A 102242-nucleotide genomic window follows, 5' to 3' on the forward strand; every position below is an offset into this window, starting at 1 on the left:
GCAAGGGCAATCGTTGTACCAGTCTTAGTTTTTGGTAAAACATCGCCAGCGAATTTTGGTAAATATTGCTCGCCTAAAGCTTCTGAAACTTCAGTGTTTTCGCCTTCAATGCGTGCGTAGTAAGTACCCGCAATACCTTGAAGTTCTGGGAACTCACCTACAAGCTCAGAGGTTAAGTCGCATTTAGCAAGTAATGCAGCTTTTTCAGCATCTGCTGGGTTTGCACCAGTGATTGAAGATAATGCAACAGCAAGTTTTGCAATACGTGTTGATTTGTCCCAAAGCGTTCCCAATTGTGCTTGGAATACCATGTTTGCCAATTTTTCTTTACGAGATGCAAGCGGTTGCTTTTGATCTTGTAAGAAGAAGAATTCAGCATCAGATAAACGAGGACGAACAACTTTTTCATTACCTTCAATAATTTGAATCGGATCTTTAGACTCAATATTTGAAACAGTAATGAAGTAAGGCTGTAATTTACCTTCGCTATTGATCAAACAGAAATATTTCTGGTTGTCTTGCATTGTTGTAATAAGTGCTTCTTGAGGAACAGCAAGGAAGCGCTCTTCAAAATTTGCACGAAGAGCAATAGGCCATTCAACGAGGCTTGTTACTTCATCAAGTAAGTCACTTGGAACAATCGCAGTTGCGTTAACTTCATCAGCTAACTTTTTCACTTGTTCTTGAATGGTTGCTTGACGTTTTTCAAAGTTCGCAACGACATATGCTTTTTCTAAAGCAGCTAGGTAGTCATTTGCATGCGCTAAAGTCACAGCTTCAGGTGCATGGAAACGGTGACCATAAGTCACATTACCAGCTTTATGATCTTGAATAGTTGCGTCAACAATTTGGTCATCTTTAAGTAAGAGAACCCATTTCACTGGACGTACAAACTCGGTACGGCTTGCAGCAGAACGCATACGCTTAGCAATTGGTAAGTTGTCTAGTGCAGTTTGTAAAATTTGTGGAAGTAAAGCATCAAGGCTTTGACCTTTCACATCTTTTAAATAGCAAACTTTTTCAACTTTACCAGCTTGGAAAGTTGAAAGCTGATCAACAGTAATCCCTTGACCACGCATAAAGCCTTCGAGTGCTTTAGTTGGTTTACCTTCAGCATCGTAAGCCGCTTGAACAGCAGGGCCATCAAAACGTTTTTGTGTATCAGCTTGAGCAGCATCGATATCAACAATTTTAAGCGCTAAACGACGTGGAGCTGCATAAGCCTCAATTGATGCGAAGTTTAAGCCTGCATCTTTTAAGCCTTTTACCGTTTCTGCCTGTAATGCATCACGTAAAGTTTTCAAGCTTTTCGGTGGAAGCTCTTCACAGCCAAGTTCGAATAAAACAGTATGTTTGCTCATTAGTTTTTCTCCGCCTTTGCTGCTTCACTTTCAGCTTGTGCTTTTAGCTGTGCCAATACTTCATCACGCAAGTGTGGTTCTGCCATTGGGAATCCAAGCTCTGCACGTGCTTGTACATAACTTTGTGCAATCGCACGAGCTAAAGTACGTACACGTAAAATGTAGCGTTGACGCTCAGTTACAGAAATTGCGCCACGTGCATCAAGTAAGTTAAAGGTATGAGACGCTTTAACCACTTGCTCATAAGCAGGAAGAGAAAGTTTTGCTTCAATTAAACGGTTTGCTTCTGACTCATAAAAGTCAAAGAGTTCAAATAATTTTTCAACTGGAGCGTATTCAAAGTTATAAGTCGATTGCTCAACTTCATTTTGATGGAATACGTCGCCGTAAGTTACCGTACCGAATTGGCCTTTGGTCCACACAAGGTCATAAACCGAGTCAACACCTTGAAGGTACATTGCAAGACGTTCTAAACCGTAAGTGATTTCACCTGTTACTGGGTAACATTCAACACCACCCACTTGTTGGAAGTAAGTGAACTGAGTCACTTCCATACCGTTAAGCCAAACTTCCCAACCTAAGCCCCAAGCACCGAGAGTTGGAGATTCCCAGTTATCTTCTACAAAGCGAATGTCATGAGTAAGCGTATCAATCCCGATTGCTTTTAAAGAATCAAGATAGAGCTGTTGGATGTTGTCTGGGTTTGGCTTAAGCACCACTTGGAACTGGTAGTAGTGTTGCAAACGGTTTGGGTTTTCACCATAGCGGCCATCTTTTGGACGACGTGAAGGTTGAACGTATGCAGCATTCCAAGTCTCAGGCCCTAAAGCACGTAAGAATGTTGCGGTGTGGAATGTTCCAGCGCCCATTTCCATGTCGTAAGGTTGTAGTACGACGCAGCCTTGTTCGGCCCAATAGTTTTGTAGGGCAAGAATTAAGCCCTGAAATGTATCAATGTGCGAGATGGCGCGACTCATGTAGCATCCACGAATTTATGAGAAAAATTGCCCCTAAGTATAAGGATTTTGTGGGGGAGTGGCAAAGGCTAGTTTGGGAATTTCAGATTTGATTGTTTAGCTGCTTTTTTTATAGTTCTGAGTAGTAAAACCCAATATGTAATAGCGAAAATTAAAGAAAAACAACTGAAGAAAAATAAGCCTTCTAATGGCATTAGTTCCCATGGGTCTCGAAAAAAAATTATTAAGATATTTGGAATTAAAAAGCTAAGAAAAATTGCGCTCACAAGAATAGAGAAGAAATTAAGGAAATTGAATTTCAATAAGAATAGTTGTAAAAAATAAACGGGTATAAAAACTAATATGTAATAAATGGCTGCAATAAAGAGTAGTCCGACAGGGGTGTTTAGTAGAATCTCAAAAGAAAAATCTTTATGGATGATTAAAGAACTTAAAAATATGAATAAAGCAACTATGTATAAATAGATTGGTGTCATGATTAGACAATGCCAAATTTGATCTTTATCTGGATCTAAATTTTGAATGAAGATTTTTAAAAAATTAAAAGACATTTTGCACCCTGTAATAAAGGTTTTTGAGAAGATATAAGAGAAATTTTAATCTTGAGATTTTTCTGATTTTTTTATACTTCTGAGCAGTAATATCCAATATGTAATAGCGAAAATCACAGAAAAGTAACTGAAGAAAATGATCATTTCTATTGGGGCGAATTCTAAACACATTAAACTAAGGATTAGCGTAGTCAGTATGATTGCACTAACAATAATTGAGAAAAAATTTATGAAATTATACTTTTGCAAGAAGAGTTGAAATAGATAAGCGGGAACAAATGCGAGTATGTAATAAGTCATTGCAACCATAAAAAGCATCAATGGCATATTCACAGCAGTTTTTAGAATTTCTAAAGTGAACCCTTCATATAGCATCATGGTGAAGATCCATAGAAGCCAAGCAGGTATAAATAAGTAGAGTGGGACTTTTAAAAGACTATATAAAATTTGGCCTTGATTGGGATCTAAATTTTGAATGAAAATTTTAAAATTAGATTTTTTTATATAAATCAATATGAGTTTGATTCTTATAACTATGTATAGCATGAATAAAAGTTAATATATTTGAAAATGCGATCAAATCAAAATGTTTAATTAATATAGTTCTGCTTATAAGGGTTTTATATTCAATGGGCAGTGAGTTCATTCAATGTTTATGTTCTGCTCTTTGAACTTGGATTATAGGCAACCTTTATAGAATTTTTGTTATATTGAAGCATATTAAAAATTATAGAATTGAGAGTAAGTTATGCTGAAATTTTGCTACAAACTCATTGTTTTATCCAGTCTTTTTTGTAGTCCATGGCTATACGCACAAACCGACACTGATGAGCAAGATGAATATAACCAATGTGTTGATCAGACGATTAAAGAAATGAAGCTTGAAAGCATTAACAACATGGTCGTGCATAGCTGTTCTGAACAAGCTAAAAAGACTTATGAAGAAAAAATTGTTGCTTTGATTGATCAAATTCGTACACAAAGCGAAGAATATCAACAGCCAGAGCGTTACCAAGATATTTTAAAATCTCAGCGACTTTGGAAAGCTTATGTAGATCAGGAATGTAGTAATGCAGGCTCATACATCGGCTCACCGATGTATTCATATTGCCCAATGCAAGAGTATGCAGCGCGTGTAAAACAACTAGAAGAATACGTTAATTAAGACAGATTATTTTAGACGTCACCTCATGACGCTTAGCGTACTTCACTAGATTAAATTTAAGAATGCAAAATGATATTTTTTAAACGATGCCATAAATGAGTCGTTTGATATGTCTGATCGCATTCGGGAAAAACTCCAAATTCTTGCTGATGCTGCTAAATATGATGTGTCTTGTTCATCAAGTGGCAGCGACCGTAAAAATAAAGATAAAGGTTTGGGAGATGCAAGTCATTCAGGTATTTGCCATAGCTATACCGAAGATGGCCGCTGTGTATCTCTCTTAAAAATTCTATTTAGCAACGTATGTATTTTTGACTGCGCTTATTGCGTTTCACGTCGTTCTAATGACGTTCAACGTGCAGCATTTACGGTGCAAGAGGTGGTGGACTTAACCATTAATTTTTATCGACGTAATTATATTGAAGGCTTATTTTTAAGTTCAGGTATTTTTAAATCGGCCGACCATATAATGGAGCGTATGCTTCAAGTCGTGAAGAAGTTGCGCCTTGAAGAAAACTTTAATGGCTATATTCACCTAAAAACCATTCCGGGAGCATCGCCTGAACTGATTCATGAAGCAGGTTTATATGCTGACCGTATGAGTATTAATTTAGAGATGCCGACTGAAATTGGGCTAAAGACTTTTGCACCAGAAAAATCTCATCAGGAAGTGCAAAAAGATTTAGGGTTAGTACGTGACAGACTTATTCAGCTTAAGGATGAGCGACAAATTATTAAGCATGTACCGAAATATGTGCCAGCAGGGCAGACCACGCAAATGGTAGTGGGTGCTCATCAAGAGTCAGACCAAGATGTCTTGTTTATGGCAGATAAGCACTATAAAGAATTTAAGCTCAAACGGGTCTATTTTTCGGGTTACATTCCCATTAATACCGAAAATAATTACTTGCCAGCAGTCGGTTCCGCACCGCCGTTACTTCGGGAAAACCGACTCTATCAGAGTGATTGGCTGATGCGTTTTTATGGTTTTCAGGTCAATGAAATCGTCAATGAGAAATTCCCAAACTTAGATTTGGATGTAGACCCGAAATTAAGTTGGGCTTTAAGGCATCCTGAGCAGTTTCCAGTAGATCTAAACCGTGCAGATTATCAAATGATTTTGCGTGTACCTGGCATTGGGGTGAAATCGGCTAAGAAAATTGTTCAGGCTCGTCGCTTTGGCAAAATCCACATCGATTTACTTAAAAAGTTAGGTGTCGCCTATCAGCGAGCAAAATTCTTTATCCACTGTGAAGACAGTCCAAAATTCCAAAAAGAATTATCTTCAAGCTTTATCCGACAGCAGATTTTAACGCAGGGTTCATCGAAATATGTGCAGCAGCTTTCGCCCCAATTAAGCCTTGGGTTTTAGCGATGTTTAATGATGAAGTCGCTTACTATTTTGATGGCTCAATGATTGGGCTACTGAGCTGCGTTTTTCGCGCATTTCAATTTAAAGAATTACAGGTCAGACTCTGTTTGAATAAGGCTGCTCAACATGGTTTATTTGCCGATAAAATTGAGATTTCAAATAACGAGCAACATGCCGAACGTGTGTGGTCCGCGCTGCAAAAAAAGCTTTCTTCGTCTTCTTTAAGGCAATTTTATTTTGCTTATTTATCTGAGTCTTTAGATGCCTATCAGCATTTATTTAATTACTGTATTTACGTTTTTACTAGTCACTCATCGATAGAAAAAGATTATTCGCACCCAAGTGTTTTAGCAATTTCGCAGTGGACGAAAAAGGTCGGGCGAGAGAAGCATCGGATGGAAGCTTTTATTCGTTTTAAGAAAACCAAAGATGAGCTTTTTTTAAGTTTGGTTCGGCCTGATTTTAATGTTTTACCGCTCATTCAGCCGCATTTTAAACGGCGTTATCAAGATCAGCGTTGGCTCATTTATGATGAAAAACGTAAGCTTGGACTTTATTATGATTTAAAAGAAATACATGAAGTTTCGCTCAAAGCTTCTGAGGTTGACCGTAATTTAAATAACGGAAGGAGCCAAAGCTTTCAGCTGGATTTAGATGAGCAAGAAATCTTATATGACCAGCTTTGGAAAGATTATTTTAAGAGCGTGAACATTACGGAACGTCAGAATATAAAACTTCATGTGCAATATTTGCCGAAACGCTACTGGCGTTATTTAAATGAAAAATTGATTGAATATTAAAGTTTTAAAATAACAAAAGATGGTTCAACAGAGTTTCTTATCTTTGAAAGATATAATTTAAATGCACTTTATGTGGCTTTGGGCGTATACTTTTGCCCGTTATAAATGACGGCATATCCCCCAAAGGTGTACTGTGAGTGTTATACAGCGAGAATGGTTACAGATTTTAAAACCAAATTTTAAGGTTTTGCCTTTAAAAGAACGGTTGCTTTGCGGTATTGGAGCACTGTGTGGTTTAGCAATTTCTTCCTTAATTAGCTGGTATGTTTTAGGTGGAATTAATGCCTGGTACATTGCACCCATGGGAGCTTCATCTGTTCTCTTATTTGCTGTGCCAACCAGTCCATTGGCTCAACCATGGAATGTGATTGTTGGTAACACGCTAGCCGGAATTATTGGGGTTGCCTGTGCACAGTGGATTCCTGATTTAACCACTGCTTTTAGTGTAGCAGTAGGCTTTGCCATATTCTTAATGATGACCACTGACTCTTTGCATCCACCAAGTGGTGCAGTCGCGATTACGGCTGTGTTAGGTGGTGCTGCAATTCATAAATTAGGCTTTTATTTTATTTTTTATCCGGTTCTGCTCAACTCGTTACTTTTACTCGGTTTCGCCGTCTTTTTTAACCGTTTCATTGGAAGACATTATCCAGTTACCGCACGTCTCAATGAGCGTAGTAAAGATCCAACACCGACTCAAAAAGTATCGATTCAACCGAAAGATATTGAGTACGCTTTAGAGCACCACACTGAATTGCTAGATATTAGCCAATACGATTTAGAAAAAATTATTTTAGATGCACAAGAACATGCCAACGAACGCATAGTCAATCAATATACCTGTCAGGATATTATGAGCCGTGATGTGATTAAGCTGCATGAAGATGATGATATTCATCAGGCGCTGGATAAGTTCAAGCATATTAACCTTATGAGCTTACCGGTGGTAAATGCTGACAATCATCTAGTAGGAACTTTAGCTTTATATGAAGTTGTGGAATGGTTTAAAGGAGCAGCAGACCCAAGAAACTCTTGGCAGCATTATGTGAAACAAATTATGAGTCATAGAGTGGTGACAGTATTGCCAACACAGCCTATTCAAGATCTTGTGCCTTATTTTGTCGAAAAATCTTTTAATTATATTCCAGTAGTCGAAGAGCGGAAGTTAATCGGAATGATCAGCCGCGCAGATATGATTGCTGCTTTACAACAACAGTTAAACCGTAAAATATAATCTAAAAAAACAGAGCAAAAAAAAGCTACGGTTGATTAGGGGATGCAACCGTAGCGACCAAAATTAATTAACGTGTTTGCTCTTCATGTACAGTTCGGACGGATTGTCGATAGCCTTCAATATGTTCTGGCTGTTTTTTCGGAATAACTAACCACAAAACCAGATAAACTAAGATTCCGGGAAAGGCCGCACTCATAATTGAAATCACAACAAAAATAATGCGTAGTAAAGTTACGTTCCAACCAAAACGTTCAGCAATACCACCCATTACACCGGCGATCATGCTATGTCGGTTCGAGCGATATAAACCAGAACTGGCCATCTAATTCTCCTTAAAAATAAAAAGTTACAAGGAATTGCTTATTCTCTTGCTTAATAAAAATATGGAGACGAAATAACGGTTTTAAAGTCTTCTAAAAAGTAAAATGGTTAAAATATGTAAAGGATTGGAATGAAGGAAACTAACATCAACTAAAATGCACCCTTTCAGGGCTTAAAGGTTTATGGCAGCAATGGGCTCGTGCCTGAAATGAATATAAACATGGTTGTTGCTGTTATCTGTGAATAATGTATATGTTTTTGAAGCGGTCTAGGTTTTTAGTTAAGCATTTGGTTGTAGGGACTATGATGTGCCTGACACTTAGTGCTTGCGACATAAACCATACCAACTCCAAAGATCACTCTAGTCTAAGTTCTAGTTCTACCGATGAAGAAAATTTAATAAAAAATAGTACATCTACAAAAACATTAGATTATGTGGCGGGACGTACTTTTCTACCTGAAGAAAATTTAGATCAAACCAAAAAATTAAGTGGAATTTCACTGCAATATGTAGGGCGATATCACACCCGAATTTCATGTAAGGATGCTTTTGCCGATTGTGAATCTGGAGAAGCAGAGTACATTTTAAATTTATTGCCCAATGGATCGGCTTATTGGAATGTTATTCATTTTGGTCGCGTGGGAAGTAAGGATGGAGCCAAGAGTACTGCTGTAAATCAGTTATGTCCTGATTTAAATTGGAAAGTAGATGAAAGAGAGGATGAGTTAACCATTCACTGTCCTTTATCTAAAGTTAATTTTTATTTTAAGACTGATTCAAGAAAAAGATTGATTATGAATCTGGAAAAATTGTTTTATAGCGACTACGGTAAAAACCGTGAGTTTTTGGAACAAAACTATTTTGTTCCAAAGCAAGCTTATGTTCTGACTAAAGAATAAATATTAAATTTTTACTTGAATAAAAAAGAGCGCAATATGAATTGCGCTCTTTTCATTTCACGATTTAAAAATCATTAGTAGTCGAAGCTAAAGTGTTCAACTGGTAATGATGTTAATGTGCGAGAGGTTGTCACCATTGACTCGGCGTGACCTTGAGTGCGAGGTAACATACGGTCAAAGTAGAAGTCCGCAACTTTGATTTTTGCTTTATAGAATTCAGGCGTTTCTGCACCATCACCTGCTTCAAGTTTCTCAGAAGCAATGACTGCTTGTTGCGCCCAGAAGTAAGCCATCATCACGTAACCTGAGAACATCAAGAAATCTACAGAAGCAGAAGATACGATGTCACGGTCTTTACGTGCAGCAAGCATGATACGAACAGTTAAAGTGTTCCACTGAGCACAAAGCTTAGTTAAATCCCAAGCAAAACGACGTAAGTATTTATTACGTGCGTGTGCAGCACAGAATTTTAAGATTTCAGCAGTGTAGTCACGAACCACTTTACCTTTTGAGCTAAGCAATACTTTACGACCAATCAAGTCAAGTGCTTGAATGCCTGTTGTACCTTCGTATAGCGTTGAGATACGAGCATCACGAGCGATTTGTTCCATGCCCCATTCTTTGATGTAGCCATGACCGCCGTAAACTTGCATACCGTTGTTTGCAGCTTCTAAACCAAGTTCAGTCAAGAAACCTTTCAAAATTGGTGTGTAGAAACCAAGTTTATCATCGTAGTCTTCGTAAGCAGCTTGGTCGCCACGTGTTAATGCATCTGTCATTTTGTCTGCAAGCTTTGCAGCATGATAGATCATTGAACGGCCACCTTCAGCAATTGCTTTTTGAGTCAACAACAGGCGACGTACGTCAGCATGATGAATGATGGCATCTGCAACTCTTTCAGGTTCTTTTTTACCAGAAAGTGCACGCATAGACATACGATCTTTCGCATAAGGTAATGCACCTTGGAACGATAACTCAGCATGCGCAATACCTTGAACAGCAGTACCAATACGTGCTGTATTCATGAAGGTAAACATTGCATGTAAACCTTTGTTGACTTCACCGATTAAATAACCAGTGGCATTATCAAAGTTTAGTACAGCAGTTGCAGAAGCACGGATCCCCATTTTGTGTTCGATTGAACCACAGGTCACTGCATTACGTTCACCGATACCACTATCAGCAGTTGGGATAAACTTAGGTACGATAAATAATGAAATACCACGAGTACCAGCAGGCGCATCTGGAAGACGTGCAAGTACGATGTGAATAATATTTTCAGTTAAATCATGTTCACCGGCAGAAATGAAGATTTTTGTACCAGAGATTTTATAAGTGCCATCTGCTTGAGGTTCAGCTTTAGTTTTAACTTGTCCCAAGTCGGTACCACATTGAGGTTCGGTTAAGCACATTGTGCCGCTCCAAGTTCCTTCAACAAGTTTAGGCATATATGTTTGTTTTTGCTCATCGGTACCGAATTGCAAAATGGTGTTCATACAACCCGAACTTAAGCCAGGGTACATCGTAAATGACCAGTTTGCAGTACCCATCATTTCTGATTTGATGAGGTTTAAAGACATTGGTAGGCCTTGACCACCAAATTCTTCTGGATAAGAAAGACCTTGCCAACCACCCATAACGAACTGGTCGTAAGCTTCTTTAAAGCCTTTAGGTGTAGTTACTTCGCCGTTGTCAAAATGGCAACCTTCTTCATCGCCAGACTGGTTAAGTGGCGATAATACGTTTTCACAATAATCTGCCGCACCTTCAAGAATCATATCAACGGTATCTGGATCTGCATTTTCACCATTTGATAAAGTTTTGTAGTGAGCAGGGTAATCTAATACTTCATTCATTAAGAAGCGAATATCGTGTAGCGGGGCTTTATATGCTGGCATGGCTTTAATCCTAATTTTGAATCATTGTGGGATTATCTGAATCGATGATTTGATTATTCACTCGCATGATAAAAATACAATGATAATCACATCCGAAAGAAATGTCAGAAAAGCGAATTTTGTCGAAAATAAATACACCTGAAAATACATTTTCTGCTACATTCAGGACTTATACTTTTATGTGAAAAAACAACTATTTTTTTATTTTTAGCAAGTTTTGCTAAAAAGATAAAGCGATAAGGTTTTAAAAAAGGTTATGCATTTAAAATATCTCAGTTTATGTTTATTTAGTTTGGGTTTGACCGCATGTGCGCAGCATAGCCTACGTCCATCAGTGGCATCTGCTCATTTAGATCAAAAAGTCATTCAGGGTATGAATGCAATGTATGAATACCCAAGCTATGACTACCGCGGGCATTTTAAAGTTAATGTTGATTCAAATCAGCCCAACAAAATAAGCACTGTAGAGAAGAGTGCTCAACTTGATGCTGAAGTGCAAAAAAAAGTAGATCAATATTTACGTGAACAAAAAATTAATTTGAATAAAAAACAGAAGCAGGCGCTTTATGCCGCAATTGCAAATGAGCAATCTGTTTCAGGTGTATCTGGCGAATCACGTTCAGAAAAAGTAAATGCCGTATTAATCAATTTATTAAATGATCTCCAATTTAGTTACGATGGTTCAGTTCATTATCGTCAAAAAATGGGGTCTTTCAACCTCACTGCAAGATATGAAAAACCGACTTTGCTCGTGCAGGCAAAATTGCCAATGGTGCTTGATCTAAAGGATTATAAATTTTACGTTAATTATTTCGGATTAATGCCTTATTTAGTGAATAAAGATAATCAAAACAACTTAGCCTATGTCGATTTTTCGAAATATAAAGATCTGTTTACGAACGTCGATATGAAGAAGTTCGTTGAATATGCGAAGGCTTCTGGCGCCGTGTCTTATCGTTTGGCTGATCCGCAAAATTTACAACGTTTACCAATTACAGACGCTGACCGTAAAGCGGGAATTGTAGAAAAAATTCGTTTAAAAGATACGGTTGAAGAGTTGCTACTGCAAGTCGATCTATATGGTCAAGTCAATGAAAAATACCTGCAAAAAAGTGTTTTGGGATTTGATGACCAAAAGATTGCTGAATCTATAGCAATCGAGCTTGCCGCTTCTGAAGCTAAGAAAAAGTCGGGTGGTGCTGAGGGGCAGAAGGTTTCTTCTGATGATGCAGCAGCGGTTAGCCAACAACTTTACTCACTCATTAACGCTCATTTTGGCGGTACATTGGCTTCTGAGGAAGGCGATGAAGAACAATCAAGTGCAGCTCAAGAAGCAACGGCAGCAGCAGATGAGGCTTCTGCTTCAGGCCAAGATGAGGATGCTGCTGATGTTGCGGTAGGGGATGCCGAACAAACTACCCAAGATGAAGACGGCCCAACCCTTACAGAAGAACAATGTGTTGAATTACAGACCCTTAAGAAACCAGTAGTTTTAGGGGATATTAATTACTGTCAAATATATGGTGTTGATGTTCTTGATCAAAGCGTAGAGAGTACCCAAAAAACTCAGATTAAGTCTCGTCAAGCTGCTTTAAAACAAACTTTTGCTGCTTATGATCAGAACCAGTTTGTGAATGATGAAGCATTCAAAGCTTTATGGATAAAGCATAAAGCAGAGATCGAACAAGCTTTACCAAAACAAAGAAATCCAATTACGATTGATGTTGGACTCGATGAAAAAGGCCGTGCAGTCAACGTAGATTACGATATTGCATATACACCAGCTGAATTTAACCATCGCTTTAATATTAAAGCAGACATGCAAATTCTAAATTATGGTAAAGCAACCTCAATTAATCAGCAGCAACTTAAACAAGCTAAATCAGTTGCAGAGGCAAGCAAAGGTTCTTTATTTGAAAACTTCGTAAAAGGTTTTAGTGAAAAACTTGGGCAGAGTGATGTTTCTGAACATCCAGTTGGCTCACATAGCGATGTACAAGATTTAGATTCGAATCTGGCGCTGTTGGCTAACCAAACTTATGATGCAACACGTGCCTATGACAAAACGTATAAGGCTGTGTTTATTGCAAAATTGACTGCCGAAAAACCGTCATATATTAATTATTATTCAGTTCAACAGTTGCAAGAAATTGCCGAAGTTTATGCTTATTGGTTCTCTGAAGAAGAAACCTATAATCCTCAAGGTAAGGCTTTAGAGCGTATCGAGGCATTGCAGAAAAAGCATCATCTTGAACAAGAAGACCAGTTTGATAATGATTTAGGCCGTGCTGTAGACCATATTGTGATTACAACAATGCAAGGTAAGGCAGGGCGTGAAGCATGGCAAAAATTACAGAAACAATATAAGCAGCCTGAGCAGCTTTTCTCGAAACAATATCAATTAGAATTTGAACAACAAAATGGTGCTTCTGCTGAAGAAAAACCATTGTTATCACAAACTGCTGATATTCTAGGTAAGGCTTATGTCGCTGCACGTAAACAGCAACTTACGGAAAAAACAATTCAGAATTTAAAACCTGAACATAATGAATTTATTGATTATGAGATTTTCCGAGACGTTTATCAGCAAATGGTTACGACCAAAAAATAATAAATGAATTAAAAAAGAACCTACATCATGTAGGTTCTTTTTTTATATTTATAGAAAATCTTTTAATTCAGGTCTTACGCCATTCCAGATAGAAAAGGATTCAATAGCCTGACCCACTAACATCCCAAAACCTTCAGAAGAGGGCACATTACGTTGTTTAGCTTGTTCAAGGAAGCTAGATGGTTTGCCATATGCCATTTCATAGGCATGTTCGAATTGTAAATTTTCAGGAAGCTGTAGAGCATCGCCTGAAAGGCTTGCAGAAGTCGCATTAATTACAATATCAAACTTGCCTTCTAGCTCATTTATAGAAATTGCTTCTAATTGAGCTTGCGGGACTGCTACTTTTAGGTCATCTACAAGTTGTTCGGCACGAGCTAGAGTACGGTTTGCAATCACAATCTTTTTTGCGCCAGCCTGAACTAGAGGGTAAATAACACCACGAGTTGCACCACCAGCCCCTAAAATTAAAATAGTCGTATTTTCTAGGTTCCAATCTAAAGCTTGAATCGCGGCAACCAAGCCTTGGCCATCAGTATTATCGCCGTGCAATTTGCCATTTTCCATCCATAACGTATTAACTGCTTTTGCAATCTGAGCACGCTCGGTTAGCACATCGCACAAAGCGAAAGCCTGTTCTTTAAACGGCACAGTAACGTTCATGCCACTTCCGCCATTTGCAAAGAAACTACGCATACTCGGCTCAAAACCATCAAGAGGGGCAAGACGTTTTTGATAGTCGAGGTCAACACCTGTTTTTTGAGCGAAAGCATGATGCAATTCAGGAGAGCGTGATTGTTCGATTGGGTTGCCAATTACTGCAAACTGTTTGGTCATTCTTATTTCCAAAATTTTAAAATGGCGTGAAGCAGTTAAAAACATGTGCTGAATATTCAGCAGGCCTCACTATAAGCCAAATTGGAATAAGAAAAAATATTTGAATGAGGTTCAGAAAAGTGAAAATAAAAAAGGAGATTCTCTAGGGTGGAAGCCAAAGAATCTCCAAAAAGCAAAAAATTAAGCGACTTTTTCTTTTAGATTTAACCAGTCACGTGGTTTTAGGTAATAGTCAGTTAAACGTTTCTCTTGAGAGTCTTCATCCCATTCTGGACGATACGACCAACTTGCAAGGTTAGGGAGGCTGACTAAAATAGATTCGATACGTCCGCCTGTTTGTAAACCAAACAATGTTCCGCGGTCATAGACTAAGTTGTATTCGACATATCTGCCGCGACGGTAAAGCTGAAACTCTCGTTGTGCTTCGGTATAAGGTTGTTCACGGTGTTTTTCAAAAATTGGCAGAATGGCATTTAAATAGCCATTACCTACTGCTTGAATATATTTAAAGCAAGTTTCGAAATCCCAGCCATTTAGATCATCAAAAAATAAGCCACCGACACCACGTTGCTCATCGCGATGTTTTAAATAGAAGTAATCGTCACACCATTTTTTATGTTCAGCATAGACATTGTCACCAAAAGGCTGACACAGGTCGTAAGCGGCTTGATGCCAATCGATAACATCTTGCTCATCTGGATAGAACGGTGTTAAGTCAAAACCACCGCCAAACCACCAAATTGGATCTTGTCCTTCAGGCTCTGCAACGAATAAACGTACATTGGCATGAGAAGTTGGAATATTGGGGTTTCTAGGATGAATTACTAATGACACACCAAGGGCTTGTGCTTTAGCACCAGCAATTTGAGGGTGTCTTTCTGTAGCTGAAGCAGGGAGTTTACTAATGTTGATGTGAGAAAACATCACACCACCTTTTTCAATCACTGTACCATTTTGCAAAACTCGTGAACGACCACCGCCACCTTCAGGACGCTCCCAATCATCAATAATAAATTCACTCGTACCGCCGCCAGCTTTTTCTTGTTGTTCTAAACCAGCACATATACGGGCTTGTAAATCGAGGAGAAATTCGCGGACACGTTGAATATCTGTTGAAGTCGGATGTTGCATAGTGACCCTCAAAGATGATTGAGATAGGAGATAGATACATCAAAGCACAAAACCATAAAAAAAGTAAGGGATTTTTAAGAAATGTCTCAAAAATCCCTTGCGATTGCTTTTTAAATATTTATTTTTTTAAAAAATCATCTTTTTGATAAAGGTGATCCATACGTTCACGTTTGGTTTTTAAATATTGTTCATTAAAAGGGTTGCGTCCAACCGTTAATGGAACGCGGTCAACCACATTAATTCCTTGATCTTTGAGTGCCTGAATTTTCAAAGGATTGTTGGTAATTAATTTAACTTCTTTCACTGCTAAGTGATCGAGCATAATGCTACACATGTCATAACGACGTGCATCGGCAGGTAAATTTAAAAGTAAATTAGCATCTACTGTGTCATGACCCTGATCTTGTAAGGCATAGGCGCGAATTTTATTTGTAAGCCCAATACCACGGCCTTCTTGACGTAAATATAAAATAACGCCTTGACCTGCTTCGTTGATGAGCTTTTGAGTTGCCTGCAATTGAGGACCACAGTCGCATTTTAATGATGCAAAAGCATCACCTGTTAAACATTCTGAATGTACACGAACCAAAACAGGGCCTGTAGGTGGATTTTCTAACCCTTTAGAAAGTGCCACATGTTCTTCACCTGATACTGGATCTTGAAACACAGAAATATTGAATTCACCAAAAGCGGTCGGGAGTTTTGATGTTGCAATGAACTCTATAGGCACAGATTAACTCATCTTTTAACCGAAAACGGTTTAAAGTATAGCGTAATGCTGGGAGATTGGTCGAATTGTCATAATCATTTTGCACACTAAGGTTTTCTTTTTTGTATAAAGATGACGATAATAGTTGATAAATAGTCAGATTATTCAGGATAATCTGCCAACCATACCCATGATGTATGAGAGATTGCTTTGCATGACCTCGTTCGCAAATGTGGCTGATTGAAGGTGACTTCATTCGATTGTATGATCGACCCATTTTGACCCAGCTTAGGATTTGCCAGGCTTATAAAGGCTTTGCCACATATGTTGTATACCGAAATTCCAACTCAACGCCCTGTTACGCCATTGTTAGATGCAATTGATCATCCTCAACAATTACGTCAGCTCGAGCATAGCCAATTGGTTCAAGTGGCTGATGAGTTGCGTCAATATATTTTATATGCAGCAGGCCAGAGTGGTGGCCATTTCGGTGCTAATCTCGGCGTGGTTGAGCTGACGGTTGCGCTGCATTATTGCTTTAATACTCCAAATGACCGATTAGTTTGGGATGTAGGACATCAGGCCTATCCGCACAAAGTCCTGACAGGTCGTCGTGAACAAATGACGACGATTCGTTCTAAAAATGGTTTAGCGGCATTCCCAGCTAGAGAAGAATCAGTTTTCGATACATTCGGCGTAGGGCATTCATCAACAGCAATTTCGGCTGGTTTAGGAATGTCATTAGCACGTCGTTATCAAAACGACCCATGTGAAGTGGTTTGTATTGTAGGTGATGGTGCAATGACAGCGGGTATGGCATTTGAAGCCATGAACGATGCTGTTGCACATAATGCCGATTTAATTGTTGTGCTCAATGACAATGACATGTCAATTTCTTGTAGTACAGGTGGTTTTGCTAAACATTTGGCTGCAATTTGGGAAAAAGGCCATTTAGTTAACGTTAATGAAGATGGCGAAGCGTATATACAGCCACATCCAAAATGGACTTATAACTCTCGTTTGCATCAATCAGCAACAGATGCGGCCGATAATTTATTTAAAGCAATTGGTTTTGATTACTTTGGTCCATTTGATGGCCATGACGTAAATCAACTGGCCCAAGTATTTAATGCTCTGAAGAAGCGTAAAGGTCCACGTTTAGTACACGTCTATACTAAAAAAGGTAAAGGTTTCACTCCAGCAGAAGCGGATCCGATTACCTATCATGCAATTAGCAAAATTAATGCAACTTCAGCAGGTAAAACACCACCTAAATATTCTGATGTATTTGGTCAGTGGTTATGTGATGAAGCGGCGCAAGATGAGCGTCTACTCGCGATTACACCTGCGATGTGTGAAGGCTCAGGCATGGTTCAGTTTGCTAAAGAATTTCCACAGAGATTCTTTGATGTTGCGATTGCTGAACAGCATGCTGTAACACTTGCAGCAGGAATGGCTTGTGAAGGCTTAAAACCTGTTGTTGCAATTTATTCGACGTTCTTGCAGCGGGGTTACGATCAGTTTATTCATGATGTTGCATTACAAAATCTTGATGTGACTTTCGGGATTGATCGTGCTGGTTTGGTTGGTGAAGATGGTCCAACTCATGCAGGTGCATATGATTATGCATACATGCGTACAGTTCCAAACATAGTCATCATGGCACCAAAAGACGAAAATGAATGTCGTCAGATGCTTCATACAGCCTATGTCTATAATGGACCAGCTGCGGTACGTTACCCACGTGGTGCTGGTGTAGGTGTGGAAATTCAGCAAGAGTTGACCACTATTGAATTAGGAAAAGCTGAAATCGTTGCTGAAATAAAAACTAGCTGTGAAGAGCAGATTACAATTTTGGCATTTGGCAGCAGAGTGATGGTTGCTATAGAAGCTGCTGAACAATTTGCACAAAAACATGATGTGGGCGTGCGTGTTGTAAATATGAGGTTTGTGAAACCGCTTGATGAAAAAATGATTCGTGATTTGGCTGAAAATACTCATTTATTTGTCACAGTTGAAGAGCATGCCGTTATGGGTGGTGCAGGTAGCGCTGTCAATGAGTTTATGGCGCAAGAACAAATTGTGAAACCTATCATTAATTTAGGCTTGCCAGATTTGTTCCTACAACAGGCTTCACACGGACAAATGCTACAAGACTGCGGGTTGGATGCTAAAGGTATTTTGAGCTCAATTGAGAGAGTTTGGCTTAAGCTCAATCAGGTGGTTTAGGCCTCCAATAAAATTTTTGAAACATTTTCCCCCTAAAAGCGCATATATTTGCTAAAATATCTGCGCTTTTATGCATTATTCTTTGTCAAAATCTTCAAATTTGTCTAGTGGGTGTTCAATGGAACCTATGGTGGTTATGGCTGCGCGTGCGGCTCAAACAGTTGGTCAAGAGCTTTTAAAAGCGCATCAAAATCGTCATAAACTCGATTTACAAGTTGAAGAGAAAGGCATTGATGGCCCGGTAACACGTGTAGATCGTTATTTAGAACAATTAGCGATTGATACGTTACGTAAAAGTTATAAGAACCATAGCTTCTTAGGTGAAGAGTTTGGTTTGCAAGAAGGCAAAGGCCATGATGCAGAGTGGTGCTGGGTAATTGACCCGCTTGATGGCACACAAAACTTTATTAATGGTTTCCCTCATTTCTGTATTTCTATTGCAGTTCAACATAAAGGTGTTACTCAACACGGCGTAATCTACGATCCAGTACGTGATGAGTTATTCTCTGCTAGCCGTGGTCGCGGTGCAGTTATGAATCAACGCCGTATTCGTGTAAATGTAAAAGATAGTTTAGAAAATACATTCTTGGCAGTAGGCCATCCTTACCGTGCTAAACGTGCTGGCGAAATCGTATCTTACGCAGAGCAGCATTTCGCATCATTATTAGCGGTTACTGAAGCAGGTGCACAAATCCGTCGTGGCGGTTCAGCTGCTCTAGATTTAGCGTATGTAGCTGCCGGTCGTTTTGATGGTTTCTTTGAGCTTGGTTTAAAGCCATGGGATATTGCTGCTGGTGAGCTTATTCTTAAAGAAGCAGGCGGTGTGGTTGTTGACGCGCGTGGCGGTAATAACTCATTTGAAAATGGTCAAGTACTCGCATGTTCGCTTAAGTTGTTAAAACCTTTAATGCAAACTGTTGTTCCAGCTTGGGATAAAGCTGCAAAATAATTTAGCGTATTATAAATAAAACCCTCTTTAATCAGAGGGTTTTGTGTTTTAAGTAAAGAGTAAATTAAATTAATTCAAGAAATATAGATAAAGTTGATTAAAACACATGACTTTTAATTTATTTCTGCTATAATCCGCCAACGCACTTAAATTTCCGTTCATTACCTGAACATTCTGTTCTATTCATTGTAAGCGCACGCTGTCCATAGAGAGGACCATTTCTTGCGCCCCGATCGCTCAGCGATTCTTCAGGTTCGGCCGTAATCAAGCGTGCGTTTAGTCCACATCGTCGTTACTCGGATTGCTGCTGAATAAAAGTTTTCAGCTAATTTTGCTTTGCCGCTTTTTGCCGATGTCTATTTTGTATTTATTAAAAATGGAGCACCCACAAGGGTGAAACTCTCTATGAGCAAATCTTTTGCCGAATTTTCTTTGCATGAAACCTTACAACAAGCGCTTGAAGGTTTAGGTTTTACTACCCCGACTGCTGTGCAAGAACAAGCAATTCCTGCTGCTTTAGAAGGTAAAGACCTTCTCGTATCAAGCCAAACTGGTTCTGGTAAAACTGCAGCATTCTTACTCCCAACATTAAATGCTTTAGCTGGTCAAGAGTCTGTTGTACCGTTCAAAGACCGTATGAAAGCAGTGACTCAACCGAATATTTTGGTAATTTCACCAACTCGTGAATTGGCACAGCAAGTAAGTCAAGATGCAATTGCACTTGTACGTCACATGAAAGGTGTTCGTATTGCTGCCATTATGGGCGGTATGCCATTTGCAAAACAAATTCAACAATTAAAAGGCGCGCAAGTTGTTGTTGCAACACCTGGTCGTTTACTTGACTTGGTGAATCGTCGTCAAATTAAATTAGATCAAGTAGATGCTTTAATCGTTGATGAAGCGGACCGTATGCTTGACCTAGGTTTCTCTGAAGACTTAGAAGCAATTAGCGAATTAGCAGCTAACCGTAAACAAACATTAATGTTCTCTGCAACATTTGCCGATCGTATCATTCGTCTTGCATCATGCATGATGAAAGATCCTATGCGTATCGCAATTGAAACAGGTCATTCAACCAATACAGATATTACGCAAACATTGCATTGGACTGATGGCTTCGAACATAAGAAAAAATTACTTACACATTGGTTAAGTGATGAAAACTTAGATCAAGCTGTTGTTTTTGCTAGCACGCAAGAAGATACAGATATGTTGGCAGAAGAACTTGCTGAAGCGGGTCATTCTGTTGTTGCACTTCATGGTGCAATGCCGCAAACAGTTCGTAACCGTCGTTTACGTAGTATTCGTGAAGGTCGTGCAAAAATCCTAGTTGCAACTGACGTTGCTGCTCGTGGTCTTGACGTTCCGACTATTTCTCACGTAATTAACTTCGGTCTTCCGATGAAGCATGAAGATTATGTACACCGTATTGGTCGTACTGGTCGTGCTGGTCGTACTGGTCAAGCAATTACTTTAGCGACTTATCGTGAACGCGGTAAGATTCGTGCACTTGAAGAATATTTAGAAGCACGTTTGAGTGTTTCTGAAATTGAAGGCTTAGAGCCATCTCCACCTCCTGCTCGTTCAGGTCGTGATGGCGGTGGTCGTGGCCGTAGTGGTAATGGCGGCGGTGGTCGTGATGGTCGTCGTAGTGGCGGCGGTGGTTTTGGTGGTGGTCGTCGTTTTGAAGGCGAAAGCAACTTTAAACGCCGTGAAGGTGGTCGTGATGACCGTCCACGTCGTAGCTTCGATGATAAACCACGTGGTGAACGTCCAGCGTTCGGCGGTGAAGATCGTCCGCGTCGCGAATTCAATTCAGACCGTCCACGTCGTGAAGGTGGTTTTGAAGATCGTCCACGTCGTGAGTTCACTTCAGATCGTCCACGTCGCGAAGGTGGTTTCAATGATAAACCGCGTTTTGAATCGAATGATGACAACCGTGGTAATCGCGTAGATTATAAACCACGTCGTGAAGGTGGTTTTGGTGACCGTCCAAAACGTAGCTTTGGTGGTGAAGATCGCCCACGTCGTAGTTTTGATGATAAACCACGCGGTGAGCGTCCAGCGTTTGGTGGTGAAGATCGTCCACGTCGTAGTTTTGATGACAAACCACGTGGTGAGCGTCCAGCGTTCGGCGGTGGTGATGATCGTCCAAAACGTAGCTTTGGTGGTGAAGATCGTCCGCGTCGTAGCTTCGATGATAAACCACGTGGTGAGCGTCCAGCGTTTGGCGGTGAAGATCGTCCGCGTCGTAGTTTTGATGACAAACCACGTGGTGAACGTCCAGCGTTTGGCGGTGGTGATGATCGTCCAAAACGTAGCTTTGGTGGTGAAGATCGTCCGCGTCGTAGCTTCGATGATAAACCACCGCGTCGTAAATTCGACCGCTAATCAATATTTAGTTTGAAAAAAAAGGCCAGTAAAAATACTGGCCTTTTTTATTTTTCAGTTTTGTTATAAACTAACAAAATGTGAATTGGTTCAATTTTTTATTCAATAATGCGTAAAAGTAAGCGAAAAGAAACAATAATGGCACAATTGAAGAACCTTTTGGTTCAGCATGGTTTGCCTTATCTCTTTATTGCACTCGTTTTGTGTAATGGTGTTTACTTCGCCTACGCTTTTACAAATGGAAGTTCTGTTGAGCAATTCCAAGCTTCTGAATTGACCTCTTTTTACGAACATACCTCTTCTATTTCTATAAAATAAGTTAGATTTGCTTTTGTTAAAATTACAACAAGTTTGCTAATTTTCAGTGTTATAGTATGCGTGCATAAAAGTGCAGGAATGATTGCCATTATGAATAATAAAACTCCTCTCTCAACTCAACCACTTATTGAAGTGAAAAACTTGAGTTTTAATCGAGGGGAACGCGTCATTTATGACAATATTAGTTTAAATATACGTCGAGGCCAGATTACGGCCATTATGGGACCTTCTGGTACAGGTAAAACAACTTTATTACGTCTGATTGGTGGACAGCTCGTTCCAGATCAGGGGGAAGTTTTACTCGACACAAAAGATATTGCCAAAATGTCTCGTCAGGAACTTTTTTCCGCCCGTGCACGTATGGGAATGTTATTTCAGAGTGGAGCTTTATTTACGGATATGTCCGTTTATGAAAATGTGGCGTTTCCAATTCGAGCGCACACAAAGCTTCCTGAAAATCTCATTGCTGAACTGGTTGCATTAAAACTTGAATCGGTGGGTCTACGTGGTTCTGAACAATTAATGCCGACAGAACTTTCAGGTGGTATGAATCGTCGTGTAGCGTTGGCTCGCGCGATTGCACTTGATCCAGATTTAATCATGTACGATGAACCTTTTGCTGGTCAAGATCCGATTGTAAAAGGTGTTTTAACACGTTTAATCCGTTCGTTAAGAGAAGCTTTGGATTTAACAACAATTATTGTTTCGCATGATGTCGCAGAAACATTATCGATTGCTGACTACATTTATGTGGTAGCAGAAGGAAAAATTCAGGGTGAGGGTACACCTGAAGATTTGCAAAAATATGCTTCTCCATTTGTACACCAATTCTTAACAGGTTCGGCAGAAGGACCGGTTGAATATCAATTTAGTCCTCAAGCCTATTTAAATAACGAGGTTCGTCCATGAATACGATTGCCTGGTTAGGTAGACTCGTTATTGAGCGGATTCGAGGCATTGGTGCTGCGGCACTAATGCTCTTGCAGATTATTTTTTCATTTCCTACCAAGGGTGGTTTTGGTCGTTTTGGTTACCAAATGCACCGCGTAGGTGTGATGTCCTTACTTATTATTACCGTTTCTGGTTTGTTTATTGGTGCGGTTCTTGGCTTGCAGATGTATAGCATTTTGGTTACTTTCGGTGCTGAGTCGATGTTGGGTACAGCGATTTCGTTAACCCTACTCCGTGAGCTTGCTTCTGTGGTTGCTGCATTGCTATTTGCAGGACGGGCCGGTTCTGCATTGACTGCCGAAATTGGTTCAATGAAGCAAAGCGAACAGCTTGCCAGTATGGAAATGATCGGGGTTGACCCTTTAAAGCAAATCGTATCACCACGTCTTTGGGCAGGTATAGTCAGTTTGCCAATGTTAACTGTGATATTTGCTGCGATTGGTATTATTGGTGGCAAGATGGTCGGTGTTGACTTTTTGGGTGCTGATGAAGGCTCCTTCTGGAGTGGTATGCAAAATACAGTGCGTTTCTGGCATGACATTTTCAATGGCACGATTATTAAAAGTATTGTTTTTGCTTTGATTTGTACATGGGTCGCTGTTTATCAAGGCTATGCCTGTGATCCGACACCAGAAGGCATTGCAACGGCAATGACTCGGACGGTTGTGTATTCTTCATTATGTGTTTTAGGTTTTGATTTCGTGTTGACTGCGGTCATGTTCGGAGGGATTTAATGAAATCACGTAGTAGTGAACTGGCCGTTGGTATCTTTGTTATTATCTTCGGTATTGCGTTGTTTTTTTTAGCGATGAAAGTCAGTGGTCTTGTCGGTACGAACTTAAGTGATAGTTATACCATGAAGGCTCAGTTTGATAACGTCAATGGTCTAAAGCCTCGTGCTAAAGTAACAATGAGTGGTGTTACAATTGGTCGTGTTGATTCGATTACGCTTGATCCGGTTACGCGTTTGGCTACCGTAACATTTGGTTTAGATGGAAAGTTGACAAGTTTCAATCCTGAACAATTAAAAGAAGTTCAGAAAAATGCACTGGAAGAGTTACGTTATAGCTCAGATTATACTCAGGCTTCTCCAGAGCAACAAAAAGCAATGGAACAGCAACTGACCAGTAACATGACCTCCATCACAAGTATTGATGAAGATGCTTATATAATGGTAGCAACGAATGGTTTGTTGGGTGAAAAATATTTGAAAGTTGTACCTGGTGGTGGTGTGAACTACCTGAAACGAGGTGACACGATTTCAAACACTCAAGGAACTATGGATTTAGAAGATTTAATTAGTAAATTTATTACTGGTGGCGGGGCTGGTAAAGTTGCTGCCGGTTCAGGCTCAACAGAAGCAGATGCTCCTGCAAGCACTAATAAAGATAGTGCACAAGCATCATTTGTTGAGTAAAAGATTATTTGAAGGAGTGGTTCCTGGTGAATACGTTGTTTAAACAAACCCTGACAGCAAGTCTTTTGTCTACCATGATTGCAGGTACAGCTTTTGCTGCGCCTTCAGAAGCACCACCTGATTTTATCAAGCGTGTTGCTGATGGTTTGATTGCTCGTTTAAAAGCTGATCATGCTAAATTGCAAGCAAACCCTGCTTTAGTGAAGGCTATCGTACGTCAGAATTTAGACCCGTATGTTGATTCACAAGCATTTACACGTATTGTAATGGGTACTTATGCGACTAATCAGTATAGTACAGCTGCACAACGTGCTCAGTTTGAAACAAACTTCCGTAATACGTTAATTGAAAATTACGGTAGTGCATTTGCTAAGTATACGAACCAAAGCTATACAATGCGTCCTTATAAAGCAACTGCGGGCAAAAACCCAGTAGTGACATTGGACTTTAATCACAATGGTGAAAAAATTCCTGTGTCTTTCCAGTTAGCTGATAAGGGTACTCAGTGGAAAATCCGTAATATCAATGTTTCTGGTATTGATTTAGGATTACAGTTCCGTAATCAGTTTGCTGCAACTGTGAAGCGTAATGGTGGCGATTTAAATAAAGCAATTGCAACCTTCCAACCTGATGCAGATGCTGCTGTTAATCAGAATAAACAGAAATAAGTAGGTGAATAGTGGTTCAGTATCTCAACCAACAATTGGTTGTTTCGGGAAAAATTGATTTTCAAAATGCCGAACAACAGTATAAAGCTGGGTTAGATATCATTAAGAAGCAACAAAGCTTTCCTTTAGTGGTAGATTTAACACAGCTTGAGCATGGTAGTACCTTGGCATTGGCTGTTTTAGTTCAATGGCTACGTGTTACTCCGCAGAATACTGGTTTACATTTTAAAAATGTACCCGAAAAAATGCTGAAGATTATTCAAGCCTGCCATTTGCAGGAAGATCTACATCTGATTTGATCTGTAAAATATAAAAAAGCACCTAAATATAGGTGCTTTTTTATGCTTGGAATTAGCATTTTATTACAAAGCTTAGATCCATTTTTTCCAGCGGAAGTAAATAATAGGACCAATAAAGAAGCCCATAATAATGAGTAAAACAATAAAGAAACTAGTCGTACCATGTGCAAAAGGTAGCACATCTGTGTTCATACCATAGATACTGGCAATGAGCATCGGAGGAGCCAACATACTTGGTAAAATCGAGAATCGACGGATCGTGTCATTCTGCTCGGTATTAATGAATCCAGACGTTGTATCAAGCAAGAATCGTACTTTTTGGAATAAGAAGGCATCATGTTCTACGAGTGAGCGAACATCTTCACTAAGTTCTCGAATATCTGCATCGTAAATATGACTGCCTAATGCACGTGGACGTGATAAAAAAGTAAGTACACGTCGCAAATCAATTAAACAGAGCTGCGCTTTTCCTAGCATATCTTCTTGTTGAGCTAGTCGCGTAATCATATCGTCAAGATCTAGAATTTGTTCACGCTGGTGGTTATTTAGAACTTCAGTGGAGTATTTTTCTAAATCTTTGTGGATATCTTCTAAGATATCCGCAAGTTCATCAAGCTTTGCCTCAAGAAGGCCTAATAAAATCCATGTTGGATCTTTATAGTCCATGTCATAGTCATTTCGACGAGCGCGTGCACGGAAGGCACGAAAGGCAACTAATTTTTCTCCCCGCATCGTAAAGAGACGGTCTTTATGTAAGATAAATGCGACCGTTTGCACCATCGCTAAAATGTGTGATGAATCTTCTGCATCACCATCAACTTGATAATTTTTATTTTTCGTTAAAAAATAGGTGCTGATATGCAAAATACCGTCATCATCACGGTAAAATCGTGCTGAGGATGAAATATCTTCAAGCGACTTTAGTGTGGGTAAGTTTTGATCATAGGCATCTAAGACCCATTGTTGCTCTTCTTGCGAGGGGGCAATAAGATCAAGCCAGACTAATTCGGGATGTAGATCAAATCCACCATTGATGGTGGCATCTTCCAGACTTCCGCGTTCTGTGGCATAAAAGGCTTCAAGCATGTGTCTTTTTTCCTCACGCAGTCTGATGGAAATGGATGGGTGTATTTTAGACAAGGATTTGCCGAAAAACACTTGCTAATACGCTATTTTGCAAAAAAAAACTTTATCAATAGTTTAGTTTGTCAGCATGACAGTTCAATAAAACGGTTTTTTACACTATGAATTCAATTTGTATTTTCTGTGGTTCATCTCTTGGTTCAAACCCAATTTTCCAACAAGTTGCCCAAACTACAGGCGAGGCTATTGCAAAACAAGGTAAGACCTTGGTTTATGGTGGTGGTCGCTCAGGCTTAATGGGCGTTGTCGCTGATAGTGCCTTACGGGCAGGTGGACAAGTCATTGGAGTAATACCTCGTGCTTTGGTCGATCGTGAGTTAGCTCATCCGGGCTTAACCAAATTATATGTTGTCGAAAATATGCATGAGCGTAAGACCAAAATGGCAGATCTTTCAGATGGCTTTATTGCTTTACCTGGTGGTGCGGGTACATTGGAAGAAATCTTTGAACAATGGACGTGGGCGCAATTAGGTATTCATCAAAAGCCATGTGCTTTCTTAAATGTAGCTGGCTTTTATGAAGATTTACTTAAAATGATTCAAGGAACGGTAGATAATGGATTTAGCCAAGCACGATTCGTTGATAAATTGATCGCATCAGACAACGTTGAAAATATTCTTCAACAATTTGAACAATATCAGGCTCCTGCTCCAAAATGGGCAAATGCTGATGTACAGCCATAAAGAGGTTAAATAGGTGAAAACAATTACGGTCGCTGCTGCAGTGATCTTGAACGAGCAAAATCAGTTATTGCTCGTAAGAAAGCGTAATACCCATGCTTTTATGCAAGTGGGTGGTAAGCTGGAACCCAATGAGGCGCCAGAGATCACCATGCAGCGAGAAATTTTAGAAGAAGTTGGAAGTTCTTGTGTAATTGAGCAATTTCTTGGTCGTTTTGAAACAGCAGCGGCGAATGAACCAGATCATATTCTGGTCAGTCATTTATATCTGGTTCAACTCGATCAGGCTCCTAAAATTGCTGCTGAAATTGCAGAAATGAAATGGGTTGATTTGAATGATTCAGAAACTCACCTCGCACCATTAACCCGTGAAATTGTTATTCCTTGGTGTGAGCAGCATTTATCTACGGTTTAATCATCTTAGCTCGTTAAAGTTGCCGCTAAACAGGCGGCATGAATGGTTGTACATCCTAATTGCTTTAATACCTGACTAAGGGCATAAATTGAACTTCCGGTGGTAACGACATCATCAATAATCAGAACACGGCGATAACGCCGTTTTTCTTGAGTAAATGCAATGAATTGTTGTTCGATGTTCTCAAAGCGTTCCAGTCGAGAAAGCCCTTTTTGTGAATGCTCAGCAAGGCGTTGCACTGGCTGCCAAATAGGTATTTTTAATTGCTTGTTTAAGATATTTGCGAGTAACAGTGACTGATTGAAACCACGTTCAATTAAGCGTTGATTCGAAATCGGCATAGGTACAATAGCTTGTACCTTAGGAAATTTTAATTGTTTTAAAATTTCACCTAACAAGATTTGATAATGTAATTTTTGTTCATATTTAAACTGCTGAATGATCCGATTGATTGGATATGCATAATCACAGGCCACAAGAACTGATTGATCATTACGTTGAATTATTTGTTTAAGCCAGGGTAACTGTTCCCAACAGTCTTTACAGAGCGAATGTTTTTCTCGTACACCTGACTCACACAACAAGCACGGTGAGAGCGAGTGGATAAGATGCTGCGGATTTAAGAAACTAAACATACGCGTAGCGAGGCGCTTCTGGAAGCCAACGTTTTAACAGTGCATCTGCTTGTTCTGGATAATCTTTTAACACTTGCTGAGCTACATAATGAGCTTGACTCAGTAAGTGGTCATCTCGCTCTAAACGAGCAACTCTAAAACCCATATCTCCAGTTTGTTTAGTACCTAGTAATTCACCCGGCCCGCGTAACTCAAGATCTTTTTCTGCAATCACAAAGCCATCATTACTTTCTCTTAAAATAGAAAGTCTCTCTTGGCCATTTTGTGAAAGAGGTGTTTTGTATAAAAGTACGCAAAAGCTGGCTTGAGCTCCTCGACCTACACGACCACGTAATTGGTGTAACTGAGAAAGTCCTAAACGCTCGGCATTTTCAATCACCATAATAGAGGAGTTGGGAACATCTACTCCAACTTCAATGACTGTCGTTGCAATAAGAAGCTGTAATTCATTATTCTTAAACGCTTGCATGACCGCTTGCTTTTCATCGGCTTTCATTTTGCCATGCACTAAGCCAATATTGAGCTCAGGAAAGCGCTCTTTCATTTCTTGATAAGTTGCTTCTGCTGCTTGAGCATCTAAAGTCTCAGACTGTTCGACCAGTGTACATACCCAATATGCCTGTTTTCCATCTCTACAATTCGAAGCAATTCGTTGAAGTACTTCTTCACGACGATCAAGAGGAATCGTAACGGTTTGAATTGGAGTACGGCCTGGAGGCAACTCATCAATAATTGATGTGTCTAAGTCGCCATACGCACTCATTGCTAGTGTTCGTGGAATAGGGGTGGCTGTCATGACGAGTTGGTGTGGGGTGAACTGCTCAGCACCTTTATTACGCAGAGCTAAGCGCTGATCTACGCCAAAACGATGCTGTTCATCAATAATCACTAGACCTAATTTTGCAAATCCAACGGTATCTTGAAATAACGCATGTGTACCAATAATAAGTTCAGCATGACCTTCTTTAATTTGCTGCTCTGCTTGTGCGCGAGCTTTACCTTTTTGTTTTCCAGACAACCATGCAACAGTAATGCCTAAGGGTTCAAACCAACGCTTAAAATTTAAGTAGTGCTGTTCTGCAAGAATTTCAGTAGGAGCCATTAATGCAACTTGCCAATCAGCTTCTAAAGCATGGCAAGCGGCTACAGCGGCAACCAAGGTCTTTCCAGCGCCTACATCGCCTTGCACTAATCGAAGCATTGGTTGGTTCTGCTTCAAATCATTCAAAATTTCTTTAGATACACGTTTTTGTGCATTGGTCATTTGAAAAGGTAAAGCTTCTAATAGTTTTTTGGCTAATATTTTGCTGCTTGAAAAAGCAGGAGACGCAATTTGGCGAATATAAGCACGTCGATTAAGTAAACTAATTTGGTGTGCAACCAACTCTTCAAAAATAAGCCGTTGCTGTGCGGGGTGTGAACCTTGAGCCAATTGGACCATATTGGCATCAACTGGAGGCTCATGAATGTAATACAAAGCCTCTTTAAGCGCATAGCCATTGGTATATTGTTTTGGGAGTAGCTCTGGTAAGGCATCACTATGATGCTTTAAAGCTTGTTTTACATATTCGCGCAGTTTGGGTTGGGTTAGTCCATCTGTACTGGGATAAATTGCTGTAAGCTGGGTCTTGGGTAGGGGAGTATGGTCATTAATGAGTTGAATTTCAGGATGATACATCTCAAGGCCGCGAGCACCTACGCGAACTTCACCAAAAATACGTAAGCGATGACCTGGTTTTATTTTGTCAGTCAGGTTTTTATAAATATGATAAAAGCGTAAGGTGACTTTACCGAATTCATCTTGAACCAAGGCTGCCATAGATTTTCGTTTTCCCGGAGGGAAATCAATTGATCTGACCTCACCTTCGAGTAAATAGCTACGCCCAACCACAAGTTGATTCATTGCAATAATCGTACTGCGGTCTTCATAATCACGTGGCAGATGAAACAGTAAATCATCTGTGGTAAAAATATTTAGTTTTTCGAGCAGGGCTGCTGAAGCCGATCCAACGCCTTGTAACTGATGGACTGAAGTCATGTCCCCTCAACGAGTTTTCTATGCATATATTATTTATCGGTTATGGTAAAACATCTCAGCGTGTTGCTAAACAACTATTTGAGAAAGAACATCAAATTACCACAATCAGCCGTAGTGTAAAAACAGATAGTTACGCAACCCATCTTGTTCAAGATATCTTTAAACTCGATTTAAGTAAAATTGAACCTGTAGATGTTGTATATATTTTACTTTCTCCAAACGAGAGTACGGTTGAGGGCTATCAGCATACTTATGTAGATAGTATTGAACCCATTCGAGAAGCATTAAAACCACATCCAGTCAAAAAAATAATCGTAGTCTCTTCTACGCGGGTATATGGTGAAAATGCAGGGGAGATCATTGATGATTTTAGTGAAATTCAACTAAGCGATGCACAAGGCCATATCTTACGTAATATGGAGTTGCTTTGGCAGAAGCATTATCCAAACCAATGTGTAATTGTTCGTCCTACAGGTATTTATGGAACTTCCGTTGCCCGTTTGAAGAAAATGGCTGAAAATAGTCAGAGTTATCCAAATATTCATTATAGTAATCGAATACACATTGATGATTTAGCAAGATTCTTAGCCTATATGGCCGACTATGAAACTCATCAAGCGAGCTATATTGTGACTAATAACCAACCATTGCCTTTGCATGAAGTTATCGTGTGGTTCCAAAAACAATTGGGATTACCAGAGTTAACTTTAGAATCAAACCAAATCTCAGGTAAAAGAATTTATGCTAAACATTTGCTTCAAACAGGTTTTCAATTAGAGCACCCAATTTGCTTTAATGACTATTTATTATGTTTAAATGTTCATAGTACTAAATAAAATTTTGATTAAACTTTAAATAAGAATAGAAATACCTGATGAGGCAGCCAAATTGCCGATAAAGATAAAAAGGTTGAAAGTGAAAAAAATTTGCTTAGCTCTTATTTTGAGCTTAACAGCTGTCGCGAGTTGGGCAGAGGATCAGGTGTGGTGTGCATATGATCCGATTGGCTCCCAAGGGGATATCACACGTCGTTTAAATGACATTCGGTTATATGCCCAGCAATATCAAGTCAAATTTAAAGTGGTTACCTATCAAAAGGAACAACAGGCCATACAAGCATTTGACGAGGGTAAATGTTCAGGTTTAGCGGCATCTAATTTTAATACTTATCGTTATAACCAATTTATGGGGAGCACCGCAGGTATTGGGCTTATTCCTAATAATCGTACTGCTAAAAACTTATTACAGCTTTTGAATCATCCAACCGTCGAGAAAAGGTTAATTTCTAAGGACTATGAAGCTGTAGGGATGATTCCAATTGGCACTGCCTATATGGTCCTAAAAAATAAGAAAATCTCTAGAGTTGCTCAATTAAGAAATCAGCGTATTGGGGTGTTACCAAACAATCCACCACAACAGGCATTGGTACGAAGTGTGGGTGGTCAGCCAGTTTATGTTGATTTATCTAATGCGATTGTTCAGTTTAAACAAGACAAAATCGATATTGTTCCTGCCCCTATATATGGACTATTACCATATAACTTACAAAAAGAATTTGGACCAGATGTCCAAGTCATTAACTTTCCTTTGGCATATTTCGGCGTCAATTTAATTATTAAACCACAAGCTTATCCTGCTAATTTTGGCCGAAAAATTCGAGGATGGTTTGTTCAAAACAGCCAATTACTGACTAACCGTGCGACCCAGTGGGAAAACCATTTACCTGCCTATTACTGGGTAGATGTCTCTTTTTATGAAAAGCAGAGCTATGACGTTATGGTTGCAAAAATACGCAATCAGTACGTACTTTCAGGTTATTACGATGCTTATTTTGTTCAACTTATGAAGCGTCTGCGTTGCATGGATGATCCACGCTATTTTGAATGTCCAACTCGCTAATAAAATAAAAGGCAACTTTCGTTGCCTTTTATTTTGACTAAAAATCTTAAGATTTTTTACGTTTTAAACGTCTTTTTGCTTGTTGAGATGCCATAGCTTCAAGCGCATCTTTTAACTCTTCGTCGGTAAAGGTCGTGATGTGTTGCAACATTTGTAAGGTTACTTCATCAAGAACTAATTGTGCACCCGCAGCCATTTGACGGAAATTATCATCAAACTCAATTTGACCTTGGTCATTGGTTCGAATGTAATTTTGCTGTGTAAGTACTTTTAAGAAGCTTTGAAATAAAGCTTTGTCGAAGAACTCTGGCGAGTTAAATTCATATAGAACTGACAAACGTTGTCCGAGTAAATGACTTAATTCTTCAACCTGTTTAGCAGAAATATTACCCGAACCACGTTGAGTAATTAGCGCAAGCGTCATGTAGTAACGCTCAAGGCTTTGCTTAACAGGAGTAGCTAAAACAACAAGCTGATTATGCTCTTCAGTATTTGGTGCAGAGCTAATCAAGTTACCTTCATCGTCTTGTTGAATAAGTTTTGATTGAACCAATGCATCTGCATATTGCTCAATTTGTTCTTTAAGCTCGCTACTCTTCCATTTAAGGAATAACTCTGCCTTCAAGAATGGATACAGGGTATAGATGACATTGGTTAAATCTGAACGGCTGATTTTTCCATTGTGTTCAACAAGTGATGCAACCAATGACGGTAAAACAAAGGCGTGCAAAATGTTATTACGGAAATAGGTCAGAAGAACGGCTTGATTATCTTCAATCGCAATAATATCGCCGAGCGCATGCTGAACTCGTTTAATGAGTTTAAGCTTTAAACCATAGGCAATAATTTCTTTACCAGAAAGTGGCGTTACTTCCATACGTTGGTCATATGGGAAGTTTGATGCCAGATTGCGGTAAGCTTCAAGCTGCTTAATACAGATTTCTTCATCAAGCGTATGCTTTGGAGTTGCAAGCAAAATAATAGAAAGTAAAGAGACAGGGTTAATCACCACAGCTCGGTTAATATTTTCTAAAATTGCATGTGCAGAGCTATTTACTGCATCTGAAACCGCTTGAGGGATTGGGTCGTCATTTTTCTCGATATAGACATTTTCTGCATTATGTTGCTTAAGCAGATCATCAAGAAAAACAGGCTCACCAAAGTTCACATGGACTTTACCGAAAATACGTTCAATTTTTCGTAAGGTTTTTACAATACCAAAAATTGATTCGGCTTCTTTCGGTTTACCTTGCATTTCGCCCACGTAGGTCGAGCCTTCCATTAGTCGTTCATAACCAATATAAGTTGGTAAGAAGACGATAGGTTTAGCACGGCCACGTAAATGGCTGTGAACTGTCATGGCAAGCATACCCGTTTTAGGCGGTAATAGGCGTCCTGTACGTGAACGTCCACCTTCAATAAAGTATTCAAGAGGGGTGTTGCGTGACAAAATACTATATAAATATTCTTTAAATACCGTTGTATAAAGGCCATTTCCACGGAAAGAGCGACGAATAAAGAATGCGCCACCTCCACGTAAAAGTTGCCCTACAAATGGTAGATTTAAGTTATCACCAGCAGCAATATACGGAACCATTAAGCCACGTTTATAAATCACATAGGATAATAATAAATAGTCAATGTGACTGCGGTGGCAAGGTGTATAAACCACTTCATAATCTTTTGCCAGTTCACGAACAGTGCTGAAGTTATGCACTTCTACGCCGTCATAAAGCTGGGTCCATAAGCGCGTTAAGGCAAGATCGGCAAAGCGTACAGCTGAGTGAGAATAATCAGATACGACTTCATTCACATAACCAATCGCACGACGTTCAGCTTCGAGCATACTGACTTTTCCGCGAATACTTTCACGGCGGATCGCTTCTTGCACATCGCGAGATTTTACAACTGACTGCATGACATTACGGCGATCCGATAAATCGGGGCCTAAGACCACTTCACGTTGACGATCTAAGTAATCATTTAACGTACTTACAATATATGTAGCTGGTGAAAGGTTTGGATAATGCTGTTGTGCATATTCAACCAGTTCACGTAGCGATTGCGGTTCATGAAATTCTAAATACGATTGGCGACCATGCAGGCCAATGTTGACCAATTGCTTAACGGTGCTCGGTGTAGCCCATGTATCTGAAAATAAAAGCTTAAACCAAGAATCTTCTTTATCTGGTGTACGGCCCCATAAAACGGTAACCGGAACAAGCTCTATATCAAGTTCAGGATTTTCTTGTAAGACTTCAATTAATTTTAGTAAGCGTGGTGGAAAAGCATGAGGAGGAGGATTCAGTAAATTATTTTCATCATTGTGCTGTAAAAATAAAACCGATGCTTTTTCCTGATGAGTACCAACGACTAATGGGTCTAACGCAGGTTTTAAATTTAAACGACGCGTTTCTCCATCAACCACCAAAGCATTGCTTCGAGAATGGTTTTGTAAGACATAGCACACCACTTTCTGGCGGTCAGTCTTTGCTTCTGTTTCTGATACTGGTTCAGTAGGAACTTCCCCAAGAACATGTGGTGTTACCACGAGGTCAAGTAGTTTACTCGAAAGCCGACGATACATTTGACCAAACCCACTCTTGGACATAAGAACTCCTACTTCTTAAAGACAAATCCCAGCACCAAATGCGGAGGGTAATTATTTTGAGGCATTTGTTGAAAAAAACAATATGCTAATAGCGTATAAATTATAATGCTTTTGGCATATTTTATCGTTAAAAATCGTATTTTTAGCTGTTATATGAGCAATGTTCGTCATAAGTTGACTGATTGTTCCATGTTCAAATAGTTTTTTATGGCACAATAGATTCTACACACCTGTCCTTTAATACGATTTTTTACCTGAAATATGAAGGTATCTCTCATGAATGCGCTAACCCAAGAACTAGTCGAGCTTCTCACTTTAGAAAAGCTAGAAGAAAATATTTACCGTGGCATGAGCCGTAATCTTGTCGGTAAACGTGTCTTTGGTGGACAGGTTTTGGGTCAGGCTTTACGTGCAGCATCTTATACAACTGATCGCCCAGCGCATTCTTTGCATGCATACTTTTTATATGGCGGCGATATTAATGCCCCTATTATCTATGAAGTAGACCGTTTACGGGATGGGAAGAGCTTTGTAAGTCGTCAAGTCCGTGCAATTCAGCATGGGCGAGTAATATTTTCAGCGATGGTTTCTTTTGCCAACCCAGAAGAAGGTTTGAACTATCAACATCAAGAACCTGAGTATCCTGCACCAGAAACGCTTAAATCTGAAAATGAACTGAAACAGGGTATTCTAAACTTTGTACCTGAAAATGTTCGTGCTAGTTTCATGCGTGAGCGTCATGTAGAAATTCGTCCAATTGATCCGGTAAATCCATTTCAGCCGCAACCAGAAGCTCCATATAATGCGCACTACATCCGCACGCATGACCGTATTCCAAAACAATTAGATGATATTGCTCTGCATCAAGCGATTGTTGCCTTTTATTCAGACTTTACTTTAATGACAACGGCTTTAAGACCGCATGGGCTGAGTTATATTTCTCCAAGTTTGCAATGTGCAAGCATTGATCATGCGATTTATTTCCATCGTCCACTGCGTGCGGATGAGTGGATGTTGTATGACATGGAAGCCACAGTGAGCGCGGCTTCTCGCGGTTTAAACTTCGGTCGTATGTGGCAAAATGGTCAGCTTGTATGCAGTACAGTACAAGAGGGTTTAATCCGTTTGCGGGAAATTGAAACGCAATAGATTCCTCGAAAAAGCCATCTAAGCAGATGGCTTTTTTCTTTTTAATGGGATCGATGTGACAAAAAATTGCTCGAATGAAAAGCAAGCTCATGTCATATTGTAAAAAGGTATGCCAACTGAAAAAAATAATGCTGATATGAACTTAAATACACAAATTCTGATTGCCGCCATTTTAGGTTTAGCCTTTGGTTTCCTACTCACAATGTATCCAGACACTGCTTTTGTAAAGCATAGTTTATATGGGCTTGGAATACTAAGTAGTGTTTTTATTGGGCTCCTTAAAATGCTTTTGGTACCTTTAATTTTTAGTTCGATTGTTGTAGGTGTATCCAATCTACAGGCAGGCGGACAGTTAGGGCCAGTCTGGAAAATCACATTTTTATGCTGTTTAACTACAACCACTTTAGCCTTAATTTTAGGCATCAGTTGTGCTCATTTATTTGAAGTTGGACGTGGCATAGATATTTCTATTTTCCAGACATCTATGCAAAATTATCAAGCACCAGATAGTTTAAACCCTGCAAGTTTTTTCACTAATTTTATTCAAAATACTTTAATTAACCCATTTAAAGCGTTTAGTGATGGTAACGTTTTAGCTGTCGTAGTCTTTGCTTTATTCGTCGGTGTCGCTTTGGTGCAGGGTGGGGAACGTTTCAAAAGTATTCGTTTATTGAGTCACCAGTTCTTTGAAATGATGATGCTGCTGGTTGGCTGGGTGATGAAATTAGCGCCGTTGGGTATTTTTGCTTTGTTAGCAAAGTTAATGGCAACAGAAGATATTTCAGTATTAAGTCGTTTGGCTGAGTTCGCGGTCGTTGTAACGGGTACAACTATTTTTCATGGTGCTGTTGTTTTACCACTACTGCTTTGGATTTTTGGTCGTATGAGTCCGTGGACCTTTTTTAAAGGGACTCGTACAGCACTGATTACAGCCTTTGCAACCAGTTCTAGCTCTGCCACTATGCCGCTTAGTATGAAGTGTGCGCAAGAAAACTTAGGCGTGCGCCCGCAAACAGCAGGATTTGTTATTCCATTAGGCACACAGTTAAACATGGATGGTACTGCACTATATGAAGCGGCAGCTGCATTGTTTGTGGCAAATTTGGTGGGTCTAGATTTAAACCTGACACAACAAATTATTGTGTGCTTAACAGCAATGATTGCATCACTCGGTGCGCCAGGAATACCTAGCGCGGGCATGGTCACTATGATTATGGTTTTACAGTCTGTGGGTTTGCCCGCTGAGGCAATTGCAATTTTACTTCCGATTGACCGTTTGTTAGATACAGTCAGAACAGTGGTAAATGTGCAGGGCGATATGATGATTAGTGTGGTTGTAGACCGTTATACGAAAGATAAAGATATCAGTGTCTAACTATCCATAGATCAAAAAAAGCAGGATTTTAAATCCTGCTTTTTTATTTTAAGCAGCTTGAAGTTCTGCTCTTTTTGCTGCTGGAGATTGCGATAAATAGCTAACCGCATCTTCAGTGCTGCCTTCTTTGACTGGATCATACCAAGGCATGAGGTAATCAATTTGCTGGGCAATAAGCCAGAGTGGGTTTGGTAAAACCTGATTATCTTTTCGGCTGATTTTGTACCACTCTAAAGTAACCCACACTGGAAAAAATCTAGATTTGGCTGCATCTGCAAAACGTGGATCTTGTTTCATAATATGTGCAGCGCCATCTACCCATAATCCAAGTACAAGTGTGATAACAGCAAGACTCATATAGTAACGTGGAATATAACCGCCACCAAGATGACGATATAAATCAAAGGCAACCGTGCGGTGTTCAATCTCTTCTGAACCGTGCCATTTAACCAGATCCACCATTTCTGGATCTGCGCCTAGTTCTTCCCATCTCTCGTTATATAACGCATATTTACCCAACACGCAGGTCATATGCTCAACAGTTGCAATAACTCCTAAACGGAATAAATCCCACTGTTTTTCTAAAATTTTTGGAACTTCTCTATCAAAAGGTTTATCTGCCAAAGCGATAGTAAATAGATAATTCATGATGTCCAGATTTCTCTGGATATCAATATTACGTGCGCTTAAATATTCTTTGTTTGCAGAAGTGTGAGCATTGGCATGCATAGCTTCCTGACGGATAAATGCCTGTACATCCTGCTTGAGTTTTTCATCTGTGATTTGCGGTAAAACCTTATTATACAAACGGCAAAACCAGAACTCTCCAGCGGGTAAGATATTATTAATTTCATTAATAAAATAACTTGCGAAAGGCTGATTAGGAATCCAGTCGACAGGGGTATCTTTCCAGTCAAATTTTACTTTACGTGGAAGAATTTTATAATCAATAGAAGAGCCTAAAGCCTTGGCCTTCAAAAAAGATAACAATTTCATCATTTATTCCTGATTTTTAACTCGATGAAGTTATAACGAGTATAAAAAAAGCCCCTACATTTGTGTTTAGCAATAGGGGACAATTGAGTATAAATTTAATGAAGAAATTGTATCTGTGAGGATAATTTAGCTTTCAGCATCCTCATCTGTCGCTTCAGGGATTGAATCGACATCAAATTCTGGCTGTTGATCTAGCGTAAAATGCAGACGTCCACCCATAACACTTGCTAACTCTTCTAAGCCTATTTTGTTAAGTGAAGAGAAAAGCTGAATAGAAAAATCAAGCTTCATTTTTTTCAGCTGTTGCTTAACTTCTAGTAGAACTTTATTTGCAGGACCGCGATTAAGTTTGTCTGCTTTTGTTAATAGAATATGAACAAAGAGATGACGTGAATAAGCCCACTCTAGCATCATCATGTCGAAATGCTGTAGAGGATGGCGAATATCCATAAGTAATACTAAGCCTTGTAAGCTTTGGCGATGAATCAGATAGTTTTCTAATTCTTTTTGCCACACCCGTTTCATATCTTCGGGAACCGCTGCATAACCGTAACCTGGAAGGTCGACCAAGCGTTGATCAGGGTTACCTAGACTAAAAAAGTTAATCATCTGGGTACGGCCTGGCTTTTTAGAAGCGCGGGCAAGTTGTTTCTGATTGGTTAATGCATTAATCGCACTCGACTTACCAGCATTTGAGCGCCCTGCAAAAGCAATCTCGTAGCCGCTATCTTCAACACAAAGTGCCAATTTAGGTGCACTCATTAGAAACTCAGCTTGGCGTAACCAGTTTAGTGATTGCACAGCATAGGCTGTGATCGCCGGATCTGGTGCTTTTTCATAGCTGATCTTTTGCTTGGGTGCTAGTCTGGCTTTGGTGTCTTTCGATTTTTCACTACGACGCATAAAAAATAACTTTTTAGATGAGAGGGCTCGTGCCTAGTATAAAGGAGCTTGGTTATTCTTGCTAATTTTCAATAAATCTACTTATGAAAATCAATAGAAGTCAGATTTGTAAAAAGGCAATAGGAGAGTCAGGTGGGGCAGACTTTGACTGTTGCAAAACCTCTCCAAGCGTGTATTGGTCTAGACTTTGGTAAAAGCTTTCTAAAGCTTGGTCAAGAATACCTTTTAAACCACAGTGACTTCGCAATACACAAGGTGGCGTATTGCATTCAACGATTTGATTGTCACCCTGTAATATTCGAACAATTGAACCTAAATTTGAGTTAAGTGCATTTGGATTTAAGCGAATTCCACCGCCTTTTCCCCGAATGGTAATAATCCATTCCTGCTTACCCATAAAATGAACAACTTTAACCAGATGGTTTTGTGAAACATGCAAATCTTTCGCGATTTCTGCAATCGTGTAGGGTGCATCACTTGGGCGTGCAACATACATTAATAGTCGTAATGCATAATCGGTAAATTTATTAAGCTGCATGATCACCAAAAATGGAAGAGATTAAAAGGATGATCATCTTAGCCTGAAAGTCTAAATAAGAAAACTTTCAGGCAAGAGGTTTTTATATTAGAGCGTTAAAGGCGCTGAAACTTGAACTTGATCGCCAACTCTATAATGTTCAAGCAAGATGTTCGCTACTGAGAACTCTGTATGGTTTTCTTCAGGCTGAACTTCAAAATGATATGAGTTGTTTTCCTGAGCTTCTGTAAATTTAAAAGCTTTCGGTTGTTCAAGCTGCTCATCTGGAACTTGTACTTTAACCGAAATAAAAGCATTTGCAGGTCCGCTAAGTACATCTTCATGGTCAGTTGCTTTTAAGGTGAAACGTTTGCCAGATTCAAGAGGATCAATTTGAGTAATTTCAAATGAACGCCATCCAGCCCATCCACCATTTAAGTTTTTAAGTTGTTCATATTTTTGTTTTTCAACGCCAATTAGAATATCTGCCAATTGTAAATAAGCCTGTTTCCATGCCTCAATCAGTTCTGATTCAAATGGCACGTTGAGTACTTCACTAATTGAATGAAGTAAGTTGTCGCCAACAATTGCATATTGGTCTGGTTGAATATCTAAGCTCACATGTTTAGTCGTAATACGCTCAACTGCTTTCGCTAAAACAGTAGGGTTCTCAATATTTTCTGCATATGCAAGAACGGCAGCTGCAAGAGCACGAGGTTGACGTAAGCTAGTTTGGTCATCCAAATTGAAAACATTTTTTAATTCAGGATTGTTATTAAGCATACGCTTATAAAAGTATGTGGTCAGCGTAACGCCGTGTTCACGTAAAACAGGTACTGTAGATTTAACGAGTTCGATTTGTTGCGGAGTCATGGCTAGACCTTATTTATCTGGCTATATAAGATGTATTTAAAATACATCTTTAAAAAAACAATCGCAATAGATTTTTTATAAAAACCATAAAAAAAATAGGGAATATAAAATTCCCTATTTTAAAACTGATATATCGAAGAAAGTTATTTGCCAAATAGTGAACCAAGCAGGCCCCTTACTAATTTTTGACCTGTACTTCCTCCTAGACTGCGTGCAGCACTTTTTGCAAAAGTACCCACAATATCTTGCGTAAGCTTGGCTCGTTCACGTGCTGCTCGTTCTTCTTCTTTTTGCTGTTCACGTGCTAATCGCTCTTGTTCCTTTGCTTGCTGCTTTGCTAAAGTTTCTTGCTCTTTTTCTTGTTGTTTAGCAAGTTCGGTATTTTGTTGTTGTTGCTCACGTTCAGCGACTTTATTTTGTAGCATTTCATAAGCGCTATCACGATCTACAGCTTGTTCATAAATACCAGCAATAATACTTTTTGAGATTAGAGTTTGACGCTCTTCTGGAGTGATTGGTGTAAAAGCAGAGTAAGGAGGCATCACCCAGCCACGTTCTACAATTTGTGGCGTACCTTGTTCATCAAGACAACTAATTAGCGCCTCACCAACAGCCAGTTCGGTAATGGCTTCATCAACTTTAAAGTTTGGATTGGCACGGAAAGTATCTGCTGCGGTTTTTACTGCTTTTTGATCTTTAGGGGTAAATGCACGTAGCGCATGTTGAATGCGATTGCCAAGCTGACCGAGAACACTTTCTGGTAAATCGAGTGGATTCTGAGTAATAAAATAGATGCCAATACCTTTAGAGCGAATTAAGCGTACAACTTGCTCAATCTTTTCTTGTAATGCTTGACTGGCATTGTCAAATAATAAGTGAGCCTCATCAAAGAAAAACACGAGTTTTGGTTTGTCCATATCGCCAACTTCTGGAAGCTGTTCAAATAACTCCGAAAGCATCCATAACAAGAAGGTGGCATATAACTTAGGCGTATTCATGAGCTTGTCAGCAGCAAGAATATTGATATAACCATGTCCATTTGCATCGGTTTGTATAAAGTCCAGAATGTTTAAAGCCGGCTCACCAAAAAATTGTTCTCCACCTTGGTCGGCAAGAGCAAGCAAGTTACGCTGAATAGCACCTAAGCTAGCCGGAGATAAATTGCCATATTCTGCTTTAAACTCTGCTGCATGTTCACTAACGAAGGTGATCATGGCTTTTAGGTCTTTAAAGTCTACTAACAGTAGGCCCTGATCATCCGCAATTCGAAAAACTGCAGCTAATACACCTTCTTGAGTATCATTTAAATTGAGCATACGAGCCAATAAAATTGGCCCAATCTCAGAAATAGTAGTGCGAATAGGGTGGCCTTGTTGGCCGAACAGATCCCAGAAAACGACAGGGTTAGCAGCAAAAGGAACGCTATCAATCTGTAATAGTTTTAGACGTTCATTAAACTTATCTGAAGCCTCACCTGATTTTGCGAGACTCGAAACATCGCCTTTAGCATCGGCAAGAAATACAGGAACGCCGATTCGAGAGAAACTTTCTGCTAGAACTTTTAAAGTAACTGTTTTACCTGTACCTGTTGCACCTGCAATCAGGCCATGGCGGTTAGCAAACTGAGAAAGCAAAACAATTTCTTTTGATGTGTCATTAAGATTTTTAGCAATAACAATCGGTGTACCCATATATTTTTATCCTTTAGTTCGAGCCACTATAATGTTGTCGTTTTTACAGTTGTTTCAGTGCATTTTCGATATCTTGAATTAAATCTTGCGGATCTTCCAGTCCTATACAGAAGCGAACTAATAAACCTTGTTGTAAATGTGTATTCTCAAGTTTTCTCATCATTTTTAAATCATAAAGCATGATCAGACTAATTGGTCCTCCCCAGCTAAAACCGAGCTTAAATAACTCTAATGCATCACAGAAGCGACGTACTGCGGTAATATCATAATCTGGTTTGAAAATAACACTGACTAAGCCAGCACTTTGACCATTTGTGCAGATTTCTTGCCAATATTGATTGCCTGGGGCGGTCTCATCACTTGGATGTAGAACTTGTGCAAAGTGAGGTTGGTCTTTTAGCCATTTAAGTAAAGTTTGAGCATTGGCTGATTGTTGTTCATAGCGTAAAGACATATGAGCAAGACTGCGTTGGACTTGAGCTGCATCATCTCCTGAAACTGCAATACCTAAAATGGCATGTGTACGGAACAGACGATGATGGAGTTTATCATCACGAGTTACAATGCTACCCATTAAGATGTCACCGCCACCGCTCGGATATTTCGTTAGAGCATGGACGGTTAAGTCAACTGATAAGTGCTCATCTGAAAAATTAAAAGCATTAAACGCAAGCCCAGCTCCCCAAGTGTTATCTAAAGCTGTTAATACACCATGTTTTTTAGCTTTTTTGACTAGATTTTTAAGATCAGGGAATTCTAAAGTAACCGAACCCGCAGCCTCCAACCATAATAGTTTGCTTTTTTCAGTCGGTTGAAAACTTGAAGCGTCAATAGGGTTATATACTTTAACAATAACGCCATATTGATTTTGTAGATGATTTAAATGTTCTAGATTAGGTCCATAAATGTTGTCTGGGACCCATACTTCATCATTAGTGCTTAAAAATGCTGAGTTCACCACATTAATTGCTGATAGGCCACTCGGTGCAAGCAAACAATGCAGCCCACCTTCAATTTGTGCAATATTGTCGCCTAAGGTGAAGGTGGTGGGGGTGCCATGCGTGCCATAGCTATAGTCGTAATCATCAGTCCAATGGCGATCAAAAAGGTGCGAGGTTGACTTAAAAATAATAGTGGATGCACGAAATAAGGGTGGTTGCACTGTTTCGATAAATTGCGGAGCCTTTCTTGGTGCGTGAATGAGGCGAGTCTGGAAGTCGTTATGCTTTTTCATAGTGCGTTGCATTTTTGATAATAAAGTTAGATTAAGAGAAATTTAAGTTCTTCGCTAGATTTACGAAGTTTTATAAGACGTTTCGTTACAGTAGAGCCATAAAATAAAAACTTGGCTTTATTTTTGCAAAGACCACTACAACATTCTAACAACAATAGGTTTAAGCGCATGAAGTCGCATTTACGAGTTCACTATTTTCAACATATTGCAGGTGAGGGATTTGGAAGTTGTTACTCATTTTTAAAAGCTCATCACGCGACCATTAGTTCTACGGAGTTTTTTGCACTTCCGGTTGATCGATCACTTGAAATAGAGGCTTTGCCTAGAATCGAAGAAGTTGATTTGTTACTGGTTATGGGTGGAACGATGAGTGTAAATGATGAGGCAAATTTTCCATGGCTAAAGATAGAGAAAAGATGGTTGCGCCGTTATTTGGCAGCAGGAAAGCCTGCTATTGGTCTTTGTTTAGGGGGGCAACTGATTGCTAATGCATTGGGTGCAGCGGTGAGCCGTAATCGCTATCAGGAGCTTGGCTGGTCAACGGTCCAGAGAGTTGCAAATTTACCTCAAGAAAGCTTTCCGTTACCTGAAAAGATAAATGTTATGCAGTGGCATAGTGAGACATTTGAAATACCTAAAGGCGCTATACACTTGGCGGAGAATAGAGCTTGTCGCAATCAGATGTATCAGATTGGAAAAAATGTGCTTGGTTTTCAGTTTCATCCAGAGATGACACCAGCAGCTTTAGCGTTGTTACTTGAAGATGAAGAGGAGTTATCTATTTTTGACGGAGAATATGTCCAATCTACACGTGAACTACAGTATTCAGAAGCACAAAAATTTGAGCAAGGTAATCAACTCCTAAATAAAGCTATTGAGTTTGTAATAAATGCCTAGATGAACTCTGAATGCTCGATCAAAGCAGGTTTTGTGGAGAAAATAGAAAAAGAGAATTGCATAAGACTTAAACAATCGTTATAATGAGCGACCCTCAATAGGAGGGGCATTTACTGCGAAGAAAGTGGTAAATGTGCATTACAGTCGTGGCATCGATCATGACCTTAGTGATTTTCACTGCCTTTGACACTTACCAATGGGTGAGATGCGTCAAGGGTGATTCTTTATATGTTTGGCTTGGAGTTTACTGGTATGTCTAACCAGAGAATTCGTATCCGTTTGAAGTCTTTTGATCATCGTCTGATTGATCAATCTGCTCAAGAGATCGTAGAAACCGCTAAGCGTACTGGCGCACAAGTTTGTGGTCCAATTCCGATGCCTACTCGCATCGAACGCTTCAACGTTCTTACTTCACCGCACGTTAACAAAGATGCGCGTGACCAGTACGAAATCCGCACCTACAAACGTTTGATCGACATCGTTCAACCTACAGATAAAACTGTTGATGCATTGATGAAATTAGATCTTGCGGCTGGTGTTGATGTTCAGATCGCTTTGGGTTAAGGCTTTCGGTTGATTAACTTTTAAGTTAATTAGGCCGCTTTTTTAGAGGTTTATGCACATGGCTATTGGTTTAGTCGGTCGCAAATGTGGTATGACTCGCATCTTTACAGATGCAGGTGTTTCTGTACCTGTTACAGTCATCGAAGTCGATCCAAACCGCATTACGCAAATCAAAACACTTGAAACTGATGGTTATCAAGCTGTTCAAGTAACTACTGGTGAACGTCGCGAATCTCGCGTAACTAACGCTCAGAAAGGTCACTTTGCGAAAGCTGGTGTTGCTGCTGGTCGTTTGGTTAAAGAGTTCCGTGTTACTGAAGCTGAGCTTGAAGGTCGTGAAGTTGGCGGTACTATTGGTGTTGATTTGTTCACAGTTGGTCAAGTTGTTGACGTAACTGGTCAATCAAAAGGTAAAGGTTTCCAAGGCGGTGTTAAGCGTTGGAACTTCCGTACCCAAGACGCTACTCACGGTAACTCAGTTTCTCACCGTGTATTAGGTTCTACAGGTCAAAACCAAACTCCTGGTCGCGTGTTCAAAGGCAAAAAAATGGCTGGTCACTTAGGTGATGAACGCGTAACAGTACAAGGTCTTGAAATCGTATCTATTGACGCTGAACGTTCTGTTTTAGTTGTTAAAGGTGCAATTCCTGGTTCAACTGGCGGTGACGTGATTGTACGTCCTACCATCAAGGCCTGAGGGGAAATACCGTGAATTTGAAAACTGTTTCCGGCTCTGCTGTTGAATTGTCTGAAGTTGCTTTCGGACGTGAATTTAACGAAGCTCTTGTACACCAAGTTGTTACTGCTTATTTAGCAGGTGGTCGTCAAGGTACTCGTGCTCAGAAGTCACGTGCAGACGTTTCTGGCGGTGGTAAAAAACCATTCCGTCAAAAAGGTACTGGTCGTGCTCGTGCGGGTTCTACTCGTAGCCCTATCTGGGTTGGTGGCGGTAAAACTTTTGCTGCTCGTCCACAAGATTGGTCTCAAAAAGTAAACCGCAAAATGTACCGCGGTGCAATGCAATGTATCTTAGCTGAACTTGTTCGCCAAGATCGTCTTGTATTGGTTGAAGAGTTTGCTATTGCAGCTCCAAAAACTAAAGAATTGCTTGCTAAGCTTGGCGATTTAAATGCCGCTCGTGCATTGATCGTTACTGAAGCTGTAGATGAGAACTTATATCTTGCAGCACGCAACCTTCCGCATGTAGATGTGGTGGATGCAACTGCAATCGATCCTGTAAGCTTGATCGCGTTTGATAAAGTTGTTATGTCTGTAGCTGCTGCTAAGAAAATTGAGGTAGAACTCGGATGAACAACGAACGTATCTATCAAGTCCTTAAAGGACCAGTCTTCTCAGAAAAGGCACAAGTTTTAGGTGATACTGTTGGCGTTCAAGTATTTAAAGTGGATATTAATGCTACTAAACTTGAAGTTAAAAAAGCAGTTGAAAAACTTTTTGGCGTAGAAGTTGTTAAAGTTAACACTACTATTACTAAAGGTAAAACTAAGCGCTTTGGTAAAACATTGGGACGTCGTTCTGATGTTAAAAAAGCATACGTCACCCTGAAAGCCGGCCAAGATGTTGAAATGGCTGACTTGGGCGATACCGCTGAAAGCGCAGCGGAATAAGGACGAAAATTATGCCGATTCAAAAATGTAAGCCAACGTCTCCAGGACGTCGCTTTGTAGAGAAAGTGGTTCATGATCACCTTCACAAAGGCGCGCCTTACTCACCGTTGGTTGAAGCAAAAAAACGTACTGGTGGTCGTAATAATAACGGTCACATTACAACTCGTCACGTTGGTGGTGGTCATAAGCAACACTATCGTATCGTTGACTTTAAGCGTAATAAAGACAGCATCCCAGCTGTTGTAGAGCGCATTGAATACGATCCTAACCGTACAGCACATATTGCTTTGTTGAAATATGCTGATGGTGAGCGTCGTTATATCATTGCACCTAAAGGCTTACGTGCTGGCGATAAAGTACAATCTGGTAACGATGCTCCAATTCGTCCAGGTAACTGCTTGCCACTTCGTAACATGCCGATCGGTTCTACACTTCATAACGTTGAACTTAAAATCGGTAAGGGTGCGCAATTAGCGCGTTCTGCTGGTGCTTCTGTTCAGTTGTTGGGTCGTGATGGTTCTTACGCAATTGTTCGTCTTCGTTCAGGCGAAATGCGTAAAATTCATGTTGAATGCCGCGCTGTAATTGGTGAAGTTTCTAACCAAGAAAACAACCTTCGTTCATTGGGTAAAGCTGGTGCTGCGCGCTGGCGTGGTGTTCGTCCTACCGTACGTGGTATGGCGATGAACCCAGTTGATCACCCGCACGGTGGTGGTGAAGGGCGTAATAAAGGTATTCAACCTGTAAGCCCATGGGGTCAAAAAGCTAAAGGGTACAAGACACGTACCAATAAGCGTACGACTAAGATGATTATTCGCGACCGTCGCGTCAAGTAAAGGAATCTGACTAATGCCTCGTTCTCTGAAAAAAGGCCCATTCGTCGATGCGCACTTGTTCGCTAAGGTTGAAGCGGCTGTTGCTAGTAACTCTCGCAAGCCGATTAAAACTTGGTCTCGTCGTTCGATGATCCTTCCAGATTTTGTTGGTTTAACAATTTCTGTTCATAATGGTCGTAATCACGTTCCAGTAATTGTTACTGAGCATATGGTTGGTCATAAACTCGGTGAATTCGCGCCAACTCGTACCTATCGTGGTCACGGTGTTGACAAGAAGTCTAAACGTTAATAGGTGTCATGATGGAAGTAACTGCTAAATTACGCGGTGCCGCTATCTCGGCACAAAAGGCACGTTTGGTTGCAGATCTTATTCGCGGCAAATCTGTTGCGCATGCTTTAAATATTTTAAACTTCAGCAATAAAAAAGCTGCTGTTTTAGTAAAAAAAGCATTGGAATCTGCGATTGCAAACGCTGAACACAATAACAGTTTAGATGTTGATGATCTTAAAGTTTCTACGATTTACGTTGATGAAGGCGTTAGCCTTAAACGTATTATGCCACGTGCTAAAGGCCGTGCAGATCGTATTACTAAGCGTACTTGTCACATCACCGTTAAGGTAGGGGTTTGATATGGGTCAGAAGGTTCATCCAATCGGTATCCGCCTAGGTGTTGTGAAACGTCATAACGCTAACTGGTATGCGAGTCCGAAACAATACGCTGAATACTTGCTTAAAGATCTTCAAGTTCGTGAGTTTTTAAATAAAAAACTTAAGAATGCGATGATCAGCAACATTCTTATCGAACGTCCATCAGGTGCTGCTAAAGTAACAATTAGCACAGCTCGTCCTGGTATCGTAATCGGTAAAAAAGGCGAAGATATTGAGAAATTACAGCGCGAACTTACTAGCATTATGGGTGTTCCTGCGCAAGTAAGTATCAACGAAATTGATCGCCCAGACTTAGATGCGCGTTTAGTTGCTGAAGCAATTGCTTCTCAATTAGAAAAGCGTGTAATGTTCCGTCGTGCTATGAAGCGTGCGGTTCAAAACACTATGCGTGCTGGTGCTAAAGGTATCAAAGTTGAAGTGTCTGGCCGTTTAGGTGGTGCAGAGATTGCGCGTACTGAATGGTATCGTGAAGGTCGTGTACCTTTGCATACATTGCGTGCAGACATTGACTATGCAACTGTGCGTGCAGAAACAACTTACGGTACGATTGGTGTTAAAGTTTGGATTTTCCGTGGCGAGATTTTAGGTGGCATGAAACAAGTCATGAACCCTGCTCCTGCTGAAGATCGTCCAGCTAAACGTGGTCGTGGTCGTGGTGAAGGTCAAGAGCGTCGTGGTCGTCGCGGTGACCGTGCTGCTGACAAGGGAGAATAATCCATGTTGCAACCTAAACGTACCAAATTCCGTAAGGTGCACAAAGGCCGTAATACTGGTCTAGCGCATCGTGGTAGTACAGTATCATTTGGTTCGATTGCAATTAAAGCAACTGAACGTGGTCGTATGACTGCGCGTCAGATTGAAGCTGCACGTCGTACTATTAGCCGCCGTATTAAGCGTGGTGGTAAAATCTTTATTCGCGTATTCCCGGATAAGCCAATTACTCAAAAGCCTCTTGAAGTGCGTATGGGTAAAGGTAAGGGTAGCGTGGAATACTGGGTTTGCCAGATCCAACCAGGCAAGATCCTGTACGAAATTGAAGGTGTGAACGAAGAATTAGCGCGTGAAGCATTTGCTTTAGCTGCTGCTAAACTTCCGTTTAAAACCACTATCGTGACTCGGACGGTAATGTAATGAAAACTAAAGATTTACGTGAAAAGTCGGTAGAAGAGTTGAAAGCTTTGCTTGATGAGCAACAGCTTAACCAATTCCGTCTTCGTATGGCGAAAGCAACTGGTCAGTTGGGTAAATCGCACGAAGTGCAAGTTGCTCGTAAGACAATTGCTCGTATTAAGACACTCCTTACCGAAAAACAGGGGAACGGACAATGAGTGAAAAAACAGTCCGCACGTTAACCGGCAAAGTCGTAAGTGACAAAATGGATAAATCTATTGTTGTTCTTATTGAACGCCGCGTTCAACACCCGTTGTATGGCAAGTCAATTCGCCGTTCAACTAAGTTACACGCTCATGATGAGAATAACGTCGCTAAAATTGGTGATGTTGTAACCATTAAAGAAAGCCGCCCAATTTCTAAAACTAAAGCTTGGACTTTAGTGGAAGTAGTTGAAGCAGCTGCTGAGTAATTCGACGTTCTTGTTGCATCATCGGTCAATTTCGAGTACTCTTTGAGCCTTTCGAAATTGTGACCGGTGATGCTCGGTTTTGGAGTAGGGCAATGATTCAAACCGAAACTATGCTCGACGTAGCAGACAACAGTGGTGCTCGCCGCGTACAATGTATTAAAGTACTTGGTGGTTCACATCGTCGTTATGCTTCTGTTGGCGACATTATTAAAGTTACTGTAAAAGAAGCAATCCCACGCGCACGTGTTAAAAAAGGTGACGTGATGAATGCGGTTGTAGTTCGTACTAAATTCGGCATTCGTCGTCCAGATGGTTCTGTGATCCGTTTTGATGATAATGCTGCAGTTATCCTGAACAACAACAAAGCTCCGATTGCTACTCGTATCTTCGGACCAGTGACTCGTGAACTTCGTACTGAACAGTTCATGAAAATCATTTCATTGGCTCCTGAAGTTCTATAAGAGGCAATCATGGCTAAGATTAAAAAAGGCGATCAAGTTATTGTGATCGCAGGTAAAGAAAAAGGCAAACAGGGTACTGTATTGTCTGTTTCTGAAGACCGCGTTAAGGTTGAAGGCCTTAACTTAGTGAAGAAGCATCAAAAGCCGAATCGTGTAACTGGCGCTGAAGGCGGTATTGTTACTCAAGAAGCTTCGCTTCATATTTCAAACGTGGCAATTTTAAATGCTACAACCCAGAAGGCTGACCGTGTTGGTTACCAAGTGATTGATGGCGTGAAAACTCGCGTTTATAAATCAAATGGTGAATCAGTGGCGGTAGCGAAGTAATAGGTTGAAAAGGCGATGGCCAGACTTAAAGCACGTTACAATGATGAACTTAAAGCCAAGTTAAAAGAAGAACTTAGCGTTAAGAACGTGATGGAAATTCCACGCATCACAAAAATCACCCTAAACATGGGTGTAGGCGCAGCTGCAACTGATAAGAAATTATTAGATGGTGCTGTAGTCGACATGCAATTAATTGCTGGTCAAAAACCAGTAATTACACTTGCTCGTAAATCTATCGCAGGTTTTAAAATCCGTGATGGGTGGCCGATTGGTTGTAAAGTTACTTTACGTGGCGACCAAATGTACGAATTCTTGGATCGTTTGATCTCAATCGCAATCCCTCGTATCCGTGACTTCCGTGGTTTCTCTTCGAAATCATTTGATGGTCGTGGTAACTATTCAATGGGTTTGAAAGAGCAAATCGTTTTCCCTGAAATCGATTTCGATAAGATTGATCGTATTCGTGGTATGGATATTACTATTACTACGACTGCTCGCACCGATGACGAAGGCCGTGCGCTTATGCGTGCATTCGGCTTCCCGTTCAAATAAGAGGTCGATATGGCTAAGAAAGGTATGATTAATCGCGAATTGAAACGCGAAAAAACAGTTGCTAAATACGCTGCAAAACGTGCTGAATTAAAAGCTACAATTGCAAATGTAAACGCAACTGAAGAAGAGCGTTTCGAAGCGACGTTAAAGTTACAAGCATTGCCACGTAATGCATCTCCGGTACGTCTTCGTAACCGTTGTGGTTTAACTGGTCGTCCTCATGGTTACTTCCGTAAGTTCGGTTTAAGCCGTAACAAATTACGTGACACAGTAATGCAGGGTGATGTACCAGGCGTTGTTAAGGCAAGCTGGTAAGGAGCGACTAAATGAGTATGCAAGATACCGTTGCCGACATGCTAACACGTGTTCGTAACGCACAAATGGCTAAGAAACAAACTGTTTCTATGCCTTCTTCTAAGTTGAAAGTTGCAATTGCAAACGTTCTTCAACAAGAAGGTTATGTTTCAAATGTAGAAGTTGCTCAAGAAGAGACAAAATCTACTTTGACAATTACTTTAAAATATTTCGAAGGCAAACCAGTTATCGAAGTGGTTAAGCGCGTAAGCCGTCCAGGTCTTCGCCAATACCGCGGTAAAGATAAACTTCCAAGCGTTAAGCAAGGTTTAGGTATTGCAATTGTTTCTACAAGCAAAGGCATCATGACTGATCGCGCTGCACGTGCTGCGGGCGTTGGTGGTGAAGTTATTGCTTTTGTTTCTTAATAGGTGATTCCTCATGTCTCGTGTGGCTAAAGCCCCAGTAACTGTACCAAATGGTGTAACAGTTACTCAGAACGGCCGGCAGGTCGAAGTGAAAGGCAGCAAAGGTACGTTGTCTTTCAACCTGCATGCGCTGGTCGAGCTAAAACAGGAAGAAGGTAAACTTCAACTTGCTCCAGTTAAAGAATCGAAAGATGCTTGGATGCAAGCTGGTACTGCTCGCGCTGTATTGAATAACCTTGTAAAAGGGGTTAGTGAAGGCTTCGAACGTAAGTTGCAGCTAGTTGGTGTTGGTTATAAAGCTGCGGTTAAGGGTACTGTTGTAAACCTTAACCTTGGTTTTTCACACCCAATTGACTACGCTTTACCTGAAAGTGTAACAGCGGAAACTCCAACTGCAACTGAAATCATTTTGAAATCAGCAAACAAGCAGTTGTTAGGTCAAGTAGCGGCAGAAATCCGTGCGTATCGTTCTCCTGAACCATATAAAGGTAAAGGTGTTCGTTATTCGGATGAAGTCATTCTTCGTAAAGAAGCTAAGAAGAAATAAGGCGCGAGGTTCTTATGAACGAAAAGAAACAAACCCGTTTGCGTCGTGCGAAAAGCACACGCTTGCACATCCGTGCATTGGGTGCGACTCGTTTGTGTGTAAACCGCACTCCGCGTCACATCTATGCTCAAGTTATTTCAGCAGATGGTGGCAAAGTTTTAGCACAAGCTTCAACTTTGGATGCATCTTTACGTAGCGGTACTACAGGTAATGTAGATGCGGCTACTAAAGTAGGTGCTTTAATCGCAGAGCGCGCGAAAGCAGCTGGTGTAACTAAAGTTGCATTTGACCGTTCTGGTTTTAAATATCATGGTCGTATCAAAGCCTTGGCTGATGCTGCTCGTGAAAACGGCTTGGAGTTCTAATCATGGCTAAAGTTGAACAAAACGAAGGTCTTGTTGAAAAGCTGGTTGCCGTTGATCGTGTAGCCAAAGTTGTTAAGGGCGGTCGTATCTTCTCTTTCACAGCATTAACTGTTGTGGGTGATGGTAATGGTCGTGTTGGTTTTGGTCGTGGTAAAGCGCGTGAAGTTCCAGCTGCTATTTCTAAAGCACTTGAAGCTGCACGTCGCAACATGATTACTGTAGACCTTGCTGGTACTACTTTACAACACCCTGTGAATGCTCGTCATGGTGCAAGCCGTGTATACATGCAACCTGCTTCTGAAGGTACTGGCGTAATCGCTGGTGGCGCAATGCGTGCCGTTCTAGAAGCTGCAGGCGTGCATAACGTACTTGCTAAATGTTATGGTTCTACTAATGCTGCTAACGTAGTAAACGCAACTTTCAAAGGTTTGCGTGATATGACTTCTCCTGAGAAAGTCGCTGCGAAACGTGGTAAATCAGTAGCAGAAATTCAAGGGTAATCAATCATGAAAACGATTAAAGTTACCCAGACTAAATCTTCTTCACATCGCTTGAAAAATCACAAGCTTTGCTTACAAGGTTTAGGTCTGCGTCGTATTGGTCATACTGTAGAAGTGCAAGATACGCCTTCTAACCGCGGTATGGTCAACAAAGTCTACTATATGGTTAGTGTAGAGGAATAAGCCATGACTCTGCGTTTAAATGAGCTTGCGCCTGCAGAAGGTGCAAAACGTGAAAACCGTCGTTTAGGCCGTGGTATCGGTTCTGGCGTTGGTAAGACCGGTGGCCGTGGTGTCAAAGGTCAAAAATCACGTAAAAGTGGTGGCGTTCGTCCAGGCTTTGAAGGCGGTCAAACAGCGATTTATCGTCGTTTACCTAAATTCGGTTTCACTAGCCAAATCGCTTTAAAAACTGCTGAAGTACGTTTATCTGAGTTAAACAAAGTTGAAGGCGACATCGTTAGCCTAGAAACTTTGAAAGCTGCGAATGTTGTTCGTCGTGACCAAATTCGTGCTCGTATCGTACTTTCTGGTGAAATCACTCGTGCATTCACTGTTCAAGGTGTTGCATTGACTAAAGGCGCTAAAGCTGCGATTGAAGCAGCTGGCGGCAAAGTCGAGGAGTAATCTCGAGTGTCTATGTCTCCTAGTTCTTCAGGTCATGTCAACATGATGAAAGGTCAGCCATTTCACGTGAAATATCGTGAAATTATTCGCCGGATGAGTTTTCTAATCGGTGCATTGCTGGTCTTTCGACTAGGAGCGCATATTCCAGTACCAGGCATTAATAATGCTGCGTTAGAAAATTTATTTCATGCGAACCAAGGAACTATTCTTGGGCTATTCAATATGTTTTCTGGCGGTGCTTTAGAGCGAATGTCTATTCTTGCTTTAGGGATTATGCCTTACATTTCTGCATCAATTATTGTGCAGTTAATGTCTACGGTAATTCCTTCACTAGAAGCCTTGAAAAAGGAAGGTGAGCAAGGTAAGCGTAAAATTAATCAATATACGCGTCAGGGTACATTATTGCTTGCAGTGGTTCAGGCAGTTGGTATGTGCGCAGGTTTGATTGGTCAGGGTATCACTCTGTCAGTTGGTCTTGAGTTTTATATACCAGCAGTTACATCACTTGTCGCTGGAACTATGTTCTTAATGTGGCTAGGTGAACAAATCACTGAAAGAGGTATTGGTAACGGTATCTCAATGATTATTTTTGCTGGTATTGTTTCTGGTTTGCCTAAATTAATTATGCAATCAGTTTCATCAGTAGATAATGGTCAGACAAGTTTAATTGGTCTTGTGATCTTTGGTCTTTTGTCTTTAGGCGTGTTGGCTGCGATTGTGTTTATTGAAAAAGCACAACGTCGTATTCCAGTAAACTATGCACAAAAGCAGCAAGGTCGTCGTATATTTACGGCACAGCAGACACATTTGCCATTGAAAATTAATATGGCTGGTGTGATTCCTGCGATTTTTGCAAGTTCTTTACTATTGTTCCCAGCGAGTCTTGGTCAATGGGTAGGAAGTGCAGATGCAAATGCTGGATTAATTAAGCGTAGCTTACAAGATTTAGCTTTAGTATTGTCGCCTGGACAGCCTTTGTATTTGGTGCTCTTTGGTGCGTTAATTATCTTTTTCTGTTACTTTTATACGGCTTTAGTATTTAGCCCTAAGGAAGTATCAGAAAATCTAAAACGCAGCGGAGCTTATGTGCCTGGTATTCGCCCAGGTGAGCAAACTGCTCGTTACTTAGATCATATTCTTAATCGTTTGACGTTTATTGGTGCGATTTATATTACGGTCATTTGTTTAATGCCAATGATTCTACAAAGTTCTTTTGGGATCCCATTCTCTTTGGGTGGTACATCATTACTAATCGTAGTTGTCGTTGTTATGGACTTTATGGCTCAGCTACAAGCGCACTTAACATCTCATCAATATGATAATCAAACATTAATGAGAAAAACGACTGCTCATCCTAAGGGATAAGCGCACTTAGAGGTTTCATCATGAAAGTACAAGCTTCTGTAAAGAAAATTTGTGGTAGCTGTAAAGTTATCCGTCGTAATGGGGTTATTCGCGTAATTTGTAGCGCAGAACCTCGTCATAAGCAGCGTCAAGGTTAATCTAATCAAGACCTGTTGATTTCAGTAGGCGAATTGGGTTAATATCCGCCCCTCAAGATTTTGTGGGGCGGTTGATTATCTCTACTGCCTTTTTGGAGAAAGTGAATGGCTCGTATTGCCGGTGTAAACATTCCGGATAACAAGCATGCTGTTATCTCCCTCACTTACATCTTTGGTGTCGGTCGCCATACTGCTAAGAATATCTTAGCTACAGTTGGTATTACTGAAACTACTAAGATCCGTGAGTTGGACGATGCTCAGCTCGATGCGATTCGTGCAGAAGTTGCTAAGGTTCCTACCGAAGGTGACTTGCGTCGCGAAATTTCCATGAACATTAAACGTTTAATGGATTTGGGTTGCTATCGCGGCCTTCGCCATCGTCGCAGCTTGCCTGTCCGTGGTCAACGCACCAAAACTAACGCACGTACCCGTAAAGGTCCGCGCAAACCGATTAAAAAGTAAGATTTCTGGAAGCTAAAAGATGGCTAAAGATACTCGCACACGCAAGAAGGTCACTCGTACCGTCTCTGAAGGTGTTGCACACATTCACGCGTCTTTTAATAACACCATTGTTACGATTACTGATCGTCAAGGTAATGCATTGGCTTGGGCCACCTCTGGTGGACAAGGCTTCCGTGGTTCACGTAAATCAACTCCGTTTGCTGCTCAGGTAGCTGCTGAAGTTGCTGGTAAAGCAGCTTTAGATTACGGTTTGAAAAATCTGGATGTCCTTGTAAAAGGTCCTGGTCCAGGTCGTGAGTCTGCGGTTCGTGCATTAGGCGCAGTGGGTTATAAAATTAACAGCATTACCGATGTGACGCCAATTCCTCACAACGGTTGCCGTCCACCTAAAAAACGTCGCGTGTAAGGAGAAACATTCATGGCTCGTTATATTGGTCCAAAATGCAAACTCTCTCGCCGCGAAGGGACAGACCTGCAACTTAAATCTGGCGTTAAACCATTTGACGTCAAAACTAAAAAAGCTAACAAAGCACCTGGTCAACATGGTCAGGCACGCGGTGGTAAGCAATCTGAGTATTCACTACAATTACGTGAAAAACAAAAAGTCCGTCGTATTTACGGTGTGTTAGAACGTCAATTTAGTAACTACTATAAAGAAGCAGCTCGTGTTAAAGGCGCAACAGGTGAGAACTTGTTGAAATTGCTTGAAAGCCGTCTTGATAACGTTGTTTATCGCATGGGTTTTGGTTCTACACGTGCAGAAGCTCGTCAGTTAGTAAGTCACCGTAGCATTACTTTGAATGGTCGTCGTGTAAACATCGCATCTATTCAAGTTAAAGCTGGTGATGTAATTGCGGTTCACGAAGGTGCTAAACAACAATTGCGTATTAAAAACGCGATTGAGTTAGCTGCACAACGTGGTATTCCGGCTTGGATGGATGTTGATCATTCTAAGCTTGAAGGTACGTTTAAAGCTGCACCAGATCGTGCTGATTTACCTGCTGAAATCAATGAAAGCTTGATTGTAGAATTGTATTCTAAATAATCCTTGAGGTAGCAATAATGACGCGTACTGCAAACGAGTTTCTAACTCCGCAAGCGATCAAGGTCGAAGCGGTTAGCGGGACCTCGGCAAAAGTGATTCTAGAACCTTTAGAGCGTGGTTTTGGTCACACTCTAGGGAATGCTTTACGTCGCATTCTATTGTCTTCTTTACCTGGCGCTGCTGTGGTTGAAGTTGAGATAGAAGGTGTCGAGCACGAGTACAGTACTTTAGAAGGCTTGCAGCAGGACATCGTCGAGCTCTTGCTGAACCTAAAAGGATTGTCTATTAAGCTGTTCGATCAAAATGAAGCATATTTAACATTAGAGAAACAAGGTCCTGGCGAAATTACTGCTGCTGACCTTCGTTTACCTCATAATGTTGAAGTGGTTAATCCAGAACATTTAATAGGTACTTTGAGTGCTTCAGGCTCATTAAAAATGCGCTTGAAGGTTGCTCAAGGTCGTGGTTATGAAACATCTGATTCTCGTTTCCCTGAAGGTGAAACACGTCCTGTTGGTCGTTTGCAATTAGATGCTTCTTATAGCCCGATTAAGCGTGTTTCTTACACCGTTGAAAATGCGCGTGTAGAACAACGTACCGATTTAGATAAACTGGTAATCGACCTCGAGACAAATGGAACGGTTGATCCTGAAGAAGCAATCCGCAAAGCGGCAACAATCTTGCAACAACAAATTGCAATTTTTGTTGATCTTCAGAAAGACCAAACTCCAGTTGCTCAAGAGCCTCGTGAAGAAGTTGACCCAATCTTGCTTCGCCCAGTAGATGATCTAGAGCTTACTGTTCGTTCTGCTAACTGTTTGAAAGCAGAAAATATTTACTACATTGGTGATCTTGTTCAACGTACTGAAGTTGAGTTGTTAAAAACTCCTAACCTTGGTAAAAAATCGTTAACAGAGATCAAAGATGTTTTGGCATCGAAAGGCTTACAACTCGGTATGCGTCTTGAAAACTGGCCACCAGCTAGTCTTCGTATGGACGACCGTTTTGCCTATCGTAGCCGTTAATTAAGTAGGACTATCACCATGCGTCATCGTAATAGTGGTGTGAAATTAGGCCGTACAAGCAGCCATCGTAAAGCGATGTTCCAAAACTTGGCTAATTCTTTATTTGAACACGAGTTGATCAAAACAACTGTGCCTAAAGCTAAAGAATTACGTCGTGTTGCTGAGCCTTTAATCACTCTAGCAAAAAACGATACTGTAGCAAATCGTCGTTTAGCATTTGCTCGTACTCGTAATGCTGCAACTGTAGGTAAATTATTTACCGTACTCGGCCCTCGTTACAAAGAACGTAACGGCGGTTATCTACGTGTTCTTAAAGCGGGCTTCCGTGCTGGTGATGCAGCGCCGATGGCTTACGTTGAGCTTGTAGATCGTGAAGTGAACACTTCAGCTGAATAATTGATTTTATTCAAAAAAGACCGGTTTTATACCGGTCTTTTTTATTTCTGTTAATTAATAAAATTATAAAAATGTCCCCAAGTGACATAAAAAAACGGATAAACGGTCAAACTTGACATTGTGTATTGTCAAAATTGTGCTTTAATAAACTTATATTCTCAACAATGGGTATAAAAATAAAATGGAAAAGCAAGTTGATATTTTAATCATTGGCGCAGGTATCTCAGGAATTGGAATTGCTGCCCATTTATCAAAAAATTCTCCACAACGCCAATTTGAAATTTTAGAGCGTCGTGAATCTTTTGGTGGAACATGGGATCTTTTCCGTTATCCAGGCATTCGCTCAGACTCAGATATGTCCACATTTGGTTTTAATTTTAAACCATGGTGTAAAGCGAATGTATTAGCTGATGGTGCTTCTATTAAAGGGTATTTAGGCGAAGTAATTGATGAATATAAATTAAAAGAAAAAATTCACTTTGGTCATCGTGTACTTTCTGCTAATTATGATTCTGAATCAAAAAAATGGCAGGTTGTAATTGAAGATAGCAAGAAAAAACAACAGACTTGGATTGCTAATTTTGTTGTAGGGTGTACTGGTTATTATAATTATGATCAAGGATATGCGCCTTCTTTCCCAAATCAAGATGCATTTAAAGGGCAACTCATTCACCCACAGCATTGGCCTGAAAACTTAGATTACACAGGTAAAAAAGTCGTTATTATTGGTAGTGGCGCAACTGCAATTACTTTAGTACCGGCAATGGCTAAAGGTGGCGCTGGTCATGTCACTATGTTGCAGCGTTCACCAACGTATATTGCTAGTGTGCCGTCTATCGACTTCGTTTATGAAAAAACGCGTAAATTTATGTCTGAGGAAACAGCGTATAAATTTACCCGCGCACGTAATATTGGTATGCAGCGCGCTATTTATGCATTATCGCAGAAACATCCAAAGACTGTTCGTCGTTTACTCTTAAAAGCAATTGAAGTGCAGTTGAAGGGTAAGGTAGATATGAAGCATTTTACACCTTCGTATAACCCTTGGGATCAACGTTTGTGTGTGGTACCTGATGGCGATTTGTTTAAAATTTTGCGTGAAGGTAAAGCAAGCGTAGAAACTGATCAGATTGAGAAATTTACCGAAAAAGGTATTCTACTTAAATCTGGTAAACACCTTGATGCTGATATTGTTGTTTCTGCAACAGGCTTACAAGTTCAGATTATGGGTGGTGTTCAGGCGACTATTGATGGGAAAGCAATTAATTCATCTGAGCATATGCTTTATAACGGTGTGATGTTAAGTGATGTACCAAACATGGCTATGATTATTGGTTATGTAAATGCATCGTGGACCCTTAAAGTTGATATCGCTGCGGAATATATTTGTCGCTTGTTAAATTATATGGATAAAAATCACTATGATGAAGTGATTCCATCTGGTGATAAAACTGAAATGGAAGAAGATACTGTAATGGGTAAATTGTCTTCAGGTTATATTAGCCGTGCGGCCCATGAACTTCCAAAACAGGGTAAGCATGCTCCATGGCAAGTGACTAATAACTATTTAGAAGATAGAAAGTCGCTGAAAAATTCAAAATTTGAAGATGGTGTTCTACATTTTCATAAACGTTCAGAAGCTAATGAGCGCAAGCCAAAATTAGTATCTTAATAGATATTAGATAAAGAAAAGGGGCTTAATGCCCCTTTTCTTATGAAGGTATTAAAGTGTTCTTGAAATTAACTCTTTCATGATTTCATTGGTACCTGCATAAATTCGATTTGCTCGATGATCTATGTAGGCACGCGCTATTGGATATTCAAGCATGTAACCATAGCCACCATGCAATTGAAGACACTCATCTACAACTTTTGAGAACATGTCTGAAATTTTATATTTAGCAGCTGCGGCAGCTTCCACACTCAATTTTTCTTCAAGTTGTAATTCCATACAACGATCTAGATAGGTACGGCAGAAATCTATTTCTGTTCTAAGTTCAGCAAGTTTAAAACGCGTATTTTGAAATGCACTAACAGGTTTGCCAAATGCTTTACGGTCTTTTGCATATTGGACAGTATGCGCAAATGCCGCTTCAGCTCCTGCCTGACAAATAATAGCAACTAGCATTCGTTCCCAAGCTAACTCTTTCATGAGCATAATAAAGCCCATGCCTTCCATACCTAAAAGATTTTCTTTAGGAACACGAACGTTATCAAAAAACAATTCGCACGTATCTTGACCTTTCATTCCAATTTTATTCAGAGGCTTACCTTTACTAAAGCCCGCTCGGTCTGCTTCAACAATAATGAGTGATAAGTTTGCTGAACCTTTGTCGTTATTACCCGTTTTACAAACCACTACGACCATGTCACATAAGTAGCCATTGGTAATGAAAATTTTAGAACCATTAATGACGTAATCATCACCATCAAGTACAGCTGTGGTTCTTACTGCTTGTAAATCAGAACCAGTACCAGGCTCAGTCATGGCAATAGCCGTGACCACTTCTCCTGTTGCCATTTCTGGTAACCACTTTTGTTTTTGTTCTTCATTACCAAAGTTGTTCACATAATTGGCAACAATATCTGAATGCAAAGAAAAGCCCGTACTCGAATCCATAGCATAAGCTTGCTCTTCAATTAAGATCATACTGTACAAGCGGTCTACTCCAGACCCACCATATTGCTCTGGCATTGTGGTACACAAGAGGCCTAATTCTCCGGCCTTATTCCAAAGGTCTCGATCAACATGTTGCTGTTTTTCATATTTTTCAATATTGGGAACAACTTCTTTTTCATAAAATTTACGAACTGTTTCGCGGAATGCCTCATGTTCTTCGTTAAATAGTTGTCTCGGTAACATATTTGGAATGGGACGGATAGCACCAGATTGCATTTGTATTTCTTCCTTGGTTCAGGTGTGATGTTATGAACTTAAACATACGGAAGCCTTGCTTATGTAACAATGTGATGAATGCTCAATTATGAATACAAGATGATAAATTTGGTCAATTTGATATTTTTAGCGATCTTTGGAATGTGATCAGGTAAACTAAGCGCACTATCAACGCAGATGGGGAAATAAATGTCTGACGAAATGACCTTGGAAGAACGTAAAGTAATTTATCGAGCACGCCGCGGCTTAAAAGAAATTGACGTCTATTTTGACCCTTATGTAAAAAACTATTATCTAAAAGCGGATTCGGCAGAGAAGGCCTTATTTGCAGAGTTAGTTGAACAAGAAGATCCTGATTTACTCGATTGGTTCATGGAAGTTTCTGAACCTCCACGTACAGAGTTACGTGAATTTATTTATAAATTAAAACAGTACGTACATGGCTAAACTGTTTTGATAAAAGAATTGAATTTTGAGCTGAAATATAGTCGTTTCTCGATAATATTTCAGCTTTTTATTGGCTTGAGTTTAGCTATCCTACTTTATCAATTGTTATCACCCATTTGGTGGTTGATTACTTTCATCCTTTTATCTATAAGTTTTCTATTTTTTTTAAGACAATCACAAATTTCTCAAATTGCATATTTAGACCAAAAATCGTGGTCAATTGCATACTCCTCACAAAAGATAATTTCTCGTGTGGAAATTTCTAAAATAATTGATTATCAGCTGTTTATGGTTATTTATTTTGAGGAGGCACCTATAAAGGTAGCCATAATTTGGTTTGATCAACTTCCTTCGGTGCATTGGAAAAAGCTAAAAGTCTTACAGAAACTTCATTAATTGTTAGACAATTCTACATTTGTATATTTATTTAAAAACTATAAAAAACAATAATTTAATCTTTATTTTTTTGCTTGAGTTTAGGATTGTCTAATTAAAAATTAGAAAAAAGCTAAGGAAATACAATTGTCTGACAATTTCACCTATGGGTATCTAGTTGATCGGTTAAAGTACAAACACCAACGTAAAGTGTGTCGGAGGTCTCAAAATGGAGATGCCAACATGGTCGTTCTTGGTCATTGCCATCATTTTGGCAGTGGTGATCGGAAGAGCAGGAACTTTACTCAGGGAACATCTTAACAAAGTTAATTTTAACAAAGTTAAGAGACAGAGGATGCAAGGTCGTCGATCAGTCAATTATTAAATTGGTTAGTCGATTAATTTCATCAAGTGTCCAGTTTATAACTGGGTGCGATTGTAGTAAGGAGGTCTCTCATGGAGATTTCAATGTGGATGTTTCTGTTAATTGCAGTGCTTATGGCTGTGGTAGTAGGAAGAGCAGGAACTTTACTTAAGGATTATATAGAACAAAAATAATATAAGCCGTTAAAAGCTTATCTCAGTTAATAAGTAGCATGTGCTGAACCGTCGCAATGCTACTTTTTTTTGCCTAAAATTTCTTTTTTCTGAAAAAACTGTCAATTTTATCTACTGTGAAGTATGTCAAAGTATAAGCGCTACAATTAGAGTAATTACTCTTTTATTCAAGATATGCATCTGCTAATGTACATCTGAAAAGGAAAAAACAAATTACATAGAGGACAGGAAGATGTCTAAAGTCCAAAAAATAAGCCAAGGTTTGGCGGTAAGTTTGCTTGCAGCTTCAGTTTTATCAGGTTGTTCATACGTCGTGAAAACCGGAGCAAATGTTGCTTTAGGTTTTACGGAAAAGCACGTCGTTCCACCTATTTTAGCAATGCAAGATGCTGAAATGGTTTGTAATACGGGTAGTGCATTAACACCTGCAATTATGTCTACCAAAGGTATGGGTGCAGATCCAACTCGTGTTGCTGTATTAATGTATGCCGCATCAGGTGTATGTGCGGAAAACCAAGCGTTAGAACAGGAATTACGTTATTTACGTGCATCAAAAGCGGGTCAAGTAACCGAAGCTCAAGATGCTCGTATTGCACAGAAACGTTGGGCAGCCATTGCTGCTGAGCGTCAATATACGGGCTATAAGTTGTTCGCTGACCGTTGGGAATCTAAATATAAATATCATTTAGGTGATTCTTGTCCAACGATGCGTAGTGATACTGATCAAACTGTATATTTACTTGGAATGATTAGTGGTCTTCAGGCTGTAACCAATGATATTAACTCTGGTGGTGCAGTCAATGTTCCAAAAGATATTGCGGCTATTGTAGAGCGCGGCATGGTTTGTCTAGATAATGAAAAATTCTGGGGCGCACCTAATGCAACACGTGCTGTTATTTGGACCTTACTGCCTGGGGCTGATGAAGGGAAACCTGACCCATATCAAACGTTAAAGCAATCAGTTCAAATTGGTGAACAAAAGGGTGTTCGCCTGTCCCATGCTTTGTATGCGGTAGCTGCCCAAGCAAGTGGTGATGATGCAAAAATCCGTGATGCATTAAGATCATATGCCGCATCTCAAGCTGATGATAAGCCTGTCAATCCGAACTTTAAGTTAATCGATAGTATGGCTGGTCTGATTGTACGCGGTATTTCTGACCGTTACTGGACTGAGCATACAGGTGTGCGTACCGGAGATGATGGTATGTCACATTTCTGGGATGATAAGAATGAAGGTGCGGCAGAGTTAGATGAATTGTTTGATGGAGGGGCCGCATCTGAAGCTCCTGCAGATTCATCTGCTCCACCAGCAGCGCAGTAAAATATTTGAAAGGTTAACTTCTTGCGAGACTGTTGTTAAGTTTTACAATGGTAGCAAGAAGTTTAATTTCAAGGAGTGTGCCATGAAGGATCATGTACTGAATCATAAAGTGCTTTTGGTCGCAGTGTGCATTTCTGTGTCTGCCTGTCTACAGGTGTTTCCTGATACATTTATTTATTGGCGTGAAAGCCTACTTGGCGAATTCTGGCGTTTGTGGACAGCACACTGGGTACACGTTGGGTGGATTCATTTCCTTTTAAATATGATGGCATTCGCCTGTTTACCGTTTATCTTCCCGCATACCAAAGCGTGGCATCTTTTAAGTCTGCTTCTGCTTTTACCACCGTTCATTAGTCTGGTGTTCTATTTCTATTTGCCTTATATCGAAGCGTATGCAGGGCTGTCTGGTGTGTTACATGGGCTCTATACAGCAGTTGCTTTAGTTTATTTGCAATATCGTAAAGAACGGAATTTTGCTTTTCTGGTTTTAGGATTAATTATTGCAAAACTGATATGGGAAAATACCTTTGGGCAAACAGGAACGGCTCAGTTAATAGGAAGCCCAGTTTTAACTGAAGCTCATCTCTATGGCGCGATTGGTGGCGCAATCTTTGGTGGGTGCTATTGGCTGGTACAGAGATTAAAAAAGAAATATTGACAATACGAACTGTTAAAAAAGTGATTTTAGTCATTCTTTATTAATAAAGTTTGATGCAAATTTGATCGTTGAATAAAGGGATTGGTAGAAGGGGTATGGATTTAACCCCTGACCAAGAAAATTGCATGACTCAAGTCTTTATTTTTTAGGGACTTGAGAGAACAAAATTGGAATATTTATGCAAGAATATCAAGAAAAAAGATCTGGATTAGGTCTGCTGGGTTATATCTGGAACGAATGGATCTCAACATTCGTCATCCTCACTCTGCTATTAATGACTTTAATAATTGGTACCGGGGAAATGATCCACGGACAATTATTACGTATCGGGGAGCGTCTTTATGGTGACCCTGCTATAGGCATGCAATATTCATTTTTGCGTGCTGAACCTGAAAAGCCGACTTGTGATCGACATCCAAATATCGATGCCCAAGTAAAAGAACAAATGAAAGCGAATGCATCTGATGATTTCTCGAGTTTCTTTGGTGCAGCATCGGAAAGTGATGTCCGTGCATCGCTACTCGCTGCGCAGCAACAATGTGACGAGAAATATCAGGCATATGACAAGACAATTAAATATATCGAAGCTAACCCAGGGGTGCGTACTTACCGTGCTGTCGAAACAGGTTTCTTTGGTATTTTTAAATTTGGTACAGAGAATCGTGCCATTTTACTCATCTTTATGGTTCTGATTTCTGCGATTACGGCATCGTTAAAATTTCATCATATTGGCTTACGTAATCCGGCAACAAAAATAGATTACAAAGTCTATTCCATCTTTATGGTGATTGGTAATGCCTTACTCAGTACCTCTGTAATCAGCCAGTATCGTTCAGTTATTAATTCTGGGGTAATACCTACCTATGAAACGGTAACTATTTACTGGATATGGATGATTCTATTTGTTGTTCTGACCTTAATTAGTCTTTATCAATTATTTGTTTCACCTCCACCAAAACGCGAAGGCGGTAATATTGGTTTAGCCCTTTTAAGTGTGCCTTTATATGCTTACATGGCTTTGATTACGGGTATCGTATTTACATTCTTTATGGATTATCCAATGGGGCAAGGGATTTACCTTGGTTTATTGGTTGAGTTTTCAGGTATTTTCTTAAACCTTGCCTTGTTTATTTGGGCAGGTATGCTCCTAACCCAAACACGTGTTATGGATTTATTCCTTAACGTGCTTCGTCCATGGAATTTGGCACCAGAAACCCTAACATGGTTAATTCTAATTGCAGCTGCGGTACCAACGGCTTATACAGGTGCATCAGGTATCTTCGTTATTGCGGCAGGTGCAATTATTTATAAAGAAGTTTGGAATGCAGGTGCTCGCCGTCAATATGCTTTGGCTGTTTCTGCAATGTCAGGTTCTTTAGGGGTAGTTGTACGTCCATGTCTATTGGTCGTTTTAATTGCCATGCTTGATAGCCGTCATGTAACGTCCGATGAATTGTTTGGCCATGGTATTTATGTATTTTGGCTAACCGCATTTATTTTCTTGGGTGTGTCATTACTATTGGCTGAAGAAAAATTCCGCGTGAATTCACCAAAAGTAGCGATTCCGGGTATGTTACGTGCCTTTGTACCTGTGATCCCATACATTCTGATTACTGTTGTTGTTCTTGCGATCTATAAATATGCGCTAGACACAGGAATGAATGAATTTACTGCACCAGTAATTTTGCCATTAGTCCTGATCGCAATGATCTTGTATGACAAATTGGTGTCTACAAAAGAAGCTCCTGCAATCAATATTCATGAAGCAATTGTTCGTGAACATGAACAAAAATCACCATTCTTGCAGTCACATGATCCGCATAGTTCTCAATACCGTCTTGGTTTTGGTGGAGCACTTCGTTTTGCGACCTCAGAAACTGTCGGCCATATTGGTGCACTAATTATCTTGATGGCATTGTCTGCAAGTGTAGGTGGTTTAATTGAACGCTCTGAAGTGGTTGAATTGTTACCGACTCATTTAGGCAGTATTTATATATCACTGGCATGTATTGCACTATTGCTTGCCATTATTGGTATGTGTACAGATCCATTTGGTGCTGTAATTTTAGTTGCTGCAACCATTGCGCCTGTGGCATACGAAAATGGTATTCATCCAATTCACTTCTGGATGATTGTATTAGTTGCATTCGAGTTTGGTTATGTAACGCCACCAGTAGCCTTGAACCATCTACTCACGCGGTTGTCCGTCGGAGATGATGAAGTTAATGCGGCGGATGCTGAAGCGAAAGAGAAATATACAAGTTTCTACTTCCGTTATGAGCGCTGGTTACTACCAATTATTGTCTTGTTCTCATCATTGGTATTGGTTACTTATGTACCGTATGTGTTCAAGTTATTCGATTGGTATAAATAACTTAAATTAAAGTATCTGTTATACAAAAAGCCCTCCTAAAAGGAGGGCTTTTTTAGTAGTAGAATTCAGTAAATTTTGGAAAAAAGATGACTAGAATTATTTTAATTAAAATAAAAAAGCTAAAGATGAATAACTTTAGCTTTTTAAGTTCCCATTGAAAAACTATTGCTGTTTGAGCTGAGCTTCAAGCAATTTAACTTGTTCTTCTTTGAGTTTCGTTAATTGATCTGCATCTGCATGCTGAGCTTTTAATGAACTTTCTTGATCTTGCAACTGACGGTGGATGTCATCGAGTTTAGACACTTCTTCTTTAGCTAAAGATTCTTGAGCAGGTACAGGCTGTTTAAGTACATCTTCATTCACCAGTTGTTGTGAACTCGCAGCCTCTGCTATCGGTTCAGAACCTGATGATGGATCATTGGTTTTAACAGGCGCAGGTGTCGAAACAGGATGAGGATCAACCATTGGTGCGGCTGACTCGGTTTTTTTGAAAAACCATTGTGCAGCGAAAAAAAGCACTACGAGAATGCTTAAGCCCCCAATTAAAATCCACAATAGTTTTGAGTTTTGTTTTCTTTGTAGTGGCATCTCTAAGACCTTTAGTCAGGACGACGAGGCTTGAACTGTATTACTCCAACTTCATCAGGTACAGCAGGTGTTTCAGGCTCATCAATATGAGTCGGACGATTTTCGCTATAACCGCATTCGATACATTCAATCCATTCGTCTTCAGCGGTGGTTAGCATGACAATCCGATCTGTTGCTTCACATTTTGGACATTTAGCCCCAGCAATGAAACGTTTTTTCATCTTTATCACCCTAACCACACGATCAATTTAGGCCCATAGTTTAAGCGGTTTTGCTGTCATTCGTCCAACCTTGATGACGTAACAATGCATCAATTTTAGGTTCACGGCCACGGAAATTAACAAATGCTTCAAGAGCAGTGTCTTTTCCACCTACAGCTAAAATCGCCTGACGGAATTCTTTACCCGTTTGAGTATTGAAAATGCCTTCATGTTCAAAACGGTCAAATGCATCGCTAGCTAACACTTCTGCCCATTTGTATGAGTAATAACCAGCCGCATAACCACCAGCAAAAATATGGCTGAAGCTATGTTGGAAACGGTTGTATCCGACAGTAGGAACGACAGCATATTGGCTACGTATTTCATTTAAAGTCTGCTGAATTTGCTCACTGTTCAGTGCTGGTGTTTTGGTGTGAATTGTTAAATCAAACAAGGCAAATTCAAGTTGACGTAAAGTCTGCATGCCAGATTGGAAGAAGCGGGCATTTAATAAAGCATCGAGCAATTCTTGCGGTAAGGTCTGTTTACTCTCAATGTGCTCACTTAATACATCTAGACTTTCTTTATCCCAAGACCAGAATTCCATGAACTGACTTGGTAGTTCTACCGCATCCCAAGCAACACCATGAGTACCTGCAACCGAAATGTTATCTACTTCGGTTAGCATATGATGTAAACCATGTCCAAACTCATGGAATAAGGTGATGACTTCATCATGAGTCAGTAAAGCAGGCTGATCACCTACTGGAGGTGTAAAGTTACATACCATGTAGCAAATTGGTTTTTGCAGACCGTGAAGAGTCTGCATGCGTGAGCGGAAACCATTCATCCATGCACCACCACGTTTGCCCGTACGTGCATAGATGTCAAAGAAGAATCCACCAATTACTTGGCCTTGGTCTTCTAACTCGAAATAACGTGCATCTGGATGCCAGACGGGTGCTTGTCGCTCAATGATGTTAATGCCATATAAGCGCTGCACGATCTGGAATAATCCTTGAATGACTTTAGGTGCAGGGAAGTAAGGTTTTAACGCTTCTTGAGATAAGTTGAACTGTTGTTGTTTAAGCTTTTCAGAATAATAAGTGGTATCCCAAGGTTGAAGTTCATCTAACCCATCTTGTTTAGCAATATCTCGAAGTTCAGCAACTTCTTGGAGAGCAGGGGCACGTGCATGTTCGGCTAGATCAACCAAAAACTCATGTACTGTTTTTACATCTGGCGCCATCTTGCTTGCAAGAGAATATTCAGCATAATTATTGAAACCGAGTAGTTTCGCCATTTCTTGACGAAGACTCAAAATTTCTTCCATAATTTTACTGTTATCAAATTCAGCTTGCTCAGATTGATCAGAAGCACGAGTCACATAAGCTCTGTAAAGCTCTTCACGTAATGCTCGATCATCTGCATAAGTCATAATGGCAAAGTAAGCGGGGAAGTCCAGCGTTGCAACAGCTTGGTCGAGTTCACGTTGTTTACCGTACTGTTTTAATAGCTCAATATTACTTTCTGGAAGACCTTTTAACTCAGCTTCTGTAAGGGGTTTAAAGTAAGCTTGTGTTGCATCAAGTACATGATTAGAAAAATCAGAAGAAATTTGTGACAAACGTGCAGAAATCTCTGCATAACGTTTTTTCTCTTCGCCCTCTAAAGCCACACCTGAAAGTTTAAAATCACGTAAAGCAAGGCGAATAGCACTTTGTTGGGCTGGACTAAGAGACGTATAGCCCTGACCATCATGGATATGTTGATACGTTTGATAGAGCGCCGTGTGTTGACCAAGCTGAGTATAGTATTCGCTCAAAGCTGGTAATAACGATTGATAGACTTCTCTGGTTTCAGCATTGTTCATCACCGCGTTTAAATGCGATAAAACACCCCATGATTCACTGAGGTTGTTTTCAAGTGTATCGACTTGTTCAAGTACGGCAAGTTGTTGAGCGGTATCGCTAGGTACAACTGTAAGCGTATTTAAAAATTCTTGACCTGCTTGAATCGCTTGTTGGATGTCTTCTTTTAAATTTTCTAATTCAATTTGATCAAAACGTGGAGTTGGTAAGGTCGCTTGTTGAAAAGTCATTGCTGTTAGCCACATTATTTTTTAAACATGGTATTAGATGTAGGTCCTGTCAGGTAGGAAATCAAGTTTAATTTGCAAAATAAGCTTTTTAAAAAGAAATAAGCTCCAAATCGGAGCTTATTTCTAGGCTGGCAACATCTATTGTTTAATTATTCAGCCTTTGATTTTGCATTCGCTTTTTTCTTTTTAGGCTTAGACTTTTTCTTTACTTTTTCTGGTTTACTTTCAGCTTTTGCAGAAGTTTTTTTACCAGGCTTTTTAGTATAAGAACTAGGCTTCCCTTTTTCTTTCTTTTTGTGAACAGGTCTTTCTCCATCAGTACTGACAGTCGGTTTGCTGAAAACTTCTTCAGTTGCTTGTGAAGATGTTTTGGTTGTGCGTGGAGCTCGGCTACGAACTACTCGTCCTGCATGTGTGACTTGTTGAAGAAGCTGGAAGTCAATTTTACGTTCTTCAAGATTTACGCCAGCAACCTGAATTTTAACTTCATCGCCTAAACCAAAAACTTGACCTCTATTTTGGCCTACAAGATTTTGACTCGCTTGGTCATAAATAAAGAAGTCATCACCGAGTTGGCTAATATGAATCATGCCATCGACATATAAGTCTTTCAGTGTCACGAACAAACCAAATTCAGTTACGGCACTTACGATACCAATGAATTCCTCGCCTAAATGCTGTTGCATATAGTGACATTTCAACCAAGTCGTTACACTACGAGATGCTTCATCTGCACGGCGTTCAGTTTTAGAGAAATGTTCACCAGCGTCATCTAGCGCAGCGCCAGAAAGTGGAGAAGGTTTTTGTTTTAGATGAGCTTTAATGGCACGGTGTAACAATAGATCTGGGTAACGACGGATTGGCGAAGTGAAATGCGTATAGGCTTCATAAGCCAAACCGTAGTGCCCCGCATTTTTTGCGCCATAATAAGCTTGCATCATTGAGCGTAATAGCACGGCATGAATGCTTGGTGCATCAATACGGTCTTTTGTTGCCTCAATTACTCGTTGATAATCTGCTTGAGTTGGCTGGTCAGGGAAGGGTAGACCAAGTAATTTCACAAAGTCTTTTACTTTCTGAATACGTGAAAACTCAGGAGCTTCATGTACGCGATACAACATTGGGATATCATTTTCTAACGCATATTCAGCTGCAGCTACGTTAGCAAGCAACATACATTCTTCAATCAGCTTATGAGCTTCATTACGTGTACGTGGCAAAATTTCTTTAATCCCGCCTAGCTCATCAAAAGTCATGTACGTTTCAATGGTTTCAAATTCCATTGCATGACGGTCAGCACGTAAGTTTTTCAAAATTTGATAAAGCTGGAAAAGCGTATTTAAGGATTTATGAACATCGCGATCTTTTGGAATCGCATCTGTTGCGCCTTCAAAATATTGTGCTACTTGGGTATAGGTCAAACGCGCTTTTGAGTGCATGACTGATGGATAAAACTCAAATCCAGTCACACGGCCTGTACGAGAGAGTTTAAGGTCACAGACCATACATAAACGGTCTACATGCGGATTCAGAGAGCACAGACCATTTGACAATGCCTCTGGTAGCATTGGTAATACAAAGTGAGGGAAGTATACAGAAGTACCTCGTTCCTCAGCTTCTTCATTGAGGGCTGAGTCTAAGCGTACATAATGACTTACGTCTGCAATTGCCACCACAACACGGTAACCACCACCCGGACGTTTTTCTGCATAAACTGCATCGTCAAAATCTCGAGCGTCTTCACCATCAATTGTAACGAGTGCCAAATCTCTTAAATCAATACGACCTTCACGGTCTTGAGCAGATGGTTCTTTAAAGCTTTCAGCTTCTTTTAATACCTGATCTGGAAACTCATATGGCAAACCAAATTCAAGAATAGTTTGTGGAATGATAATTTCTGTATCAGCTTTATCGGCCATAGACTGAATAATATGCGCCGTTGAAAACTCTTCGCGGGTCGGATAGCTATCAATTGCAACACGTAGCATATCGCCAACATTTGCTTCAGCGTGTTTTACGAGTTCTTTTTCTAAAGGAATAGGTTGGTGCTGATTAGGGCTGTTGGGTTGAATAAAATATTCGCCCTCATGAACTGACAATTTACCGATCAATTGTTTGACGCGATGTTGTAAAACTTCTGTAATAAACCCCCAAGGTTTACCTTTACGGTCTACCGAAGTCTGGCGCACTCTAACTCGGTCGCCATTAAATACTAAACGTAATTCACGTTCAGGAAGTAAGAGGTCAGTTTGACCATCAATATGTGCTGTACCTAAACCTTTACTATTAATATAAACAGTTGCTTCATATGTTGGTTGATCTGCCACCAACTGAAATTTAAAACCGTCTTTCATGATTTGACCATCACGAACCATAGCACTTAAACGATGACTTAACGCTTCGATACTTTTTTGGTCATGAATATTAAAATGATCGACAAGCTCTGCATGAGATTGTGGTGTTTGCACCTGCTCCAATGTATCTAAAATAAGAGTACGGCTTGGAATAGGATTGTCATAACGTTCAGCTTCAGCTTTCGCTTCAGGGTCAGCCCAGTTTTTTGTCATGTCGTTTGGTTTCACGCTTGGCAGATAAGTTTAGCATAAGCCATGCAGACCCGAACTGCACGTTTAGGTTTGCAATAATGTGTTATGCACTACAGTATTTTGATGAAGAAATAATATCTATCTTAACAAGCGTTTGATCGAAAAAGACGAAAATAATGAGTAAATTGCTTAAAAAGTAATTCATTGAACTAAAAAACAAGAAAATTTCAGTATGATGACTTGATCAATGTGGTTTTAGTTTGTATTATGGCGGCTCGTTCCGGTGAGGTGGATGAGTGGCTGAAATCACTTCCCTGCTAAGGAAGCATACCTATTACTGGTATCGAGGGTTCGAATCCCTCTCTCACCGCCATTACTTAATGCGCTCATAGCTCAGCTGGATAGAGCACTTGGCTACGAACTAAGGGGTCGGGAGTTCGAATCTCTCTGAGCGCACCAAGTAAAATAGAACGAATCGCTGAAAGGCACATAAGTTACGCGCTCATAGCTCAGCTGGATAGAGCACTTGGCTACGAACTAAGGGGTCGGGAGTTCGAATCTCTCTGAGCGCACCAACTTGAAGAATTAACCGCTTTTATAGCGGTTTTTTTGTGCTTGTTTTTTAGTAATTTTAAAAAAATCTAAATTTATAACTTTTTAATTATATTAGAGATAATCATAAATGAATCTAGCTTTATTTGATTTTGATGGCACGATCACTCACAACGACACATTTAGCTTATTTCTTAAGTTTTCGTTGAATAGAAAAACTCAAATAGTCGGCGGTATCCGACTTGCGCCATATATAGCAGGTTATAAACTTGGTTGGGTAACGGATAAAACTATTCGGACTAAGCTCTGTCAGGTAGGGTATGTAGGCTATGATGCGAATTCCCTAAAATATATGGGCCAAGAGTTTGCAAAAAAAGTACTTCCTAAATGTGTTCGTGAAAATGCTTTGGAGCGTATTCTCTGGCATAAACAGCAAGGTGATCAAATTGTTGTTGTATCTGCATCATTAGGCGTTTATTTAGAAAGTTGGTGCCACTCTTTAGGTTTAGATGTTATATGCAATCAACTTGAAATACATAATGGTATTTTAACAGGTCATTTTATTGATGGTGATTGTGGTTATTTAGAAAAAGTAAATAGAATAAAAAATAAATATGATTTAAGCCAATATCCTACAATTTATGCTTATGGTGATACGCCTAATGATTATGCAATGTTAGAGTTGGCGCATAAGAAATATTATAGATGGCAAGAAATGAATTAATATTTAAAAATATATTAATAAAGAAAGCCACTTACTATAAGTGGCTTTCTTTTGTTTAATTATATTAAACAGTATTGAAAGAGTTTTCTAGGAAGTGATCAGTAAGTAATGATGAAGGTACGATAGTGTGCGTTGTATTTGTTACGCTAGATACTGTAGAAGTTACTCCACCGAGTAAGCTGCCTCCAGTTAATCCGCCAAGTAAATTAGAAATAACATCTAAACCACTTCCACCCGTAACACCGCCGGTTAAGCTGCCCACGATATCTGTTACGATACCAATTGGATTGTCACCACCCACACCGCCAGTAACCCCACCAGTTAAGCCACCCAGAAGGTCAGTTACTACACCAAGAGGACTGTCACCGCCAGTAACTCCACCAGTTAAACCACCGAGAAGATCAGTTACTACGCCAAGAGGGCTATCACCACCAACGCTACCAGTTGCGCCACCAATAGTTCCTGTCACTCCGCCAAGGATTTCTGTTAATAAGCCCGTTGCAGTCGTACCATTTGTAATAAGCGTATCAAGAATACCAGTCGCTGATTCAGTTGCGCCTTGAATATCACCACCGACTAAATCAGAAACCACTTCAAGAGCACCATTTACTGTGTCGCGTGAAGTCTCGAAAGTTAACGTACCGAGGTCTGCAATTTCAGAAACAGGATGTTCTGCTTGTGGAAGGATACCGATAATTGTGTCAGCAACTGTGTCAATACCAGTGTTAATAATTTCAGTTTTTAAGCTTTCGACACCTTGAAGAATATCAATACCGCCTTGAACTACGTCAATCACCGGAGAGATTGGAGACGTTCCACCACCGATACCGCCAGTTACGCCACCGATGATGTCAGTAATCACTTCAAGTGGATTACCGTCAACACCGCCAGTTACGCCGCCGATAATGTCAGTAATCACTTCAAGTGGGTTACCGTCAACACCGCCAGTTACGCCACCGATGATGTCAGTGATCACTTCAAGTGGATTACCGTCCACACCGCCAGTTACGCCACCAATGATGTCAGTAATCACTTCAAGTGGATTACCGTCCACACCGCCAGTTACGCCACCAATAATATCAGTGATCACTTCAAGCGGATTACCACCAACGCCACCAGTTACCCCACCAATAATATCGGTTACTACGCCAAGAGGGCTATCACCACTGGTTACACCGCCGATAATATTATTGACAATTCCTGTTGCAGTTGTACCGTTGGTGATAAGTGTATCGAGAATGCCTGTAGCAGATTCAGTTGCGCCTTGAATATCGCCACCGACTAAATCAGAAACAGTTTCAAGTGCGCCGTTTACTGTGTCGCGAGAAGTTTCGAAAGTTAATGTACCAAGATCTGCTAGGTCTGAAACAGGATGTTCAGTTTGTGGAAGGATGCTAATGATTGTGTCGGCAACAGTGTCGATACCTGTATTAATAATTTCAGTTTTTAAGCTTTCTACGCCCTGAAGAATATCGATACCACCTTGAACAACATCAATAACTGGAGAGATTGGGGATGTGCCACCACCGATACCACCAGTTACCCCACCGATAATGTCAGTAATTACTTCAAGTGGGTTGCCGTCAACACCGCCGGTTACGCCGCCGATAATGTCGGTAATCACTTCAAGCGGGTTACCATCAACACCGCCAGTTACGCCACCAACAACATCTGTAACACTTCCAACAACACCAGTCACAATACCTGTAGCAGTCGTACCGTTGGTGATAAGCGTATCAAGAATACCAGTAGCAGATTCAGTTGCACCTTGGATGTCGCCACCAACCAAATCAGAAACAACTTCAAGAGCGCCATTTACTGTGTCGCGAGAAGTTTCAAAAGTTAATGTACCCAAGTCAGCAATTTCAGAAACTGGGTGCTCAGTTTGAGGAAGGACGCCGATAATAGCGTCGGCTACAGTTTCAATACCTGTGTTAATAATTTCAGTTTTGAGGCTTTCTACACCTTGAAGAATATCGATACCACCTTGAACAACATTAATAACAGGAGCGATTGGTGAGGTTCCAAGATCAATGCCACCTGTTACGCCACCAATGATATTGGTTACGGTTTCAAGAGGATTACCACCATTAATACCACCAGTTACTCCGCCAATAATATTAGTGACAGTATCTACAGGGTTTGTAGAACCAATACTACCTGTAACAGTACCAACAGCATCGGAAACAAGGCCAGTTGTGGTTGTTGTAAGCGTATTTGTTGCTGTAGATAGAGTGTCTGAAAGTAGGCCAGAGGTTGATATGTGACCATCAACTGAAGAGCCACCAGTTACGTTAGTATTCACCGATATAATATTACCTAAGTCTTGAGTAACTTTTGATATCGAAGAAACAAGAGTTTTTAGTAAGAACATGTTGGTCTATTTCCTATATAATTATGTATTTTTAAGTAAGTATTATTTATTGCGCTACATAATTAATGAGATTTGTATCTCAATAATTGGAATTTAGTATTAGTTAGATCTCAAAAGCTGTCAATGTGTATTTCTAGTCACATTTTTTGATATTAAATAATATTTAAAGAAATAATAATTCATTTAATTTAGACGTAAAAATAATAATGGTTTTTATATAATATTTTTTTAATTAATTATATTTTTACTTATATTTTCATTTATTTGAATCATTATATTAGATAAATTTTACTTAGGCCTATATTGTTAGAGCTTAACTAGAAATATTTTATTTCTATAATGTTGACTAAAATAGTCGCCTTTAACTTCTAGGTATATGACCAAATACTTCAAAAAGCCTATAAAACTTATTTGAAAAAAAATATTTCAAATACATCTTAGGTGAGAAAAACACCAATAATTTTAGCTACTATTTTATGTAAAATAGGGTGCTGGCTAAGAACTAGACGGTTAATGACAGAAAGATGAAAAAAGGCTTCCTAAGCTTTGAAAAATGCGTATAATGCGCAACATCAAGTACGCGCTCATAGCTCAGCTGGATAGAGCACTTGGCTACGAACTAAGGGGTCGGGAGTTCGAATCTCTCTGAGCGCACCACTTGAAGAATTAACCGCTATAATATAGCGGTTTTTTTGTGTCTGATTTTTATCATCTTTATTAAAAGCTAGTGTTCATGGCAACCAGCTTTGAAAAAAATTAAAGGTGGAAAAGATTAGCCAAATGTTTTAAAACGGCTTTCATCTTCAATAAAAGCTTTTTCACCTGCTTCGCCTTCGATTGAACCAAATACTAATTGAGCTCTTAATTTCCAATGAGTAGGAATATTAAAAGCTGCATTAATTTTCTCATCAATGATTGGATTATAGTGTTGCAATGAAGCGCCAATTCCTTGTTCAGCTAGGACGTTCCATACTGCAAATTGTGCAATTGCTGTTGAATGCTCAGACCAGATTGGAAAGTTATCGGCATATAGCTCGAATTGCTCTTGTAGACCTTTAATCACATCTTGGTCTTCAAAAAATAAAACTGTACCTGCGCCTGATGCAAAACTTTGAATTTTCTGTTCAGTTCCAGTTAGGGCTTCTGCCGGAATAATCGTTTTTAATACATCTAGAACTATATTCCAGAAATTTTGGTGTGATTGGTCAAATAAAACCACAACGCGAGAAGATTGGGAGTTAAAGGCAGATGGGCTATGTTTTACAGCCTCTTGAATTAGTTTTTCAATTTCAGTAGGAGAGTGTTTTAAGTTTTTTCCTATTGAATAAATAGAACGGCGTTTTTTAATTAATTCTAAAAAGCTTGTTTCATTGGGAAGATTCGTCTCTTGAGTGGTTTGGATAACCACATCTTTTGAGACAGTTGCTTTTTGATTTAAGCCAAATAATTTTGCAAAAAAAGACATGAGACATTCCACTAAGAAGGTGATGCTCTTATTGTAGAAATTTTAAAAAGTGAAATAAGCCCAATAAATATGAATCTACGTTCCATATATGCAACGAAAAATATTTTTAATCTCGCTACTAAGGCTACTTTTGAGCAAAACAAAAAATAGCCTTTGATTCATTTTAAAGCTGAAATGAATATGCTCTAATAGTTCCGATTTATTGAGTATCGATGCAGTGCAATGACTGAGCAAAAAACAGCTTTATCTTTACGTTACTATTTGAATTTAGAAGAGTCACAAGATGGATTTTCATTAGTGACATTTGGGAAAAAACAATTTACCCGTTTTCTAACACCTGCGATTAGTATCGCAATTATTATTTGGGGACTTTATTTAGGTTTCTCTGGGGTTGGTCGATATTATGTTGGGCTAGGTATTTTTTTTCTGGTGATGCAAGGGCTGATGCGTTATTGGCTTTTACCGATGTTATTTAAACGTCAATTTGTTCGTTACCAGTTTGGAAAGAGTGAGCAGGGAATCGACCTCTATCAAGATTATTTTGAGCTTTATGCCAGCGGTCGTAAACAAGTGATGCAATATTCAGATGTGCAAACCTTTGCTAAAGGCAAGCTGACTTACATGCTTGAGCTAAAAAATAAAACTGTAATTATTGTGCCAAAGCGAGCATTTGCACAGGTTTCAGATCAAACTATATTTGAAAATACATTTAAGAAATAAATTATTGGACTTATCAGCCGCAACAACAAAGGAAGCCTCATGAATACACGTCCTTCAAAAATCGTTTGCGTAGGCAGAAGTTATGCCGATCATGTCAAAGAATTAAATAATGCTATGCCTGACAGACCTATATTATTTATTAAACCACCTAGTAGCTTGATTGGTTTAAATGACGGTATTTCATGGAATTCAGCTTGGGGCAGTTGTCATTTTGAGTGTGAATTAGTTTTACGTATTGATCAGCCTTTAAAAGGTGAAACTGACCCTGAGAAAGCATTAAAAGCGATTGGGGCAGTGACTTTAGGTCTTGACTTAACAATGCGTGATTTACAGAATGACCTGAAAACTAAAGGTCACCCATGGGAGCGTGCAAAAGCTTTTGATGGTGCTTGTGTTTTGGCAGACTGGGTCGATTTGAGCGAAATTACAGATTGGCAAGAAACTAAATTCACGTTCCATATTAATGATGAGTTACGTCAAGATGGGAATACTGAACTATTAATGTTTACTATTGGCGATCTATTGGTTGATATTAATCAGGTCTTTTCACTAGAACCAGGTGATGTGATTATGACAGGCTCACCTGCGGGTGTTGGACCATTACACTCGGGTGATCAGTTGAAGATGACATTAAAGGGTGCAACACAAGATTTTACGTGGGAAACTTTTGTAAAAGCGTAATCCCATTTACGCTCCTACATATTTTTAACCCTATTATTTTTCAATAATAGGGTTTTTTATGAGCTAAGAATTAGAGTACAACTAATTAAATGAGAAGCTGCTACCTACTTATTTCTCTTCAAGAATTGTGGAGAGGGGAATAGAAAGTTTTGCAGCTAGATAGTCATTAGACTCAACTAAAGCTGGACCAATTTTTTCCATCCATTCATCGTCATCATGCACATTTTGGACATCTTGGCGTAAAGGGAGTGGATATGGAAGAGCCGTAAAAAAGCTCCAGAAGTCGACTTGAGACAAATTACGAACTAAAACATATTCATCTTTATCTGTACGCTTAATCAAATTTTGCTCTTCAAGTAGAAGTACATAAGAGGGCCAGCGTCCAACTTCTCCTCGGCCTAAAATTTCTAGGGCTTCTTTATCACTTACACTTTCACCCAGTTTTTGCTTTTTATAAAACAACTCAAGAATATCTAGTAACATGAGAACAGGGTGTCGTTTTTGCTCTTTACCTGAGTGAAAAGCAGTTAAAGCAAAACTTACCTCTACCCCCAGTAAAATAATATTCCATGAGAGAAAGATCCATAGTAGGAAAATTGGTACTGCTGCAAATGCACCATAGATAAGTTCATAACTGGTGAAATTTGACATCACAAAGCTAAATAAGTTTTTGAGTATTTCAAAAAGTGCAGCACTTAAGCAGGCCGCTATACCGGCTGCATAAACTGGAACTGTTCGATTCGGAATAGTCCAGTACAAAATAAAAAAGCCAACAATGGTTAATAGAAAAGAAATAAGCCAGAGTATGAAAGCTCCATCAAGTTGATATCCTGCAAAATTATTGCTGAGAATGTTCATGGAAGCGACCGTCGAGGAAATGACGAATGCACTTCCTAAGATAATCGGGCCTAAAGAGATGATCGTCCAGTAACGCATAAAACCCATAATGCCACTACGAGTTTCTTTTACACGCCAAATGCGATTAAAGACTGTTTCAATCGACGTGAGCATTAAGACGGTTGTGATGAATAAAAACAGCACACCAATAACAGTTAAGTTGCTCGATTTTTCTGTAAAAGCATTTAGCGCTTTATCAAATGCGATAGTACTCTTGGGTAAAAAATTACTATAGATCAAATGTTGGAGCTGTTGTCTTGCAGGTTCTAACGCTTTAATTGAAGAAATAATTACTAAAAAAACCGTTAACATCGGCACAACTGCGAATAGAGTTGTGTAAGTGAGAGAGCCGGCTTGTTCGCGGCACCGATCAGCTTCAAAACGTTTAAATACATATAAAACGAACTGAAACCAGGTTTTATTATAAAAAGGAAGCTTACTTAAAAAACGTTGTAACATGCGTCGTCTATCCCGATTTTTTTAATCATCATGTTGGGCGATTAATAGCTTATCAAAGTATGAGCTTAAGAACTCAAATCATAGATTAAAGCAAAATAATAACTTATCGAATTAAGGTCGTTCTGTAAGTTTACTATGCGCTATAGAAAAAATTGTAGACCTAATCTTTTTCAAGAAAGTTGGCTTTCTGTTGTCTGGGCATAGAATTCATCAAAAGTCGATAAACCTTTTACCCAACGAATTTGAGAAAATTTACTCGTGTTACCTTTCATGCTACACAATCAATCACCTCTAGAATTTCATAAGATTGGTTTCGCCAAAAAAATAAAAAATACCGTATAGTGTTCTTTTTAACAAAATTTATGAAACCGATGCAACCTTACATTCTTGTACTCTATTACAGTAAATATGGCTCTACAAAAGAAATGGCACATTTAATTGCCAATGGTGTTGAGTCTGCGGGTATGTCAGTGAAAATTCGGACAGTGCCAAATATTGCTCCAGTGGTCACGATAGCTGAGCCAAGCATCCCGGCAGAAGGTGATATCTACTGTACGTTAGATGATTTAGCGAATTGTGCAGGTCTGGCATTAGGCTCCCCAACTCGCTTCGGCAATATGGCAAGTGAAATGAAATATTTTTGGGACCAAACGACTAGTCTTTGGCTCAATGGAGCATTACATAATAAACCTGCTTGTGTTTTTACTTCTTCTGGATCGATGCATGGTGGGCAGGAGAGCACGTTACTCACGATGCTGCCGCCGTTATTTCATCACGGGATGATGATTTTGGGATTACCAAATGCAATTCCGGCTTTATCTAATACTAAAACAGGTGGAACACCGTATGGGGCAACTCATGTAAGCGGACCCCGCCATGACCAGAACTTAAGTCAGGATGAAAAGATTTTGTGTGAAGCACAAGGTAAGCGTCTAGGTGAGGTTGTTAAGAAGCTTTCAGGGGTCCTTTAAAAACAAATAAAAAAAGAGCGGATATCCGCTCTTTTTCATTTGCACAATTTATTCTTTTACAAAGGTAACTTTGCCATCTGTAAGAGAAAGAACACGTGCTAATGACTCAACTCGGTAGCCTTTTTCAAGCAATAAATCACGACCTGATTGGAATGATTTTTCAATCACAATACCTACGCCAATAACTTCTGCATTGGCTTGGTGAATTAAATCAATTAGTCCTAATGCTGCTTGACCATTCGCCAAGAAGTCATCAATAACTAATGCTTTATCAGTTGAATGAAGGTGTTTGTTTGAAATCGCAATTGTGCTTTCAGTTTGTTTAGTAAAACTAAATACTTTAGAGCGATATAAGTCATCTTTTAACGTCAATGACTGATATTTACGAGCGAAAATTACAGGTACACCAAGTTCCAAACCTGCCATGATTGCAGGTGCAATACCTGATGCTTCAATGGTAATAATCTTGGTAATCCCTGCATCTTTAAAGCGAGCGGCAAATTCTTTACCAATCTGCTGCATGAGTACAGGATCAATTTGGTGGTTTAAGAAAGCGTCGACTTTCAAGACTTGATCAGATAGAACGATACCTTCTGTTAAGATTTTCTGTTCTAGTGCGTGCACGGGAGAATCCTCTAGACGGATGCTTTTAAAGCAAATGCGTATTTTAAAAAGCATCCGAAAAAATGCAAGCTTTAATTCGTCTTACCTGTATAACTTGTTAATAACAGGCCATAAGAAGTTTTACCATCAATATGGCTGACTTTAACTGGTAAATAATCTAGTTTTGGGGCTAACCAAAAGACTGTACTGCGTTCAGGCTTGCTGTGTTGTAAAACGACTTTAATGGTATCGAATGTTCCATAAGATGTTTTAATTTTTTCATTGCCTTGTTTTACAAAGCGACGATTTTCAACTTCTTTTGCATCTGCAAGTGGATAAGAGGTTTTAAGTGAACCATTTTTTAGGTCTTCACGAAGTTGTAATTCTGCATTTAACTCGTCAAGTACGCCAGCCTGCCAAGCGAATGAACGAGCTTTATCATCTTTCTTGGTAGAAATAGTTTTGCTGTTTGGATTAAAGTTAATATTCATGGTGTTGTTATGAATCAAAATTTTGCTGGTACGGCTAAAACTTTGAGATCCAATTTTACCATTAGCAAAACTAAATTTACTTGTTTCACTTGCAGAAGCAATTCCACCTGCTTTTGCAGTGAAATTATAAGTCCAATTATTACCTTGTTGGCTTAAGGCACGTGTCGCCGAACCCATACCTTTATTATTATAAGTAAACTGATAATTTGCCTGAAATGGGCTCATGGCAAGTGCATGACTTGAGAAGCCTGCAAAAAGCAAAGTTGTTGAAATACCTGTTGCGATGCCAAATGATTTCAGAAATTTTGTTGCCATAAGTAAATATCCTTGTACAGACTGAAAAGTCAGTGCTGATGCATCTATAACTTAAACATATTATGCCTGTTGATCATGGAGAAAAAATCAGGATTTATGCTAAATGTGTAATCTATTTGTGTTTTTTGGCAGTTAATTCATTTTTATTCATCACAGCTTTATACATCTTTTTGCTGGATTGGCGTGATTTCAGAATCTTCTAATTCATCTTCATAATCATCATCCTGATCACGATAAAGCAGAGCGGCTAAATTAACATTTCCAAATACGACTAACTCAGCCTCACGAACTCGTGCGTAATTTACATGCACTTTACCTAGTGTCTCGATGATACTGGCTTTTTTACCAAACCAGCGGTTGAGATCAAGAAATATGAGTTCATCACGTTCTTCTGCTACATTAAAACGTTCAAGAATCATTCCTAAAGGGTCTTTTTTCAAAATTTTATGGTAGTAAAAAACTGCGGCTTTTACGGCAATCTTCTGCCAAAAGTTTTTATATTTTGCTTCAATAATTTGTGTATTACTAATTTGTTCAAAAACTAAAAGCTGTTGTTCTTTATTAAATTCCATCTGAATCAGTTTTAAATCAACAGATAATGTCGTCTCTAGGCCTTTTACATGCATGGTTGCATATAATCTTAACCAGTCATGATAAAGATCAGCATGGAGGTCATCTAAAAATTCAACATTATTGGTGACATAACGCTGTAAAGTCGCATTCAGAAAGGTTTGTGATAGCGTAAAATCTCTTTCTTCTTCAATGAATGCTTCTGCTTTTTGGTAGACTTTTTGAAGGCGTCTGACTAATGAGGAAAATAGCGTTTGCATAAAAGAACTTCCAGAAAATAATTTACTTAAGAACCAACACAATCTTTATTATGATAAAAAACGAGTTTTGATATTGCAGTGTAACAAATTTAATTGATACATTTTGACAAAATGAAAATGGATAAAACTCTATGTTTGAAGTGAATCACACTTTTATCCAGATTTGAATATCAGTTTATATTTTATTCGGTATTAAACCGTGGGGAAAAGGCATTTACATGCTTTTAAAATTATGTTGAATAAAAGAAGTCTATCCATAGAGCCTTTTTATCATTGGTGGCAAGACCGAGTCTTTATTGCTGCGACAATATTGGCAATCTTACTGCATATTTTTGTGTTGCTCATTCACTTTGCGATGCCTAGCTCATCAGAGCAATCTACTAAAGAAATTGCAATTTCAATTCGATCAAGCAATGAGCCAGTGCAGCAGGCAGACTTTTTGGCGCAAGCAGACCAGCAAGGTTCAGGCGCATTTCGTGAAGCTCACCGTACCTCTAGTGATACTCCAAATCCCATGTCTAATGATGCTTCAACTGGAGATGTACAGTTAGAAACTTTGCAAAAGGTTCAGCAACAAAGAGAGCTTAAATTTGAAGAAAAAGTCTTAATGACTGTTTTGAGTTGGCAAAAACAAGCTGACGCCAGTCAAAGGAAAAAAGAATTAGAACAATTACAAAGTCAATTCCAGGCAAAAGCTGCGATGGTTGCGAGCCTTGAAGCACAATATTTACAACGTAGACAAGATTTCAGCCGCCAGCAAAAAATAAAAACAGTAGATGGAATTCAGGCGAAAAAAGATGCCTCGGCTGCTTATCTAGATAAGTTCCGTGAGAAAGTGGAGTTGTATGGTAATCGCTATTATCCAGAAGAAGCCAAACTGCAACAGTTGAAAGGTGAAGTTCGTTTAATGGTTATTTTAAATGCACAAGGAGGGATTCGTGCAATCCGGTTACTTGAGAGCTCAGGGCATTCGGTATTGGATGAAGCTGCAAAGTCTTCAGTACGTCGCGGCGCACCATTTGGACATTTTGATACCAATATGAAAGATATTTCTGAATTGCGTATTGTACGTACTTGGCGTTTCGATCCCGCTCAAGCAGAATTTGAAGTGCATTAATAAAAAATGTGGATAAGTTTTGGCTTATCCACATTGATTTTAGTTCATTAAACAACATCTCACCTGAAGGCAGACTATGTTTTTCATCTAATCAATAATGATTAGATCTGTTCTTGGTAGGGATTGTCTATATTCAGTTTTGCTAGAATTTCAACTTCAAGCCCTTCCATTTCTTCAGCTTCTTCGTCACTAGTTTCATGGTCATAACCCAGTAAATGTAAAACACCATGTACCAATAAATGTGCAAAGTGTTCTTGAGCTGTTTTCTTTTGTTCAACCGCTTCTTGCAATACAACTGGAATACAAATGACTAAGTCACCCAGAGGAAACGCATCGAGCATTGGTAAAACTTCTTCAGGAATATCACTTGGAAAAGATAAAACATTGGTTGGTTTATCTTTCTCTCGATATTGCAGATTAAGTTGTTGGCTTTCTGCTAAATCGACACAAGCAACGCCAATTTCACAATCTTCGTTATAACCAACGTGGCGTAAAGTTGTCTCAATAATTTTTTTGAGTTGAGCTCGTTTGAGCTCTAACTCAGGTAATTGAAGGTCTTGTTGTAAACTTAAACTGATTTTCAAAATGAATCCTTAAGCATCCTGATGTTGCAAGTCTGCTGCTGTATCGTTTTCAGTCATTAACGCTTCTTGGCGTGCTTTGCGTTCAGCACGAGCTTCAGCATTAAGACGATGTTGTTCTCCATCCCAACCTTCATACGCTTCAACAATTTTTTGAACCAGTTGATGACGTACAACATCGCGGGAATGGAAACGGGTAATATGAATTTCGGTAATATTCTCAAGTACACGAAGTGCGTGTGCCAGACCAGATTGTTGACCTTTAGGTAAATCGACTTGAGTAATGTCACCTGTAATTACTGCACGAGAGCCGAAACCTAAACGGGTCAAGAACATTTTCATTTGTTCAGGTGTTGTGTTTTGAGCTTCATCCAAAATTACAAATGAATGGTTAAGTGTGCGACCACGCATATATGCAAGAGGCGCAACTTCAATTACTTGACGCTCAATTAACTTGGCAACTTTTTCAAAGCCAAGCATTTCGTAAAGGGCATCGTAAAGAGGGCGTAGATATGGGTCAATTTTCTGGGTTAAATCACCAGGTAAGAAACCCAGCTTTTCTCCAGCTTCTACAGCAGGGCGTACAAGTAAAATCCGCTGGATTTCGTTACGTTCTAGCATATCTACGGCGGCGGCAACTGCTAAATAGGTTTTACCTGTACCAGCAGGGCCTACACCAAAAGAAATATCGCTTTGTAAAATACGTTGTACATAACGTTTTTGATTGGCACCACGTGGATTAATGCGGCCTTTTCGTGTCTGGAAATAGACATCGAGCGGCGCATCATTTTCATCCATTTCATCACCAACCAACTCGAAATTGCGTTCAGTTTGTGAAGATTGAATGAGGAGGTGTAATAGATCGGCACTGATTTGCTGGGATAGCTCAGACTCTTCGTAGAGTCGTTGCAATAATGCTTCGGCTCTCCCAACAGCATCAATTTCACCATCTATGTGAAAAACATCTCCACGATGAGTAATTTTGACATCTAAACGCTGTTCAATTTGCTTCAGGTGCCCATTATAGGCACCCAGAATGCTCTTTAAACGTTCCATTGAAATTTCAGGAAATGTTACGGTACGTCGAATCGCTGCAGTCAAGAGAAAACCTTTCAGTAGACTTTAGAATACCTCTACATTACGCCACGTCAGGTTCAAGATTCAAGAGCTCACCGTAAACAAAATTTAAAGTTTTAATTTCAGTAATCTCGATCTCTGCAAAACGACCAACCCAAGTCGCATCACCAACGAAAGTGACCAGACGTGTATTGTCAGCAGTACCAATTAAAATATTAGGGTCTTGATCAGATACTTTCTCAATAAGTACACGTTCAATTTTACCTAACATGGCATCTGTTTTTTCAATACTAGATTGCTTAATTACTTTTTGAACTTGAGCTAAACGTTCTTTTTTAACTTGCTCAGGTGTAGTGTCTGGCAAGTCTGATGCTGGCGTACCTGGGCGTTTTGAATAAACAAAACTATACGAATGATCGAAGTCTAAATCATTGATAAATTGTAATGTTTCTGCGAAATTTTCATCGGTTTCACCAGGGAAGCCAATAATAAAGTCACTTGATAAATGCATATCTGGACGAATTTTGCGTAGCTTCGCAATTTTATCGATATAAACATCAATCGTGTGATTTCGCTTCATTGCTTTTAAAACATCATTCGAACCACTTTGTACTGGCAAGTGTAAATGTGACACCATTTGAGGTAAATCTTCATAACACTGAATAAGCTCATCAGAGAACTCAAGTGGGTGCGATGTTGTATAACGTAAGCGTCCAATACCCGGAATTTCTGCAACGAGTCGTAACAATTCAGGGAAAGTACAGATGCCACCTTCAAAGGTTTCACCACGGTAACCATTTACATTTTGTCCAAGAAGTGAAATTTCACGGACACCTTTTTCAGCAAGCCCTGCAATTTCTGCAAGTACATCGTCTAATGGGCGAGAAACTTCTTCACCGCGTGTATATGGAACTACACAGAAAGAACAGTATTTAGAACAACCTTCCATAATAGAAACAAAGGCTTTAAAGCCTTCTACACGTGGTTCTGGTAAAAAGTCGAACTTTTCAATATCTGGGAAAGAAATATCAACCAGTTTGATTTTATCTTTTTTAGGTTTTTCTACTTGAGCATTATGTTGATCAAGCATTTGCGGTAAACGGTGTAATGTTTGAGGGCCAAAAATCATGTCCACATAAGGCGCACGTTTTTGAATGTTGTCACCTTCTTGAGAGGCAACACACCCACCAACACCAATCACAAGATCGGGATTTTTGTCTTTTAGTTTGCGCCAGCGCCCTAACTCACTAAATACTTTTTCCTGTGCTTTTTCACGGATAGAGCATGTATTCATGAGCAGGATGTCTGCTTCATTAGGGTTGCTCGTTAAAATGTAACCGTGAGAGTCCCCTAAAAGGTCTGCCATACGGTGACTGTCATACTCATTCATCTGACACCCTTGAGTTTCAATATAAAGTTTTTTTATTGAAACATCAGTGGTGTGCGTTGGCTGGGTAACAGTGTTTTCTGAGGCAGCTTTGGCACCATTGGGAATGAAGGTTTGAACCGTCATGCAGGCTCCTAACAGATCGATCTAAAAAAGAATAAATTTGCCCAAAGTGGGTCAAACCATTCATTATAGCAGTATTTGGACCGAACCGATAACAGTAAACCTTGATAACATGACACAGTTTTTTTGAAGTAAATTATGTAAATTTTAATGATGTTGAATCAGAGAGTTACATAACACAACAAAAGAAAGCATGAAGACTAATTAAACTATGCTCTGAAGGTGAATAGTCAGGATTTAACACATTTATGAGACCAAGTAGAAAGAGCTCATCAATCCATAGTCGTGTAATGAAAAATAAATATATGCATCGTAGCTGGTTAGGAGCTATGTGTTTACTTGGTTGTTCATTTACCTATGCTGCCGAAGAGCAGTTTAATGACGCATTAAACGCTGCAAATAGTGGCAATACAGCATTATTAGACCAATATCAGCTTGCTATGCAAAATGATGTATTGGGATACTATCCAGAATATTGGAAACTTAATACCAATCTTGGCTTTCAACCTTCAGCTTCGATTGTAAGTTTTGCTCAGCGTTATCCTCAATCAGCAATGGCTGAGAAATTAGCCGCCGATTATGTTGAAGAAAAAGTTAAACAAGCTGACTTCGCATCTGCACAACCTTTACTATCTTATGTAACTAATCCTGATCAGGCCGAAAATTGTGCATTGGCACAGGTGAGAGCGAAAACCGGTGATGCATTAGTTTTTGCTGAATACAAAGATGTATGGCTAGCCACCGAATCGCAACCTGAATCTTGTGTGGGTCTAGGACGCTTGATGTTATCTAGTCCATTAATGAGTCAGCAAGATAAACAACAGCGTCTTTGGGTGCAGTTACGTTCTGGTTTAACAGGGCAGGCCCTTGCTACCGCACAGACTTTGGGAATGAATTTGTCGTTGGCGCAGCTTAACCAAATTCAGGCTAATCCGCTCAATTATTTGTGGAGTGCGCCTAAAACAAATGATACAGATTATGCGTATTTGATTTTTGCATTAGGTCGTTTGGCTAATAATGACTTAAGCAATGCTTTTTCGAATGTTCAACGTGTCGCTCAAGGTACACCAGAGAATATACAAAAGTATTTATATCGAACCGTGGCTTATATTGGTGGCACCACGGTCATGAAAAATAATTTCAATCGTGAAGTTCTTCAATATTTTGATGCAAGTTACGGTTATCCTCTAAGTCCGGAAGAAGCTGAAATTTATGCGCGTCAGGCAATTCGATTTGGTGCGTGGGAAAGTTTAATCCGCGCCATTGATAGTATGACCGTGACACAAAAACAAGAAGACCGCTGGCAATATTGGCTTGCTCGTGCAACAGAGCAGCGCGGTGATAGTAGTTCGAAAAATACTGCACAACGTATTTATAAAAAATTAGCTGAAAGTGGTGATGACTATCACAACCTTTTAGCAAAAGATCGTTTGGGTGAACGTTATAATCATCAGCCTTACGATGATCAGCCCACTTCAAGTGATTTAAGACGTTTAGACCAGAATATTCACTTTAATCGTGCTTTTACTTTAAGACGTATTAATGCAAATCCAACCTATACCAATCGAGAATGGAACTGGGCAGTTCGACAAGCTTATCTTCAACATGATGATGGTGTGTTGTTAGCTGCGGCAAAGCGTGCTCATGATATGGGGTGGTATGACCGTGCAATTTATGCAGCAGATCGTACAACAAATAAACATAATGATACCTATCGCTATGTGACGCCTCATAAGACTAATGTTGTAAGTCATAGTTACAATGCAGGAATTGATCCAGCGTGGGCTTATGGTTTAATGCGACAAGAAAGTCGGTTTGTTACCTCCGCACGTTCTCATGTTGGAGCGGGCGGTCTTATGCAAATTATGCCTGATACGGCGAAGTTGATTGCACGTCAAATGGGCGAAACCTATAATCCAGCGGCCTTAAATGAAATGAATACCAATATTCGATATGGAACATTTTATTTGTCGATGATTCAAGGGCAGTTAAGCAATAATCCAGTTTTGGCAACGGCAGGTTATAATGCTGGGCCTAATCGGGCAAGACGTTGGCAACCGGACTTTCAAACAATTTCGGCTGACCAATATACAGAGACAATTCCATTGTTAGAAACCAGAGACTATGTCAAGCATGTCATGACTAACGCAACACATTATGGGGTGATATTGGGGCAAGGGGCTCAATCATTATCACAACGTATGAAAGTCATTCCAATGCGTACATCGCCTTAAGTTTAGGTGGTTGATGATGGATCTTCTTTTAATTGGCATATTCAAGTTTTAATTAAATGAAATATAGATATTTGGAACTTCGTTCAATTTTGCAACTTGCATGGTGGCTTATCTGTGCAGGGGTGGGATTGATGAGTTCCGTTTTACATGCCGAACCTGTTAATTTACAGGGGTATGTTATGCATGTACAAATGACACCTGCCGCATGTGCATTAGATCCCTCTAAACAAAAACAGCGTAAATGTCTTGAAGGATATTCATTGACAATTACAGGCCTCATGCCAGAAACAAATCAAACAGATTGTTCAACAGAAAGTTCGGCCGCTCTCTCTCCATTACAATCTAAAGTCGTAGCTCGGGTCATGCCTGACAACAATGCCCGTGTGCAGCTTTGGAAAAGTGTAGGGGGGTGCGTTCCTATGAATGCAAGTCAATATTTCCGGACAGTCATTAACTTTGCTGAACGTTTAAAAATTCCAGCTAGCCTTACAAGTTCGACAAATGTTGAAGTTCAACAGTCAGCCTTAAAACAGCAATTTACTCGTCTTAATCCGAGTTTGCCTCAAAATGGTATTCGTTTAAGTTGTCAGTTATCGCGTTCAGATGTTGTTTTAACTGAAGTGAAGGTGTGTTACACGGTAAAAGGCCAATATAAACAATGTGCAAATCATGTGGTATCGAATTGCCCAGGTGAAATCACGATTAAAGGTAGCTACTAAAGATGACGGTCATTTCGTAAAAAAATGCTGACCATGCATTGAATCTTTTTGTAAATATTAATTTGTATTTTCTATCAGACTTTTGGTGAAAATGAGTCGCTTTTACATGCATCTGCCACATCTTTAGAGTACAATCTTTGCCGTTTATGATGATTTAGTTAGATGGAATTCCTATTTAGCTAGATTAAGGACATTCATTGGAGACAATTACATGAAGCAACCCGTTCGTGTTGCCGTGACTGGCGCTGCAGGTCAAATTGGTTACAGCTTATTATTCCGTATCGCAAGCGGTGAAATGTTAGGTAAAGATCAACCTGTTATTTTACAATTGCTTGAAGTTCCAGTTGAAAAAGCTCAACAAGCGCTTAAAGGCGTAATGATGGAACTTGATGACTGTGCTTTCCCTTTATTGGCTGGCATGATCGGGACTGATGATCCGAAAGTTGCATTTAAAGATGCTGACTACGCTTTATTGGTAGGTTCTCGTCCACGTGGTCCTGGTATGGAACGTGCTGACTTGTTAAAAGTTAACGGTGAAATTTTCATCGGTCAAGGTCAAGCATTAAACGAAGTTGCTAGTCGTGATGTTAAAGTATTAGTTGTAGGTAACCCTGCAAACACTAACGCTTACATCGCTATGAACTCTGCTCCAGACCTTCCAGCGAAAAACTTCACTGCTATGTTGCGTCTTGACCACAACCGTGCGTTGACTCAAGTTGCTCAAAAAGCTGGTGTTGCAGTTGCTGATATCGAACACTTAACAGTTTGGGGTAACCACTCTCCAACAATGTATGCTGATTACCGTTTTGCAACTGTAAATGGCGAAAGCTTAAAAGACAAAATCAACGATGCGGCATGGAACAAAGATGTGTTCCTTCCAACTGTTGGTAAACGTGGTGCTGCGATTATCGAAGCACGTGGTTTGTCTTCTGCTGCTTCTGCTGCTAACGCTGCAATTGATCATATGCGCGACTGGGCACTTGGTACAAACGGCAAATGGGTAACTATGGGTATTCCATCTGATGGTTCTTATGGTATTCCAGAAGGCGTTATGTTCGGTTTCCCTGTAACAACTGAGAACGGTGAATACAAAATCGTTCAAGGTTTAGAAATTGATGAATTCAGCCGTGAACGTATTAACTTTACGTTAAATGAGCTTGAAGAAGAACGTGCAGCGATTGCTGACATGTTGAAATAATTTATCTTTTTGATAAGTTAAAAAAAGCACTCTTTTTAGAGTGCTTTTTTATATTCAATTATTCGCAACGAAACACAAAAAACAACAAGAAAATATAGACACTATCATGCATATAAAAAGGTTTTATTGTTAGATTAGTTAATAGATGATTTAAAACAAGTTATAGGAGAATAACAATGTTTGAGCAGCAACCTACTTTAGAACTTTTATTTGATCAGCTGGGTTTAGATTCGGATGAAGCAAGTATCGAAAACTTTATCAAAACACATCAATTGCCGGCTGATCAGAAACTACATGAAGCCTCTTTTTGGTCAAAAGGCCAAAGTGACTTCTTAAAAAGTCATTGGGAAAAAGATGATGAATGGATTGTGGTTATTGATGAGCTGAATGAACAACTACATGAAGATAGTGTAAAGAGATAAATTAAAAATAAGGCCTGTTTTACATAAGATATAGAACAGGCCGATTTAAATTAAATATTTAGTGCGTTTTTGATTTTACTAAATTTTTATACCATGGTTCTTGGCGAACTGAATTAAAGACAGGATGTGCGTGAAGCAATTCAAGATCACATTGGGTGGTTGATAAATATTTAGTTAACCAATGTCTGGTTAGCGCCGACTCTTCTCGCGCTGCTGATGCATAAGCCAAGAAGAAATATATATCTGCATGTTCATAGTGGGCTAATGGCTTTAAAATTTGTTGAGTAATCAACGCAAAACGTTTTTCTTTATTTAATTCAAAATAAAGCATATAAGCCTTAGCCAACTGCAAAGATAAATTCAGATATAAACTCAATGGCATTTCTTCATATTCCATACGAGCTTGTTCAAGTAAAACAATCGCCTCTTGTAAAAAATGAAGCTGCTCTTGGCGAACATGACTTAATATGACAAGTTGCAAGCGTAAATCGGCACGCTCCAAAGCAAGTTCAGGCGTATTTTCAGTCAAATAAAGTTGATCTGTTTCACCAATTCTGTTCACAATCGTTTTACTTTCAATAGACATACGCCCTAGCCCTTCTTGATCAATAGCATTTATATCGGGTTCATTTACTAAATTTAAAGAGTAGCTTTTAAACCCAGAGAGAATTTCCGCTACGAAGCCAAGCTGTAATCGAAAGCCTTTGTTGCTTTGAAGTTAATACTTCATGCAATAAATTGCTTTGAAATATCACCAGTCGATTGGGTTCTGGGTTAACAATATGCCATTTCTCATTTTTATCTTGCAGTCGTAATTGACCACCCCAATCTTCTTGCCATTCTGCATGTAAATAATAAACGGTTGAGATAATACGATCATTTTTTTGTTGAGGATTGTCTCGGTGTAAAGCATAAAACTCACCCAAATTATAACGGGCAAAATGAGCTTCGACTTCTTTAATTCCTAAATAGAATGCTTGATTTAGACTTTGCGAAAATGAAGTTAAGGTTTCAATATGTTGTTGAGCAATAGGGAGTTGATCATTAATCCAGAGAATATGGTCACTACGAATATTGCTCACCACACCATTTTGAATACCAGCTTCTCTAAATTCATCAATATGATGGCTACACTCTTTGGCGACTTGCGCGCGATATTGATCCGAATAGGCTTGATTAATAATAGCAAAGCCATGCGTATTTAAGTCATCCAGAATTTGATCCAGATCCCATGAGTCCGGAAGCAGGTGAGAGAGCATATAACCTCGAGTAGATCGTAAAAATATCAAGCTGCTCTATTTTAGATGATCACAACCTTACGAAAGAATATTTTTTTCATGTTAAACTATTTGTTGAATTGAGGAATTAAAGTCAACATGAATTACCGTCACCATTTCCATGCGGGCAACTTTGCAGATGTTATGAAGCATGTGCTTTTGCTACAGCTTCTCAACCGTTTAAATGCTAAAGATAAACCTTATCGTTATATCGATACGCATGGAGGTGCAGGAAAATATAATTTATCTCTGGCACCTTCACAAAAATCTGGAGAGTTTCTTACAGGCATTCATCGACTAGTTCAGATATCTGAAATGGAAAAGCGTCAGGCACCTGAAGCAATCCAGCAATATTTGAAGTTAGTAGAACAGTTACGTTCTGAAGAAGGTAAGGGTAGTTATCCGGGGTCACCATGGTTTGCTTTGCAAGGTATGCGTGAGATTGATAAAGCAACCGTGTTTGAAATGCAACGTGATGTTTTTGAGCAATTGCGACATAACATTTATGATAAACGTGCAGGTTTACATGAGCGTGATGCATACGAAGGCTTGCTCGGCGTTATTCCACCGAAAGAAAAACGTGGTTTGGTCATGATTGACCCGCCTTACGAATTAGAGCGTAAAGACTTTCCGCAATTAGTTGAACTTTTACAACAAGCTTATAAAAAATGGCCAACAGGTGTTTTTGCAGTTTGGTATCCAATTAAAGACCGAGCGATGATTGAGCGTTTTGAAAAGAAAATGTTCAAAACAGGTATTCGCCGTCAATTGGTTTGTGAAATCTGTGTATGGCCAGATGATACCCCTGTAGGCTTAAATGGTTGTGGTCTATTGGTGATTAATCCACCTTGGCAGTTCTCTGAACAAGCCGACCAAGCCCTACAGTGGTTATTCCCGCATCTACGTATGCAAGAAATTGGTGGCCATGCTGCTGTTCGCTGGTTAGTAGGTGAATAACAGTTAACTTAAATCAATGCACATGTTTGGAATAGAAAATAATGACAAATGCGCCTAAACCAGAGCAAGATTTAACTCATAATGAACATTCATTTGATGGGATTACATTCGAAGTGGTTGAAGAAGAAGATAATCCGGAAGGACAAAAAGTGAAGCGCCGAGGAATTTATCTTTGGCCTAACTTAATTACGACAGCTGCTTTGTTGTCTGGTTTCTATTCCATCATTGCGAGTATGAATGGGGATTTCACCCAAGCTATTTATGCCATCTTTATTGCAGCTTTGCTCGATGGTTTAGATGGCCGGGTTGCTCGAGCTATTGGTGCACAAAGTGCTTTTGGCGAGCAATATGACTCACTTTCAGACTTATTGGCTTTTGGTGTAGCTCCAGCAATGCTTATGTATAGCTGGAGTTTACATGATTTAGGTCGCATTGGTTTGGCATGTTGTTTTGTTTATACAGCATGTGCAGCTTTCCGTTTAGCACGTTTTAATGTGCAAATTGGTGTGGTTGATAAACGTTATTTTATCGGAATTGCTAGTCCACTGGCTGCCATAATCATTATTTCACTGGTGTGGGTTGCTCGCGACTATCCTTTCATTTTTGATTTACGTGATATTGCGATTAAAACCATTAATGCTGTTCTTATGGTTGTTGTGGGATTACTTATGATCTCCAATATCAAATATTATTCTTTCAAACAAATGGACCGTAAAAGAGTTCCTTTTGTAGTTATGTTGCCAGTAGTACTGATTTTTGCAGCAATCACTTATAATATTCCAATGGGCATTTTGACCGTTTCAATAATCTATGCTCTATCTGGTTTTGTTACGACATTATTTGCACGTAAGAGTAACGAAACAATAAAAACATAAAATAGAAGAGGTTCGGTATGCCTATGTTGATCAATCAAATTAATCAATTACAGCAGCTGGGCCTTAATGCCAAAGAGGGGGTTGTCTATCAACCTTCTCGCGGCTTCTTTAAAATTGTTTATCAAGGTTTAATCCTTCCAAATCTACCGGCTCCACTACGCTATTTTAATTACATTAGTATGGTTGGACAGCCGCGCATTCCTCTTTGCTATAACACTCACTCAATTACGACTTCGGCAATCGATACTGCAACTGTACTTGTAAGTAATAGCCAACATAGTGTGGGACATTTAAAAACTTATTCTATTCGGCGGCAATGCCAGTTTGACTCAAAACAATATCAGTTTGATAAAACAGATTTGATTGAGTGGAAAATCCCAAAGATTCATCTTCAGCGACTAGACTCGGAAATGGGGTGTGATCTTACTATTCAGATTCCAGAAAATATCTCTAATACTTCTGCATTACATTGGGGTGTCTCAGACTATTGGTCAACCTTATGTTTATGTGAGGGTGAAATTTTTTATAAAGGACAAAAGTATCAAGTTGAAGGATTAGGACGCTTTAAACATGCAAGGGCTCTACATTTACCGTTTTTATCTTTATGTTTCTATACATGCCAAATTATTAATTTAAATGAAACGACTCAGCTTACATTTACACAAATAAGAAATCAGTGGAATATCATCTTATGTTCAAGGTTAGATATTCAAGAATTTGGTAAGCCTATTGAAAGCTTTACTGAAGATGTAAATTTACATATCCATCGCGTTTATCCAAAAGTTAGAACACCCAATGATAAAGAGATGTATTTGCCAAGAGAATTTTCTTGGCAGTGTAAAAAAAATGGAAAAATTATTTTTGAACTTTATGCACAAAGCCGTGGCGACTACAAGTTTGGATTGGCTGCTGGATATGTGGGAAGCTTCCAATATCAATTAAGTTGGAATGAACAATGTCTACAAGGTGAAGGTGGATATTGTGAATATATTGATTGTCGCCCACTTAGGTGGCAGGAAAAGAACCAAGACGAAAAAATATTAGATCAATTGATGCTTTTACAACCATGTTTATATAAAAAATGACTATTTTTAGCATTTTTGATTAAAAAGCGAACTGTTGTTTCAATAATATTAAAAAAGGTATTGCAAAGGGATCTTAATCCTCTATAATGCACATCCATCGGCGGTGATGCAGATAGAAACTTGTTGAAAAACAGTTACTTGGAATTGAGTTGGTTGCTTNTTGCAAAGGGATCTTAATCCTCTATAATGCACATCCATCGGCGGTGATGCAGATAGAAACTTGTTGAAAAACAGTTACTTGGAATTGAGTTGGTTGCTTTAAGTGATAAATTTGATGAGAAGTTAGTTTTGAGAATAAGTTTTAAAAATATCGAAATTACCTGTTGACTTTTAAGAGATTAAGAGTAATATAGCCGACCTAGCTTGCTGGTGACGAACCAGTAAGAAGATCATTAAGAGATTATGAAGAACAACTTGTGTGGATTTTTACTGATTGATTGATCGAAATATTATCATTGATTGATTGGTTTAAATTACTCGAAGNATGAACCAGTAAGAAGATCATTAAGAGATTATGAAGAACAACTTGTGTGGATTTTTACTGATTGATTGATCGAAATATTATCATTGATTGATTGGTTTAAATTACTCGAAGTTTATTTGAGCGAAATTTAAGTCAGAAAATTGATGAGCCAGAATTGGCATCTTGTCTTTAATAAGGTGCAAAATGATTTTTAACTGAAGAGTTTGATCATGGCTCAGATTGAACGCTGGCGGCAGGCTTAACACATGCAAGTCGAGCGGAGTGATGGTGCTTGCACTATCACTTAGCGGCGGACGGGTGAGTAATGCTTAGGAATCTGCCTATTAGTGGGGGACAACATTTCGAAAGGAATGCTAATACCGCATACGTCCTACGGGAGAAAGCAGGGGATCTTCGGACCTTGCGCTAATAGATGAGCCTAAGTCGGATTAGCTAGTTGGTGGGGTAAAGGCCTACCAAGGCGACGATCTGTAGCGGGTCTGAGAGGATGATCCGCCACACTGGGACTGAGACACGGCCCAGACTCCTACGGGAGGCAGCAGTGGGGAATATTGGACAATGGGCGCAAGCCTGATCCAGCCATGCCGCGTGTGTGAAGAAGGCCTTATGGTTGTAAAGCACTTTAAGCGAGGAGGAGGCTACTGAAGTTAATACCTTCAGATAGTGGACGTTACTCGCAGAATAAGCACCGGCTAACTCTGTGCCAGCAGCCGCGGTAATACAGAGGGTGCAAGCGTTAATCGGATTTACTGGGCGTAAAGCGCGCGTAGGCGGCTAATTAAGTCAAATGTGAAATCCCCGAGCTTAACTTGGGAATTGCATTCGATACTGGTTAGCTAGAGTGTGGGAGAGGATGGTAGAATTCCAGGTGTAGCGGTGAAATGCGTAGAGATCTGGAGGAATACCGATGGCGAAGGCAGCCATCTGGCCTAACACTGACGCTGAGGTGCGAAAGCATGGGGAGCAAACAGGATTAGATACCCTGGTAGTCCATGCCGTAAACGATGTCTACTAGCCGTTGGGGCCTTTGAGGCTTTAGTGGCGCAGCTAACGCGATAAGTAGACCGCCTGGGGAGTACGGTCGCAAGACTAAAACTCAAATGAATTGACGGGGGCCCGCACAAGCGGTGGAGCATGTGGTTTAATTCGATGCAACGCGAAGAACCTTACCTGGCCTTGACATAGTAAGAACTTTCCAGAGATGGATTGGTGCCTTCGGGAACTTACATACAGGTGCTGCATGGCTGTCGTCAGCTCGTGTCGTGAGATGTTGGGTTAAGTCCCGCAACGAGCGCAACCCTTTTCCTTATTTGCCAGCGAGTAATGTCGGGAACTTTAAGGATACTGCCAGTGACAAACTGGAGGAAGGCGGGGACGACGTCAAGTCATCATGGCCCTTACGGCCAGGGCTACACACGTGCTACAATGGTCGGTACAAAGGGTTGCTACCTAGCGATAGGATGCTAATCTCAAAAAGCCGATCGTAGTCCGGATTGGAGTCTGCAACTCGACTCCATGAAGTCGGAATCGCTAGTAATCGCGGATCAGAATGCCGCGGTGAATACGTTCCCGGGCCTTGTACACACCGCCCGTCACACCATGGGAGTTTGTTGCACCAGAAGTAGGTAGTCTAACCGCAAGGAGGACGCTTACCACGGTGTGGCCGATGACTGGGGTGAAGTCGTAACAAGGTAGCCGTAGGGGAACCTGCGGCTGGATCACCTCCTTAACGAAAGATTGACGATTGGTAAGAATCCACAACAAGTTGTTCTTCATAGATGTATCTGAGGGTCTGTAGCTCAGTTGGTTAGAGCACACGCTTGATAAGCGTGGGGTCACAAGTTCAAGTCTTGTCAGACCCACCATGACTTTGACTGGTTGAAGTTATAGAAAAGAAGATACATAACTGATGATGTAAGCTGGGGACTTAGCTTAGTTGGTAGAGCGCCTGCTTTGCACGCAGGAGGTCAGGAGTTCGACTCTCCTAGTCTCCACCAGAACTTAAGAGAAGTTCGGATTACAGAAATTAGTAAATAAAGATTAAGATCTTGGTTTATTAACTTCTGTGATTTAAGTATCACGGTATTAAGCATGACCTGACGAAGGCATGTTTATTCATTAACAGATTGGCAAAATTGAGTCTGAAATAAATTGTTCACTCAATAATGAAAAGAGAGGAAGTAATTCTGATCTTGGAGTTAATTGAGAACTAGCAAATTAACTGAATCAAGCGTTTTGGTATATGAATTAGATTGAAGCTGTACAGTGTTTAAATACACAGTACTTCAAACTGTAAGAGATTGATGAGAAATCATTGATCATGTCTTATTACTCCTTGTAGGTAATAACGACTGTTTGGGGTTGTATAGTCAAGTAATTAAGTGCATGTGGTGGATGCCTTGGCAGTCAGAGGCGATGAAAGACGTAATAGCCTGCGATAAGCTCCGGGGAGGCGGCAAATATCCTTTGATCCGGAGATTTCTGAATGGGGGAACCCACCTACTTTAAGGTAGGTATTGCAACATGAATACATAGTGTTGCAAGGCGAACGAGGGGAAGTGAAACATCTCAGTACCCTTAGGAAAAGAAATCAATTGAGATTCCCTTAGTAGCGGCGAGCGAACGGGGATCAGCCCATTAAGTTATGTGTGTTTTAGTGGAACGCTCTGGGAAGTGCGAACGTAGAGGGTGATATTCCCGTACACGAAAGGGCACACATAATGATGACGAGTAGGGCGAGGCACGTGAAACCTTGTCTGAATATGGGGGGACCATCCTCCAAGGCTAAATACTCCTGACTGACCGATAGTGAACCAGTACCGTGAGGGAAAGGCGAAAAGAACCCCTGTGAGGGGAGTGAAATAGATCCTGAAACCGCATGCATACAAGCAGTGGGAGCCGACTTGTTCGGTGACTGCGTACCTTTTGTATAATGGGTCAGCGACTTATATTCAGTAGCGAGGTTAACCGTATAGGGGAGCCGTAGAGAAATCGAGTCTTAATAGGGCGTTTAGTTGCTGGGTATAGACCCGAAACCAGGCGATCTATCCATGAGCAGGTTGAAGGTTGGGTAACACTAACTGGAGGACCGAACCCACTGTCGTTGAAAAGCCAGGGGATGACTTGTGGATAGGGGTGAAAGGCTAATCAAGCCTGGTGATAGCTGGTTCTCCCCGAAAGCTATTTAGGTAGCGCCTCGGACGAATACCATAGGGGGTAGAGCACTGTTTCGGCTAGGGGGTCATCCCGACTTACCAAACCGATGCAAACTCCGAATACCTATGAGTACTATCCGGGAGACAGACTGCGGGTGCTAACGTCCGTAGTCAAGAGGAAAACAATCCAGACCGCCAGCTAAGGCCCCAAAATCATAGTTAAGTGGGAAACGATGTGGGAAGGCATAGACAGCTAGGAGGTTGGCTTAGAAGCAGCCACCCTTTAAAGAAAGCGTAATAGCTCACTAGTCGAGTCGGCCTGCGCGGAAGATGTAACGGGGCTAAAACTATGTGCCGAAGCTGCGGATTTGACTTTTAAGTCAAGTGGTAGGGGAGCGTTCTGTAAGCCGATGAAGGTGTATTGAGAAGTATGCTGGAGGTATCAGAAGTGCGAATGCTGACGTGAGTAACGACAAAACGGGTGAAAAACCCGTTCGCCGAAAGACCAAGGGTTCCAGTCCAACGTTAATCGGGGCTGGGTGAGTCGACCCCTAAGGCGAGGCCGAAAGGCGTAGTCGATGGGAAATTGGTTAATATTCCAATACTTCTGTGTAATGCGATGAGAGGACGGAGAAGGTTAAGTCAGCCTGGCGTTGGTTGTCCAGGTGAAAGGAAGTAGGCATGCATCTTAGGCAAATCCGGGGTGCTCTATGCTGAGATCTGATAGCAAGCTGTACTTGTACAGCGAAGTGGCTGATACCATGCTTCCAGGAAAAGTCTCTAAGCTTCAGTTACACAGGAATCGTACCCTAAACCGACACAGGTGGTCAGGTCGAGTAGACCAAGGCGCTTGAGAGAACTCTGCTGAAGGAACTAGGCAAAATGGTACCGTAACTTCGGGAGAAGGTACGCTGTTGTTGGTGATGGAACTTGCTTCCTGAGCTGATGACAGCCACAGAAACCAGGCCGCTGCAACTGTTTATTAAAAACATAGCACTCTGCAAACACGAAAGTGGACGTATAGGGTGTGATGCCTGCCCGGTGCTGGAAGGTTAATTGATGGGGTTAGCGTAAGCGAAGCTCTTGATCGAAGCCCCAGTAAACGGCGGCCGTAACTATAACGGTCCTAAGGTAGCGAAATTCCTTGTCGGGTAAGTTCCGACCTGCACGAATGGCATAATGATGGCGGCGCTGTCTCCAGCAGAGGCTCAGTGAAATCGAAATCGCTGTGAAGATGCAGTGTACCCGCGGCTAGACGGAAAGACCCCGTGAACCTTTACTGCAGCTTGACATTGAACTTTGACCTTACTTGTGTAGGATAGGTGGGAGGCTTTGAAGTTGGAACGCTAGTTCCAATGGAGCCGTCCTTGAAATACCACCCTGGTAATGTTGAGGTTCTAACTCTGCCCCGTAATCCGGGGCGAGGACCATGTCTGGTGGGTAGTTTGACTGGGGCGGTCTCCTCCTAAAGAGTAACGGAGGAGTACGAAGGTGCGCTCAGCGTGGTCGGAAATCACGCGTAGAGTATAAAGGCAAAAGCGCGCTTAACTGCGAGACCCACAAGTCGAGCAGGTACGAAAGTAGGTCTTAGTGATCCGGTGGTTCTGTATGGAAGGGCCATCGCTCAACGGATAAAAGGTACTCTGGGGATAACAGGCTGATACCGCCCAAGAGTTCATATCGACGGCGGTGTTTGGCACCTCGATGTCGGCTCATCTCATCCTGGGGCTGAAGCAGGTCCCAAGGGTATGGCTGTTCGCCATTTAAAGAGGTACGCGAGCTGGGTTTAGAACGTCGTGAGACAGTTCGGTCCCTATCTACCGTGGGCGCTGGAAATTTGAGAGGATCTGCTCCTAGTACGAGAGGACCAGAGTGGACGAACCTCTGGTGTACCGGTTGTGACGCCAGTCGCATCGCCGGGTAGCTATGTTCGGAAGGGATAACCGCTGAAAGCATCTAAGCGGGAAGCCTACCTCAAGATAAGATTTCCCTAGGACTTTATGTCCTCTAAAGAGCCGTTCGAGACTAGGACGTTGATAGGTTGGATGTGGAAGCATAGTGATATGTGAAGCTGACCAATACTAATTGCTCGTGAGGCTTGACTATACAACACCCAAGCAGTTGTATATAAAGCATCAATCGATTCATTAATATGCAAAGCAACTTGATTTAGTTATACGCTTAGCTAAAATGAACAAAATATTAAGACTCAATCAGCCCATCTGTAAAGATTTGGAAAACGCATCGGCAGCCAATAAGACCAATGCAAGTATCCATACCAGTTGTGCTGGCGACCATAGCAAGAGTGAACCACCTGATCCCTTCCCGAACTCAGAAGTGAAACCTCTTAGCGCTGATGGTAGTGTGGGGTTTCCCATGTGAGAGTAAGTCATCGCCAGCTCATTATTCTAAACACCCTCAACTTTACAGTTGAGGGTGTTTTTTTATG

100 protein-coding genes, 6 tRNA genes, 3 rRNA genes and 3 pseudogenes (1 of these 112 only partly in view) are annotated in these 102242 nt (G+C 40.1%); 77 read left to right on the top strand and 35 right to left on the bottom strand.

Annotation, left to right across the window (positions count from 1 at the left end):
- The 3 genes from glyS to ASF86_RS20090 form a co-directional block, all read right to left on the bottom strand.
- Positions 1 to 1361: the 5' portion of a glycine--tRNA ligase subunit beta gene (glyS, locus tag ASF86_RS12475; RefSeq protein ID WP_056482569.1), read on the bottom strand. 709 nt of this gene lie to the left of the window's left edge; the window shows 1361 of its 2070 coding nt (coding positions 1-1361); it begins with the start codon at positions 1359 to 1361; its stop codon lies beyond the left edge, outside the window.
- On the bottom strand, positions 1361 to 2338 hold the full coding sequence (gene glyQ / locus ASF86_RS12480) for a glycine--tRNA ligase subunit alpha (RefSeq protein ID WP_002044989.1): 978 nt from the start codon (positions 2336 to 2338) through the stop codon (positions 1361 to 1363). The genes glyS and glyQ overlap by 1 nt, the downstream gene beginning before the upstream one ends.
- Before the next feature lie 596 nt (positions 2339 to 2934).
- Positions 2935 to 3435, bottom strand: coding sequence for a hypothetical protein (locus ASF86_RS20090; RefSeq protein WP_056482575.1), 501 nt, complete (start codon positions 3433 to 3435; stop codon positions 2935 to 2937).
- Positions 3436 to 3637: 202 nt separating this feature from the next.
- On the opposite strand from ASF86_RS20090, the gene ASF86_RS12495 reads away from it, so the two are divergent.
- The 4 genes from ASF86_RS12495 to ASF86_RS12510 all read left to right on the top strand — a co-directional run bounded on the left by ASF86_RS12495 (position 3638) and on the right by ASF86_RS12510 (position 7460).
- Entirely contained in the window at positions 3638 to 4054 is a 417-nt protein-coding gene (locus ASF86_RS12495; RefSeq protein ID WP_056482578.1) for a lysozyme inhibitor LprI family protein, read from the top strand.
- 109 nt (positions 4055 to 4163) lie between these two features.
- Positions 4164 to 5426 carry a putative DNA modification/repair radical SAM protein gene (locus ASF86_RS12500; protein ID WP_056482581.1) on the top strand — a complete coding sequence of 421 codons (1263 nt, stop codon included), beginning with the start codon at positions 4164 to 4166 and terminating at the stop codon, positions 5424 to 5426.
- A gap of 2 nt (positions 5427 to 5428) precedes the next feature.
- Complete coding sequence (locus tag ASF86_RS12505) at positions 5429 to 6226, top strand: TIGR03915 family putative DNA repair protein (RefSeq protein ID WP_056482584.1); 798 nt, start codon at positions 5429 to 5431, stop codon at positions 6224 to 6226.
- A 133-nt stretch (positions 6227 to 6359) separates the two neighbouring features.
- Entirely contained in the window at positions 6360 to 7460 is a 1101-nt protein-coding gene (locus tag ASF86_RS12510; protein ID WP_056482587.1) for an HPP family protein, read from the top strand.
- A 67-nt stretch (positions 7461 to 7527) separates the two neighbouring features.
- Here ASF86_RS12510 and ASF86_RS12515 read toward each other — a convergent pair whose 3' ends face one another.
- Positions 7528 to 7782, bottom strand: a complete 255-nt coding sequence (locus ASF86_RS12515; RefSeq protein ID WP_004639576.1) for a PspC domain-containing protein — start codon at positions 7780 to 7782, stop codon at positions 7528 to 7530.
- Between the two features lie 251 nt (positions 7783 to 8033).
- On the opposite strand from ASF86_RS12515, the gene ASF86_RS12520 reads away from it, so the two are divergent.
- The gene (locus ASF86_RS12520) at positions 8034 to 8681 is read left to right on the top strand and encodes a hypothetical protein (protein ID WP_081407700.1); all 648 of its coding nucleotides are present in this window, start codon (positions 8034 to 8036) and stop codon (positions 8679 to 8681) included.
- Positions 8682 to 8755: 74 nt separating this feature from the next.
- On the opposite strand, the gene ASF86_RS12525 is transcribed toward ASF86_RS12520, so the two are convergent.
- Entirely contained in the window at positions 8756 to 10579 is a 1824-nt protein-coding gene (locus ASF86_RS12525) for an acyl-CoA dehydrogenase C-terminal domain-containing protein (RefSeq protein ID WP_003653705.1), read from the bottom strand.
- 256 nt (positions 10580 to 10835) lie between these two features.
- On the opposite strand from ASF86_RS12525, the gene ASF86_RS12530 reads away from it, so the two are divergent.
- On the top strand, positions 10836 to 13190 hold the full coding sequence (locus tag ASF86_RS12530) for a hypothetical protein (protein WP_056482590.1): 2355 nt from the start codon (positions 10836 to 10838) through the stop codon (positions 13188 to 13190).
- 48 nt (positions 13191 to 13238) lie between these two features.
- On the opposite strand, the gene aroE is transcribed toward ASF86_RS12530, so the two are convergent.
- The 3 genes from aroE to ribA form a co-directional block, all read right to left on the bottom strand.
- Entirely contained in the window at positions 13239 to 14027 is a 789-nt protein-coding gene (gene aroE / locus ASF86_RS12535; protein ID WP_056482593.1) for a shikimate dehydrogenase, read from the bottom strand.
- Between the two features lie 180 nt (positions 14028 to 14207).
- Entirely contained in the window at positions 14208 to 15158 is a 951-nt protein-coding gene (gene hemF / locus ASF86_RS12540; RefSeq protein ID WP_056482596.1) for an oxygen-dependent coproporphyrinogen oxidase, read from the bottom strand.
- A 118-nt stretch (positions 15159 to 15276) separates the two neighbouring features.
- Entirely contained in the window at positions 15277 to 15888 is a 612-nt protein-coding gene (gene ribA / locus ASF86_RS12545; protein ID WP_017391003.1) for a GTP cyclohydrolase II, read from the bottom strand.
- A 303-nt stretch (positions 15889 to 16191) separates the two neighbouring features.
- Here ribA and dxs point away from each other — a divergent pair, with 303 nt between their 5' ends.
- The 9 genes from dxs (at position 16192) to ASF86_RS12590 (ending at position 25089) form a co-directional block, all read left to right on the top strand.
- Positions 16192 to 18096: a 1-deoxy-D-xylulose-5-phosphate synthase gene (dxs, locus tag ASF86_RS12550; protein ID WP_004639565.1), complete on the top strand. Its 1905-nt coding sequence runs from the start codon at positions 16192 to 16194 to the stop codon at positions 18094 to 18096.
- Between the two features lie 118 nt (positions 18097 to 18214).
- Positions 18215 to 19045, top strand: coding sequence for an inositol monophosphatase family protein (locus tag ASF86_RS12555; protein ID WP_005038449.1), 831 nt, complete (start codon positions 18215 to 18217; stop codon positions 19043 to 19045).
- Positions 19046 to 19450: 405 nt separating this feature from the next.
- Positions 19451 to 21436 carry a DEAD/DEAH box helicase gene (locus ASF86_RS12560; RefSeq protein ID WP_005038451.1) on the top strand — a complete coding sequence of 662 codons (1986 nt, stop codon included), beginning with the start codon at positions 19451 to 19453 and terminating at the stop codon, positions 21434 to 21436.
- A 108-nt stretch (positions 21437 to 21544) separates the two neighbouring features.
- Positions 21545 to 21754: a hypothetical protein gene (locus ASF86_RS12565; RefSeq protein WP_026057109.1), complete on the top strand. Its 210-nt coding sequence runs from the start codon at positions 21545 to 21547 to the stop codon at positions 21752 to 21754.
- Between the two features lie 90 nt (positions 21755 to 21844).
- A complete protein-coding gene (locus tag ASF86_RS12570; protein ID WP_005043907.1) occupies positions 21845 to 22663 on the top strand; it encodes an ABC transporter ATP-binding protein in 819 nt (272 codons plus the stop codon).
- Positions 22660 to 23439, top strand: coding sequence for a lipid asymmetry maintenance ABC transporter permease subunit MlaE (gene mlaE / locus ASF86_RS12575; protein ID WP_017388296.1), 780 nt, complete (start codon positions 22660 to 22662; stop codon positions 23437 to 23439). Before ASF86_RS12570 ends, mlaE begins: the two co-directional genes overlap by 4 nt.
- Positions 23439 to 24122, top strand: coding sequence for an outer membrane lipid asymmetry maintenance protein MlaD (locus ASF86_RS12580; protein WP_005038457.1), 684 nt, complete (start codon positions 23439 to 23441; stop codon positions 24120 to 24122). Before mlaE ends, ASF86_RS12580 begins: the two co-directional genes overlap by 1 nt.
- Before the next feature lie 26 nt (positions 24123 to 24148).
- The gene (locus ASF86_RS12585; RefSeq protein ID WP_005038459.1) at positions 24149 to 24790 is read left to right on the top strand and encodes a phospholipid-binding protein MlaC; all 642 of its coding nucleotides are present in this window, start codon (positions 24149 to 24151) and stop codon (positions 24788 to 24790) included.
- 11 nt (positions 24791 to 24801) lie between these two features.
- Positions 24802 to 25089 carry a lipid asymmetry maintenance protein MlaB gene (locus ASF86_RS12590; RefSeq protein ID WP_017390219.1) on the top strand — a complete coding sequence of 96 codons (288 nt, stop codon included), beginning with the start codon at positions 24802 to 24804 and terminating at the stop codon, positions 25087 to 25089.
- 72 nt (positions 25090 to 25161) lie between these two features.
- Here ASF86_RS12590 and ASF86_RS12595 read toward each other — a convergent pair whose 3' ends face one another.
- A complete protein-coding gene (locus ASF86_RS12595; RefSeq protein ID WP_004639553.1) occupies positions 25162 to 26175 on the bottom strand; it encodes a magnesium and cobalt transport protein CorA in 1014 nt (337 codons plus the stop codon).
- A gap of 158 nt (positions 26176 to 26333) precedes the next feature.
- Here ASF86_RS12595 and ASF86_RS12600 point away from each other — a divergent pair, with 158 nt between their 5' ends.
- Both ASF86_RS12600 and ASF86_RS12605 read left to right on the top strand, forming a co-directional pair.
- On the top strand, positions 26334 to 26915 hold the full coding sequence (locus ASF86_RS12600; RefSeq protein ID WP_056482599.1) for a TIGR00730 family Rossman fold protein: 582 nt from the start codon (positions 26334 to 26336) through the stop codon (positions 26913 to 26915).
- Between the two features lie 13 nt (positions 26916 to 26928).
- A complete protein-coding gene (locus tag ASF86_RS12605) occupies positions 26929 to 27327 on the top strand; it encodes an NUDIX hydrolase (RefSeq protein ID WP_005038468.1) in 399 nt (132 codons plus the stop codon).
- Positions 27328 to 27332: 5 nt separating this feature from the next.
- Here the strand turns inward: ASF86_RS12605 and ASF86_RS12610 are convergent, their stop codons facing one another.
- Both ASF86_RS12610 and recG read right to left on the bottom strand, forming a co-directional pair.
- Positions 27333 to 27962: a ComF family protein gene (locus ASF86_RS12610; RefSeq protein WP_056482602.1), complete on the bottom strand. Its 630-nt coding sequence runs from the start codon at positions 27960 to 27962 to the stop codon at positions 27333 to 27335.
- Positions 27955 to 30000, bottom strand: a complete 2046-nt coding sequence (recG, locus tag ASF86_RS12615; RefSeq protein ID WP_056482605.1) for an ATP-dependent DNA helicase RecG — start codon at positions 29998 to 30000, stop codon at positions 27955 to 27957. The genes ASF86_RS12610 and recG overlap by 8 nt, the downstream gene beginning before the upstream one ends.
- 20 nt (positions 30001 to 30020) lie before the next feature.
- On the opposite strand from recG, the gene ASF86_RS12620 reads away from it, so the two are divergent.
- Complete coding sequence (locus ASF86_RS12620) at positions 30021 to 30836, top strand: NAD(P)H-binding protein (protein ID WP_056482608.1); 816 nt, start codon at positions 30021 to 30023, stop codon at positions 30834 to 30836.
- Between the two features lie 79 nt (positions 30837 to 30915).
- Complete coding sequence (locus ASF86_RS12625) at positions 30916 to 31899, top strand: putative solute-binding protein (protein ID WP_081407701.1); 984 nt, start codon at positions 30916 to 30918, stop codon at positions 31897 to 31899.
- Positions 31900 to 31945: 46 nt separating this feature from the next.
- Here the strand turns inward: ASF86_RS12625 and plsB are convergent, their stop codons facing one another.
- The gene (plsB, locus tag ASF86_RS12630; RefSeq protein ID WP_005043879.1) at positions 31946 to 34510 is read right to left on the bottom strand and encodes a glycerol-3-phosphate 1-O-acyltransferase PlsB; all 2565 of its coding nucleotides are present in this window, start codon (positions 34508 to 34510) and stop codon (positions 31946 to 31948) included.
- A gap of 276 nt (positions 34511 to 34786) precedes the next feature.
- On the opposite strand from plsB, the gene ASF86_RS12635 reads away from it, so the two are divergent.
- Positions 34787 to 35659: an acyl-CoA thioesterase gene (locus ASF86_RS12635; RefSeq protein WP_003653674.1), complete on the top strand. Its 873-nt coding sequence runs from the start codon at positions 34787 to 34789 to the stop codon at positions 35657 to 35659.
- Positions 35660 to 35768: 109 nt separating this feature from the next.
- On the top strand, positions 35769 to 37034 hold the full coding sequence (locus ASF86_RS12640) for a dicarboxylate/amino acid:cation symporter (RefSeq protein ID WP_035359955.1): 1266 nt from the start codon (positions 35769 to 35771) through the stop codon (positions 37032 to 37034).
- 48 nt (positions 37035 to 37082) lie between these two features.
- Here ASF86_RS12640 and ASF86_RS12645 read toward each other — a convergent pair whose 3' ends face one another.
- The 7 genes and pseudogenes from ASF86_RS12645 to ASF86_RS12670 all read right to left on the bottom strand — a co-directional run bounded on the left by ASF86_RS12645 (position 37083) and on the right by ASF86_RS12670 (position 43248).
- Positions 37083 to 38033 carry a metal-dependent hydrolase gene (locus tag ASF86_RS12645; protein WP_080027834.1) on the bottom strand — a complete coding sequence of 317 codons (951 nt, stop codon included), beginning with the start codon at positions 38031 to 38033 and terminating at the stop codon, positions 37083 to 37085.
- 123 nt (positions 38034 to 38156) lie between these two features.
- The gene (gene yihA / locus ASF86_RS12650; protein ID WP_056482614.1) at positions 38157 to 38933 is read right to left on the bottom strand and encodes a ribosome biogenesis GTP-binding protein YihA/YsxC; all 777 of its coding nucleotides are present in this window, start codon (positions 38931 to 38933) and stop codon (positions 38157 to 38159) included.
- A 100-nt stretch (positions 38934 to 39033) separates the two neighbouring features.
- On the bottom strand, positions 39034 to 39471 hold the full coding sequence (locus tag ASF86_RS12655; protein ID WP_056482617.1) for an RrF2 family transcriptional regulator: 438 nt from the start codon (positions 39469 to 39471) through the stop codon (positions 39034 to 39036).
- Positions 39472 to 39558: 87 nt separating this feature from the next.
- Positions 39559 to 40323, bottom strand: a complete 765-nt coding sequence (locus ASF86_RS12660; protein WP_056482620.1) for a globin domain-containing protein — start codon at positions 40321 to 40323, stop codon at positions 39559 to 39561.
- Positions 40324 to 40325: 2 nt separating this feature from the next.
- Positions 40326 to 40438: pseudogene (locus ASF86_RS20275) on the bottom strand (hypothetical protein); the annotation flags it as partial.
- Positions 40439 to 40466: 28 nt separating this feature from the next.
- Complete coding sequence (locus ASF86_RS12665; protein ID WP_056482623.1) at positions 40467 to 42014, bottom strand: helicase HerA-like domain-containing protein; 1548 nt, start codon at positions 42012 to 42014, stop codon at positions 40467 to 40469.
- A gap of 43 nt (positions 42015 to 42057) precedes the next feature.
- Positions 42058 to 43248, bottom strand: a complete 1191-nt coding sequence (locus tag ASF86_RS12670) for a PLP-dependent transferase (RefSeq protein ID WP_056482626.1) — start codon at positions 43246 to 43248, stop codon at positions 42058 to 42060.
- 168 nt (positions 43249 to 43416) lie between these two features.
- Here ASF86_RS12670 and ASF86_RS12675 point away from each other — a divergent pair, with 168 nt between their 5' ends.
- From ASF86_RS12675 to ASF86_RS12820, 30 genes and pseudogenes are all read left to right on the top strand, one after another.
- Entirely contained in the window at positions 43417 to 44145 is a 729-nt protein-coding gene (locus ASF86_RS12675; protein ID WP_005038489.1) for a type 1 glutamine amidotransferase, read from the top strand.
- Between the two features lie 252 nt (positions 44146 to 44397).
- The gene (gene rpsJ / locus ASF86_RS12680; RefSeq protein ID WP_000070912.1) at positions 44398 to 44709 is read left to right on the top strand and encodes a 30S ribosomal protein S10; all 312 of its coding nucleotides are present in this window, start codon (positions 44398 to 44400) and stop codon (positions 44707 to 44709) included.
- Positions 44710 to 44767: 58 nt separating this feature from the next.
- On the top strand, positions 44768 to 45406 hold the full coding sequence (rplC, locus tag ASF86_RS12685) for a 50S ribosomal protein L3 (protein ID WP_004639526.1): 639 nt from the start codon (positions 44768 to 44770) through the stop codon (positions 45404 to 45406).
- A gap of 11 nt (positions 45407 to 45417) precedes the next feature.
- On the top strand, positions 45418 to 46020 hold the full coding sequence (gene rplD / locus ASF86_RS12690) for a 50S ribosomal protein L4 (RefSeq protein ID WP_003653663.1): 603 nt from the start codon (positions 45418 to 45420) through the stop codon (positions 46018 to 46020).
- The gene (rplW, locus tag ASF86_RS12695; RefSeq protein ID WP_003653662.1) at positions 46017 to 46337 is read left to right on the top strand and encodes a 50S ribosomal protein L23; all 321 of its coding nucleotides are present in this window, start codon (positions 46017 to 46019) and stop codon (positions 46335 to 46337) included. The genes rplD and rplW overlap by 4 nt, the downstream gene beginning before the upstream one ends.
- An 11-nt stretch (positions 46338 to 46348) precedes the next feature.
- Positions 46349 to 47173 carry a 50S ribosomal protein L2 gene (gene rplB / locus ASF86_RS12700; protein WP_004789629.1) on the top strand — a complete coding sequence of 275 codons (825 nt, stop codon included), beginning with the start codon at positions 46349 to 46351 and terminating at the stop codon, positions 47171 to 47173.
- 13 nt (positions 47174 to 47186) lie between these two features.
- Complete coding sequence (rpsS, locus tag ASF86_RS12705; protein ID WP_001138119.1) at positions 47187 to 47462, top strand: 30S ribosomal protein S19; 276 nt, start codon at positions 47187 to 47189, stop codon at positions 47460 to 47462.
- 11 nt (positions 47463 to 47473) lie between these two features.
- Positions 47474 to 47803: a 50S ribosomal protein L22 gene (rplV, locus tag ASF86_RS12710; protein ID WP_004639524.1), complete on the top strand. Its 330-nt coding sequence runs from the start codon at positions 47474 to 47476 to the stop codon at positions 47801 to 47803.
- A gap of 1 nt (position 47804) precedes the next feature.
- A pseudogene (gene rpsC / locus ASF86_RS12715) lies at positions 47805 to 48621 on the top strand (30S ribosomal protein S3).
- Positions 48561 to 48974: a 50S ribosomal protein L16 gene (rplP, locus tag ASF86_RS12720; RefSeq protein ID WP_002049688.1), complete on the top strand. Its 414-nt coding sequence runs from the start codon at positions 48561 to 48563 to the stop codon at positions 48972 to 48974. Before rpsC ends, rplP begins: the two are co-directional and overlap by 61 nt.
- Positions 48974 to 49171: a 50S ribosomal protein L29 gene (gene rpmC / locus ASF86_RS12725; RefSeq protein ID WP_000849928.1), complete on the top strand. Its 198-nt coding sequence runs from the start codon at positions 48974 to 48976 to the stop codon at positions 49169 to 49171. Before rplP ends, rpmC begins: the two co-directional genes overlap by 1 nt.
- Positions 49168 to 49425, top strand: coding sequence for a 30S ribosomal protein S17 (gene rpsQ / locus ASF86_RS12730; RefSeq protein WP_001291845.1), 258 nt, complete (start codon positions 49168 to 49170; stop codon positions 49423 to 49425). Before rpmC ends, rpsQ begins: the two co-directional genes overlap by 4 nt.
- 92 nt (positions 49426 to 49517) lie before the next feature.
- Positions 49518 to 49886, top strand: a complete 369-nt coding sequence (gene rplN / locus ASF86_RS12735) for a 50S ribosomal protein L14 (protein ID WP_001982634.1) — start codon at positions 49518 to 49520, stop codon at positions 49884 to 49886.
- 9 nt (positions 49887 to 49895) lie between these two features.
- Positions 49896 to 50213 carry a 50S ribosomal protein L24 gene (gene rplX / locus ASF86_RS12740; RefSeq protein ID WP_002116820.1) on the top strand — a complete coding sequence of 106 codons (318 nt, stop codon included), beginning with the start codon at positions 49896 to 49898 and terminating at the stop codon, positions 50211 to 50213.
- A gap of 15 nt (positions 50214 to 50228) precedes the next feature.
- On the top strand, positions 50229 to 50765 hold the full coding sequence (gene rplE / locus ASF86_RS12745) for a 50S ribosomal protein L5 (protein ID WP_003653658.1): 537 nt from the start codon (positions 50229 to 50231) through the stop codon (positions 50763 to 50765).
- 9 nt (positions 50766 to 50774) lie between these two features.
- Positions 50775 to 51080: a 30S ribosomal protein S14 gene (gene rpsN / locus ASF86_RS12750; protein WP_003653657.1), complete on the top strand. Its 306-nt coding sequence runs from the start codon at positions 50775 to 50777 to the stop codon at positions 51078 to 51080.
- 11 nt (positions 51081 to 51091) lie between these two features.
- Positions 51092 to 51487, top strand: coding sequence for a 30S ribosomal protein S8 (rpsH, locus tag ASF86_RS12755; RefSeq protein WP_003653656.1), 396 nt, complete (start codon positions 51092 to 51094; stop codon positions 51485 to 51487).
- Positions 51488 to 51500: 13 nt separating this feature from the next.
- Positions 51501 to 52034, top strand: a complete 534-nt coding sequence (rplF, locus tag ASF86_RS12760) for a 50S ribosomal protein L6 (RefSeq protein WP_003653655.1) — start codon at positions 51501 to 51503, stop codon at positions 52032 to 52034.
- A gap of 14 nt (positions 52035 to 52048) precedes the next feature.
- Complete coding sequence (gene rplR, locus ASF86_RS12765; RefSeq protein ID WP_003653654.1) at positions 52049 to 52399, top strand: 50S ribosomal protein L18; 351 nt, start codon at positions 52049 to 52051, stop codon at positions 52397 to 52399.
- A 2-nt stretch (positions 52400 to 52401) separates the two neighbouring features.
- Complete coding sequence (gene rpsE / locus ASF86_RS12770) at positions 52402 to 52899, top strand: 30S ribosomal protein S5 (protein WP_003653653.1); 498 nt, start codon at positions 52402 to 52404, stop codon at positions 52897 to 52899.
- A gap of 6 nt (positions 52900 to 52905) precedes the next feature.
- Positions 52906 to 53082, top strand: coding sequence for a 50S ribosomal protein L30 (gene rpmD, locus ASF86_RS12775; RefSeq protein WP_003653652.1), 177 nt, complete (start codon positions 52906 to 52908; stop codon positions 53080 to 53082).
- 3 nt (positions 53083 to 53085) lie between these two features.
- Entirely contained in the window at positions 53086 to 53526 is a 441-nt protein-coding gene (rplO, locus tag ASF86_RS12780) for a 50S ribosomal protein L15 (protein ID WP_056482629.1), read from the top strand.
- 45 nt (positions 53527 to 53571) lie between these two features.
- Entirely contained in the window at positions 53572 to 54891 is a 1320-nt protein-coding gene (gene secY / locus ASF86_RS12785) for a preprotein translocase subunit SecY (protein ID WP_171252345.1), read from the top strand.
- A gap of 20 nt (positions 54892 to 54911) precedes the next feature.
- Positions 54912 to 55028 carry a 50S ribosomal protein L36 gene (gene rpmJ / locus ASF86_RS12790; RefSeq protein WP_000867907.1) on the top strand — a complete coding sequence of 39 codons (117 nt, stop codon included), beginning with the start codon at positions 54912 to 54914 and terminating at the stop codon, positions 55026 to 55028.
- Between the two features lie 105 nt (positions 55029 to 55133).
- Positions 55134 to 55490 (top strand): 30S ribosomal protein S13, encoded by a 357-nt coding sequence (gene rpsM, locus ASF86_RS12795; protein ID WP_004789609.1) that lies wholly within the window; start codon positions 55134 to 55136, stop codon positions 55488 to 55490.
- A gap of 19 nt (positions 55491 to 55509) precedes the next feature.
- Positions 55510 to 55896, top strand: coding sequence for a 30S ribosomal protein S11 (rpsK, locus tag ASF86_RS12800; RefSeq protein WP_001040166.1), 387 nt, complete (start codon positions 55510 to 55512; stop codon positions 55894 to 55896).
- A 12-nt stretch (positions 55897 to 55908) separates the two neighbouring features.
- Positions 55909 to 56535: a 30S ribosomal protein S4 gene (rpsD, locus tag ASF86_RS12805; protein WP_003653643.1), complete on the top strand. Its 627-nt coding sequence runs from the start codon at positions 55909 to 55911 to the stop codon at positions 56533 to 56535.
- Between the two features lie 17 nt (positions 56536 to 56552).
- Positions 56553 to 57560: a DNA-directed RNA polymerase subunit alpha gene (locus ASF86_RS12810; RefSeq protein WP_003653641.1), complete on the top strand. Its 1008-nt coding sequence runs from the start codon at positions 56553 to 56555 to the stop codon at positions 57558 to 57560.
- Between the two features lie 18 nt (positions 57561 to 57578).
- Entirely contained in the window at positions 57579 to 57956 is a 378-nt protein-coding gene (gene rplQ / locus ASF86_RS12815) for a 50S ribosomal protein L17 (protein WP_002049717.1), read from the top strand.
- Between the two features lie 181 nt (positions 57957 to 58137).
- Positions 58138 to 59628, top strand: a complete 1491-nt coding sequence (locus ASF86_RS12820) for a flavin-containing monooxygenase (RefSeq protein WP_056482635.1) — start codon at positions 58138 to 58140, stop codon at positions 59626 to 59628.
- A 51-nt stretch (positions 59629 to 59679) separates the two neighbouring features.
- On the opposite strand, the gene ASF86_RS12825 is transcribed toward ASF86_RS12820, so the two are convergent.
- Positions 59680 to 60852, bottom strand: coding sequence for an acyl-CoA dehydrogenase family protein (locus ASF86_RS12825; protein ID WP_056482638.1), 1173 nt, complete (start codon positions 60850 to 60852; stop codon positions 59680 to 59682).
- 189 nt (positions 60853 to 61041) lie between these two features.
- On the opposite strand from ASF86_RS12825, the gene ASF86_RS12830 reads away from it, so the two are divergent.
- The 5 genes from ASF86_RS12830 to ASF86_RS12850 all read left to right on the top strand — a co-directional run bounded on the left by ASF86_RS12830 (position 61042) and on the right by ASF86_RS12850 (position 66585).
- Positions 61042 to 61299, top strand: a complete 258-nt coding sequence (locus ASF86_RS12830; RefSeq protein WP_017388310.1) for a succinate dehydrogenase assembly factor 2 — start codon at positions 61042 to 61044, stop codon at positions 61297 to 61299.
- A 6-nt stretch (positions 61300 to 61305) separates the two neighbouring features.
- The gene (locus ASF86_RS20095; protein ID WP_056482640.1) at positions 61306 to 61695 is read left to right on the top strand and encodes a hypothetical protein; all 390 of its coding nucleotides are present in this window, start codon (positions 61306 to 61308) and stop codon (positions 61693 to 61695) included.
- Between the two features lie 769 nt (positions 61696 to 62464).
- Positions 62465 to 63553 carry a hypothetical protein gene (locus ASF86_RS12840; protein ID WP_003653630.1) on the top strand — a complete coding sequence of 363 codons (1089 nt, stop codon included), beginning with the start codon at positions 62465 to 62467 and terminating at the stop codon, positions 63551 to 63553.
- Positions 63554 to 63635: 82 nt separating this feature from the next.
- On the top strand, positions 63636 to 64211 hold the full coding sequence (gene rrtA / locus ASF86_RS12845; protein WP_003653628.1) for a rhombosortase: 576 nt from the start codon (positions 63636 to 63638) through the stop codon (positions 64209 to 64211).
- Positions 64212 to 64389: 178 nt separating this feature from the next.
- On the top strand, positions 64390 to 66585 hold the full coding sequence (locus ASF86_RS12850; protein ID WP_056482643.1) for a TRAP transporter large permease subunit: 2196 nt from the start codon (positions 64390 to 64392) through the stop codon (positions 66583 to 66585).
- 162 nt (positions 66586 to 66747) lie between these two features.
- On the opposite strand, the gene ASF86_RS12855 is transcribed toward ASF86_RS12850, so the two are convergent.
- The 4 genes from ASF86_RS12855 to rnr form a co-directional block, all read right to left on the bottom strand.
- The gene (locus tag ASF86_RS12855; RefSeq protein ID WP_056482646.1) at positions 66748 to 67173 is read right to left on the bottom strand and encodes a hypothetical protein; all 426 of its coding nucleotides are present in this window, start codon (positions 67171 to 67173) and stop codon (positions 66748 to 66750) included.
- Positions 67174 to 67184: 11 nt separating this feature from the next.
- Positions 67185 to 67394, bottom strand: coding sequence for a YheV family putative zinc ribbon protein (locus tag ASF86_RS12860; protein WP_016140118.1), 210 nt, complete (start codon positions 67392 to 67394; stop codon positions 67185 to 67187).
- A 40-nt stretch (positions 67395 to 67434) separates the two neighbouring features.
- Positions 67435 to 69489 (bottom strand): M3 family metallopeptidase, encoded by a 2055-nt coding sequence (locus ASF86_RS12865; protein WP_056482649.1) that lies wholly within the window; start codon positions 69487 to 69489, stop codon positions 67435 to 67437.
- 134 nt (positions 69490 to 69623) lie between these two features.
- Entirely contained in the window at positions 69624 to 72041 is a 2418-nt protein-coding gene (gene rnr, locus ASF86_RS12870; RefSeq protein ID WP_056482652.1) for a ribonuclease R, read from the bottom strand.
- 261 nt (positions 72042 to 72302) lie between these two features.
- On the opposite strand from rnr, the gene ASF86_RS12875 reads away from it, so the two are divergent.
- From ASF86_RS12875 to ASF86_RS12890, 4 genes are all read left to right on the top strand, one after another.
- Positions 72303 to 72393, top strand: a tRNA-Ser gene (locus tag ASF86_RS12875).
- Between the two features lie 9 nt (positions 72394 to 72402).
- Positions 72403 to 72479, top strand: a tRNA-Arg gene (locus ASF86_RS12880).
- A 39-nt stretch (positions 72480 to 72518) separates the two neighbouring features.
- A tRNA-Arg gene (locus ASF86_RS12885) sits at positions 72519 to 72595 on the top strand.
- Between the two features lie 107 nt (positions 72596 to 72702).
- The gene (locus ASF86_RS12890) at positions 72703 to 73296 is read left to right on the top strand and encodes an HAD family hydrolase (RefSeq protein ID WP_056482655.1); all 594 of its coding nucleotides are present in this window, start codon (positions 72703 to 72705) and stop codon (positions 73294 to 73296) included.
- A gap of 64 nt (positions 73297 to 73360) precedes the next feature.
- On the opposite strand, the gene ASF86_RS12895 is transcribed toward ASF86_RS12890, so the two are convergent.
- Positions 73361 to 75670, bottom strand: a complete 2310-nt coding sequence (locus tag ASF86_RS12895) for a beta strand repeat-containing protein (RefSeq protein WP_056482658.1) — start codon at positions 75668 to 75670, stop codon at positions 73361 to 73363.
- A gap of 580 nt (positions 75671 to 76250) precedes the next feature.
- Between ASF86_RS12895 and ASF86_RS12900 the strand changes: the two genes are divergently transcribed.
- Positions 76251 to 76327, top strand: a tRNA-Arg gene (locus ASF86_RS12900).
- 115 nt (positions 76328 to 76442) lie between these two features.
- Here ASF86_RS12900 and ASF86_RS12905 read toward each other — a convergent pair.
- A complete protein-coding gene (locus tag ASF86_RS12905; protein ID WP_056482661.1) occupies positions 76443 to 77135 on the bottom strand; it encodes a nitroreductase family protein in 693 nt (230 codons plus the stop codon).
- 222 nt (positions 77136 to 77357) lie between these two features.
- Between ASF86_RS12905 and ASF86_RS12910 the strand changes: the two genes are divergently transcribed.
- Both ASF86_RS12910 and ASF86_RS12915 read left to right on the top strand, forming a co-directional pair.
- Entirely contained in the window at positions 77358 to 77855 is a 498-nt protein-coding gene (locus ASF86_RS12910; protein WP_003653610.1) for a YcxB family protein, read from the top strand.
- A 39-nt stretch (positions 77856 to 77894) separates the two neighbouring features.
- Positions 77895 to 78536 (top strand): fumarylacetoacetate hydrolase family protein, encoded by a 642-nt coding sequence (locus ASF86_RS12915; RefSeq protein ID WP_056482664.1) that lies wholly within the window; start codon positions 77895 to 77897, stop codon positions 78534 to 78536.
- 108 nt (positions 78537 to 78644) lie between these two features.
- Here ASF86_RS12915 and ASF86_RS12920 read toward each other — a convergent pair whose 3' ends face one another.
- A complete protein-coding gene (locus ASF86_RS12920; RefSeq protein WP_005038511.1) occupies positions 78645 to 79892 on the bottom strand; it encodes a YihY family inner membrane protein in 1248 nt (415 codons plus the stop codon).
- Between the two features lie 362 nt (positions 79893 to 80254).
- Between ASF86_RS12920 and wrbA the strand changes: the two genes are divergently transcribed.
- Positions 80255 to 80863, top strand: a complete 609-nt coding sequence (wrbA, locus tag ASF86_RS12925) for an NAD(P)H:quinone oxidoreductase (RefSeq protein ID WP_005038513.1) — start codon at positions 80255 to 80257, stop codon at positions 80861 to 80863.
- Positions 80864 to 80911: 48 nt separating this feature from the next.
- On the opposite strand, the gene ASF86_RS12930 is transcribed toward wrbA, so the two are convergent.
- The 3 genes from ASF86_RS12930 to ASF86_RS12940 form a co-directional block, all read right to left on the bottom strand.
- Positions 80912 to 81487: a xanthine phosphoribosyltransferase gene (locus tag ASF86_RS12930; protein WP_056482667.1), complete on the bottom strand. Its 576-nt coding sequence runs from the start codon at positions 81485 to 81487 to the stop codon at positions 80912 to 80914.
- Between the two features lie 71 nt (positions 81488 to 81558).
- Positions 81559 to 82272, bottom strand: coding sequence for a DUF3108 domain-containing protein (locus tag ASF86_RS12935; protein WP_003653602.1), 714 nt, complete (start codon positions 82270 to 82272; stop codon positions 81559 to 81561).
- Between the two features lie 158 nt (positions 82273 to 82430).
- A complete protein-coding gene (locus tag ASF86_RS12940) occupies positions 82431 to 83102 on the bottom strand; it encodes a hypothetical protein (RefSeq protein ID WP_005038515.1) in 672 nt (223 codons plus the stop codon).
- Between the two features lie 232 nt (positions 83103 to 83334).
- Here ASF86_RS12940 and ASF86_RS12945 point away from each other — a divergent pair, with 232 nt between their 5' ends.
- Positions 83335 to 84219 carry an energy transducer TonB gene (locus ASF86_RS12945; RefSeq protein WP_056482670.1) on the top strand — a complete coding sequence of 295 codons (885 nt, stop codon included), beginning with the start codon at positions 83335 to 83337 and terminating at the stop codon, positions 84217 to 84219.
- Between the two features lie 101 nt (positions 84220 to 84320).
- On the opposite strand, the gene ybeY is transcribed toward ASF86_RS12945, so the two are convergent.
- Genes ybeY through miaB form a run of 3 tightly spaced genes read right to left on the bottom strand, consistent with a single transcriptional unit; the run spans position 84321 to position 87390 of the window.
- The gene (ybeY, locus tag ASF86_RS12950; RefSeq protein WP_017390193.1) at positions 84321 to 84803 is read right to left on the bottom strand and encodes an rRNA maturation RNase YbeY; all 483 of its coding nucleotides are present in this window, start codon (positions 84801 to 84803) and stop codon (positions 84321 to 84323) included.
- A 9-nt stretch (positions 84804 to 84812) separates the two neighbouring features.
- Entirely contained in the window at positions 84813 to 85901 is a 1089-nt protein-coding gene (locus ASF86_RS12955) for a PhoH family protein (protein ID WP_003653596.1), read from the bottom strand.
- 37 nt (positions 85902 to 85938) lie between these two features.
- The gene (gene miaB, locus ASF86_RS12960; RefSeq protein WP_056482674.1) at positions 85939 to 87390 is read right to left on the bottom strand and encodes a tRNA (N6-isopentenyl adenosine(37)-C2)-methylthiotransferase MiaB; all 1452 of its coding nucleotides are present in this window, start codon (positions 87388 to 87390) and stop codon (positions 85939 to 85941) included.
- 287 nt (positions 87391 to 87677) lie between these two features.
- Here miaB and ASF86_RS12965 point away from each other — a divergent pair, with 287 nt between their 5' ends.
- The 4 genes from ASF86_RS12965 (at position 87678) to ASF86_RS12980 (ending at position 91960) form a co-directional block, all read left to right on the top strand.
- Complete coding sequence (locus ASF86_RS12965) at positions 87678 to 89621, top strand: lytic transglycosylase domain-containing protein (protein WP_017390191.1); 1944 nt, start codon at positions 87678 to 87680, stop codon at positions 89619 to 89621.
- 56 nt (positions 89622 to 89677) lie between these two features.
- Entirely contained in the window at positions 89678 to 90340 is a 663-nt protein-coding gene (locus ASF86_RS12970; protein ID WP_003653592.1) for a ribonuclease T2 family protein, read from the top strand.
- Positions 90341 to 90551: 211 nt separating this feature from the next.
- Entirely contained in the window at positions 90552 to 91538 is a 987-nt protein-coding gene (locus ASF86_RS12975; RefSeq protein WP_004639466.1) for a malate dehydrogenase, read from the top strand.
- A gap of 176 nt (positions 91539 to 91714) precedes the next feature.
- Entirely contained in the window at positions 91715 to 91960 is a 246-nt protein-coding gene (locus ASF86_RS12980; protein ID WP_003653589.1) for a DUF2789 family protein, read from the top strand.
- A 58-nt stretch (positions 91961 to 92018) separates the two neighbouring features.
- Here ASF86_RS12980 and ASF86_RS12985 read toward each other — a convergent pair whose 3' ends face one another.
- Both ASF86_RS12985 and ASF86_RS12990 read right to left on the bottom strand, forming a co-directional pair.
- The gene (locus tag ASF86_RS12985; RefSeq protein ID WP_003653587.1) at positions 92019 to 92546 is read right to left on the bottom strand and encodes a hypothetical protein; all 528 of its coding nucleotides are present in this window, start codon (positions 92544 to 92546) and stop codon (positions 92019 to 92021) included.
- A 67-nt stretch (positions 92547 to 92613) separates the two neighbouring features.
- Positions 92614 to 93219, bottom strand: a complete 606-nt coding sequence (locus ASF86_RS12990) for a 2OG-Fe(II) oxygenase (RefSeq protein ID WP_056482677.1) — start codon at positions 93217 to 93219, stop codon at positions 92614 to 92616.
- 117 nt (positions 93220 to 93336) lie between these two features.
- On the opposite strand from ASF86_RS12990, the gene ASF86_RS12995 reads away from it, so the two are divergent.
- The 8 genes and pseudogenes from ASF86_RS12995 to rrf all read left to right on the top strand — a co-directional run bounded on the left by ASF86_RS12995 (position 93337) and on the right by rrf (position 102194).
- Entirely contained in the window at positions 93337 to 94194 is an 858-nt protein-coding gene (locus tag ASF86_RS12995; RefSeq protein WP_003653584.1) for a 23S rRNA (adenine(2030)-N(6))-methyltransferase RlmJ, read from the top strand.
- Positions 94195 to 94235: 41 nt separating this feature from the next.
- The gene (gene pssA, locus ASF86_RS13000; RefSeq protein WP_005043810.1) at positions 94236 to 95069 is read left to right on the top strand and encodes a CDP-diacylglycerol--serine O-phosphatidyltransferase; all 834 of its coding nucleotides are present in this window, start codon (positions 94236 to 94238) and stop codon (positions 95067 to 95069) included.
- 17 nt (positions 95070 to 95086) lie between these two features.
- Positions 95087 to 96164 (top strand): annotated as a pseudogene (locus tag ASF86_RS13005) (DUF6670 family protein).
- Between the two features lie 665 nt (positions 96165 to 96829).
- Positions 96830 to 98367: ribosomal RNA gene (locus tag ASF86_RS13010) — 16S ribosomal RNA — on the top strand.
- Positions 98368 to 98426: 59 nt separating this feature from the next.
- A tRNA-Ile gene (locus tag ASF86_RS13015) sits at positions 98427 to 98503 on the top strand.
- A 56-nt stretch (positions 98504 to 98559) separates the two neighbouring features.
- A tRNA-Ala gene (locus ASF86_RS13020) sits at positions 98560 to 98635 on the top strand.
- A 370-nt stretch (positions 98636 to 99005) separates the two neighbouring features.
- A 23S ribosomal RNA gene (locus ASF86_RS13025) occupies positions 99006 to 101899 on the top strand.
- A 180-nt stretch (positions 101900 to 102079) separates the two neighbouring features.
- Positions 102080 to 102194 (top strand): 5S ribosomal RNA (rrf, locus tag ASF86_RS13030).
- The 16S, 23S and 5S rRNA genes sit together here with 2 tRNA genes alongside, the layout of an rRNA operon.
- The last annotated feature ends 48 nt before the right edge of the window (positions 102195 to 102242 follow it).

Source organism: Acinetobacter sp. Leaf130 (assembly GCF_001423205.1).
Taxonomy (GTDB): Bacteria; Pseudomonadota; Gammaproteobacteria; order Pseudomonadales; family Moraxellaceae; genus Acinetobacter; species Acinetobacter calcoaceticus.

What these genes read in the sequence shown, in the direction of transcription:
- ASF86_RS12520 (WP_081407700.1), top strand. Translation starts at nt 8,034, where the DNA reads ATGTTTTTGAAGCGGTCTAGGTTTTTAGTTAAGCATTTGGTTGTAGGG.
- miaB (WP_056482674.1), bottom strand. Translation starts at nt 87,390, where the DNA reads ATGACGGTTCAAACCTTCATTCCCAATGGTGCCAAAGCTGCCTCAGAA.
- rplE (WP_003653658.1), top strand. Translation starts at nt 50,229, where the DNA reads ATGGCCAGACTTAAAGCACGTTACAATGATGAACTTAAAGCCAAGTTA.
- rpsQ (WP_001291845.1), top strand. Translation starts at nt 49,168, where the DNA reads ATGAGTGAAAAAACAGTCCGCACGTTAACCGGCAAAGTCGTAAGTGAC.
- ASF86_RS12945 (WP_056482670.1), top strand. Translation starts at nt 83,335, where the DNA reads ATGTTGAATAAAAGAAGTCTATCCATAGAGCCTTTTTATCATTGGTGG.
- ASF86_RS12610 (WP_056482602.1), bottom strand. Translation starts at nt 27,962, where the DNA reads ATGTTTAGTTTCTTAAATCCGCAGCATCTTATCCACTCGCTCTCACCG.
- rpsM (WP_004789609.1), top strand. Translation starts at nt 55,134, where the DNA reads ATGGCTCGTATTGCCGGTGTAAACATTCCGGATAACAAGCATGCTGTT.
- ASF86_RS12580 (WP_005038457.1), top strand. Translation starts at nt 23,439, where the DNA reads ATGAAATCACGTAGTAGTGAACTGGCCGTTGGTATCTTTGTTATTATC.
- ASF86_RS12840 (WP_003653630.1), top strand. Translation starts at nt 62,465, where the DNA reads ATGTCTAAAGTCCAAAAAATAAGCCAAGGTTTGGCGGTAAGTTTGCTT.
- ASF86_RS12995 (WP_003653584.1), top strand. Translation starts at nt 93,337, where the DNA reads ATGAATTACCGTCACCATTTCCATGCGGGCAACTTTGCAGATGTTATG.
- wrbA (WP_005038513.1), top strand. Translation starts at nt 80,255, where the DNA reads ATGAAACCGATGCAACCTTACATTCTTGTACTCTATTACAGTAAATAT.
- rpmC (WP_000849928.1), top strand. Translation starts at nt 48,974, where the DNA reads ATGAAAACTAAAGATTTACGTGAAAAGTCGGTAGAAGAGTTGAAAGCT.
- ASF86_RS12500 (WP_056482581.1), top strand. Translation starts at nt 4,164, where the DNA reads ATGTCTGATCGCATTCGGGAAAAACTCCAAATTCTTGCTGATGCTGCT.
- rpmJ (WP_000867907.1), top strand. Translation starts at nt 54,912, where the DNA reads ATGAAAGTACAAGCTTCTGTAAAGAAAATTTGTGGTAGCTGTAAAGTT.
- ASF86_RS12895 (WP_056482658.1), bottom strand. Translation starts at nt 75,670, where the DNA reads ATGTTCTTACTAAAAACTCTTGTTTCTTCGATATCAAAAGTTACTCAA.
- rpsS (WP_001138119.1), top strand. Translation starts at nt 47,187, where the DNA reads ATGCCTCGTTCTCTGAAAAAAGGCCCATTCGTCGATGCGCACTTGTTC.
- ASF86_RS12910 (WP_003653610.1), top strand. Translation starts at nt 77,358, where the DNA reads ATGACTGAGCAAAAAACAGCTTTATCTTTACGTTACTATTTGAATTTA.
- rpsD (WP_003653643.1), top strand. Translation starts at nt 55,909, where the DNA reads ATGGCTCGTTATATTGGTCCAAAATGCAAACTCTCTCGCCGCGAAGGG.
- dxs (WP_004639565.1), top strand. Translation starts at nt 16,192, where the DNA reads ATGTTGTATACCGAAATTCCAACTCAACGCCCTGTTACGCCATTGTTA.
- rrtA (WP_003653628.1), top strand. Translation starts at nt 63,636, where the DNA reads ATGAAGGATCATGTACTGAATCATAAAGTGCTTTTGGTCGCAGTGTGC.
- ASF86_RS12890 (WP_056482655.1), top strand. Translation starts at nt 72,703, where the DNA reads ATGAATCTAGCTTTATTTGATTTTGATGGCACGATCACTCACAACGAC.
- glyQ (WP_002044989.1), bottom strand. Translation starts at nt 2,338, where the DNA reads ATGAGTCGCGCCATCTCGCACATTGATACATTTCAGGGCTTAATTCTT.
- ASF86_RS12555 (WP_005038449.1), top strand. Translation starts at nt 18,215, where the DNA reads ATGGAACCTATGGTGGTTATGGCTGCGCGTGCGGCTCAAACAGTTGGT.
- ASF86_RS20090 (WP_056482575.1), bottom strand. Translation starts at nt 3,435, where the DNA reads ATGCTATACATAGTTATAAGAATCAAACTCATATTGATTTATATAAAA.
- yihA (WP_056482614.1), bottom strand. Translation starts at nt 38,933, where the DNA reads ATGCGTCGTAGTGAAAAATCGAAAGACACCAAAGCCAGACTAGCACCC.
- ASF86_RS12570 (WP_005043907.1), top strand. Translation starts at nt 21,845, where the DNA reads ATGAATAATAAAACTCCTCTCTCAACTCAACCACTTATTGAAGTGAAA.
- ASF86_RS12825 (WP_056482638.1), bottom strand. Translation starts at nt 60,852, where the DNA reads ATGCAATCTGGTGCTATCCGTCCCATTCCAAATATGTTACCGAGACAA.
- hemF (WP_056482596.1), bottom strand. Translation starts at nt 15,158, where the DNA reads ATGCAACATCCGACTTCAACAGATATTCAACGTGTCCGCGAATTTCTC.
- rplX (WP_002116820.1), top strand. Translation starts at nt 49,896, where the DNA reads ATGGCTAAGATTAAAAAAGGCGATCAAGTTATTGTGATCGCAGGTAAA.
- ASF86_RS12990 (WP_056482677.1), bottom strand. Translation starts at nt 93,219, where the DNA reads ATGCTCTCTCACCTGCTTCCGGACTCATGGGATCTGGATCAAATTCTG.
- ASF86_RS12595 (WP_004639553.1), bottom strand. Translation starts at nt 26,175, where the DNA reads ATGCTTGAAGCCTTTTATGCCACAGAACGCGGAAGTCTGGAAGATGCC.
- rplQ (WP_002049717.1), top strand. Translation starts at nt 57,579, where the DNA reads ATGCGTCATCGTAATAGTGGTGTGAAATTAGGCCGTACAAGCAGCCAT.
- ASF86_RS12985 (WP_003653587.1), bottom strand. Translation starts at nt 92,546, where the DNA reads ATGTCTATTGAAAGTAAAACGATTGTGAACAGAATTGGTGAAACAGAT.
- aroE (WP_056482593.1), bottom strand. Translation starts at nt 14,027, where the DNA reads ATGACCAAACAGTTTGCAGTAATTGGCAACCCAATCGAACAATCACGC.
- rpsK (WP_001040166.1), top strand. Translation starts at nt 55,510, where the DNA reads ATGGCTAAAGATACTCGCACACGCAAGAAGGTCACTCGTACCGTCTCT.
- plsB (WP_005043879.1), bottom strand. Translation starts at nt 34,510, where the DNA reads ATGTCCAAGAGTGGGTTTGGTCAAATGTATCGTCGGCTTTCGAGTAAA.
- rplR (WP_003653654.1), top strand. Translation starts at nt 52,049, where the DNA reads ATGAACGAAAAGAAACAAACCCGTTTGCGTCGTGCGAAAAGCACACGC.
- ASF86_RS12655 (WP_056482617.1), bottom strand. Translation starts at nt 39,471, where the DNA reads ATGCAGCTTAATAAATTTACCGATTATGCATTACGACTATTAATGTAT.
- ASF86_RS12495 (WP_056482578.1), top strand. Translation starts at nt 3,638, where the DNA reads ATGCTGAAATTTTGCTACAAACTCATTGTTTTATCCAGTCTTTTTTGT.
- ASF86_RS12865 (WP_056482649.1), bottom strand. Translation starts at nt 69,489, where the DNA reads ATGTGGCTAACAGCAATGACTTTTCAACAAGCGACCTTACCAACTCCA.
- secY (WP_171252345.1), top strand. Translation starts at nt 53,572, where the DNA reads ATGAAAGGTCAGCCATTTCACGTGAAATATCGTGAAATTATTCGCCGG.
- mlaE (WP_017388296.1), top strand. Translation starts at nt 22,660, where the DNA reads ATGAATACGATTGCCTGGTTAGGTAGACTCGTTATTGAGCGGATTCGA.
- rplF (WP_003653655.1), top strand. Translation starts at nt 51,501, where the DNA reads ATGTCTCGTGTGGCTAAAGCCCCAGTAACTGTACCAAATGGTGTAACA.
- ASF86_RS12830 (WP_017388310.1), top strand. Translation starts at nt 61,042, where the DNA reads ATGTCTGACGAAATGACCTTGGAAGAACGTAAAGTAATTTATCGAGCA.
- ASF86_RS12970 (WP_003653592.1), top strand. Translation starts at nt 89,678, where the DNA reads ATGAAATATAGATATTTGGAACTTCGTTCAATTTTGCAACTTGCATGG.
- ASF86_RS12530 (WP_056482590.1), top strand. Translation starts at nt 10,836, where the DNA reads ATGCATTTAAAATATCTCAGTTTATGTTTATTTAGTTTGGGTTTGACC.
- recG (WP_056482605.1), bottom strand. Translation starts at nt 30,000, where the DNA reads ATGACTTCAGTCCATCAGTTACAAGGCGTTGGATCGGCTTCAGCAGCC.
- ASF86_RS12660 (WP_056482620.1), bottom strand. Translation starts at nt 40,323, where the DNA reads ATGACTCCGCAACAAATCGAACTCGTTAAATCTACAGTACCTGTTTTA.
- ASF86_RS12565 (WP_026057109.1), top strand. Translation starts at nt 21,545, where the DNA reads ATGCGTAAAAGTAAGCGAAAAGAAACAATAATGGCACAATTGAAGAAC.
- rplW (WP_003653662.1), top strand. Translation starts at nt 46,017, where the DNA reads ATGAACAACGAACGTATCTATCAAGTCCTTAAAGGACCAGTCTTCTCA.
- rpsH (WP_003653656.1), top strand. Translation starts at nt 51,092, where the DNA reads ATGAGTATGCAAGATACCGTTGCCGACATGCTAACACGTGTTCGTAAC.
- ASF86_RS12915 (WP_056482664.1), top strand. Translation starts at nt 77,895, where the DNA reads ATGAATACACGTCCTTCAAAAATCGTTTGCGTAGGCAGAAGTTATGCC.
- ASF86_RS12940 (WP_005038515.1), bottom strand. Translation starts at nt 83,102, where the DNA reads ATGCAAACGCTATTTTCCTCATTAGTCAGACGCCTTCAAAAAGTCTAC.
- ASF86_RS12620 (WP_056482608.1), top strand. Translation starts at nt 30,021, where the DNA reads ATGCATATATTATTTATCGGTTATGGTAAAACATCTCAGCGTGTTGCT.
- ASF86_RS12675 (WP_005038489.1), top strand. Translation starts at nt 43,417, where the DNA reads ATGAAGTCGCATTTACGAGTTCACTATTTTCAACATATTGCAGGTGAG.
- ASF86_RS12850 (WP_056482643.1), top strand. Translation starts at nt 64,390, where the DNA reads ATGCAAGAATATCAAGAAAAAAGATCTGGATTAGGTCTGCTGGGTTAT.
- ASF86_RS12860 (WP_016140118.1), bottom strand. Translation starts at nt 67,394, where the DNA reads ATGAAAAAACGTTTCATTGCTGGGGCTAAATGTCCAAAATGTGAAGCA.
- rplC (WP_004639526.1), top strand. Translation starts at nt 44,768, where the DNA reads ATGGCTATTGGTTTAGTCGGTCGCAAATGTGGTATGACTCGCATCTTT.
- rpsJ (WP_000070912.1), top strand. Translation starts at nt 44,398, where the DNA reads ATGTCTAACCAGAGAATTCGTATCCGTTTGAAGTCTTTTGATCATCGT.
- ASF86_RS12965 (WP_017390191.1), top strand. Translation starts at nt 87,678, where the DNA reads ATGAAAAATAAATATATGCATCGTAGCTGGTTAGGAGCTATGTGTTTA.
- ASF86_RS12645 (WP_080027834.1), bottom strand. Translation starts at nt 38,033, where the DNA reads ATGATGAAATTGTTATCTTTTTTGAAGGCCAAGGCTTTAGGCTCTTCT.
- rplP (WP_002049688.1), top strand. Translation starts at nt 48,561, where the DNA reads ATGTTGCAACCTAAACGTACCAAATTCCGTAAGGTGCACAAAGGCCGT.
- ASF86_RS12810 (WP_003653641.1), top strand. Translation starts at nt 56,553, where the DNA reads ATGACGCGTACTGCAAACGAGTTTCTAACTCCGCAAGCGATCAAGGTC.
- rplN (WP_001982634.1), top strand. Translation starts at nt 49,518, where the DNA reads ATGATTCAAACCGAAACTATGCTCGACGTAGCAGACAACAGTGGTGCT.
- ASF86_RS12980 (WP_003653589.1), top strand. Translation starts at nt 91,715, where the DNA reads ATGTTTGAGCAGCAACCTACTTTAGAACTTTTATTTGATCAGCTGGGT.
- rplV (WP_004639524.1), top strand. Translation starts at nt 47,474, where the DNA reads ATGGAAGTAACTGCTAAATTACGCGGTGCCGCTATCTCGGCACAAAAG.
- ASF86_RS12670 (WP_056482626.1), bottom strand. Translation starts at nt 43,248, where the DNA reads ATGAAAAAGCATAACGACTTCCAGACTCGCCTCATTCACGCACCAAGA.
- ASF86_RS12855 (WP_056482646.1), bottom strand. Translation starts at nt 67,173, where the DNA reads ATGCCACTACAAAGAAAACAAAACTCAAAACTATTGTGGATTTTAATT.
- ASF86_RS12820 (WP_056482635.1), top strand. Translation starts at nt 58,138, where the DNA reads ATGGAAAAGCAAGTTGATATTTTAATCATTGGCGCAGGTATCTCAGGA.
- ASF86_RS12600 (WP_056482599.1), top strand. Translation starts at nt 26,334, where the DNA reads ATGAATTCAATTTGTATTTTCTGTGGTTCATCTCTTGGTTCAAACCCA.
- ASF86_RS12525 (WP_003653705.1), bottom strand. Translation starts at nt 10,579, where the DNA reads ATGCCAGCATATAAAGCCCCGCTACACGATATTCGCTTCTTAATGAAT.
- ASF86_RS12935 (WP_003653602.1), bottom strand. Translation starts at nt 82,272, where the DNA reads ATGGCAACAAAATTTCTGAAATCATTTGGCATCGCAACAGGTATTTCA.
- pssA (WP_005043810.1), top strand. Translation starts at nt 94,236, where the DNA reads ATGACAAATGCGCCTAAACCAGAGCAAGATTTAACTCATAATGAACAT.
- rplO (WP_056482629.1), top strand. Translation starts at nt 53,086, where the DNA reads ATGACTCTGCGTTTAAATGAGCTTGCGCCTGCAGAAGGTGCAAAACGT.
- ASF86_RS12505 (WP_056482584.1), top strand. Translation starts at nt 5,429, where the DNA reads ATGTTTAATGATGAAGTCGCTTACTATTTTGATGGCTCAATGATTGGG.
- ASF86_RS12635 (WP_003653674.1), top strand. Translation starts at nt 34,787, where the DNA reads ATGAATGCGCTAACCCAAGAACTAGTCGAGCTTCTCACTTTAGAAAAG.
- ASF86_RS12640 (WP_035359955.1), top strand. Translation starts at nt 35,769, where the DNA reads ATGCCAACTGAAAAAAATAATGCTGATATGAACTTAAATACACAAATT.
- rpmD (WP_003653652.1), top strand. Translation starts at nt 52,906, where the DNA reads ATGAAAACGATTAAAGTTACCCAGACTAAATCTTCTTCACATCGCTTG.
- ASF86_RS12920 (WP_005038511.1), bottom strand. Translation starts at nt 79,892, where the DNA reads ATGTTACAACGTTTTTTAAGTAAGCTTCCTTTTTATAATAAAACCTGG.
- ASF86_RS12665 (WP_056482623.1), bottom strand. Translation starts at nt 42,014, where the DNA reads ATGGGTACACCGATTGTTATTGCTAAAAATCTTAATGACACATCAAAA.
- ASF86_RS12560 (WP_005038451.1), top strand. Translation starts at nt 19,451, where the DNA reads ATGAGCAAATCTTTTGCCGAATTTTCTTTGCATGAAACCTTACAACAA.
- ASF86_RS12515 (WP_004639576.1), bottom strand. Translation starts at nt 7,782, where the DNA reads ATGGCCAGTTCTGGTTTATATCGCTCGAACCGACATAGCATGATCGCC.
- rpsN (WP_003653657.1), top strand. Translation starts at nt 50,775, where the DNA reads ATGGCTAAGAAAGGTATGATTAATCGCGAATTGAAACGCGAAAAAACA.
- rpsE (WP_003653653.1), top strand. Translation starts at nt 52,402, where the DNA reads ATGGCTAAAGTTGAACAAAACGAAGGTCTTGTTGAAAAGCTGGTTGCC.
- ASF86_RS12905 (WP_056482661.1), bottom strand. Translation starts at nt 77,135, where the DNA reads ATGTCTTTTTTTGCAAAATTATTTGGCTTAAATCAAAAAGCAACTGTC.
- ASF86_RS12975 (WP_004639466.1), top strand. Translation starts at nt 90,552, where the DNA reads ATGAAGCAACCCGTTCGTGTTGCCGTGACTGGCGCTGCAGGTCAAATT.
- rnr (WP_056482652.1), bottom strand. Translation starts at nt 72,041, where the DNA reads ATGACAAAAAACTGGGCTGACCCTGAAGCGAAAGCTGAAGCTGAACGT.
- rplB (WP_004789629.1), top strand. Translation starts at nt 46,349, where the DNA reads ATGCCGATTCAAAAATGTAAGCCAACGTCTCCAGGACGTCGCTTTGTA.